Below are 115,343 nucleotides of genomic sequence, written 5' to 3'. Positions count from 1 at the left end.
TGGGACGCAAGACTGTCCGCCGAAATGCGTCCCCACCCCCCCATGGAGGAGCCGTCCGATGTCTCTGCGCCCGCGTCCCGCCCGGCATCGTTGTCACGCCGCACTGACGGGCCTGGTCGCCCTCGCCACCGCCGGCGTCGTCGCCCTGTCCGCCGCCCCGCAGGCGGCGGCGGCGGCCGACACCTGGACGGAGGTCGGTTCCGACCGTGCCGACCCCCTGACCGAGAGCCAGGGCCTGACCTCGGTGGAGGTCCCCGCCGGAAGCCCCAACCACTACACGGGCATCGGTGCGATCCCTATCGGCGTCTCCAGCCGCGGCTGGAACCATGTGGGTGACCCCGACGCCTCGTACGGCGGCTACTACGTCGAGCCCTACCAGCGGGACTCCGGCGGCGCGAAGATGTTCCGGGTGCAGGCGCCGGGCGGCGGCTGGTCGGAGTACGTCCACACCCTCGGCTCCGGTGAGGCGCTGAACAACTCGTGGGTCGCGATCTCGCCGGACGGCCAGTGGATGCTCTCCGGTGAGTACGGCACGATGACCCGCTTCCTGGTCTTCCCGACCCCGGGCGTCAACCCGGCCACCTCGCCGTCCGCGAACCTCCCGCAGGTCTCGACCGTCAACCTGGACCACCCGGTGCGGGACGTCCAGGGCTGCGACTTCTCCACCCCGACCCAGCTGCTGTGTTCCTCCGACGACCCGGCGGGCACCCTGTTCGGCGTCACCAAGCCGCTCCTCCAGGTCGACCTGTCCGGCCAGGCGAACGGCACGTCCGACGTCTCCGGGCACGTCACCGCCCTGCGTCAGCTGCCCCTGCGCAGCTCCTGCTCGGGCACGTTCGAGGCGGAGGGCATCGACTTCGACCGCCGCACCGGCACCCTGCGGGTGATCGTCGTCTCCCCGGGCTTCTGCGTCCTGACCGACAGCAAGACGTACCGCTTCACCCGCGGTTAGGGCCTGCCGTCCGGATCGGTCCGGGGCCGCGGTCCGGGGCCACGGTCCGGGGTCCGGGAAGGGCCGTCCGTCGCTCGGCGGTGCGGCCCGCTCCCGCCCCGGGCCGACGCCGGTGGTCCGTACCGACCGGTGGTGCTTTTCTTGGGGAGAGGGTCGCGGTGGCGCGGGGAACCCGTGGTACCGGCACCCCGCCAGGAGAGGAGCGATCACGATGGACAGGGAAGAACAGCACCCGCAGTCCGTCTCCGTCGAGATCAGCGACTGCACCAAGGAGGACGCCCGGATCGTGTTCGACACGCTGTGCGCGTGCTTCGAGTCCGACCGGTGCGCCGAGGACGTACCGCAGCACGTCCACGAGACGCGGCCCACGGTCTGGCTCGGCACGTTCGACGTGGCCGACAGGCACGGCTGCGACAGCCCGCCCCGGCTCGCCGGGTCCGTCACGGCCGACGTGCAGGGCGGCTACTGGGCGATCGACCGGATCCGGATGACCCTGGACGACCTGTTCGCCGTGCACGAGCTGAGCGGAGCCTCGGGCGACCAGGAACAGGAGCTGCACATCCGGCTGAGGAGCAGGTAGCCCACGCCCCGAACCGGGGGCGGGCGCAGGCCGCGAACCCGGCCCGCGCCTGCCCCCGACCCGCGCCTGACCCCCGGCCCGCGCCTACGCTGGCCCGCACCCGCCAAGGCTCGCGCCCGGCCCTGCGCGGCCCCCGTCACCCGTGTCGCGTGACTTCCGCGACATGTCCCCGTACGTGTTATGCAACTAGTTGCACAACCGGGGGCCGGTCCTCTACAACAGGAGGTGACCGCACCGCGCACGGAGGCCTCGATGAGCCGTTACCCCCACCTGCTGAGCCCGCTCGACCTGGGCTTCACCACGCTGCCCAACCGCGTCCTGATGGGCTCCATGCACGTCGGCCTGGAGGAGGCCGAGCGCGGCTTCGAGCGCATGGCGGAGTTCTACGCCGCCCGGGCGCGCGGGGGAGTGGGCCTGATCGTCACCGGCGGCATCGCGCCCAACGACGAGGGACGCCCCTACGAGGGCGGCGCCAAGCTCACCACCGACGCCGAGGCCGAGCAGCACCGCGAGATCACCGAGGCCGTGCACCGCGAGGGCGGCCGGATCGCGATGCAGATCCTGCACTTCGGGCGCTACGCCTACCACCGCGACCTGGTCGCGCCGAGCCCGCTCCAGGCGCCCATCAGCCCCTTCCCCCCGCGTGAGCTGACCGACGCCGACATCGAGCGGACCATCGGCGACTACGCCCGTGCCGCCCGGCTCGCCCGGCAGGCCGGCTACGACGGCGTCGAGATCATGGGCTCCGAGGGCTACCTCATCAACGAGTTCATCGCCCGCCAGACCAACCAGCGCACCGACCGCTGGGGCGGCGCCTACGAGAACCGGATGCGCTTCCCGGTGGAGATCGTGCGCCGGGTGCGTGAGGCGGTCGGCGAGGACTTCATCGTCATCTACCGGCTGTCCATGCTGGACCTCGTCCCCGGCGGCTCCTCCCTCGACGAGGTGATCACGCTCGCCAAGGCCGTCGAGGCCGCCGGTGCGACGATCATCAACACCGGCATCGGCTGGCACGAGGCCCGCATCCCGACCATCGCGACCTCCGTGCCGCGCGGCGCCTACACCTGGGTCACGAAGAAGCTCATGGGCGCGGTCTCGGTGCCGCTGGTGACGACGAACCGCATCAACACCCCCGAGCTCGCCGAGCAGTTGATAGCCGACGGCGGCGCCGACATGGTGTCGATGGCCCGCCCGATGCTGGCCGACCCCGACTTCGTCGCCAAGGCCGCGGCCGGCCGGCCCGAGGCCATCAACACCTGCATCGGCTGCAACCAGGCCTGCCTCGACCACACCTTCAGCGGACAGATCACCTCCTGCCTGGTCAACCCGCGCGCCTGCCACGAGACCGAACTGGTCCTCGCGCCGACCCGGCTGCGCAAGCGCGTCGCCGTCGTGGGCGCGGGTCCGGCCGGCCTCGCCTGCGCCGTGAGCGCCGCCGAACGCGGCCACGCCGTCACCCTGTTCGACGCGGCGAGCGAGATCGGGGGCCAGCTCAACGTGGCCCGGCAGGTGCCCGGCAAGCAGGAGTTCGACGAGACGCTGCGCTACTTCCGCCACCAGCTCGACGCGCACGGCGTGGACGTACGGCTCGACACCTGGGCCGGTGCCGCCGACCTCGCCGACTACGACGAGGTGGTCGTCGCCACCGGCGTCACCCCGCGCACCCCGGAGATCCCCGGCATCGACCACCCGAGCGTCGTGGGCTACCTGGACGTCCTGCGCGACAAGGCCCCCGTCGGCGACCGCGTCGCGATCCTCGGCGCGGGCGGCATCGGCTTCGACGTCGCCGAGTACCTCACCGACGGCGGCGACAAGGCGCACGAGGACCCGGCGACGTACTTCCGCCAGTGGGGCGTCGACCTGGACTACCGCGCGCCCGGCGGCCTGGCCGCCCCCGAGCGGCCCGCCCCGCCGCGCACCGTGCACCTGCTCCAGCGCAAGACCAGCAAGGTCGGTGCCGGCCTCGGCAAGACCACCGGCTGGATCCACCGCACCGAGCTGAAGCACCGCGGCGTCACCATGGTCCCGGGCGTGCGCTACGACCGGATCGACGACGCCGGACTGCACATCACCGTCGGTGACGAGAGCACGGTCCTCGCCGTCGACACGATCGTGCTGGCCACCGGGCAGGAGCCGCGCCGCGGGCTGTACGAGGAGCTGCTCGCCGCCGGCCGCAGCGCGCACCTCATCGGCGGCGCCGACGTGGCCGCCGAGCTCGACGCCAAGCGCGCCATCAAGCAGGGCACGGAGCTGGCGGCGGCGCTTTAGCCGCCGTAGGGCGTCCCTAGGATGACTCCATGTCACTCCCGCACGCGATCCTCACCGCCCTGCTCGAGAAGCCGTCGTCGGGCCTGGACCTGACCCGCCGGTTCGACAGGTCGATCGGCTACTTCTGGTCGGCGACGCATCAGCAGATCTATCGCGAGCTGGGACGACTGGAGACCGAGGGGTACATCCGCGCTCTGCCGGCCGAACAGCCGGTCCGCGGGCAGAAGAAGACCTACGAGGTCCTGCCCGCGGGCCGCGCGGAACTGGCCCGCTGGACGGCCGCCGCCCAGGACCCGAAGCCGCACCGCGACGCGCTGCTGCTGCGGCTGCGGGCCGCGGCCGTGGTCGGCACCGCGGGGCTCGAGGCCGACCTGCGCCGCCATCTCGACCTGCACCGGAGCCAGTTGGCCGAGTACCGGCAGATCGAGGAGCGGGACTTCCCGCCCGGTGCGGACGGCGACCAGGACCGGCTGCGGCATCTCGTGCTGCGTGCGGGCATCGACCTGGAGACCTTCTGGACGGGCTGGCTCACCCATGCGCTGGCGGAGTTCGCACAGCTGGAGCAACAGCTGGAACAACATCCGGAGCAACAGCCGGAGAGGCAGCCGCAGCAACAGCCGGAGCACGACGGTCGGGTGTGACCGCCGGTCCCGGTCGGGGGCCCGCGCAGGCTAGAAGCGGCGCGGCCGGGAGCGTCGGCGCAGGATGAAGTACGTGGCGACGACGCCGCCGCCCACCAGCGCTCCGCCCGCGGCCGTCGGCAGGTCGCCGTAGTCCTGTGTGCCGCCGCCGAGTCCGCCCAGGACGCCACGCGCCGGTGCGGCCGTGGGCGAGGGGGCGGGCACGGGCGCGGACGTCGCGGTGGTCGTCGTCCCGGCCTGCCCGGAGACGATCACGGACTGGGTTCCGGCGGTGGCACTGTTCGAGCAGGTGACGACGACCGTGTAGGTGCCCGGGGCGACGTTCGCCCAGGCCGCGGACTGGCCGGCGGCGGAGCCCGAGAGCGTCGCCTGCCGCCCCTCGGAGAAGGCCCCCTGGTTGGGGGTGAGCAGGGCGGCGGTGCCCCAACTGCCGTTCAGCTGGGCGCATGCGGTGGTGGTCACCGAGACCGTCGTTCCGGTCGTGCTCACCGAGATGCCCGGACCTCGGGCCAGGGCCGGGGCGGGGGCCAGGGCGAGCGGGAGTGCCGCGGCGGCCGCACAGGTCGGGCCGGCGCGCAGAAGGAGGTGGGCAGTGCGCATCGGTGTCCTCCGGCGGCACGGTCGGCGGAGCGTCCTGACGCCGCCGAGGATCGGGGAAGGCCGTGCCCCTCAGATGCAGCCAACGTGCCCGCGGACCGGCCCGCATTCCGGCCGCCCCCAGACAGGTGACCGGATCCGTTCCGCCGCGGATCACGCCGGGAGGTCAGGGAGCCGCCGTGCCGCCCGTCGCCGTCGTCACCGTCAACTCCGGTGAGAATCCGCCCCAGGTGCCGTCCGGCAGCCTGGCCCGCAGCCGTACCCGGTGGTGCGTCGCCGACTCCCGCCCCAGGTAGAAGCTGTACGTCGCCCGGCCGCGCGGCGGGGTCCCGCCCCAGGCCAGGGAAGTGGCCGTACGGCCGTCGAGCTGGATCTGATACTCGGTGACCACGCCGTCCGTGCGCGGCGGGAGCCAGGACAGGTCGAGGTAGCAGGCCCCGTCCGCGGTATGGGTCGTCGCGCGGAAGGCGGACGGCGCGGTGTCCCGGCCGTCGTCCGTGCCCGGCGCGGTGGTGAGTCCGACGGTGTCACTGGCGGGCGAGAGGTTGTCCGCGGCGTCCCGGGCCCGGACGGTGAAGGAGTAGCGGGTGTCCGGCCGCAGTCCGGTCACCACCGTCGCCGTCTGGCCCCCGCCGACGCTGTGGATCTTCGTACCGCCCTGGTAGATCTCGTACGAGACCACCTTCCGGTCGTCCGTAGAGGCGGACCAGGACAGCTGGACGGCCCGGCCGCCGGCCGTCCGCCCGGCCAGGCGGCCCGGAGCGGTCGGGGCCGAGCGGTCCGCGGCCACGGCCGCGGGAGTCGTGGCGCGCACCTCGAGACTGCGCGGCCCGAGCCGGCCTGCGGAGTCGCGGGCGCGCACGGTGAAGACGTACGCGGTGGACGGGTGAAGCCGGACGACGTCGACCATGTGGGTGGAGCCGGGCACCTCGGTGACTTTCGTGGGGCCGCGGTACACCTCGTACCCGTCGACCCCCTGGGCGGCCGGGGCCGCGTTCCACATGACGTGCACGCTGGTCGCGCTGCCCGCGACGGCGGTGACTCCCGTCGGCGCGCCGGGCATGCGGCCGGTCTCCTCCCCGGCCCCCGGCAAGCCGCAGGACGCGACCAGCAGGAGCCCGCACAGCGGCAGCGCACGGCGCACGACTCGCCTCCCGTCGGGGCAGGACACGGTGGCAATGGTCCGGACCAATATGACCCCGTTGTTGCTGTCCCTTCAAGAGGGCGGTGGAGCGGAGGCCCGTGCGGCGGTCCGTATGGCGGCTTGTGCGGCGGTCCGGGTGGCGTCATGGGTGACAGTGCGCGGAGGTTACGTATGCTGAACTTCCTCAGGGCCGAACTCTCCGGACGGAGCGGGGAGTTCACGCCTGTGGCGCGGACCGCTGTCGTCGCTGATCCCGCGCCGGTGCGGGTGTCCGGGCGGCCGCGACCTGGAAGGGTTCCGGCCCCCCGGCCCCGGTCGGGCCGCCGGGGCGGGCCGCACCGTACGGCCCACCGGCCCAGGACCGCCTACACGCCTGCGGACGGCCCGCAGACTTGCGGACGGCCGAGGGGCCCGTGCGCGGCCGACGGGCCGGCAGCCGGCCGTGATCGCGCGCGGCCGCCCGGCTGTCTCCCGCGGCCGTCCTCACACCTTCCGGTAGGCGTACGCCTCCGTCGCCGCCACCTCCACCGCGCCGAGGTCGGCTCCCGTCGACGCCGTGACGACCGCGGCGACCGCGCCCTCGACGAACGGCGCGTCGACCAGGCGGGTGTTGTCGGGCAGTTCGCCGCCCTCCGCCAGCAGCGCCTTCACGGTCAGCACGGCGCTGCCGAGGTCGGCGAGGACGGCGACCCCGGCGCCCCGGTCGACGGCCGCGGCCGCGGCGGCGATCAGCTCGGCGCTGGTGCCGAAGCCGCCGCCCGTGGTGCCGCCCGCCGTCGCGACGGACACCGTGCCCCCGTCGCCCGCCAGGCCCTGCGCCAGCTCGGCCACGGACTCGGCCACCCGCGCACTGTGCGACACCAGCACGATCCCGACCAGGTTCCTGTCACTCATCGTCAGCCTCCACGAGAGCGGCGATCAGCAGCGCCGACGAGGTGGCACCGGGGTCCTGGTGCCCGATGCTGCGCTCGCCCAGATAGCTGGCCCGGCCCTTGCGGGCCTGGAGCGGAACGGTCGCCTCGGCGCCCTGCTCGGCGGCGGTGCGGGCCGCGCCGAACCCCTCGTCGAGGGCGTCGATCGCCGGCACCAGGGCGTCGACCATGGTCTTGTCGCCGGGAGCGGCACCGCCGAGCGCCATGACGGCGTCCACGCCCGCCCGCAGGGCCACCGCGAACTGCTCCTCGTCCACCTCGGCGGCCTCGCCGAGTGCCTTGCCGGTGCGGCGCAGCAGGGTCCCGTAGAGCGGTCCGGACGCGCCGCCGACGGTGGAGATGAGCTGCCGTCCGGCGAGCGTCAGGACGGCGCCGGGCGTCTGGGGCGCCTCCTTCTCCAGCGTGGCGGTCACCGCGGCGAACCCCCGCCGGAGGTTGCTGCCGTGGTCGGCGTCCCCGATCGGCGAGTCGAGGGCGGTGAGCCGTTCCGCCTCGCGGTCGACGGCGGCGGCGGCGGCCGTCATCCAGCGGCGGAAGAAGTCGGCGTCGAGCACGGGATCTCCTTGCGTGGTAGGTACCTCGGCCGTCGGGTCCACCGGGTCAGACACCCCAGCGCAGGCCCGGTGTCCTGACGGGCGCGTCCCACAGCCGCAGCAGTTCCTCGTCGACCTGGCACAGCGTCACCGATGCGCCCGCCATGTCGAGCGAGGTCACGTAGTTGCCGACGAGCGTGCGGGCGACGGGCACCCCGCGTTCCCTGAGCACCCGCTGCACCTCGGCGTTGAAGCCGTACAGCTCCAGCAGCGGTGTCGCGCCCATGCCGTTGACCAGGAGGAGGACGGGATTGCGTACGGGCATGTCGTCGAGGATCGCGTGGACGGCGAAGTCGGCGATCTCGCCCGAGGTCATCATCGCCCGTCGCTCCCGGCCCGGCTCGCCGTGGATGCCGATGCCCAGCTCCAGTTCGCCCGGCGGCAGGTCGAAGGTGGGGGATCCCTTCGCGGGCGTGGTGACCGCGCCGAGCGCCACACCGAAACTGCGGGAGTTCGCGTTGACCTGCCGGGCGATCGACTCCACGTCCTCCAGCGGCCGTCCCTCGGCGGCGGCCGCCCCGGCCAGCTTCTCCACGAACAGCGTGGCACCGGTGCCACGGCGGCCGGCCGTGTACAGGCTGTCGGTGACCGCCACGTCGTCGTCGACCAGCACCTTGGCGATGCGGATGCCCTCGTCCTCGGCGAGTTCGGCCGCCATGTCGAAGTTGAGGACGTCCCCGGTGTAGTTCTTCACCACGAACAGCACCCCGGCACCGCTGTCCACGGCTGCCGCCGCCCGCACCATCTGATCCGGAACAGGCGACGTGAACACCTCGCCTGGGCACGCCGCGGAGAGCATCCCGGGACCCACGAAGCCGCCGTGCAGGGGCTCGTGCCCCGACCCTCCGCCGGAGACGAGGGCGACCTCGCCGGACACCGGGGCGTCCCGCCGTACGATCACGCGGTTCTCCACGTCGACGGTCAGCTCCGGATGGGCCGCCGCCATGCCCCGTAGAGCGTCCGCGACCACGGACTCCGGGACATTGATGAGCATCCTCATGGGTACCTCCCGGTCAGATGAACTGAGGGGTTCCTGATCTGCGCTTTTCTCCGGCCGGACCCGGTGCGGATCGGCGGGAGGGTCGTCGCCCCCAGTATCGGCCTTGCGGTAGCCAAGGTCACGTGTGCACGCTCGCACGCGCGGGACCGGTGTGTCCGGCAAGGAGGTCGGCCGGGTTCAGGACGCGAGTACGTCTTTCTCGTCCCGGGACCGCGCCACCGCTCGGGCGAGGCCGTCGAGCAGCTCCTGAAGTGCCGTCAGGGTGGGCTCGTCCGTGAGACGGCCGTCCGTCACCTTGCGGGTGGCCTGGGGGATGCGCAGCCCGTCCGGGAGGACGTCGGCGCCCATCACGGTGAGGGTCTCGGCCAGCCAGGCACGGGCCCGGTCGCCGCCGGTGACGGCGGGGGACGCGCTCACCAGGGCCACCGGCTTGCCGGCGATCTCGCCGCCGCCCACCAGCCACTCCAGCGCGTTCTTCAGGACGCCCGAGGTGCCGTGGGCGTACTCGGGGGTGGCTATCAGCAGGCCGTCCGAGGCGCCGAGCCGGGCGCGCAGCTCCGCCACGACCCCGGGGAGGTCGTTCTCCTCCACGTCCGCGTTGAAGAAGGGCAGCCGGCCGAGGTCCGGCTCGACGGTGATCTCCCACGGCTCCGCGAACAGGTCGGCAGCCGACCGCAGTACGGCCGCGTTGAGCGACCCCGCCCGCAGACTTCCGCACAGCGCAAGGATCTTCATACCGATCAGCCTACGTTCTCGATCGTCACCGGTGCGAAGGTCACCGGAAGGGAGGACAGGGCACGGGAGACGGTGGACGAGCGGTACGACGGCTCGCCGTCGAGCGCCAGGCCCGGGAGCGTGGCGAAGATCAGCGGGACCGCGATCCGCGCTTCCAGGCGTGCCAGCGGGGCGCCGAGGCAGTGGTGGATGCCGTGCCCGAACGCCAGGTGCGAACGCTCGCCGCGGGTGATGTCGAACTCCTCGCTCTCGGGGAAGCGCGCCGGGTCGCGGTCGGCGGCGGCCACGCTCAGGGCGACGGCCTCGCCCGCCGGGATGGTGACGTCCCCGACGGTGACCGGCTTGCGGGTGAAGCGCCAGATCGCGTTCTGGATCGGGCCGTCCCAGCGCAGCACCTCCTCGACGGCGTCCGGCCAGCGCTGCGGCTCCCGGTTCAGCAGCGCGAGCTGCCGGGGGTGGCGCAGCAGTGCCAGCACGCTGCTGCCCAGCAGGTTCACGGTCGTCTCGTGGCCCGCGGAGAGCAGCAGCGCGAGCATCGAGACCAGTTCGTCCTCGGTCAGCCGGTCGGACCGGTCGCGGGCCTCGATGAGCGCCGACGTCAGATCGTCGCCGCCCTCGGCACGCTTGCGCGCGACCAGCTCCTTCAGAGTGCCGTGCACCTCCTGGAACGCGGCCATCGCCGCGTCGCGGCTGTCCTCGTCGTTGCTCATGACGGCCTCGACCGCGTGCCGCAGCCGCTCGCCGTCCTCGGCGGGCACGTCCAGCAGCCGGCGGATGACCTCCATGGGCAGCAGGGCCGCGAACTCGGTGGTCAGGTCCGCCCGCCCGGCCCGTTCGCCGTCGCGCGCCAGCAGCTCGCCGAGCAGCCGGGTGGCGGTCCGCTCGATGCTCGGCGCGAGGGCTTCGATACGGCGGGGGGTGAACCCCTTCGCGACCAGCGAGCGCAGCCGGGTGTGCCGCGGCGGGTCCGAGACCAGCATGGAGTCGCCCATGCCGATCACCACGTCACCGGTGACCGGGACCCGCTGCTCCTGGAACGCGGTCCAGGTGCCCGCCATGTCCTTGGAGTACGAGTCGTTGTCGAGGAAGGCGCGGCGGCAGTCCTCGTAGCGGGTGAGCAGCCAGGCCTCGACCCCGCCGGGCAGGGTGACCCGGTGCGCGGGCGCGCTCCGGCGCAGGGCGGCGTACGCCGGGTACGGGTCGGCGACGAACTCGGGGGTGAACAGGGTGGAGGCGGAGGTGGAAGGAGGGGAGGCGTGTGGGCAAACGGTCATCGAGGGAGATCCATTCGGGGGAGTTCCGTGTGTGTGGTGAGGGGGAGTTCCGTGTGTGTGGTGGGGGGTGAGGGGAAGGCCGGGGGTGCCGGGGGTCACCAGGCGACGGGCAGCTCCCGCACGCCGTACAGCACCATGTCGTGGCGGAACGGCAGCTCCTCGATCGGCTTCAACGGGCGCAGCCCCGGAAGCCGTTCGAAGAGGCCGCCGAACACCTCGGTCAGCTCCACCCGGGCGAGGGTGGCGCCGACGCACTTGTGGAAGCCGTGGCCGAAGGCGACGTGGTTGCTGTTGTTCTCGCGGCGGATGTCGAAGCTGTCGGCGTTCTCGAAGACGCTCTCGTCGCGGTTCGCGGCGTTCAGCATCACCAGGACGCCGTCGCCGGCGCGGATCTGCCGCCCGCCCACGACCACGTCCTCGACGGCGGCCCGCGGCAGACCCGCGTGGTTGATCGACAGGTAGCGCAGCATCTCCTCGACCGCGCCGGGCAGCAGAGCGGTGTCCTGCTTCAGCTCCGCGAGCTGGCCCGGGTGTTCGAAGAGGGTGACGGTGCCGATGCCGATCATCTGGGCCATCGTGTCGTAGCCGGCGAGCAGCAACAGCGCTGCCATGCCCACGAGTTCCTCGTGGTTCAGGCCGCCGTCGGCGGAGCGGGTCACCATGCGTCCGAAGAGGTCCTCGGAGGCCTCGGCCTCCTTCGCCGTCACCAGGCGGTCGAAGTAGCCCATCAGCTCGACCGCAGCCTTCACCGCCTCCTCGGGAGGGGTGGTGCGGTCCAGGACCGTGTCGGTGAGGGACACGAACAGCACATGGTCCTCGAACGGGACGCCGAGGATCTCGCAGATGGTCATGGCGGCCATGGGCAGGGCGAACTGCCGGACCAGATCGGCGGATTCGGCGCCGTCGGCAGTCATCGCGTCGATGAGCCCGTCGAGGATGCGGCGCATCGTGGGCCGCAGCGCCTCCATCTGGTTGATCAGGAACTCCCGGGTCACCGAGCGGCGCAACCGGCCGTGATCCGGCGGGTCCGCCTGCATGAAGAAGCCGGCCGGCGGCGGCACGTCACCGGTGACATAGGTGGGGAAGCCTGGGGTGCGCGGGTCCGAGCTGAAGGCGCGGTGGGTGAGAACGGCCCGTACGTCCTCGTGGCGGGTGACGACCCAGGCAGTGTCGCCACGCGGCGTACGTACCTGGAACACCGGGTGCTCGGCGCCGAGCGCCCGGTACTGCGGCGGCGGGTCGAGCGGATGGGTGCGGGGCATCGGGAACTCGGGCAGTGTGGCGGTCATCGCGGTCACTCCGGGATCGGGGAAGTGGAAGTGCGGCGGTCGGCGGGATCGGCGAGGTGCGGCGGTCAGCCGGCGGCGATCAGCGGGACCAGGGCCTCGGCGAGCGGGTCGAGGGACGGGTGGTCCCACATCACCGTCGCCTCGACCTCTATGCCGTAGTGGTCCTCTATCTCGGCGCACAGGCCGAGCACGTACACCGAGTCGAGGCCGTACTCGCTGAGCGGCAGGTCGGGACGGATCGTGTCGGCCGGGCGCCCGGTGTGGGCGGCCACGCGGCCGCGCAGCCACTCGCGGACCTCGTGGACGGTGACCGCTGCGGGCTGGGTGGTGAGTTCGGACATGGGGTTCTCCGGGTGAGTGGTCAGGCCCCGGTGGGGCGGCAGTCGAGGTCGAAGGTCAGGCCTGCGTCGAGGCGCCGGACGAGTTCGGCGTAGAGGGGTTCGGTGAGGGTTGCGGGGAGCGGGTCGCGGTGCCGGTCCAGGTGGGCGCCGAGGCGGTGCAGGGCGGCGAGCAGCCCTGCCGGTCGCAAGGCGAACTCGGGGGCGGCGTCGTCCGGCCGTTGCCACCAGGTGTTCAGGCAGGCGGAGGCCGCCAGGACACCGGCCCAGCGGGTGGTGAGTCCGAAGGCGTACGGTGTCGCGGCAGGGCCTGCCCGGCCGGGCCCGAGGCGGGCCGCGGCGGCTGCCAGCGCTTCGAGTTCGGCGCACCAGGCGCGGGCCTGCACCGCGACCTCGCCGGTCTCCCGCGCGCCCGCCGCACCCGTCACCAGTGAGCGGGACAGCGGGTCGCGACCGCCGCCCGTCACGGCCAGGCTCGCGAAGCGCAGCCTTGGCACCGGCCCGCCCGGGCGGAACGTCTCCGAGGGCAGATCGGCGGCGTCCTCTTTCAACCAGCCTCGGCGGGCGGTCAGCTGGAGCTGCGGAAGCAGCGCGGACTGGCAGGAGACCCGGGAGGCATGCCCGAACGCCGACGGCTGCACATCGCGCAACAGCTTCTGGAACAGCGGCTGTCCGGCGCCCCGCAGATAGAACTGCGAGCCGAGCAGCTCGGACAGCCGGTAGACCGCCCGCATCAGCACCCGCGGCACGAACGACTTGACCGCGCTCGCGTAGACACCGGCCTGGGCGGGCGCCGTGTGCACGGCGCGGGCCGCCACCGTGGTGAAGGTGTCCACGAGCAGCAGATCCGCGAAGGTCTCGGCGAGGACAGACCGGGACAACGGAAGACCGGTGACGCTCCCGCCGTACAGGGAGCGACCGAGCGCCCCGCGCAGGGCGCTGCGCAGCGCGGTGTCGAGCAGCCCGATCGTCATCCCCGGCAACGCGATCCGGGTCAACTGGAAGGAACGCAGGGCCGTTTCGACCCCGAGGCCGGGGCTGCCCAGCACGCTGCCGTCCGGGACCGGGCAGTCGGCGAACTCGACACCGCCGAGCTGCACCCCGCGCATGCCCACGGTGTCGAACCGTTCCAGGTGCCGTACCGCTTCCGGCGGCAGGTCCTGCGTGTCGAGAAGGAGTTGGGAGTGACTGCGGCTTCCCCGGGCCGGGTCCGTGCGCGCGAACAGGACCATGGTCCCGGCCCGGCGCAGATTGGCCACGACCTCCTTGCGGCCGTTCAGCAGGAGACGGCCGTCGGGGCCGGGCAGCGCGGTGAGACCGGCGCGGGAGAAGTCGTTGCCGTGCGCGAGTTCGTGGTACGCGCAGGCCGCGCGCCCGCCGGCCAGCAGCCGCTCGGCGAGCCGGGCCTGCTGCGCCGGACCGCCCGCCGTCCACACGTTGACCCCGGCCATGAAGGAGCCCGCGCCGTATCCGAGGCCCAGACAGGGATCGCGCCGGTACACCGCGCGCATGACACCGATCAGCCCTTCGAGACCGGCGAACCGGCCGCCGAGCGACGCGGGCACGAAGTGCGCGTTCAGCCCGTAGCCGGTCAGCAGGCTCTCACCCGCCGCGAGCATCTCGCCGCGCTCGTCGGCAGCGACGACCGCGGCCGAGGACACCGGGTTCGCCGGGTCGCCCGCCTCGCCGAACAGGTCCTCCAGGGCGCCGATCTCCTTGTCGTACACCTCTCGTACGGCGGTTCGCGCGGGGGCGCCGCCCTCGCTCCGTGCGGTCTCCGTGGACCCGGCGGGGGCGGCGGGACCTGCTGGCGTCATGTGATCAGCTCCTTCGCGGTGTGTGCCTCGCAGGTGCCGCCCGCATCCGCCATCGTGGACAGCAGGTCCTCGTACGCTTCGTCCGGCGCTTCGTGACCGGGCCTGAGGAGTTCGAGCGCACGCTCCATGGCGGCCGTCAGCCGTGGCGCGCGTCCTGCGTCGCCCGGGGCCGCGAGGAGCAGATGGGCGGCGGACGCGCCCGCGAAGCACACCTCGTAGTGGCGGGCGACGGCGAAGGCCTCCGGGGGTGTGTCGCGGGTGGCCGGGCGCAGTGCCGTCATGGCGTCCGCGACCGCCGCGACCTCCTCGGTGAGCGCGGCGGCCAGCTCGTGCGCCCGCCGTGGGACGGCGTCGGCCGCGGCCAGTTCGCCGAGCCGGTCGGCCGCTGCGGACAGACCCTGCACGACGCTGCATCCGGTACGGCTCATCAGGCGCAGCGCGCCGGGACGCAGGGGCGGCGGCGTCGACACCTCGGCGGTGGCGGCGAGGCCGGGTGCGTCGTGCGCTCCGGTGCGGGCCAGCCGGGCGAGGGCGGGGAACTGGGCGATCAGCGACGAGCGGTTCACGGCTGTGCTGCCGTCGAAGATGGCGACGATACGGTGGTCGCGCTCCAGCTTCTGGAACATCCCGTCGGCATGATGGCCGGTCAGGAAGCCGCGTGCTCCCAGCAGTTCGGCGAGTTCGTCGATCGTCTGCTGGACCATCTCCGGCACCCCCGCCTTGACCACGGCCGAGACCACGCTCATCTCGCCGGTCAGGCCGTGCGCGGAGCGTGCCCCCATCAGCGAGGCGGCGTCGGCGAGCGTCAGCGAGGCCGCGGCCCGTCCCAAGGTCCGCCGGGCGAGCGGGAGCTGGAGCAGAGTGGTGCCGTACATGGCACGCTGCCGGGCGAACTCATGGGCCAGACGCAGCGCGTGTTCGCCCGCGCCGAGCGAGAGCGAGGTGCACACGGTCCGGGTCAGTTGCAGGGACTTCAGGACGATCTCCAGGCCGTCGCCGACCCGGCCGTTCAGCGCGGTGGCGGGGACCTCGGCCCCGTCGAAGCGGATGCCGCTGATGTCGGCGCCCCGGATGCCGTGCGTGGGCTCCTTCGGCAACGGCTGCCAACTGCTCGGCCTCAGGGCGTACTTGTCCACCAGGAAGACGCTGAATCCGCGTGCTCCGCCCTCGGGTGAGGTGCGGGCGAGTACGGCGACGAGACGGCCCCGGGTCGCGTTGTTGATCGGCCACTTCGTTCCGTCGAGCCGCCAGCCGCCCGTGTCCGTCGGCACCGCGGTGAGCTGTCCTGCCAGCAGGTCGCTGCCGCGGCCCGGCTCGGTCAGTCCCCAGGACACGACGGCGCCCTCGTCCAGGACCTGCCGGGCGAGTTCGCGCCGCTGTTCGTCGGATCCGGCGACCCAGGTCGACACGCAACCGAGAAAGGTCTTGCCGTGCGCGACCGCGGCGGTCACGTCGTGGCGCGCCACCGTCCGCAGGGAGGCCAGCAGTTCGGGCAGTCCGCCCGGGGTGCCGCCCAGCTCCGCCGGGACGTAGGCACGGGCGATCCCGCAGCCGTCCAGCAGCGCGCAGGCCTCGGCGGGGAACTCCTCCCGGGCGTCGAGCCGTGCGATGTGCGACGCGGTGAACGGCCCGTCCGTGACGGGGGCGTCCCGGATCGCGGCGTCCAGTGCGGCGGGCAGGCCGGACGGCCACCCCGGGAGGGCCGCGGTCATATGTCCGCCTCCGTGAACAGGGCCCGTACCGCGGGGTCGATCTCCTCGTGCACCGGGGTGAGCGCGCGCTCCAGGAACAGTCCGCGCATCTCGGAGCGCTGCACCTTTCCGCTGGTGGTCTTGCGGACGGCGCCCGGCCTGAGCAGGACCAGGCCGGCCGTGCGCACCCCGAACTCGCGGTAGACCGTCGCGCGCATCGCCACGGCCAGCTCCGCCAGCTCCTCGGCGCCGAACCGGCCGCGGATCTCGTGCAGCACGACGACCTCCTCCTGCGGCACCGGAACGGTGAACGCGGTACCCGCCAGCGTCGCCAACGGGGGGTGCTGGAGGCGCAGTTCGTGCTCGATGTCCTGCGGGTAGAGATTGCGGCCGTGCACGATCAGCAGGTCCTTGCTGCGGCCGGTCACATAGAGCTCGCCGTCGAGCAGCGCGCCGAGGTCGCCGGTGCGCAGGAACGGGCCGTCGCCGTCGGCGGTACGGGCCGCGAAGGCCGCCTCGGTCGCGTCGGGCCGGCCCCAGTAACCGGCGGCCACGCTGGGACCGCGCAGCCAGATCTCCCCGGTGGTGCCGTCGGGCAGCACCCGGTGGTCGGCCGGGTCGACGACGCGCACGTCGAAGTCGGGTACGTCGCCGCAGCCGACCAGCTCCCGTACCGGCCCGCCGGGCCTCGGGGCCTCCAGGACGTGCTTCTCCAGGGACTCCGGGTCCACGGGCTCGATGCGTGGCGGCCGGTTCGCCCGTCCCGACACGAACACGGTGGCCTCGGCCATTCCGTAGCAGGGCGCGAGGGATTCGGCGCGGAAACCGGCCGGGGCGAAGCGGTCCGCGAAGTCGCGCAGGGTGGACGCCTGGATCGGCTCGGACCCGTTGGCCGCGAACTGCCAGCCCGAGAGGTCGAGTCGGGAGAGCTGGGCGTCGGTGACCCGGCGCAGGCACAGCTCGTAGGCGAAGTTGGGAGCGGCCGAGTAGCCGATGCCGTACGTGCCGATCATGGCGAGCCACTGGTGCGGGCGCTTGAGGAACGCCATCGGGGACATCAGCGTGCAACTGCTGCCGAGGAACAGGCTGGGCAGCAACTGACCCATCAGTCCCATGTCGTGGTACAGCGGGATCCAGCCGCCGAAGCCGGTGTCCTCGGTCAGACCGAGGGCGCGGCGCAGGCTGTCCACGTTGTGCAGCAGGTTTCCGTGGTCGACCATGACGCCCTTGGGGTCGCCGGTCGAACCGGACGTGTACTGGAGCAGCGCCAGGTCGCCCGAGCCGGCCCGCGGGTCGCGCCACCGGCCGGCGTCACCGAAGTCCTCGGCGTCGCTCGCCGCGACGGTGAGGTCCAGGTCCTCCGCGGCGCTCCACCGACGGGCCTCGGCCAGCTGCCCGGTGTCGGTGAGGGCGACGCGTACCCCCGAGTCCACGGCGATCCTGGTGACCCGGCGCTGCTGGTACTGGAACTGTCCCGGCATCGGCGAGGGCACCGCGACGACGCCCGCGTACAGGCAGCCGAGGAAGGCCGTGACGAAGGGCAGGCCCGGCGGGTGCAGCAGCATGACCCGGTCGCCGGGCGCGGAGTGCTGCTGGAGCCAGGACGCGATGCGGCGGGCCTCGGCGTCGAGCTCGGCGTAGTGGAGCGTGCGGGCGCCGTCGGGGGCGTCGTGGTCGTGGACGAAGGTGACAGCGGCGCGCTCGGCCCGCTCCACGGCGTGACGGCGCAGCAGATGCACGGCGCTGGGCTCGCTCAGAAGGGAGGAGTCGGTCACGGGGCAGTCCTCTCGGCACGTGCGGGCAGGTAGGAGGTGGCTTCGAAGTAGTCGAGATAGCGGCCGATCAGCTCGCGCTCCGGCGGCAGGCAGTCGATGCCCGAACCGGCCAGCGCCGCCCGCAGGTTGGCGGTCTCGAAGACCGGCCTGCTGCCGCGGTAGCCGAGGTCCTCGGCGGGCAGCTCGGGGCCGAACAGCGGCAGGAACCGGGCGAGTTCGTTGTCCTCGCCGCGCTCCGTCGCGGCCGTCAGCTCGGCGTACCAGTCGGTGTACGAGAGCCGGCGCAGCGGATAGCCGCACTCGGCGAGCAGCGTGACGAGCCGGTCCCAGGCCAGTGGATGTCCGCCCGGCAGGTTGAAGGCGGTCCCGTGCCACTGCCCGCCGAGCGCCACATGGGCCACGGTCGCCGCGCAGAAGTCGACCGGGGTCATCTCCAGGAAGACGTCGAACTCCAGTGCCGCGCCGAGCTGGATACAGCCCTTCATCGTCGCGTTGAGGAAGGTGTCCGTGGCGCAGGAGCCGCTGGTCTGCGCGCCGGCGATCTGGCCGGGGCGGTACACACAGGTGGGCAGTCCCCGCGCGTGGGCCTGCGCCATCATGCGGTCGCCGACCCACTTGGTCTGCCGGTATCCGCCGACCACGCCCTCGGGCCCGGTCGCCGCGTCCTCCGCCCAGCGGTGCTCACCGGGGCGGCCCGGGTAGACGGCGAGCGAGGAGACGTAGTGCACGGGCTTGATGCGGTGCCTGGCCGCGAGCCGCAGCACCTCCTGGGTGCCGAGCACGTTGACCGGCTTGAGCCGCCGGTAGGGCAGCGCGTAGCTGGACCAGGCGCCGTTGTGGACGATCATCTCGATGTCGCGGGCCAGCGGCAGATACGTGTCCCGGTCCAGCCCGAAGTACGGCCGGGCCAGGTCGCCCGGCACTCCGGTGAACCGTTTCTCGTCGCCGTCCTGCCACACCCCGTACAACTCCATCGCGGCCCTGACCCGGGCCGCCGCCTGCGCGGGGCTGTCGGAGCGGACCAGCACGTGCAGATGGGCGGTGGAGCGGTCGAGCAGTTCGCGCATCAGGAAGGCGCCGGTGTAGCCGGTGCCGCCGGTCAACAGCACGCTGGTGTACGGGCCCCGGGAGGCCGGCAGGGCGTCCGCGGCCGGGACGATGTCGGCGGGCAGCACGGCCTCCGACGCCAGATCCGCACTGGCGATGGAGCGCGGGTGTCCCGCCGGGCCCGTGGCGGAGGCCGCGCCGTCCGCCGAGTCCAGGTGCCGCACCAGACGTTCCACGGTCGGGTGGTCGAACAGCTTGCGCAGACTGATCTGGACGCCGGTCGCCACCCGCAGCCGGGCCGCCATCTGCGCGGCCGCGAGGGAGTCGCCGCCGAGTTCGAAGAAGTTGTCCTTGAGGCCGACTCTGCCGACACCGAGGACGTCGGCCCAGATCCCGGTGATCCGGATCTCCTCGGGCGTCTGCGGCGCCACATAGGCGGCGGCGCCCGTCGTGCTGTCCTCCGCGACGGCGGGCAGCCTGCTCCGGTCGACCTTCCCGTTGGGGAGTTTGGGCAGCTCGGGCAGGACGACGAAACGGGACGGGACCATCGCGTCGGGCAGCTGCTCGTCGGCGAACTCCCGCACGTCGATGCGGAATGCGGCCCAGGCGGCCTGCGCCAGGGGGTCGTTGGCCGTCGGGGTGACGGGTGCGTTCACGGTGCTCACTGCTTCCTCGGCTGGGTCGACTGGAGAGAGGCCTGATCGGAGTCCGCCTGTCCGGCACCGGCCGGCTCGAAGACCGCGTGGAACTCGCCGGCCCGGCCCGACTCCGGCGGGACCAGCCGGACCGTGCGGCCGTGCCGTGCGGCCAGAGCCGCGATGTCCTCGGGATCGATCGCGTCCGTGTCACCGGCCTCCCACAGGGCCCGCTCCAGGTCCCACGCGGTCTCGCCGGAGTCGAGTCCGCCGCGCAGCAGGGCCAGCGCGGCGAGCGGGCGGACCAGCCGCCGGTCCGGCAGCCCCGTGACGGTCAGGGTGCGCTCGGGTGCCGTACCGGCGAGCAGCTCCGCCAGGGCGCCGGTCCCGGCCACCTCGTCCCAGCCGAGCCGCTTGCCGTCTGCCGCGGCCTGCGGCCCGCGGTCGCGTCCGTACAGCGTGACGTCCCAGCGGAACCTGGTCAGTTCGTTGACGCTGCGGCCGCGCTTGAGCTCGATGCGCAGGCCCGACCCCACGGAGGCGGCGAACTCCACGAAGAAGTCGGTGGTCAGGCAGAGCTCGCGCTCCTCGGCCAGCGCGCGGGCCGCCGCGTCCGACACCTCCCCGACGCCGCTCAGCGCGGGCGCCCGCCGCAGCTGGGTGTCCGCGTGGAAGGCCGGCAGCAGGGACAGATCCCTTACGTCACCGACGAAGACCGCGCCCGAGGGGCCGGCCACCCGGACCGCCTCGGTCAGCACCCGGCGCAGGTAGTCCGCGCCGGGGAAGTACTGGGCCACGGAGTTGAACAGCACCAGATCCGTGCTGTCGTCCGGCAGTTCGGCCAGCGCCATCGCATCGTCCTGCCGCAGCGTGATGTGTCCGGGCAGCCGGTCGTCCACGCGCACGGCTGCGGCGGCGGTGGCCAGCGCGGCGGGGGAGAGGTCGAGGCCCAGGTACGAGTCGGCTGTCGGGGCCAGCTCCCGCAGGTAGAGGCCGACACCGACGCCGACGTCCACCACCCGGCGGGCCCCGGCCGACCGGATCCGCCGCACGGTGTGCCCGAGCCACTCGCGCATCTCGTGCGCGGGGATCGGCCGCTTGGTGTAGCTGCTCAGCCAGCCCGCGAAGTCCCGTTCGTCATCGCGGAGTTCCGCGGGACCGGCGCCCGGCGCGTACGCGCCCTCCCACACATCGCGCCAGCGGTCGACGTGCGCGCTCTCGCCGCCGGCGTCCTCGTCGTGCGTGACCGGGGAGAGGTACGCGACGAGTTCGACCCCGCCGCCCTTGCGCTGCGCGGCGACGACGGCGACCGAGGCGACCTCGGGATGCCGGGAGAGCACGCTCTCCACCTCGTCGGGCTCGACACGATGGCCCAGGATCTTCACCTGGCGGTCGATGCGGCCCAGGAACTCCAGCGTCCCGTCGGACCGCCACCGCGCCCGGTCGCCGGTGCGGTAGTAACGGTGGCCGTCCGCCTCGACGAAGCGCTCGGCCGTCAGCTCGGGCCGGTCGAGATAGCCGGCTGCCACGCCCTCGCCACCGATCCACAGCTCACCGGCGACCCCCACGGGCGTCTCGCGGGCGTCGCCCGCCACGATCCGGACCCGCGTGTTGGCGATGGGACGGCCGATCGGCAGCGCCGCGGCGTGGACGTCGCGTTCGCGGTCGAGTTCGTGGACCGTCGACCAGATGGTGGTCTCGGTCGGTCCGTACATGTTGAACACCCGCACCGAAGGCAGCGCGCCGAGCAGCCGCCGCGCGAGCCCGGACGGGAAGGCCTCGCCGCCGACCAGCAGCGCCCGCAACGGCCGCAGCGCGTCCAGCGCCTCCGGCTGTGCCGCCACGGCCGCCAGGAACGAGGGGGTGGCCTGCACCAGGGTCGCGCCGTGCCGGGCGACCAGCTCGCAGAACGAGTCCTCGCCGTCGGCCGGGACGAGCCGCTCGATCATCCGCTCGCCGGCCACCGCGACCGCCGCGCCACGCGTGAGCGGCCACAGCAGTTCCAGTACGGAGATGTCGAAGGAGACGCTGGTGAGCGCGAGCACGACGTCCTCGGAGCCGATGCCGATCCGCTGGTCCATGGCGGTGAAGAAGTTCACGACGTTGCGGTGCAGCAGCACCGTGCCCTTGGGCCGCCCGGTGGAGCCGGAGGTGTAGATGACGTACACCGGATCGCCGGGAGCGGCCGCGAAGGTCCCGGGGGCGAGCGGGCCGCAGGGGCGTGCCGCGATCTCGGCGGCGTCCTCGTCCAGTCGTACGACGGCGCCTGCGGGCAGCCCCTCGGGACCGCCGGGGCCGACGGCCAGACAGTCGAGGGACGCGTCCTCGGCGATGTAGCGCAGCCGGTCCGCCGGGAAGTCCGGGTCCAGCGGCACATACGCGGCACCGCTGCGCGCGACGGCGAGAAGGGTGACGACCAGGTCGGCCGAGCGGCGCACGCTCACCCCGACCCGGCTGCCGCGCCCGGCGCCGCGTGCGACCAGCTGGTGCGCCAGCCGGTTGGCACGCTCGTCCAGCTCGGCGTAGCTGAGCCGCACGTGACCGTCGACGACGGCGGTGGCGGCGGGCGTCGCCGCGATCTGCCGGGAGATCGCCCCATGGACCGTGGCCGCGGTGTCGAAGGCCGCCGCGGTGTCGTTCCACTCCCGCAGCCGGTCGAGTTCGGCCGCGGCGCGCAGCTCGGCGGGCGGTGTGGAGCCGGGGCCGCAGGCGAGCGCCGTCAGGACACGCCCGTAGTAGCCGGCCAGCCGCTCGCAGAACTCGGGGTCCAGCCGTGAGGTGTCGCAGTCCAGCCACAGACCGAGGCGGCCGCCGGCCGGGTCGACGAGGAAGTTCACCGCGAGTGGGAAGTCGGTCTCGGCGATGCCGAAGCCGTCCTCGATCGCGCTGTCGGAGCCCCATTGCCGGTGGAAGTCCATGAAGTTGACGTACGAGTCCAGGGAGAGGTCTCCGTGGTCGCGCAGGATGCGGGCGTAGGGGTAACGGCGGTGCGCCACCGTGCGCTGCTCGTGCGCGTGGACCCGGCGGGCCAGCTCCAGCCAGGACCCGTCGGTGACGGTGAGCCGCAGCGGCAGCGTGTTGAGGAACACCCCGATCGCCTGGTCGCCGCCGTCCTCCTCCAGCCGGCCGTGCGTGACGATGCCGGTCACGACCTCGTCCCCGGGCGTCACGGAGTGCAGGACGACCGCGTGGGCGGCGGTCAGCAGGGACTTCGGCGGCAGTCCGGTGGCGCGGGCGGCCTCGGTGACACGCGCCCCGACCGTGCTGTCGAGCGGTACGTCGAAGCGCCGGTGGCAGGCGCCGGTGGCGCGGCCCGCGGTCAGCAGCGGCAGCGGTGCCGGCTCGGCACCGGCCAACTCGGCGGCCCAGAACGCGCGGTGCTCCTCGCTCTGTTCCGCCCTGCGCTCGGCGGCGATGAACTCGCGGTAGGTGGAGGTGATTTCCGGCAGCCACAGATCCTCGCCCGCGAGTGCGGCGCGGTAGCGCTCCACGATCTCGTCGAGCATCGCCGCGTCGCTCCACCCGTCGAGCACGACATGGTGCTCCACCACACTCAGCTGGAAGGAGTCCGCGGCCAGCGGGTGGGCGGTGAAGGCCAGCAGCGGGGCGGCCGTCAGGTCGAATCCGTGCTGCTTGGCGGCCTCGGCCCACTCGGCGAGGAAGCCGTCGCGCACGGAGCCGTCCGCGCCCAGGAGCCGTTCGTCCACGGTGAGCGGGACGCGCACCTCGCGGTGCACCAGCTGCAACGGTTCGCTGTACCCGGTCAGGTGGAAGGAGCTGCGCAGCGCCGGATGGCGACGGAACGTCCCGTCGAGCGCGTCGCGCAGTGTCCCCTCGTCGAAGGGGAGTTGGACACGGATGCTGGTGACCACCCGGTAGACGGAGGAGTCCTCCTCGTACTCGGCGTGGAAGACCATGCCCGACTGCATGCTGCTGAGGGGATGGGCGTCCTCCACCCCGTCCGGCAGCAGTTCCCGGTCGGACCCGGACAGCAGCGTGAACGGCTCGCTGCGCGGGCCGCCCGCGGTGTACGCGGTGGTGCGCGGCGCCAGGCCGCGTACGGTCGGCGCGGTGTACAGGTCGGGCAGCGCGAAGGTGAGCCCGCCGCGCTCCAGGGCGGCGCGCATCCGGATGCTGAGCATGGAGTCGCCGCCGAGCGTGAAGAACGAGGCGGTGACGTCGACACGTTCGACTCCGAGGACCGACGCGAAGGCGTCGTGCACCAGCCGCTCGATCTCGCCCTCCGGCTCGGTACCTCCCGCCTCGGCGACGGGTTCGGTGTCCGTGGGCGCGGGCAGGGACTTGCGGTCGACCTTGCCGTTGGGCAGCAGGGGCAGAGCGTCGAGCAGCACGATGCGGGAGGGCACCATGTAGTCGGGCAGCCGCTCGCCCAGGGCTGCCGAAAGGGCCTCGCCGGTCGTGCCGGGGGCCACGACATGGGCGTACAACCGGCGCTGTCCGTCGGCCTGCCGGGGAGCGGTGACGACCGCGCTCTCGACCCCGGCGAGGGCCAGCAGCGCGGACTCGATCTCACCGGGCTCGATGCGCAGGCCGCGCACCTTCACCTGGTGGTCCATGCGGCCGCGGTACTCGACGACGCCGTCCTCGCGCAGCACGGCGAGGTCACCGGTGCGGTACAGCATCCCGCCGTCCGGGCCGAACGGGTCGGTGACGAAGCGCTCCGCGGTCTGTCCGGGCCGGCCCAGGTAGCCGTTCGCGACCTGGACGCCACCGATGTGCAGTTCGCCGGGGACCCCGAAGGGCAGCGGCTCGCCCCCCTGGTCCAGCACGTACAGGCCGGTGTTGGCGACCGCGCGGCCGATCGGTACCGGGCCGGCGGTGTCCCGTTCGGTGCACCGCCAGTGGGTGACGTCGACGGAGGCCTCGGTGGGCCCGTAGAGGTTGAACAGCGTCGGCCCCTGGGGCCCGTACAGGTCCAGGAACCGCGCGACCGTCTCGGGACGCAGCGCCTCGCCGCTGCACACCACCCGGCGCAGGCTCGGCACCTCGGCGGCCGACGGCTCGGCGAGGAACAGGTCGAGCATGGGCGGCACGAAGTGCGCGGTGGTGACGCCGTGTTCACGGACCACGGCGGCCATCGCCCTGGGGTCGCGGTGCGCGCCGGGCTCGGCGAGGTGCAGCCGGGCCCCGGCCAGCAGCGGCCAGAAGAACTCCCACACCGACACGTCGAAGGTGAACGGGGTCTTCTGGAGCACGCACTCCTCGGGCGCGAGTCGGTACTCCTCCTGCATCCACAGCAGCCGGTTCACCACACCGCGATGCGGCACGGCGACACCCTTCGGCGTGCCGGTGGAGCCCGAGGTGTAGATGACGTACGCGGTGTCGGACGGGCTCCCTGCGGGCAACGGCGAGGGGGCCGGAGCCAGTTCGGGCAGCACTTCGTCCACGGCGACGATCCGCGCGTCCGTGCCGGTCAGCCGCCCCGCCAGGTGCGAGCTGCTCAGTACGGTGCCGACCGCCGCGTCCTCGATCTGGAAGGCGAGCCGGGCAGCCGGCAGTTCGGGGTCCAGCGGCAGATACGCCGCCCCGGACATCAGCACGGCGAGCAGGGACACGACCAGGTCGAGGGAACGCTCCTGGTGCACACCGACGACACCGCCGGGCGCCGCGCCGCGCTCGGTGAGGTGGGCGGCCAGCCGGCGGGCGTCGTCGACGAGCCGGCGGTACGTCAGGGAAGCGCCCGAGACCTGTACGGCGACTGCGTCCGGGGTGCGGGCGGCCTGCGCCTGGACCAGCTCGTGCAGCCGTGCGTCGAGGTCGTACGCGCGGGCGGTGGGGGCACTGACGGCGAGTACGGACACGCGCTCGTCCTCGTCCATCAACGCCAAACGCCCGACCGGCAGTTCGGGCTCGGTGAGCGCGTGGCGCAGCAGTGCGAGCAGGCGGCGGCTGTGCGCGGCCGGGGCGCCCGCCGTGTGGCGCTGCGGATTGGCGTCGGTGTTCAGCCGTACGCGGCTGCCGTGGGCGTCGGAGAAGAAGTCGAACCGGAGGTCGTCGACGGGCCCCGAGGAGAGGTGGTGCGCGGTGCTCGGCAGGTCCCCGAAGTTCACCTCGGCGTCGAAGGTCACCACGTTGACCGTGGTTCCCGCGAGCGGTTCGCGCCGTCCGTCGGGGAACAGCTCCCGGTGCAACTCCTCGCCGCGGAAGCGCTGGTGGCGCAGCACCCGGCCGATCTCCGCCGAGACCCCGGCCACCACTTCGGCGAAGGCGGCGGTGCGGGGGGCCGAGAGGCGCACGGGCAGTTCGTTGGCGGACATGGCCGGTGTCGCGAGGGCGGCGCCGGACGAGCGGGCGGGCAGCGGAAGCCTGAGCAGCGTCTCCTCGCTCCCGGTGATCCGGCACTGGTAGGCGGCCACGGCCGCGATCAGCAGTGCGGACGGCCGTGTCCCCAGGCGTGCGGCGGCGTCCTTGAGCATGGCGACGTCGGCGCTGGGCAGGTCGGTGGTACGGCGCAGCAGGCCGCGCGCGGATCCGGCGTCCTGGTCGCTCAGGCTCACCGGGTCGGGGCGGTCCGCGAACCGGTCGAGCCAGTAGGCGCGGTCGCGCTCAAAGGCGGGCGAGGCGGCGTAGGCGGCGTCCGCGGCGACCAGGTCGCGCAGGGGCAGTGCGCGGGAGGGGGGCGGTTCGGCGCCCGCGGCGAGCGCCGTGTAGATCTCGGCGATGCGCCGGACGTGGACGGTCTGGCCGAGGCCGTCCATCACGAGGTGGTGGTGGCGCAGATACAGCAGCCGGCTGTCGGGGGACTCCTCGATGAGCACGTGTCGGACCAGCCGGCCCGACACCAGGTCGACGGGCCGGGACAGATCGGCGCGCATCCACTCCTCGGCGGCGGCCCGCGGCCGTTCGGCGGCCGAGAGGTCGAGACACTCCAGTCGGCTCTCTGCCACCGGTGTCACCGACTGTCCCGGTCCGTGCGTGTCGTCGAGACGGACCCGCAGGGCCTCCGCCTCGGCCAGGGCCGTGTCCACCGCCCGGCGGAGCCGGACGACGTCGACGGATCCGTGGATCTCCAGGTAGCTGGCGCAGTTGTAGCGAGGGTTCCCGGGGTCCAGCTGCTGGGCCGCCCACACGCCCGACTGGGCAGCGGTCAACGGCAGACGAATGCCCGGATTGCTGTGTGGCATGTCGGTGTGACTCTTCCCCGTAGAGATCAACAAGGGCCTGTCGGTGCCGGAGGTGCACGACAAGGTGCGAGAGCCGCACCGGGAAGAACGCTAGAAGCGCGCGGCCGCCGGGCGCGTGCGCGACAAGTTCATTTCGCCGGGCACATTGCGTTGATCTTTCATGCACGCGGATAAGCGGCCCGATTACTTCGGAATGCCCCCGGCCGTGCCAGCCTTTTCCTCGACACTGATCCGTGTCGTACCAGGTGAGAGGGTGCGCGCAGCCTTGGACAAAGGATGCGCATCGGGGGCCGGGTGAATCTTTGTGGCCGCCACCGCGAACAGCGGTCAATAGCTCCCCAGGGGCAGCGCGGACGATTTTCAGGCAATTCCGGGAGGCTCCGGCGATGCAGGACGAGCAGACCGCCACCGTCACTGAACGGGACGGCGACGACACGGACCCCACCGCGGGGAAAAGGGATGTCACCGGACCGCCGGGCCCCGGCCCCGGCAGGGTGCGCGCCATGGTCCTGGTGGCCATGGCCGCCACCTTCATGGCGATGATGGATTCCTACATCGTCAATGTCGCCATCCCCTCCATCCGCGCGGACCTCCACGCCTCGGTGTCCGCGGTGGAGATGACGGTGGGCGGATACATCCTGGTCTACGGGCTCTTCCTGGTGACCGGCGGCCGGCTCGGCGACATCGTCGGCTACAAGCGGATGTTCCTGGTCGGCCTCGGACTGTTCACCGCCGCCTCGCTGGCCTGCGGCATCGCACCGGGGCCCGGACCGCTGATCCTGTTCCGCTGCATCCAGGGCTTCTCGGCGGCGCTGTTCTTCCCGCAGATCCTCTCCGTCATCCAGACCTCGTTCGAGGGCGAGCGGCGAGACCGCGCGCTGGCCCTGTTCGGCGTCACCATCGGACTGGCCGCGATCACCGGCCAGTTGATCGGCGGCGTCCTGGTCCGCCTCGACCTGTTCGGCTGGGGCTGGCGCCCGATCTTCCTGGTCAACCTGCCCCTGGGGCTCGCGACCATCGTGGGTGCCGCGCTGACCATGCCCGGCGTCAAGGGAGCCCGGCGGCCCCGTCTCGACCTGCCCGGGGTCGCACTGCTGACGGTCGCGCTGCTGCTGCTGTCCTTCCCGCTCGCCGAGGGGCGCACGGCCGGCTGGCCGGTGTGGTGCTTCGTGACGATGGTGCTGTCCGTGCCGTTCTTCGTCGCCTTCGGCCGCTGGGAGCAGCGACTGGCCGCCGGCGGCGGCCAGCCACTGGTCAGCCCCGCCCTGCTGCGGCTGCGCGGCTACCGCTCGGGCAACGCGGTGTTCCTCGCGTTCTTCGCCTGCAACGCGGGCCTGTTCTTCGTGCTCGCCGTCCAGTTGCAGAGCGGTCTGGGCTACTCGGCGCTCGGGTCCGGCCTCCTGTTCGCCCCGCTCGGCATCGCCTTCACCGCGGTGTCACTGGTCGTACCGAAGATCATGGCCAAGCTGGGTCTGCACGTCCTGACGGCCGGCTACGGGCTCAACGCCCTCGGCTACCTGATGCTGTTGGTGACTTCCCTGGTCATGGGCGACGATCTCGGCGGACCGATGCTCGTCCCCGCCCTCGTCGTCATCGGCGTGGGCCAGGGTCTGGGTGTCAGCCCGCTGCTCGGAGCCGCGCTGGCCGAGGTGCCGCCGCAGGAGGCGGGCAGCGCGGCGGGTGTGCTGGAGACCGTGGGGCAGCTGGGCATGTCGGTGGGCGTCGCCCTGGTGGGCCTCGTCTACTTCAGCACCCTGGGCGACTCCACCTCGCAGCACGGTTACGCGCACGCGTTCACCGTGACACTGGTGCTGAACCTCGTACTGTCCCTGCTGGCCACGGTGTTCGTGCCGCCGCTGCGCAGGGCGGCAGCGGCCCGGATGGCGGCGCCCGGCGCGTGAGCCGGGGACCGGGGTCCCGTGACGAACACCGGGACCCCGGTCCGTCGGCCCGAGGCGGTACGCCGGCCGCGCCGTGCGGCTCCTCCGCCCGGCCGCCCGCGGGCCGACGCCGGGGACGCCGGTGTTCCCGGGGGCGTCAGCCGGTCTTGTGACCCCAGCGCGGGCCGACCGCGTCCCATTCCCTGCCCCACTGGTCGATGCGCCGCCGGTCGAGCCGCCACCGGACGACCGACCCGGCCCCGACGACCAGACCGGCCAGCCCCAGCGCCGCACCCGTGCCGAGCAGGGCCGACTCGAAGGCGCCCTCCGTGACGCTCGGCGGTTCGGCGCTGAGCGTGCCCCGGGCGTTCAGCCACACCATGACCGAGGTACCGGCCTTCAGCCCGCCCGCCACCGGAGCCTGGCCCGTGTGGGTGGAGCCGTCGGCCGCCGTCCAGCGGATCTTCGCCGGGACCCGCCCGTCCACTCCGTCGGTCGCGGTGGTGGCCGGCGCGACATCGGTGAGGAGGACGGCCGCGACGGTGTACCGTTCGGCGCGCTGACGGGCGAACTCCTGGTCGGCCGCGTGCGTCGTCACCAGGCCGGCGAGCGTGCCGCCGACCACGACGGCCACCCAGACGGCGAGCATGACCCACGCCTCGACGATGTCGTCACGCCGACGCAGCGGACTGCTCCTCCACCGCCACAGGCGGCGCTTCCTGTTGCCGTTGCCGCTGCTCATAGGCTCGCACCTCCCTTTCACCGTACGCTCGTGTCGTCGGGGCCGCATGGGACCCGTGGACCTCACCGTCACGATCTGTGACCCCTCGGCCGTGGCACCGGCCCCCTCGGCCCCGGCCCGGCCTCCGGCCTCGGCCTCCGCCCCGGGCCCCCGACCCGCCTCCGACCTCGGCTTCCGGCCCCGCCCCCGGTCCGCTCCCTTGCCCTTCCGGACACCCGCACAGGCTCCGCACCGGCTCCGTACGGCCTCCGCACGGGTTCCCCCGGCTTCGGCCCGGCCTCCCCGGCACCGGCACCGGCCCCGGCCCCGCTCCTTCCGGACACCGCCGGACACCGGAACAGGCGGCCGACCGGCCGGGAAGTGGTGCGTCGCCCGGACGGTTGCCCGGATTCGGCCGGATGGGCCGGTCCTCCTGCCCGCTCCCCGCCGGACGGGGGAGGGTGGGAGACGAACGGACCGGCACCTCCGACGAACACCGATCCGGAAGGGAATCCAAGATGTCCGTCGACACGCGGCAGGAGTCCGCCCCGCTCACCGACGACGAGCTCAGGACGCTCGACGCCCACTGGCGCGCGGCGAACTATCTGGCCGTCGGCCAGATCTACCTCATGGCCAACCCGCTGCTGGCCGAGCCGCTGCGCGCCGAGCACATCAAGCCGCGGCTGCTCGGCCACTGGGGTACCTCGCCCGGACTGAACCTGGTCTACACCCACCTCAACCGTGTGATCCGGACCCGCGACCTGAACGCCCTGTGCATCTGGGGGCCCGGCCACGGCGGACCGGCGGTGGTCGCCAACTCCTGGCTGGAGGGCTCGTACAGCGAGACGTATCCGGACATCACCCGGGACGCGTCCGGCATGGCCCGGCTCTTCCGGCAGTTCTCGTTCCCCGGCGGTGTCCCCAGCCATGTGGCGCCCGAGACGCCGGGCTCCGTCCACGAGGGCGGCGAGCTCGGCTACGCGCTCTCGCACGCCTACGGAGCCGCGTTCGACAACCCCGACCTGCTCGTCACCTGCGTCATCGGCGACGGCGAGGCGGAGACCGGGCCGCTGGCGACGTCCTGGCACTCCAACAAGTTCCTCGACCCCCGCAACGACGGCGCGGTCCTGCCGATCCTCCACCTCAACGGCTACAAGATCGCAAACCCGACGGTGCTCGCCCGCATCCCCGAGTCCGAACTCGACGAACTGCTGCGGGGCTACGGCCACGACCCGATCCACGTCACCGGCGACGACCCCGACGTCGTCCACCGGGCGATGGCCCGCGCCCTGGACACCGCGGTGGACCGGATCGCGCGGATCCAGCGCGCCGCACGCGAGGAGCACGCCACCGAACGCCCCCGCTGGCCGGTCATCGTGCTGCGTACCCCGAAGGGCTGGACCGGTCCGGCGACCGTCGACGGCGTGCCTGTGGAAGGCACCTGGCGTGCGCACCAGGTGCCGCTGGCCGGCGTCCGGGAGAACCCGGAGCACCTGCGGCTGCTGGAAGCCTGGCTGCGTTCCTACCGCCCCGAGGAACTGTTCGACGAGCACGGCCGCCCCCGCCCCGACGTCCTGGCCTGCCTCCCCACGGGCACCCGTCGGCTTGGCGCCACCCCGCACGCCAACGGCGGGCTGCTGCTGCGCGAACTCCCCCTGCCCGCACTGGAGACGTACGCGGTCCCGGTCGAGAAGCCGGGCCTCACCCTGCACGAGCCCACCCGGGTCCTGGGCGAGGTGCTCCAGCACGTGATGGCGGCCACCGCCGAGCGGCGCGACTTCCGTCTCGTGGGCCCCGACGAGACCGCCTCCAACCGCCTCGACGCCGTCTACGCCGCCACCGGCAAGGCCTGGCAGGGACAGACCCTCGACGTCGACGAACACCTCGACCCGCACGGGCGGGTGGTGGAGATGCTGTCCGAACACACCTGCCAGGGCTGGCTGGAGGGCTATCTGCTCACCGGCCGGCACGGACTGTTCTCCTGCTACGAGGCGTTCACGCACATCGTCGACTCGATGGTGAACCAGCACATCAAGTGGCTGCGGGTGACCCGCCGCCTGCCCTGGCGCGCACCCATCGCGTCCCTCAACTATCTGCTCACCTCGCACGTGTGGCGCCAGGACCACAACGGCTTCTCCCACCAGGACCCCGGTTTCGTCGACCACGTCCTCAACAAGAGCCCGGAAGTAGTGCGGGTGTACTTCCCGCCGGACGCCAACACCCTGCTGTCGGTGGCCGATCACGCGCTGCGCAGCCGCGACTACGTCAACGTGATCGTGGCCGGCAAGCAGCCCTGCTTCGACTGGCTGTCGATGGACCAGGCCCGCGTCCACTGCGCGCGCGGCGCCGGAATCTGGGAATGGGCGGGCACCGAGGACGGCACCCGTGAACCGGACGCGGTGCTCGCCTGCGCCGGTGACGTCCCCACCCAGGAGGTGCTGGCCGCCGCGCAGTTGCTGCGTCGGCACCTGCCGGAGCTGGCGGTGCGCGTGGTGAACGTCGTCGACATCGCCCGCCTGCTGCCGAGCGAGGAACACCCGCACGGGATGAGCGACTTCGAGTTCGACGGCCTGTTCACCCCGGACCGGCCGGTCGTCTTCGCCTACCACGGCTACCCGTGGCTGATCCACCGCCTCGCCTACCGTCGCAGCGGCCACCGCAACATGCATGTCCGCGGCTACAAGGAGATCGGAACCACGACCACGCCGTTCGACATGGTGGTCGGCAACGACCTCGACCGCTACCGCCTGGTCATGGACGTCATCGACCGGGTCCCGGGGCTCGCGGTGCGGGCGGCGGCCGTACGGCAGCGGATGGAGGACGCCCGGCAACGTCACCACGAGTGGATCCGCGAGCACGGCGTCGACCTCCCGGAGGTCGCGGAGTGGACTTGGGAGGGCTAGGAGACGGCTGAGAGCTCCGGACAGGAGTGCGGCCCGGTCGCGAGCGGCCGGACGGAGACGGTGGGCCGGCAGGGCGCACGCACGGGTGCGGACGGCGCAGAGGCGGGAGCAGGGGCGGTGGCGCCATGCGCCCTGTCACGGCCGCTCGCCGGGCGCCTACAGTGTGGCGCCACGGCTCTGCGGGAGCGTGCCGCAGGGCCGGCTCCCAGCACGTGGTCCCCGGCCGTCCCGCCACGGCCGCCGACCGTACCGGGCGCGGCCGCGCACACCGGCTCGGCTCCATCGGAGCGCAGGGGTGCCGACGGCCACGCGTGCGACAGGCACCACCCCTGTGAATCCGCTCGGACCGCAACGTCGGCAGCCCCGCGGACCGAGCGCGCGTCGACCCCTGGAGGCCGCTGTGTCCCGACCGTGCATCGCCCTGATCGCCGACCCCACGTCCACCGAAGGCTGCCGGGAGTACCTGGCCCAGGCGGTGGAACTGCTCACCGGCGCCCCGCCGGTCCGGATCGACGCCCGGCACTTCGGAGCTCGCGGGCCGGGCCGTGGCGTCCTCGAAGGGGGCCGGTTACGGCTGTACGTCCCGCAGGAGGAGACGGACGTGCTCCCCGACGTGGTCGTGCTCTACGAGATCCAGCCCCAGCACCGTCATGAACTCGCCGCGTTCCAGCGCCTGCTGGAGGCACCGGAGGTGGTGTCCCTCGGCACCGGCCCGGCCGCCTGGCGAACGGCGACGCAGAAGAACCTGACCGTGGAGCGCTTCGCCCGCGACGGTGTCGCCCAGATGGAGACCGTCGTCCTGTCCCGGCCCGAACGGCGGGAGGCGGCCGCCGCGTTCGGCCGGCTCGGCGGTGACGTCTGGGCCCGGCCCGTGGTCGGCACGGGCGGCAACGACACCTTCCACATCACCACCGTGGCCCAACTCGACGACGCCACCGACTTCTACGCGCGATGCGGCTCCGACTGGCTGCTGTCCCGCGACGCGGGCAACGTCACCGCGGACGGCATGCGCCACCAGTTCCGGGTGTTCGTCCTGGACGGACGGGTCGTGCACGCCCGTGAGCACCTCCAGCCGGAACCGGACACGCCCTGCAACACCTGCCGGGGTGCCACTCCCGTCCACCTGACGCCGCAGGAGCTGCCCCCGCGGCTCGCCGAACTCGCCGTCGCCGCGACCGAGTCGGTCGGGCTGCCCTTCGCCGGGGTCGACCTGGCCGTCGAGAACGGGGGAGTCGTCTTCGAGGTCAACGTCCAGCCCGCGTTCGTGCCCGGTGAACTCCAGAGCGTGGCCGTCCCGTACATCCAGGCCCATCTCGACGCCCTCGCCCTGCTGCGCGGGGACCGCCAGGTCCTTGCGCACCCGGCCCGGCCGGCCCTCGACCGGGGCGGTCAGCTCTCCGCCTGAACGAGCCGGGCCGCGGCATGGGCACCCCGCCGCGGCCCGCGGCGGCCGTCACAGCTTCAGGGTGAACCAGGTCGTCTTGCCCTCGTCGGTCGGCCGGACGCCCCAGTTGTCGGCGAGGGTGCGTACGAGGATCAGGCCCCGGCCGGACTCCTCGTCCTCGCCGGCCAGCCGAGGCTGGGGTAGCTGCGGGCTGCGGTCGCTGACCTCGACGGTGAGGTCGGTGGCGGTGCGGTGCAGATGCAGCCCGAGCGGGCCCTGTGCGTGCTGGACGGCGTTGGTCAGGGTCTCCGAGAGCAGCAGGAGGGCGTCGTCGGCGCTGGCCGTGCAGTTCCACGAGGAGAGTGCCTTGTGGAGCAGGGCGCGGCCCTCGGGCACCGAGGCGGGCAGGGCCGGAAGGTCGGCGGCGACGGCCGCGAGCGGCGCGGCCGGCAACTGCGCCAGCAGCAGCGTGACATCGTCGTTGTGGCTCTCGGCGTCCGGCAGCAGGCTCGCCAGCACATGGTCGGCGGCGGCCTCCAGACACGGCGTCCCGGCGAAGAAGCTGTTCAGTACGACGGTCAGTTCGCCCAGCCTGACCTCGATGTCGCTGCCCGGCGTCTCGATCAGGCCGTCCGTGTAGAGCACCAGCGTGGCGCCCGGCGGTATGGCGCAGCTGGACTGCTCGTACAGGATGCCGCCGACGCCGAGCGGCGCGTTCACCGGTGCGGGCAGGTCGCGGATCATGTTTCCCGCCCCGGCGACGAGGACCGGCAGATGCCCGGCCGAGCAGACGGTCACCGTGCCCGCGTCGGGGGCGATGACGAGGTAGCAGCAGGTGACCAGTTGGTCCGGGACGTCCAGGTCGGTCACACAGGTGTCCAGGGCCTGCATGAGCTGCCGGGGCTGCATCCCGGTCTTGGCCAGCGCGTGTGCGGCCGAGCGCAACTGGCCCATGACGGCCGCGGCTTCGAGGCCGCGGCCCATGACATCGCCGATCAGCACCCCGACCCGGTCGGCGCCCAGCGGGATCAGGTCGAACCAGTCACCGCCCACGCCGGCGCCCTGGGTGGCGGGCCGGTAACGGCTCGCCGTGGCCAGGGCCGGCAGGGCGGGCGGGGTGCCCATGAGACTGCGCTGGAGGGTGAGCGCGATGTGCCGCTGCTGCTCGTACAGCGCGGTGAGTTCGGCCTCGGCGCGCTTGCGGTCGCTGATGTCGCGCACGATGGCGCAGGCCCCGACCACCGTGCCGTGGGCGTCCCGGGTGGGCCAGAGCGTGACGTCCACGTCCAGCAGCCCGCCGGTGCGGGTGACCCGCAGGGTCTCGAAGTGCTCGACCCGCTCGCCCTGGCGCAGCCGCTCCAGCAGCGCGCTGATCTCGTCCTCCAGCTCGGCGGGGGCCAGCAGCGAGACGTGCCGGCCGATCGCCTCCTCGGCCGTGTAGCCGTACAGCCGCTGGGCGGCCGCGTTCCAGTAGGTGATGTACCCGTCGAGGGTCTTGGCCAGGATCGCGTCCTGGGAGGACTCCACGAGCGCGGCCAGCTCGTTGATACGGGCCTCGGCGGCCTTGCGGTCGCTGACGTCGCGCACGGCGGCGGACACCAGCAGGCCCTCCGCGGTCTCCAGCGGGCTGAGACTGATCTCCACCGGGAACTCGGTGCCGTCCTTGCGGATTCCGTGCAGTTCGAGCCCGGCTCCCATCGGGCGCACCTGCCGGTTGGCCGTGTAGCCGCCGCGGTGCTGCGTGTGCTGGGAGCGGAAGCGTTCCGGGATCAGCAACTCGACCGGATGCCCGAGCAGTTCCTCGCGACGGTACCCGAACAGGGCCTCGGTCTGGGCGTTGACGAGCTTGATGACCCCGGTGTCGTCGACGATCACCATGGCGTCGGGGGCGGCCTCCAGCAGGCCCCGGAAGCGTTCCTCGGCTCCGCCGGGACCACTCTCCGGCGTTAGGGTTTCACAGCGGCACCGTTTCTGCATCTGCTGCTGCCCCACGCCGGCCGACCGCGCCGGTCCCGCGTCAACCAAGTCGGCCATGTCCCACCCCATCCTGCGATCGGTCGCAGGACATCTCAGCGCCTTCCGGCCGCCCTCATGGCCTGATGTCGCTTACTGTCCGTACACTGCCCGAACCTGTCCGTCATCGTCCTCTCCCGGGCGGCGGTACGGGGCGGCCGTGACCCACGGCTACGCGGGGGCGCCGTTCGTGTCCTGGTCGGCCGGGCCCGCGGTGCGGGTCGGCGCAGGCGGAGCTGCTGGTGGGGCGGCCGAGGCGGCCGAGTGGTGGGACGGCGGCTCTCGCGCTGCGGGCGGCCGTGGCCACCGGCACGCTGAGAGACGGCGCTGCCGCGGAGCGAGCGTCGGCCGCCGACGCGCCCCGGCCCCTGTTGCGCCGGCCGGGTCGGCTTGGACACGGAGGAGCTGAATCATGAAGGCAGCAGTCGTGCAGGCATTCGGCCGGCCGCTGGTGATCGAGGACCGCCCCGATCCCGTGCCCGGACCCGGACAGATCCGGGTCCGGGTCGAGGCCAGCGGCCTGTGCCACACCGACATCCACGCGGCGCACGGAGACTGGCCGGTCAGGCCGAGCCCGCCGTTCGTGCCCGGCCACGAGGGGGTCGGCCTGGTCGAGGAGCTCGGCGTCGGCGTCACCCACCTGAGCGTCGGACAGCGGGTCGCCACGCCGTGGCTCGGCTGGGCCTGCGGCCGGTGCGAGCACTGCCGGTCCGGCTGGGAGACACTGTGCGAGCAGCAGATCAACACCGGCTACGGCTGCGACGGCGGCTACGCCGAGCAGATGCTGGCCTGGGCCGACTTCGCCCAGCCGGTGCCCGACGGGGTCACCGCCCTCGACGCCGCCCCGCTGACCTGTGCCGGCGTCACCACGTACAAGGCGCTGAAGGTCGCCGGTGTGCGGCCCGCACAGCTCGTGGCGATCTCGGGGGTGGGCGGGCTCGGGCATCTCGCCGTGCAGTACGCGAAGATCGCCGGAGCCACCGTCGCCGCCGTCGACATCTCCGACGAGAAGCTGCGGCTGGCCGCGGAACTCGGCGCCGACCTGGTCATCGACGCCCGCAAGGAGGACGTGGGCGCGGTGCTCAAGGAGCACGGCGGCGCGCACGCCGCCCTCGCCCTCGCGGTGGACGAGGACTCGTTCGCGGCCGTCCACTCCGGACTGCGCCGGGGCGGCAAACTGGTCATGGTGGCCCTGCCGGCGCACGGCACGATCCGGGTCCCCGTCTTCGACACGGTCCTGAACGGCACCTCGGTGATCGGTTCGATCGTCGGCACCCGGCAGGACCTCACCGAGGTCTTCGAGCTGCACGCGGCGGGCCGTACCAGGGTGATCTACGAGACCCGGCCGCTGGACACCGTGAACGACTGCATCGACGAAGTCCTGCGGGGCGAGGTCAGGGCCCGGATCGTCTTCGACCTCGGCGCGGCGGGCTGAGGGTGGGCCGGGAGGAGACAGGGGCCCGGGGCCGCCGCAGCGGCCCCGGGCCCGTCACAACGGTGGGCGCGGGTTCAGTGGCCGCCCAGCCCGCCGCCGCCGAACGACCCGCTGGTGCCCCTGGCCCAGCGGGGCCGCGTCTTGGAGGCACTGCTGCGGGTGCCGAGATTTCCGTACCCGTGCAGGTCGTGCGGAAGCACCCGGCTGGGGCCCTTGGGGATCTCGTCCGGTTCACGGTTCTCCTGGACCTCGCGGACCGCCCCGCCCGGCGGCAGGTGCGGTTGTTCGTCCGGCCGTGGCGGTGGCGACTCACGGCGTCGCACGATGGCGCCCCAGTAGAAACCGCCCAGCAGGATGGCCACGACGACCAGGCCCGCCAGCAGTGGTCCGAGAGTCAGCCAGCCGCTTTGCGCGGCTATCTGCGCGTTTGCGGTAATCATGCCCTTCGGATACCCGCTGGGATCGGGGTGAACCGTATATTCCGCTTCAGTCGTCTTCCGCTTCGGTCTGCCGGGCCTCGCGTTTGGCTCCGGGCGACGCGGCTACCCGCAGGGTGTGACATTGACGACATCCCAGCAGGAGTTGTTCCGGTTCCTGGAGGACCGGTTCGCGTGCGCGCAGACGTGTGCCGACTGCGCCCGGGTGTGTGCCGTGCGCGCGAGCCTGGTCGATCCGGGTGGGAGTGGTGAGGAGCGGGAACTCGTACGACGCAAGGCGATCATGTGCGCGGAGGTGTGCGACGCCACCTGTCGTGTGCTGGCCGAGCAGGGTGACGACATGGACGAGGAGGGTGCCCGCATCCAGTTGGAGTGGTGTCGCACCGTCTGTCTGGAATGTGCGCAGATGTTCGACGGGCAGCCGGGGGCGGAGGCGGCCGCGGACACCTGCCGCGCGTGTGCGCGGGCCTGTGCGGACTTCATGGCCGCGCTGAGGTGAGCCGGCGCGGTCCGCCGCGCCCGCATCGGTCCGCGCGGACCCCGGCCCGGGCGGACCGCGGTCTGCGCGGACCTTGACCCGGGCGGGTCCGTGCGGACCGATGCCTGAGCGGGTCCGCGGGTTCGGCGCTCGGGCGGACCGTGCGGGTTCCCATGTCCCGGCGGATCCGTGCGGTCGCCCTTGCCGGTGCCGGTGCCAGGGCGGGTCCGTGCGGTCGCCGGTGCCGTGCCGCGGCCGGCCTCGGGTGCGACCGGTGGTGTGAGTGCCGTTCCCAATTTCTGGAACACGTTCTACGGTGTGCGCCGTCAGGACCGGCCGAGGGGAACCTGGAGGCGCCGTGCACCTCGATCACACGCCCGATCAGCAGCGGCTGCGCACCGAACTGCGCGCCTACTTCGCCGGGCTGATGCCGGCCGACGCCTCCGCCCGCCATGCCGAGCCCGCCGCCCAGAAGCGGTTCTACCGGGAGACGGTCCGGCGGCTCGGGGCGGACGGCTGGCTCGGGGTGGGCTGGCCGAAGGAGTACGGCGGACGCGGTCTGTCGGCGATGGAGCAGTTCATCTTCTTCGACGAGGCGGCCCAGGCGGGCGTGCCGCTGCCGCTGATGGCCCTCAACACCGTCGGCCCGACCCTGATGCGGTTCGGCACGCAGGAGCAGAAGGCGTACTTCCTGCCGCGCATCCTCTCCGGCGAGATCGACTTCGCCATCGGCTACAGCGAGCCCGGCGCAGGCACCGACCTCGCCGCGCTGCGCACCCGCGCGGTACGGGACGGCGACACCTACGTCGTCGACGGGCAGAAGATCTGGACCACCAACGGGGACACGGCCGACTGGGTGTGGCTCGCCACGCGCACCGACCCGGCCGCCCCGCCCCACCAGGGCATCACCATGCTGCTGGTGCCGACCACGGACCCCGGCTACTCCTGCACCCTCATCAACACCCTCGCCGGACACGACACCACGGCCAGCTACTACGAGAACGTCCGCGTCCCCGTCTCGCGCCGCGTCGGCGCCGAGAACCAGGGCTGGCGGCTGATCACCAACCAGCTCAACCACGAGCGGGTGACCCTCGCCGCGCACGGCACCATGGCCATCCGCGCCCTGTACGACGTGCAGCGCTGGGCGCGGGAGACCAAGCTCGCCGACGGCCGGCGGGTGGTCGACCTGCCCTGGGTGCGCCGCCGGCTCGCACAGGTCCACACCCGGCTCGACGCCCTCAAGCTCATGAACTGGCGGATGGTGAGCGCCGTCCAGGACGGCACCCTGACCCCGCAGGAGGCCTCCGCAGTCAAGGTGTACGGCTCCGAGGCCCGGCGCGACGCCTACGCCTGGCTGCTGGAGATCGTCGGAGCCCCGGGCGCGCTCCAGGAGGGGTCCGCGGGCGCGGTCCTGCGCGGCGAGCTGGAACGCGGCTACCGCTCGGCGGTGATCTTCACATTCGGCGGCGGCAACAACGAGATCCAGCGGGAGATCATCGCGTGGATCGGCCTGGGGATGCCACGGGTGCGCCGGTAGCCGCATTGTCTCGATATCGGTGCAGGTGGCAGACGCATTCAAGTGTCAACCAACAAGCCCGGTCACACGCGGCCCGCTGCAGACGGACCCCTGTCTCGACTGGTCGCGGTATGCCTCCCGGCGCATCTCCGAGACGGGTCTCGGCCTCATCGACAACGCCAGGCCACACGCTCCCGCAGGCCGTCAGCCGCGGGGACTTCCCGGGCGGCATGGTCCTGTGCCGTAGATCCGTACCTCAACCAGCCTTAGAATCAGTCGACTTCGCACCCGTTTGCGGCAGCTTTCGTGCCGCCGAGGCGAACGCAGCGCACAACAACTGCATACGCGCGCGACTGGGGGAAGCCGGTAGGAATCCGGCGCTGACCTGCAACCGTGTGCGGCCCTCGGGCCGCAAGTCGGACAACCCGGCGCGTGCGGAGAACCGCTTCCCACTGTCATGGTCTGCAGCGCGAAGCCGAGAGCCACGTCCGGTGTCCAAGGACGGGCAGGCCGTCCGTCGGCGAAGCGATGGACCGGCCGGCCGTCCGGGGCCCGGTCCGCTCGTTCGGCGACGGGCCGCAGGCCGTACGGACGAGAAAGGCTCACCCTTGCTCCGCAGACCAGCACGCCGCACCCTGATCACAGCGACGGCGCTCGGCCTCGCCCTCGCGACCGCCCCTGCCGCCGCCCACGCCCAGACCACCCCGGACACGAACGCCCGCGTCAAAGTCTCGCTGACGGTCCAGGGACCGGACGGACTTCTCTTCAAGGGCAAGATTAGAACGCACGGCCACGAGGTCACGACAGCGACCGGTGGCACTCACAAATGCGACGGCACGAACGGAGCCGCCAACCCTTCCGCGGTCCCCACGCCGACCGCGGCTCTCGATGACGCCGCCCGCAAGCGGCACTTCACCTGGGACGGGACCTGGTACGCCTCGTTCGACGACTTCTCCGTCGACACCATCAAGAACGTGAGCGGCGGTGCCGGCGCCTACTGGAACATCTCCGTCAACGGCACATCCACCCCGGTCGGCGGCTGCCAGTTCAAGCTGAAGGCCGGCGACAAGGTCGCGTTCACCTGGACGGCCTTCTAACAGACGGTCCGGGCGACCGTCACCCCGACAACCCGGGGAACGGCACCGCCTCCGCCGCCGTCACCGCCGCTCCGGTCCGCGCCCCGTGCAGAACGTGGGCCAGCACCTCCGCGCCCCGCACCACGCGGGGACCGGGGCGGTTGAAGTACGACGGGCCGTCCAGCACCCAGACCTGTCCGGTACGTACCGCCGGGAGGTCCGTCCAGCCCGGCAGATCCGTGAGCAAGTGGGCCTCGCTCAGGGTCCGTTCGGGCGGGAAGCCGCACGGCAGCACGAGTACCGCGTCCGGCCGTGCGGCGCGTACCGCCTCCCAGGTCATCGGCTTCGTGTGCTCGCCGGGAGAGGCGAGGAGCGGTGTGCCCCCGGCTGCCGTGATCTGCTCCGGCACCCAGTGTCCGGCGGGCCACAGCGGGTCCAGCCATTCGATGGCCACGACCCGCGGCCGGGGGCGCCCCGCGACGGCCGCGCGGACGCTGTCGAGTCGGTCGTGCAGTGCCGCCTGGCGCTGTTCGGCGCGCTCGCGGACACCGAGCAGGTCGCCGACGGTCACGAGGCAGTCCAGTACGTCGTCGAGCGTGCGGGGTTCGAGACTCAGGACGCGGGTGCCGGCGTCCAGGAGGCGTACGGCGCTGCTGACCTTCTCGTACGAGACGGCGCACACGTCGCACAGGTCCTGTGTCAGCACCACGTCGGGCCGGAGAGCTGCCAGGGTGTCGGTGTCGAGGGTGTAGAGCGACGAGCCGGAGTGGGCCGAGCCGCCCACGGCGTCGGAGATCTCCCGGCTGGTCAGCCGGTCCTGGTCGAGGTCCGCGCCGGTCACCACGGTCACCGACGCCACCTCGTGCGCCGGCCAGTCGCACTCGTGGGTCCGGCCGACGAGTGCGGCGGCCAGGCCGAGCTCGGCGACGATGTCGGTCGCGGCGGGCAGCAGGGAGACGATACGCATACGGCGACTGTAGGACTCGCGCGGGAAGCGCTCCAGGACCGCCCGTGCGGAACGCCGTCATGACCCCGGCGCACCCGCCGGGCACCGAGGACCCGCGCGGACGGCGCCGGGCCGCGTCCGAGGAGCGGACGGGACCCGGCGCAGTGCCTGTGTCAGGCGCCCCAGCGCACGGCGATCGTGTCGCCGACGCTCACGGACTGGCCGCGCGAGGCGGTGGCGAAGGAGCCGCCGTCGATGCTCACCTTCCAGGTGTTCGAGCCGCTGTTGGCCTTGCCGTTGAGCGAGGTGACCGTGCCCGTGCCCGAGGACGGCGTCACGGTGGTCACACAGCCCGACGGGGTGCCGGCGCCGACGGCCGCGTCGAGCACCGTGCCCAGCGTGGTCGTCGACCCGGTGGGGGTGAGGGCGACGGAGCACACCTTGAGGTTGCCCGCCCCGTCGTCCACGGTCAGCGCCAGCTTCGCCGCCGTGCCGGACGTGAACGAGCCCTCGCTCACCCACTGCGGTGCACCCGGCGTCGTCGGGACCGGCGGCGTCGCCGTGAACCCACCCCCGGCGACGGCGCGCAGCCCGTCGATCGACGCGTACGCCGACGGTGACGTGTCGCTCGGCAGGTACTTGAAGCCGCCGCCCGGGTTGAACTGCTGGGCGATCAGGAAGTCGACCGGCGTCTTGCCCATGGAGGTGAGGAAGTCGCCGGTCTGCGGGTTGATGCCACAGGCGTTCAGGCCCGACACGGCCCAGCCGTTGGAGTCGGTGTTGACGCCGAACATGGCGTTGAAGGCACCGCTGTTGGCCACCAGCTTGCTCTTGAGGAACGCCTTGGCCTGGGTGATGTCGGTGTCGGTGTTCGGCACGCCGGACACGCACAGGGCCGCCATCGCGGCACCCGTCATGTCGATGTCGCTCGTCGCCGCGAGCTGGGTCGCGTTGCCCTCGGCCTTGCTGTAGTTCCAGCCACCGTCGTTGTGCTGGTTGGCCCGGATGCGAGTGATCACCGCGTCGCGCAGGGCCTGCGGGATGCGGACCTGGCCGGACTGGGTCTTCGCGCCGTTCAGGGCCAGCGCCGCGAAGACGGTGCCGTTGAAGTTCGCGGACGGGCCGAAGTAGCCGGTCTCCGCGGTCTGCCAGTAGCCGTAGACGTCGGCGACGAGATTCCTGGACGCGGAGACACGGGCCGGGTCGATTCCGGCGGCGTACGCGTTGAGCGTGGCCCGCTCGTAGTCGGTCACGACGGGCGTGGCGGACGGCCAACCGCTCGTGGAGAGCAGGTTGCGGTAGACCGTTCTCGCGTTCTTGGAGGTGTCGCCGCCCGGGGTGACGTCCACGGTGGCGGTGCCGGCGGCGGCGAACGCGCTGAACGCCCATTCGTTCGACAGCCCCGACCCGGCGTAGGAACCGTCGGCCGCCTGGAGCGTCTTGAGGTAGGCGACACCGTTGGTCTTCGAGGTGGCGATCTGCGCCGGGGTGGAGGTGGCCGCCGCGGGCAGCGCGGTCAGGACGAGAGCGCCCAGCGCGGCGGAGGCCGTGAGCGCGGAGCGACGGAGGATCAGAGGAAAGGGCATGGCCTGCTCCTGGGATGAGGGACGCCGACCAGCCCGCGCGGATCCCCTTGGAAGCGGCGGCCCAGGTCGCCGTCCATACGCGTGGACCAGCTTCCAACAACTGCTCGCCGTATGGGCATTCGGGCTCGGGCCGGCCCCCTGCCGTCCCACACCGCTGCGCGTCAGCCCCGGATTCCCACCGGGTTCCCCCACTCGGCAGTGCGGGACGGTACCCGACCCGCAACGTGGCCGCCAGCACCCGCCCGGCCATCGTCGCCGACTGGCTGTGGATCGCCTTGACGCTTTCTGTGAGCACATGTTCCAATCCGGCTGATACGCAAGGAGTTCCAGGGGAAGCCGGTCGAATCCCGGCGCTGACCCGCAACCGTAGGCCCGGTTCCACCGGGCGAGCCGGAATGCCTGGAGCGTGTTCAGCAGCAACAGACGCCGTCGCGGACTACGGCGTGGTGCGACCGGTTCCCCCGCGCAGGAGTGTCCTCTCGGGGCGGCGGTCGTCCGCCACGCTTCCCGCCTGCGACGCGCAGGCATCGAGGGGGCCGTGGTGGAGACCGAGAAGCGAAAAGACGACCGGCCGGGAGGAAGTCCCGGCCCGCTGGCAGCACTTGCTGCGGCGCTCTTTTTTCTGATCGCGACCTGCGTGACGTTCCTCACGACCACCCCCGCCGCCGCGGACGGCATCGGTGACTGCACCGCCACCAAGGGTGCCGTCGTCGCCGTCGACTTCGGACCGTTCGGCGGGACGGTGGAGCGCGGCTGCGACACGACCCCGACCACGGGCTACGAGCTTCTGCGCGACGCAGGCTTCAGCACCACCGGCACCCAGCACGACGGCCCCGCCTTCATCTGCCGCATCGGCCTCGGCACCTTCAACTCCGGCACGCAATACCCGACTCCGGACAAGGACGCCTGCGTCCTCACGCCGCCCGCCACCGCCTACTGGTCCTACTGGACGGCGTCGCCGGGCCAGGACGACTGGACGTACAGCCAGTACGGCGCGATGGACCGCAAGCTCAATGACGGCGACGTCGACGCCTGGGTCTACGGCGGCACCGACATCGGGGGCACCACCGGACAGCCCACCTTCACCCCCGGCGACGTACGCGCCGGTGGAAGCGGTACACCCGACCCCGGCGGCACGCCCACCGGCGCGCCCGGCGACGTCGACGTGGCCGGCGCGGCCGCATGGCTCAGGAGCGGGCTGACCGACGGCGAGCGGATCGTCGACGACGGCGCCGACACCCCCAACTACCTGCTCACCGCGGAGGTCGCGTACGCGCTGGCCGCCGCCGACGGCAGGAGCGCGTCCCTGGACAAGATCACGGCGTTCCTGGCGGCTCACACCGACGACTACGCCTACGCGGCCGGCAAGGACGAGGCACCCGACGCCGTCGCCGCCGCCCGCCTGGCCCTGCTCGCCGAGATCACCGAGGGCGACCCCGGCGCCTTCGGCGGCCACGACCTCGTCGGAGACCTCGCGAAGAACGTCTGCGCGGCGGGCCCCGAGTCCGGCGAGCCCACCCCCGGCTGCACCGCCAAGGGCGACTACCGCAACGCGACCTGGACCGAGGGCCAGGCCCTGTCCGTCCTCGCCCTGCTGCGCGCCGGGCGGACGCCTTCCGCCGACACCGTCACCCGCCTCGTCCAGGTCCAGTGCAAGGACGGCGGCGTCACCAGCGTCCTGATCCGGCCCGGCGAGTACTGCGACGGCGACCCCGCCACCACCGGGCTCGTCGCCCTCGTCCTGCGCAAGGCCGGCGGACAGGACGACGCCGTGGCAAAGGCCCTTGCCTACCTGAAGAAGGCCCAGCGAGCCGACGGCGCCTTCCCCGGCTACACGGGAGCCACCACCGGCGGCATTGCTGCCACCGCCTACGCGGCCGAGGCGCTGCGAGCGCTCGGTGACACCGCACGCGCGGACGCCGCGACCGGCTGGCTGTCCCGGGAGCAACTGGACGGCGGCGGCTTCGGGTTCGAGGAGGGAGCCACCGACCCGGCCCTCTACCCGACACCCCCGGCGGTCCTCGCCGGAGCCCACACCGACCTCACCGTCCTGACCACGAAGAAGACCGAGCCGAGCGGACCGCCCACGACGGACCCCGGCACACCCGCCCCGGGCAAGGGCCCCGACCTGAAGAAGGGCACCGCCTACCTCACCGCCGCCGCCCAGCTCCAGAAGGGCCAGTACTACACGGCGGGCCCCGGCTCGGACCGCGCCGACTTCGGCCTCACCATCGACGGCGCCTACGCACTCGCCGCCACCGGCCTGGACAACGCCAAGCTGCGCGGCATCGTCGACTTCCTCGACCGCGGCGGGAAGGACGGCGAAGGACGCACGGTCAACGACTGGACCGGCGTCGGCACCCCGTACGCCGGTGGCGGCTCCCTCGGCAAGACCGCCCTCCTCGCCGAGGCCGTCGGCCGGGACCCGCGCGACTTCGCCGGCCACGACCTCATCGCCGCACTCGACAAGTCCGTCTGCGCCGAGGCCAGTTCCGCGCCCGACCGGTCCTGCGCCGCCCAGGGCGCCTACACCTACGCGCCGTCCGTGTTCTCCCAGGCCCTGGGCGTCATGGCGCAGTTGCGCGCGGGCAGCAAAGCGGCGGCCGAGCAGCCGATCGGCTACCTGGAAAGCCTCCAGCACGGCAGCGGCGCCTGGCCGAGCCTGATTCCCTCCACGAACGACTCGGACGTCGACTCGACGGCGATCGCCGCGATGGCCCTCGACCTGGCAGGCGGCGACAAGGCGGACAAGGCGGTGGACAAGGCCCTCACCTGGCTGGCCTCCCGCCAGCTCGCCGACGGCGGATTCCCCGGCGCGGCCGGCGACTCCGTCAACTCGGCCGCGCTCGCCGTCCAGGGACTGTCCCTGGACGCGGGGAAGTACGGCGACGAGATCGACAAGGCCTTGGAGTTCCTCGCCTCCCAGCAGAACTCCGACGGCGGCTTCAACGTGGCCAAGGAGGGCCAGCGCGGCTCCGACCTGCGCGCCTCCACCCAGGCGGTGGGCGGTGCCACCGGCATCTCCTTCGGCGAACTGGACCGCAGCCTGACCGGCACGAGCCCGCAGCCGACCCCCAGCCCCAGCGGCAGCGCCCCGGTGATCCTCACCCCGGGGGAGTCCGGCGGCGCTGACGGCGGCTACACCGCTGACGGCGGCAGCGGCGGCGTGCTCGCCTCCACCGGCGCACAGGTCGGCGCACTCGCCGCGGTCGCCGCTCTCCTCGTACTGGGCGGCTGGCGCACCGTAGTCATGGCCCGCCGCAGGGCCGGAACGGAGAGCCGACGATGATCCGGGCACGCGTTCTGTCCACCGTGCTCCGGGCCGTGGCGGCGCTCGGACTGACCGGCGCCGCCCTGACGGCGACCGCCGCCCCGGCCGCGGCCGCCCCGCAGGCGATGGGCCGCTGCACCACGTCCTCCGGTGTGGTCCTCGCGGTGGACTTCAGCCACTGGGGCGGTCCGATCTACCGCGCCTGCGGAACGACCCCCACCACCGGCTACGAACTGCTCAACCAGGGCGGCTGGCGCACCACGGGCACCGGACACGACGGCCCCGCGTTCATCTGCCGCATCGGCTACAGCGGCTACCAGGGCGGCAGGCAGTACCCCACCGCCGCGCAGGACGACTGCGTCCTCACCCCGCCCGCCTCCGCCTACTGGTCCTACTGGCACGCCGACCCGGGTGCCGCCACCTGGACGTACAGTCAGCTCGGCGCGATGCTCTACAAGCCGAAGCCGGGCAGCGTCGACCTGTGGATCTTCGGCGGCACCAACATCGAGGGCACCGAGGGACGACCGCAGGTCACCCCGGACCAACTGCGTGCGCACAACACCCGCCCGCAGGGCGACGTGGGCAAGCCCGCCTCCACCGCCAAGGCGCCCGCGCTGCCCCCCGGCGTCGACACCGGCCCGGCGCCCGAGCACCCGGTCGCCGAACCCACCAAGAAGGACACGCCGAAGCCCAAGACGTCGAAGAAACCCGAGCCGGAACCGAGCCGGAGCCCCACTCCGTCACCGACGCCCACCCCGAGCGCCGGCCCCTCGACCGCCGGCTCCGCAACCGCGGCGCCCAGCGCGCGGACCCGGGTCGTCGACGCCGCTCCTGCGGCCGACATCCGCAGCGATCCCGGCTCGGTCCTGCCGGTGGTCGCCGGGGTCTCGCTCGTCGCGCTGATAGGCGGCGCCGCCGTGTTCATGGCGCGCCGGCGCCGCCGTACCGAGTGACGGCCATGGCACGAACGACCGCGGAGGCGACCGCCGCCGCGTCCGGCCCGGAGCCGGACCACGGCGGACGCCGCCTGCCGCGCACCCTGCACCCGGTGGCCTGGTGGGTGTGGGCACTGGCTCTCGCCACCGCGGTGAGCCGTACCAACAACCCGCTCCTGCTGTTCCTCGTCCTCGCCGTCCTCGGCTACGTCGTCACGGCCCGGCGTACCGAGGCGCCGTGGGCCCGCGGCTTCAAGTACTACCTGTACCTGGCCCTCACCGTGGTGGCGATCCGCGTGGTCTTCCGCGCCGTGTTCGCCACCGGCATCACCCCGCACGACCACTTCCTCTTCTCCCTGCCGCACATCCCCACGCCCGACTGGTACGCGGGCATCCAGCTCGGCGGACCGGTGTCGCTGGAGGCGCTGCTCTCGGCGGCCACCGACGGGCTGCGCCTGGCCTGCATGCTGTGCTGCATCGGTGCCGCCAACACGCTCGCCAACCCCAAGCGCGCCCTGCGGGTGCTGCCCGGCGCCCTGTACGAACTGGGAGTCGCCGTCACCGTCGCCATCAGTGTGGCGCCGCAACTGGTCCAGAGCGTGCAACGCGTGTCCCGCGCACGGAAGTTGCGGGCCGGACGGACCCAGGGCATGCAGGCGCTGCGAGGCATCGTCGTACCCGTCCTGGAGGACGCCCTCGAGCGTTCGCTGCGGCTGGCGGCCGCCATGGACTCGCGCGGATACGGCCGCGCCGGCAGGGCCACCCGACGCTCCCGCCGGGTCACCGGCGCGCTCATCCTGCTGGGCATGTGCGGTCTGTGCGCGGGCGCCTACGGACTTCTGGACGCCACCGCTCCCGTCTTCCTCGGACTGCCGGCCATGGCCTGCGGGGCGGTGCTGTGCCTGGCGGGCCTCAGACTGGGCGGCCGCCGCGTCACCCGCACCACCTATCGCCCCGACCCCTGGCGACTCGCGGAGTGGGCCGTCGCCGGCTGCGGAGTGCTCTCGGCCGTCCTGCTCTTCAGCAACCTCGGCTACGACCCCGCCCAGCTCAACCCCACCTTCTACCCGCTGACCTGGCCCGGCCTGCCGCTGGTGCCGACCGCCGCGATCCTGCTCGCCGGAGCGGCCGGCCTCCTGTCACCACCACCCAGTCCGCACCACAGCGCCCGGAGAGCCGACGCCACGTGATCACCTTCGACCAGGTCACCGTCCAGTACGACGACATGCCCGAACCCGCCCTGCGCGACGTCGACCTGACCGTACAGGAGGGCGAACTCTGCCTCGTCGTCGGCCACACCGGCGTCGGCAAGTCGACCCTGCTCGGTGCCGTGAACGGGCTGGTGCCGCACTTCACCGGCGGCACCCTCTACGGCCGCGTCACCGTCGACGGACGTGACACGGCACACCACCCGCCGCGCGAACTCGCCGACGTGGTCGGTGTGGTGGGCCAGGATCCCATCGACGGATTCGTCACCGACACCGTCGAGGAGGAACTGGCCTACGCGATGGAGCAGTTGGCCATCCCCGCCGCGACCATGCGCAAGCGCGTCGAGGAGACCCTCGATCTGCTGGGCCTCGCCGACCTGCGACACCGCGCCCTGCACGAACTCTCCGGCGGCCAGCAACAACGCGTCGCCATCGGCTCCGTCCTCACCGCCCACCCCCGCGTGCTCGTCCTCGACGAACCCACCTCCGCGCTGGACCCCACGGCCGCCGAAGAAGTCCTCGCCGCCGTCACCCGGCTCGTCCACGACCTCGGCGTCACCGTCCTCATGGCGGAGCACCGGCTGGAACGCGTCGTCCAGTACGCCGACCGCGTCATCCACCTCCCCGGCGACGGCCACGCCCGCATCGGCACACCCGCCGAGATCCTCCGTACGGCCACCATCGCGCCGCCCATCGTCGAGCTGGGCCGCGTCGCGGGCTGGTCGCCGCTGCCCCTGTCCGTCCGCGACGCCCGCCGGGCCGCCGCACCCCTGCGCACCCGGCTGGCCGGACACGTCCCGGCCCCCGTCCGGCCCCTCCCGGACGACGACCGGCCGCGGCTGCTGACCTCGCGCGGGGTCACCGTCAGCTACCGGGGTGTCCCCGCCGTACGCGAGGTGGACCTCGACCTGTCCGTGGGGGAGGTGACCGCGCTGATGGGGCGCAACGGCTCCGGAAAGTCCTCCCTGCTGTGGGCGCTGCAGGGCTCCGGCCCCCGCAGGGCCGGGACGGTGAAGGTCACCGACGGCCATGGAGCCTCCCCGGTCGACCCGCACGACGTGCCGGCCGCCGCCGCCCGCCGACTCGTCGGGCTGGTTCCGCAGACCCCCGCCGACCTGCTCTACCTGGAGAGCGTCAAGCAGGAACTCGACCAGGCGGACACCGAGTCGGGCGCCGAGCACAAGGCCCGCGCGATCCTTGACCGGCTCGCCCCTGGGATCGACGACGCCACCCATCCCCGCGACCTGTCGGAGGGCCAGAAGCTCGCCCTGGTCCTGGCGATCCAGCTCTCCGCGGCACCCCGGGTCGTGCTCCTGGACGAACCGACCCGGGGCCTCGACTACCGGGCGAAGACCCAGCTGATCGGAGTCGTGGACGCCCTGGCGGCGGAGGGCAGAGCCGTCGTCATCTCCACCCATGACGTGGAGTTCGCGGCCCGGGCCGCCGACCGCGTGGTCGTCATGGCCGAGGGGGACATCGTCGCGGACGGTCCGACGACGGAAGTCATCGTCTCCTCACCCGTGTTCGCACCGCAGACGGCGAAGATCCTCTCGCCGCATCTGTTCTTGACGGTCCAGCAGGTCGCAGATGCGTTGGCCGTCCCGGAGGAGAAGGGGGGCCCGTCATGACCACGCGCACCGCTGCCATCCGAATGACCCCCCGCGTCGGGATCGTGGTCGCACTGGCCGCGTTCCTCGGGCTCGTCGCGTTCTTCTGGCCCTTCGTCGTCGCACCCGGCAAGTTCGGCTCCAACTACGCCCCGCCGCTGATCTTCGGCGTGCTGCTGATCCTCGTGCTGTGCGTGGTGCTGTCGGAGATGGCCGAGGGCGGGATCGACTCCAAGGCGCTCGCCATGCTGGGCGTGCTGTCCGCCGTCAACGCCGCTCTGCGCCCGCTGGGCGCCGGCACCGCGGGCATCGAGACCGTCTTCTTCGTACTCGTCCTCGCCGGGCGGGTCTACGGCCCCGGTTTCGGCTTCACACTCGGGTGCACCTCGCTGTTCGCCTCCGCGCTCATCACCGGCGGAGTCGGCCCGTGGATGCCGTACCAGATGTTCGGCTGCGCGTTCGTCGGCATGCTCGCCGGTTTCCTGCCGCGCGCCACCGGCCGCCGCGAGACACTGCTGCTCGCCGTCTACGGCTCGCTGTCCGGCTACCTGTTCGGCTTCCTGCTCAACCTCTCGTTCTGGCCGTTCTACCTCGACCCGAACAGCTCCATCGCCTACCTGCCCGGTCTGCCGTTCACCGAGCAGTGGCACCGCTACGTCGCCTTCGACCTGGCGACCTCGCTGGGCTGGGACACCGGCCGGGCCGTCACCAACTTCGTGTGCGTCATGCTGGCCGGACCGGCCGTACTGACCACCTTCCGGCGTGCCGCCCGCCGCGCCCGGTTCCGGGCGCCCGTGCGGTTCGCGGCACCGCGAACGGCCGAATCAGACCCCCGATAGGGGTGCGCGTGGGCCCGACCGGCGCGGGGGCTGGATTTACTAGGACGTCCAACTATAGAGTCGTGAACAAGGCCCGCGGTGCAGGGAAGCCGGTGTGATTCCGGCACGGTCCCGCCACTGTGACCGGGGAGTACGTCGTCGAGCAGGACGCCACTGACGAGCGAGAAGTCGGGAAGGCGGACGGCGCGCGCTGATCCGGGAGTCAGGATACCGGCCACGGGATGTTCTGTGTTGTCCACGCGGATGGAGCTGACACGCATGGCACCGGTGTGCACCCACGCCCCCGGCGGACCCGCCCCTGCGGCGCCGACCCGCCGGCGACCCTCTCACACCCGATCGGCGCGGCCCGACAAGGTCTGAGGATCCCTTCGCCACAAGCGATCTCGCGTGACCCTCCACGTGTACGCCACCGCGTCCGCGTGCGCCGTCGCGCGCCATCCGGATCACCTGACGAGAGCAGGCAAACATGGTCCGCGCACAAGACCACGCCACCGTGCGTGAGTTGACCCACTTCATCGGCGGCAAGCGCACCCCGGGCACCTCGGGGTCCTTCGGCGACGTGTACGACCCCAACACCGGCGAGGTCCAGGCCCGCGTCCCCCTCGCGAGCAGGGCCGAGACGGAGGCCGCCATCGCCGACGCCGTGCAGGCGCAGCGCGAGTGGGGCGAGTGGAACCCGCAGCGCCGCGCCCGCGTCCTGCTGAAATTCCTTCAACTGGTCGACCAGGAGAAGGACTCCCTGGCCCGGCTGCTGTCGTCCGAGCACGGCAAGACGGTGGCCGACGCGCACGGCGACATCCAGCGCGGGCTGGAGGTCGTGGAGTTCGCAGCGGGGATCCCGCACCTGCTCAAGGGCGAGTTCACCGACAACGCCGGAACCGGCATCGACGTCCACTCACTGCGCGCACCTCTGGGCGTGGTCGCCGGGATCACCCCGTTCAACTTCCCCGCGATGATCCCCCTCTGGAAAGCCGCACCCGCGCTGGCCTGCGGCAACGCGTTCATCCTCAAGCCCTCCGAGCGCGACCCGTCCGTCCCGCTGCGGATCGCCGAGCTCTTCCTCGAGGCCGGCCTGCCGCCCGGCGTCCTCAACGTCGTCAACGGCGACCGTCAGGCCGTCGACACCCTCCTCGAAGACCCCCGCGTCGCCGCCCTCGGCTTCGTGGGCTCCACCCCCGTTGCCGCGCACGTCTACGCCACCGCCGCCGCCCACGGCAAGCGCGCCCAGTGTTTCGGTGGCGCCAAGAACCACATGATCGTGATGCCGGACGCCGACCTCGACCAGGCCGTCGACGCCCTGATCGGCGCCGGATACGGCTCGGCCGGCGAGCGCTGCATGGCGATCTCGGTTGCCGTACCGGTCGGCGAGGCCACCGCCGAGGCGCTCGTGACCCGGCTGAAGGAACGCATCGCCACGCTCCGGATCGGCCGCAGCGACGACCCCGAGGCCGAGTTCGGGCCCATGGTCGGCCGGGACGCCGTCGACCGGGTGCGGTCCTACGTCGACCTCGGCGTCGAGGAGGGCGCGGAACTCGTCGTGGACGGTAGGGACTTCGTCCTGCCCGGCCACGAGAACGGCTTCTTCACCGGCGCCTCGCTCTTCGACCGTGTCACCCCGGCGATGCGCATCCACCAGGAGGAGATCTTCGGTCCGGTCCTGTGCGTCGTCCGCGCCGCCGACTACGAGGAGGCGCTCCGCCTGCCCAGCGAGCACATGTACGGAAACGGCGTGGCCGTCTTCACCCGCGACGGAGACATCGCCCGCGACTTCACCCGCCGGGTGAACACCGGCATGGTCGGCGTCAACGTGCCCATCCCGGTGCCCGTCGCGTACCACACCTTCGGCGGCTGGAAGCGCTCCGGCTTCGGAGACCTGAACCAGCACGGCCCCGACGCCATCCGCTTCTACACCCGAACCAAGACCGTCACCTCGCGCTGGCCGGCCGCCGGACTGCGCGAGGGTGCCGGCTTCACCATCCCCACGATGGGCTGACCCGCCATGACCACCACCCTGCTCACCGAGGACCAGCAGGCCCTCGTCGAGACCACCCTGGACTTCGCCCAGGACCATCTCGCCCCGCACGCCCTCGACTGGGACCGCGACAAGCACTTCCCCATCGACGTCCTGCGCAAGGCGGCCGGCCTCGGACTCGGCGGCGTCTACGTCCGCGAGGAGTCCGGCGGCTCCGGCCTCACCCGCACCGACGGCGTCCTCGTCTTCGAGTCCCTCGCCTCCGGCTGCCCCTCCATCGCCGGCTACCTCTCCATCCACAACATGGTCGCCTGGATGATCGACCGCTACGGCGACGAGGCCCAGCGCGAACGCTGGCTGCCCCGGCTCTGCACCATGGACGACCTCGCCAGCTACTGCCTGACCGAGCCCGGCGCCGGTTCGGACGCGGCGGCCCTCACCACCCGGGCCGTCCCGGACGGCGACGACTGGACGCTCACCGGCGTCAAGCAGTTCATCTCCGGCGCGGGCGCCTCCCAGCTGTACGTGGTGATGGCCCGGACCGGCGGCGAAGGCGCGGACGGCATCTCGGCGTTCGTCGTCGACAAGGACGATCCCGGCGTGTCGTTCGGCCCGAACGAGCGGAAGATGGGCTGGAACGCCCAGGCCACCCGACAGGTCGTCCTGGACACGGTACGGCTGCCCGCGGACCGACTCCTCGGACGCCCCGGAGACGGCTTCCGCATCGCCATGAACGGCCTGAACGGCGGCCGGCTCGGCATCGCAGCCTGTTCCCTCGGCGGCGCCCGCAGCGCCCTCGACCGCAGCCTCACCCACCTCGCCGACCGCGAGGCGTTCGGCGCCCGGCTGCTCGACGCCCAGGCCCTGCGCTTCCGCCTCGCCGACATGGCGACCGAACTCGCCGCCGCCCGGGCCCTGGTACAGCAGGCGGCCCACGCCCTCGACCGAGGCGATCCGCAGGCCCCCTACCTGTGCGCCATGGCCAAGCGATTCGCCACGGACACCGGCTATTCCGTCGCCGACCGTGCACTCCAGTTGCACGGAGGCTACGGCTACCTCAGCGAGTACGGCATCGAGAAGATCGTCCGAGACCTTCGCGTCCACCAGATCCTGGAAGGAACCAACGAGATCATGCGTGTCATCGTGGCCCGCGGTCTGACGGAGGCGTTCGGATGACCGCCGTCGAGGAATCCGTCCTGCTGCACACCAAGGGACGAGCCGCACACATCACTCTGAGCCGGCCGAAGGCACTCAACGCCCTGAATCACGCCATGGTGCGGCGCATCGACCAGGCACTGGCCACATGGGAATCCGACCCGAGCGTCGAGACCGTGGTGATCACCGGCGCGGGTGAACGCGGCCTGTGCGCGGGCGGCGACATCCGTACCATCCACGACGACGCACGCGACGGGGACGGCACGGCGTCGGCCGCGTTCTGGCGCGACGAGTACCACCTCAACGCCCGTATCGCCCGCTACCCCAAGCCCTACGTGGCGATCATGGACGGCATCGTCATGGGCGGCGGCGTCGGCGTCTCCGCCCACGGCAACGTCCGGATCGTCACCGAACGCTCACGGATCGCCATGCCCGAGACCGGCATCGGCTTCGTCCCCGACGTCGGAGGCACCTACCTGCTGGCCCTCGCACCCGGTGAGGTGGGCACCCATCTCGCACTGACCGGCGCGCCGGTCACCGCCGGTGACGCTCTGCTGTGCGGCCTCGCCGACCACTTCGTCCCGTCCGCCTCACTCCCCGCGTTCGTCGCCGACCTCGCCGACCTGCCCGTACGGGAGTGCCTGGTCCGCCATGTCCAGCCGCCCCCGCACGCGGAACTGACGGAGCGCCGGGAGTGGATCGACTCCTGCTACTCCGCCGACACCGTGGAGGAGATCGTGCACCGACTGCTCGCCACCGGTGTTCCGGCGGCGAAGGAGGCCGCCGAAACGCTGCTCGCCAACTCGCCCACCAGCCTGAAGGTCGCCCTCGCCTCCGTGCGCCGGGCCCGGCGGCTCGGACCGCTGGAGGCCGTCCTCGACCAGGAGTACCGCGTCTCCTGCGCCCTCCTGTCCGCCCCCGACCTGGTGGAGGGGATCCGGGCCCAGATCATCGACAAGGACCGCGATCCGCACTGGTCCCCGGCCACACTGGTCGAGGTCACCGACGTCAACGTCGAGCGCTTCTTCGCGCCGCTCGGGGACCGGGAACTCGGGCTCGCCGCACCCGGCACCGCACCGGAGGTGGCCTGGTGACCAGGACCGTCGCGTTCGTCGGACTCGGACACATGGGCGGCCCCATGGCCGCCAACCTCGTGAAAGCCGGATACCGCGTCCTCGGCCACGACCTCGTGGCCTCCGCCGTCGAGGCCGCCGCGGCGGCCGGGGTGGAGACCGTCCCGTCCGCCGCCTCGGCCGTCGCGGACGCCGAGGTGGTCATCACCATGCTGCCCGCCGGCCGTCATGTCCTCGGCCTCTACGAGGACATCCTCGGCGCCGCCCGGCCGGACACCCTCTTCGTCGACTGCTCGACCATCGCCGTCGCCGACGCGTGCACCGCGCACGAACGCGCCGTCGCGGCCGGGATGCGCACCCTGGACGCCCCGGTCTCCGGAGGCGTGGTCGGAGCGGAGGCCGGCACCCTCACCTTTATGGCCGGCGGGGGCGAGGCGGAGTTCGCGGAAGCCCTGCCGCTGTTGGGGGCGATGGGCAGGAAGGCCGTGCGTTGCGGAGGCGCCGGGGCGGGTCAGGCCGCCAAGATCTGCAACAACATGATCCTCGGGATCTCGATGATCGCCGTCAGCGAGGCGTTCGTCCTCGGCGAGAGCCTCGGCCTGTCCCACCAAGCGCTGTACGACGTCGCGTCGACCGCGTCCGGACAGTGCTGGGCGCTCAGCGTGAACTGCCCGGTGCCCGGCCCCGTGCCGGCCAGCCCGGCCAACCGGGACTACCGCCCCGGCTTCGCCGCCGCCCTGATGGCCAAGGACCTGGGCCTCGCGGCCGGCGCCGCCGGTGCCAGCGGAGTACACGCCGAATTCGGACTACGGGCAGCCGAGTTGTATGCCGAGTACGCCGAACGCGTCGGATCGGAAGAGGACTTCTCCGGGATCGTCCGGATCATCCGAGACCGCGGCGTCGCGAACACCCGGAGCGGAGAGAGCACATGATCAAGAAATCTGCCGACGAGCACGAGACGATCCTCGTCGAACGCAAGGGCCGCACGGCCCTGATCACCCTCAACCGGCCGAAGGCGCTCAACGCCCTCAACCTCCAGGTCATGAATGAGATGGTGGCCGCCACCGAGGCCCTCGACCGAGATCCGGACTGCGGCTGCATCGTCGTCACCGGCTCGGCGAAGGCCTTCGCCGCAGGCGCCGACATCAAGGAAATGCGTCCCCGGAGCTACATGGACATGTACCTCGCGGACTGGTTCACCGCCTGGGACCGGCTCGGCCAGTTGCGCACCCCGACCGTCGCAGCCGTCGCCGGCTTCGCGCTCGGCGGCGGCTGCGAGCTGGCCATGCTCTGCGACATCCTCATCGCGGCCGACACCGCCGTCTTCGGCCAGCCGGAGATCAAACTCGGCGTGATCCCGGGCATCGGCGGCTCCCAGCGGCTGACCCGGACGGTCGGCAAGGCCAAGGCCATGGACCTGTGCCTGACCGGCCGCACCATGGACGCCACGGAAGCCGAACGGGCCGGACTCGTCTCACGAGTGGTGCCCGCGGACGAACTGCTCGGCGAGGCGCTCGCCGTGGCGGACACCGTCGCAGGCATGTCACTGCCGGTGACGATGATGGCGAAGGAGGCCGTCGGCCGGGCCTTCGAGACGACGCTCGCCGAAGGGGTCCGCTTCGAGCGGCGCCTCTTCCACGCGGTGTTCGCCACCGAGGACCAGAAGGAGGGCATGAGCGCCTTCGTCGACAAGCGGCCCGCAGCGTTCCGGCACCGCTGACCCGACGCCCCCATGGACCCCGCCACCTGACGCGAGAGGAAGATCACGCCAGGTGGCGCGGTCTTGGCCAGGTACGCGCCACGCGGTACCGTCGGTCCGATATCGATGACGTCGGGACGGAAGCCGGTGGGAATCCGGCGCGGTCGCGCCACTGTGAACGAGACGCTCCAGCACGCTGGAGGCCTCGCAAGTCAGACCCGCAGACGTCATCCAGTGCACCACCGAGATGGGACGCGAACTCCCGAGGAGGTCCTGCCATGGCGCAGACCGTTGCTCCGCCGACAGCCACCACCCCCGTCGTTCCCGCCACGCTGCCGCTGAAGGCGATAGCACCCTGGGCGGTCTTCTTCGGCATCCTGATGCTGGTCCTGCTGTACTTCGTCGGCGCCGAACAGGGCGCCACCTCCGTCGTCTCCGGCGAGGACGTTCACGAGTGGGTGCACGACGCCCGCCACCTGCTCGGCTTCCCCTGCCACTGACGCGAGAGACAGCACACAACCATGAACTCCGCAACGGTAAGAAACCTCCTCGTACGCGGCATGCTCGCCGGACTCGCTGCCGGTGTACTCGCCCTGGTCGTCGCCTACTTCCTCGGTGAGCCGAACGTCGACAGCGCCATCGGCTTCGAGGAGGCCCACTCCCACGCACACGGGCACGAGGTCGAACTCGTCTCCCGCAGCCTCCAGTCCACCGCCGGCCTCGCCACCGGCGTACTCGTCTACGGCATCGCCTTCGGCGGCATCGCGGCGCTCGCCTACTGCTTCGCACTCGGCCGCGTCGGCCGGTTCGGGGCACGGGCGACCGCCCTCCTGCTCTCGGGCTGCGCGCTGCTCGCCGTGTACGTCGTGCCGTTCCTGAAGTACCCGGCCAACCCGCCGTCGGTCGGCGACCCCGACACCATCGGCAAGCGGACGACCCTGTACTTCCTGATGATGGTCCTCAGCGTGCTTCTGGCCGTCGGTGCCACCATTCTCGGCAAGCGACTCGCCCCGAGTCTGGGCAACTGGAACGCGGCGGTCGTCGCGGTCGTAGCCTTCGCCGTCGTCATCGGCCTGGCCTACGCGTTCCTGCCCGTCATCAACGAGGTCCCCAAGGACTTCCCGGCCACCCTGCTCTGGCGCTTCCGCCTCTCCGCGCTCGCCATGCAGGCCGTCCTGTGGGGCGGATTCGGTCTCGTCTTCGGCGAGTTGGCCGAACGTCTGCTGGAGCCCAAGCCCGTGGCAGTCGCGTCCACCCGGACGGTTCCGGCCGCGAACTGATCACTTCAGGACACAAGCAGGACACAGGAGGGCCTCTCGGAACCATCCGGGGGCCCTCCCGCGTTTTCTGGGTACCGACACCATCGGACGACGGAGGCGCATCGGCGCATCTTCGTCCCCATTCCAGCCGACGTGACCACCGAGGCGAGGAGCGGAAGACCCCAGTGGCCAGACAACCCCAGCCCCGCCACATCACCCTCGGCGGCCGCGAGGCCGTCGCCCTGACCGTCAAGGAGTTCGAGCAACTGATGGCCAGCCGACGGCAGATCGGCGGCCAGAGCGCCCGCGTGCGGGTGCTCGCGGATCAGGCGAAGCGGACCGAGCAGTTGCTGCATGACCTGGAGTCGCTCGTCGAGGCGGCGCAGGACGTGTGCCCCGAGCGGGCGGACACGGTGGCCCGGGCGTGTGGTGAGCCCCGCCCCGGCACCGAGGCCTCCGAGTACGAGGGCGCGGAGACCCGCTGCCTGCGCTGTGCGGTCGCGGCTCTGGTGCGTCGGCACCGCGACTCTGCTTGCTGAGACGCCCGCACCGACCGGCGGCCGGGCTCGCACCGGATGACAGGATCGCCCGGGACTGGCACCGCGCCGTAGGCAGACCCGCCGAAACCACGGTCACGGGGGTGCGGGACTCCACCGCGCAGCGCACATTCGTGCGCCGCCGGCGGCGACGGCCAGCCAGCCGCCCGCCGGTTGTCAGCGGTGCCGTGCGTCGCCCGCGCGACGGCGCCTGGTCGTGGCGACGGCAGCACCTCCGGCTGCCATGAGCGCTGCGGTCAGGATCGCCCCCGTGCGCATATCGCCTCCCGTCGAAGCCAGTTGGCCGTCGACGGTGGTGTCGTTCGCGCCCGGGCCGAGAGGCACGGACGAGGCAGACGTCTCCGTCGCGTCGGATCCGTCCGGAACGGTGCTGATGCTCGGCACGGCCGTCGAGTCGGGCGACGACGTCGCCGTCGGCGAAGGTGACGGTGAGACGAAGGAGGACGACGACGGAGTGGGTGAAGGACTCGACCCGGACGACGGGGTGGTCGACGGGTCCGTCACGGTACCGAGCGCCAGTGTTCCGAAGGAGATACCGGTGGCGCCGCCGAGCGCCTGAGTAGAGGCACGAACATCGGAGCCTTGCTGGGCATCGGCGGCGACGTTGAACCCGCCGTCCTTGTTCTGCTGGCTCGCGAGGAAGGCGAGTGCCTTGGTGATGTGCGTCTTGTACGTTTCCGCGTCGAGGCTGAGCCCCTGGACGGCGAGCGCCGCCGAGTTGGTGGAGTCACCGGCCGCGCCGGGGAACCCGCCGTCCGTCTTCTGCTGCTTCGCTATCCAGGCGATGCCCTTGGCGACGGCGGCCGAGTCGGCTCCGTCGGGAGCGAGCGACAGGGCCATCAGCGCCATCGCCGTGGAGTCCACGTCCGAGTCGTGCGTCGAGGGGATGAGGCTCGGCCAGGAGCCGTTGTCGTTCTGGAGACCCTTCAAGTAAGCGATGGGTGCGACCGCGTTGGCCGTGTCGCCGGCCCGTAGCTGCGCCATGATCCCCAGTGCCTGGGAGAACACGGACGGCGCGTAGGTGTACGACCCGGGAGCCGCGCACGAGGTGTCCGCGCCGGTAGTGGCCTCAGTGCAGATCGCCTTGTCCAGGGCGGCGATCAGATCGTGACCGCCGAACGCACGGGGATCCTTGCCAGCCACCTCGGCGAGCAGCGCCTCCTTGCCGATCGAACCGCCACTCGCATAAGGCGTTCCGATTCCGGTCCAGTCGTTGATCGAGCGGCCGGTCTCGTCCGTCTTCTGCTGGTCGAGGAAGTTCACGATCTTCGTCAGTGCCGCGTCGTTCGTCCGCATCGCGGCCAGCGCGTAGGCGCCGTCGATGGTGAGACCGAAGTCGGCGAACCCACCGCCGAAGGGCGCATAGTAGTGTCCGTCGATCAGTTGGGCCGGAGCGACAAGGTAGGCCGTTCCCTTCTTCAAGTCGGGCACGGCAGGACGTGCCGTGGCCGTGTGGAGCTTCGTGTCCGCCGTGGCGGAGACCGAGGGAGAAGTGGTCGCGCCGGCCGTCTCGGCATGGGCGGGCAGAACTGCCGCCCAGAGTGAGACGCCGAGAGTGGAGAGCAGGAGGAACGCGGTGGCGGAGGCCGCTGCCCTTCTGCTTTCGGGCTGGTACCCGCTGGGAACAGAGTTCACGATGACCCCTTCGGTCGATCGCGAGCGACGCGTGCGCGGAGGCGAAGGCGCGGCAGGTGATCCGGCGGCCCGCTCCACACCGCAGACCTCGACGGTGTTGGATCGTGTAACGGTTTCAACGCAGGTGATCCGGCTCGCCCGTCTGTCGACGGGCCCACGGTTGCGGGTCAGCGCCGGAGTTCGACCGGCTTCCCCTGATCGCTGAAACGAAAAGCAGGATATGACACCACGCCCATCGGCCCACGTCAACGCACCACCGTGAGTGACCGTCAGCGAGGTGAGGCTTCGGGAACGCTGCTGGGCAGCACGGCGCGTCGTCAGCCAACGCGCAGGTGGCCGAGGGTGGCACGCCCGGGACTTGGCCCGGGTCCGCCACCCTCGGCGTTCTGTCACTGAGCGCGGACGGAGGCCGGGGTGAACTTGGGCTTCCCGGTGGTCCCGTCGATGCTGGTCGAGCCGTAGACCCAGGCCTCGACCTCCCCGGCCTTCGGCTTGTCTCCCATGGCGCCGAGCGGGCTGTAGGTCCAGGTGGTCTGTCCGGCGGGGGCGATCCAGTACGACCAGTAGGCGGAGGCCGGAGGCGTGCGCACACAGGCGTCCTGTGTCGGAGTCGGGTACTGAGTGCCGCTGTTGAAACCGGAGTTGCCGATGCGGCAGATGAAAGCGGGCCCGTCGTGCTGCGTTCCCGCGGTCGTGAAGCCGCCGTTGTGCAGCAGGTTGTACCCCGTCGTGGGGCTGGCGTCGCACCCACGCACCACGGAGCCACCCCAGGGAGCGAAGTCGACCGCGACGATCGCGCCCTTGGTCGGTGTGCAACTGGCCAGCGGGTCGGCGGACGCGGGCGAGGCGGCGGTCACGGTGACGCCCGTGGCGGCCATGGCCAGCGCGGCGGCGACCAGCGTGCGGGAAGCCGTACGTCCGGTGGTGGGACGCTTGGTGGAGTTCATCAGCGGAGCCTTCCGTGTCGGCCGTCGGCGACAAAGGAGCGGGAAGGCAGCACGCAGCAGGCAGCACGGCAACCGGTCCGCACCGCAGTCCACGACGGCGCTTGAATGGGACTTCAGTCCAGGTGTTCCGGCTCGCCCGCCATGAGGGGGCCTACGGTTGCGGGTCAGCGCCGGAGTTCGACCGGCTTCCCCTGGGGTGCTGAAGTGAAAGCGCGTCATGCGACCACATATGACCGGGCCGCGTCAATCGGCGAGCGTCAAAGGCCGTGGCTCCTGTTCGGGCAGGCATCCCTCAACCACGTCTTCTCGGAAGGCGCTCCGCTGCCGGGCGCCGGCCGGAGCAGCAGGGGCACATGGACATGTATCTCACCGACCGGGACCGGCTCGGTAAGCGGCGGACGCCGACCGTCGCGGCCGTTGCCGGTTACTTGCTTGGCGGCGGCTGCGAGTTGGCCGTGCTCTGTGACATCCTGCTCGCCGCCGCCGACGTCTCCGGCCAGTCTGGGACAAAGCTCGGTGTGATACCCGGTGTCGGGCGGCTCCCGGCGTCCGACCGTTGGGGGCCCGGCATGGAGCTGTGGCTGATCGGGATGGACGCCGCCGGGCGGAGCGGACAGGGCTGGCATCACGGGTCGCGCCTTGGAGACCACGCCTACCGAGAGCGTCCGATTTTCGAAACGCCGTCCAGTTCACCAGCGCCGACCAGAATGAGGGCATGCCCGCCTTCGCCGACAGACGGTCACCCAGCTTCCGTTGTCGCTGAGGCACAGGCGTTCCACCGGCACGGCGACGGAGACGGGGTACCAGAACCCCCGCATGATGCCGGCTCCGTCAGACCGGAGCGCTCTCCACCGGGTACGGCACGTAAGTGCGCCGGTCCGGATCGACGGCCAACCGTCCGCCGGCCGGTGGGCGGGCCCGCTGCGCGCAATCACGGCGTTCGCAGATCCGGCAGCCGAGGCCGATCGGGGTCGCCGCGCGCGGGTCGTCGAGGGCAACGCCTTCGGCGTAGACGAGCCGGTGCGCGTGGCGCAGTTCGCAGCCGAGCGCGACGGCGAACTCGGCGCGCGGGGCGTGATGGCCGAAGCCCCCTCGCGTGATGGTGCGGGCGACCCAGAAGTACCGCTTGCCGTCCGGCATCTCGGCGACCTGGGTCAGTATCCGGCCGGGGGCGGAGAACGCCTCGTACACGGTCCACAGAGGACAGGTGCCGCCGAGCCGGGAGAAGTGGAAGTCGGTGGCGGACTGCCGCTTGGAGATGTTCCCGGCCCGGTCGACGCGCAGGAAGGAGAAGGGCACCCCCCGGCGGCCGGTGCGCTGGAGGGTGCTCAGGCGATGGCAGACCGTCTCGAAGCCGACGCCGAAGCGGGCAGAGAGCAGCTCGATGTCGTAGCGCACCTCCTCGGCCAACGTGTGGAAGGCGGTGTACGGCATGAGGAGCGCACCCGCGAAATAGTTGGCCAGCCCGATACGCGCCAGCGCGGGCGACTCCGGCGCGGTCAGTTGTGTGGCGCTGCCCGCCAGCTGGTCGAGGAGTGGGCCGTGCTCCAGCAGGGCGAGCTGGGTGGCCAGCTGGAAGGCGCGTTGGCCGTCGCTGAGCCAGGGTGACAGGAACAGAAGTCCGGTTTCGGGAGCGAAGCGACGCGCCTCCCCGGGCCGCCCCGGTGCGGCCTGGACGACGCGGACATCGTGGCGCTCGGCGAGCAGCGCCGTCAGCGGATCGGCCGCTTTGCCCGGACGCAGGTCGATTGTCTCGGCGGTCCGTTCGGCTTCGGTGTCGAGCGGCTCGAAGTGGTTGTGGTGGGCGTAGAAGAAGTCCCGTACCTCGTCGTGCGGCTCGGCGGGAGCCAGCAGACCGCCGGTCGGTCCCGGCGATCCGAGGGCGGCGGCCTGCTCGACCGTGTCGCGGTAGCGGCGGTGCAGGGCGACCAGGGCGCGCGCCACGTCGGGGTGGTCGCGGGCGGCCTCGGCGACCTCCTCGGGGGCGAGTGGCGCCACTGCGCACGCCTCGTCGGCGATCGCCGCCCGCAGGTCGGCGGCGAGCCGGTCCTCGTCGGCATCGGAGAAGAACTCGGCGTCGACTCCGAAGACCTCCGCGATCCGCAGCAGCACGGATGCGGTCAGCGGGCGCTGGCTCTGTTCGATCTGGTTGGCGTAGCTGGTGGAGATGCCGAGGGCGCGGGCCATCTCGACCTGGTTCATGCCGTGCTCGCGGCGCAGTCGTCGCAGCTTGGCGTGGGCGTAGACCTTGCGGTCGGCTGCTCCTCGGGGCATGGCGCACATCCTTGTTGCAAGCCGGGAACTGGAGACATTCCGGTAGGGGCTGCTTGCGAACATAGCATCCGCGTTCTTCGCAGCTTTCGCAGATTCGCAGCTTCGAGATGGAGGGATTCCGCAGATTGGAGGGGTGGCCGGGCGGCCTCCCAGCGGGCACTGTCGATCACGTCAGCACTGACAAGGATCGTCCGTACCCGCGAGGAGCCCCGTGATCGAGCACCACGTCCGTGTCCACCCCAGCGCCGACCGGCTGCCCCGCGAGGACCAGCTCGCCTGGAAGCTCGCCGCCATGGCCACCGGCACCGAGGAACTGGACACCGACAGCGCCGCCATGGCCGTCAACAGGGTGATCGACAACGCCTCGGTCGCCGTCGCCTCCCTGCTGCGCCGTCCGGTCGCCGTCGCCCGTGTCCAGGCCACCGCCCATCGCGGTGCCACTCCCGGCGCCTCCGTCTTCGGAACCGGGGCCCGGGTCTCCCCGGAGTGGGCGGCCTGGGCGAACGGCACCGCGGTCCGCGAACTGGACTTCCACGACACCTACCTGGCGGCCGACTATTCTCACCCCGGCGACAACATCCCGCCCCTGCTGGCCGTCGCCCAGCACACCGGCCGCACCGGCGCCGATCTCCTGCGCGGGGTCATAGCCGCCTACGAGATCCATGTCGCCCTGGTCAAGGGCATCTGCCTGCACGAGCACCGCGTCGACCACGTGGCCCACCTCAGCGCCGCCACCGCCGGCGGCCTGGGAGCGATGCTGCGGCTACCGACCGAGACGGTGTACCAGGCGGTCCAGCAGGCCGTGCACACCACGACCGCGACCCGGCAGTCCCGCAAGGGCGAGATCTCCAGCTGGAAGGCGTACGCGCCCGCCTTCTCCGGCAAGGCCGCCATCGAGGCCGTCGACCGAGCGATGCGCGGCGAGACCTCCCCGTCCCCGATCTACGAGGGCGAGGACGGCTTCCTGGCCTGGATGCTCAACGGCCCAGAGTCCGACTACACGGTCCTGCTCCCGGAGGCGGGCGAACCGCGGCGGGCGATCCTCGACACCTACACCAAGCAGCACTCCGCCGAGTACCAGGCCCAGGCGATCATCGACCTCGCCCGGCGCCTGCGGGAGAAGATCGGCTCCCTTGATCACGTCCGCTCGATCGTCCTCCACACCAGCCACCACACCCACCACGTGATCGGCTCCGGTGCGAAAGATCCGCAGAAGTACGACCCGACGGCCAGCCGCGAAACGCTCGACCATTCCGTGCCGTACATCTTCGCCGTCGCGCTGGAGGACGGGGCCTGGCACCACGAGCGTTCCTACACCCCCGAGCGCGCCCAGCGCCGGGAGACCGTCGACCTGTGGCGGAAGATCACGACGGTGGAGGACCCGGAGTGGACCCGCCGCTACCACGACCCCGACCCGGACCGCCGGGCCTTCGGCGGACGCGCGGTGATCACTCTCGACGACGGTTCGGTGATCGAGGACGAGCTGGCCGTCGCCGACGCCCACCCGGCCGGTGCCCGCCCCTTCGACCGCCCCGCCTATGCCCGGAAGTTCCGCACCCTCGCCGAGGGCATCGTCACCGAGTCCGCACAGGACGCGTTCCTCGACACCGCCGCGCGTCTTGCCGAGCTCACCGCTGGCGGCCTGGACGGCCTGTTCCCGGCCGCCGACACCGAGGCCGTCACCGCGTACGACGCGAGCCTTCCGAAGGGACTGTTCTGATGGCGCTGCACACGCGGACCACCCCCGCCGGGCGCCGCCGGACCTTCCGCGAGCAGCTGACCTCGGGCCGGCTGCTGCGTATCCCCGGCGCGATCAACCCGCTGTCCGCCCGCCTCATCCAGGACACCGGCTTCGACGCGGTCTACCTGTCGGGCGCGGTACTCGCCGCCGATCTGGGCCTTCCCGACATCGGCCTGACCACCTCCACCGAGATCGCCGTCCGCGCCCAGCAGACGACCCGCGTCACCGACCTGCCCGTCCTGATCGACGCGGACACCGGCTTCGGAGAGCCGATGAATGTGGCACGCACCGTCCAGCTCATGGAGGACGCCGGCCTGGCGGGACTGCACCTGGAGGACCAGGTCAACCCCAAACGCTGCGGTCACCTCGACGGAAAGAGCGTCACGCCCAGGGAGGAGATGGTCCGCCGTGTCCGCGCGGCGGTCGACGCCCGCCGGGACCCCGACTTCCTGCTGATGGCCCGCACCGACGCCCGCTCGGTCGAGGGGCTGGACGCCGCGATCGACCGGGCGAAGGCATACGTCGACGCCGGCGCCGACGCGATCTTCCCCGAAGCGCTGACCGACGTCTCCGAGTACGAGGCGTTCCGCAAGGCCGTCGACGTGCCGCTGCTCGCCAATCTGACCGAGTTCGGCAAGACCCCGTCGCTCGACGTGGTCACCCTGGAGAACCTCGGCTACAACATCGCCCTCTACCCGGTCACGCTGCTACGCATCGCCATGGGCGCGATCGAGGACGGGCTGCGCACGATCGCCGCTGAGGGCACCCAGAAGTCCCTGTTGCCGCGCATGCAGAGCCGCTCCCGGTTGTACGAACTCCTCGGCTACGAGGAGTACTCGGCCTTCGACTCGGCCGTCTTCGATTTCACCCTCCCGCCCGGAAACTGATCCGGCTCCTGACCCACGAAGGCAGGCACCCCATGACCACCACCGTGCCCGAGATCCACCGCGGCCTTGCTGGTGTCGTCGTCGACACCACCGAGATCTCCACCGTCATCCAGGAGACCAACTCCCTCACCTACCGCGGCTATCCCGTCCAGGACCTGGCCGCTCGCCGCTCCTTCGAAGAGGTGGCCTACCTGCTCTGGTACGGCGAACTCCCCGACACCGCACAGCTGCGCGACTTCCAGGCCCGTGAACGCGCCCTGCGTCCCCTGGACCGCACCACGCTCGAACTGCTGATCCGGCTGCCCGGGACCTGCCACCCCATGGACGTCCTACGCACCGCCGTCAGCTTCTTCGGCGCCGAGGACCCCACGGAGGACGACGGCAGCCTCGCCGCCAACCGCGCCAAGTCCCTCACCCTGCTGGCGAAGCTGCCCACCGTCGTCGCCGCCGACCAGCGCCGCCGCCGGGGTCTGGCACCGATCCCGCCCGACCCCTCCCTCGGGTACGCCGAGAACTTCTTCCACATGTGCTTCGGCAGCGTGCCGGACCCGGACGTGGTCCGCTGCTTCGAGATCTCCCTCGTGCTGTACGCCGAACACAGCTTCAACGCCTCGACGTTCACCGCACGCGTCGTCACCTCCACTCTCTCCGACCTCTACAGCGCGGTCACCGCCGCGATCGGGGCGCTCAAGGGTCCGCTGCACGGAGGCGCCAACGAGGCCGTGATGCACATGCTGCTCGAGATCGGCGACCCGCAGGGGGCCGAGGCATGGCTGGACGAGGCGATGGCTTCGAAGCGGAAGATCATGGGCTTCGGCCACCGCGTGTACAAGCACGGCGACTCCCGTGTCCCGATCATGCAGGACGCCCTCGATCGCTTGGTGGCGCGTGCCGCCGACGCCGAGGTGACCCAGCTCGCCACCCTGCACGCGGCCCTGCGGCACGCCATGATCACCCGTAAGGGCATCCATCCCAACCTGGACTATCCGGCCGGCCTCGCCTACCACCTCATGGGTTTCGACATTCCCGCCTTCACCCCGATCTTCGTGATGAGCCGTATCACCGGCTGGACCGCCCACATCACCGAACAGCTCGCCCACAACTCCCTGATCCGCCCACTGGCTTCTTACGCCGGGCAGGAACAGCGGGCGGTACCGGTGGCCTCGTAGGAGCGGCTCCCAGGAATGCACGGCCCCACTGCTCCGACGCCGATTTGGGACGCGCTTGATTGACGGTCCGGAGAAACGGGTCCTACGGTCCTTTTGTAGTGAAGGCATAAGGAAGCTGGTGGGATTCCAGCACGGTCGCGCCACTGTGAGCCGGCCGCCGCGAGGCGGCAGGCGAGTCAGACACTGAGCCCTCACTCCCCCCGAACAGGCAACGGGACGCACGATCCCCGAAGGAGGGCACACCTTGAGCAGCATTTCCACGCCCCGCCCGGCGTCCACTCCGGTCGTCCTGCCGGTCTCGAAGTCGGTCCTGTGGCTGGTCGGAACCGCGCTGATCGCGCTGGCCGTCTACTACTTCATCGGTGTCGACCAGGGCGCCGTGTCGGTGTTCGGCAACGACATGCACGTGCACGAGTTCGTCCACGACGCCCGCCACTTCCTCGGCTTCCCCTGCCACTGACCTCGCCGGCACCCGGACGTACGGACGACTCGACATGGAAAAGAAGCTCATACTGCGCGGCGTCCTCGCCGGCGCGGTCGCGGGCCTGCTCGCCTTCGTCTTCGCGCGGATTTTCGCCGAGCCGCAGATCGCCAAGGCCATCGACTACGAGAGCGGCCGTGACGCCGCGCAGAACGCCCTGGACAAGGCAGCGGGCTTGCACGTCGAAGCCGCGGGCCCGGACCTGTTCAGCCGCACCGTCCAGGCCAACGTCGGCATCGGTATCGGCATCGTCTTCTTCGGGATGGCGATGGGCGCCCTGTTCGCGGTCGCCTACACCATCTGCCTGGGTCGTACCGGCGGGCTGCGTGCACGCAGCCTGGCGCTGCTCGTCGCCGGCGGCGGGTTCCTCGGCATGTATATGGTGCCGTTCCTGAAGTACCCGGCCAACCCGCCCGCGATCGGCCACGAAGAGACCATCCAGCAGCGCAGCGGCCTGTACCTGATCATGGTCGTCTGCTCGGTCGCCTTCCTCGCGGGAGCCGTCTACCTGGGCAAGAGGCTCCAGGCTCGGTTCGGCAACTGGAACGCCAGCCTCCTCGCGGGTGCGGCGTTCGTCGTCGCCATCGGGATCGTCATGCTGCTCCTGCCGCCGCTCGGCCACCTCTCGTACAACAAGGCCAACTACGGCAACCATGCCACCGAGACCCCGCAGCCGCTGACCGACTCCAGGGGCAACATGGTCTTCCCGGGCTTTCCGGCCGACGTACTGTTCGCCTTCCGCTTCTACTCGGTCGGCGCACAGCTCATCCTCTGGACGGCCATCGGTCTGATCTTCGGGCCCCTGGCGGAACGCCTGCTCAACCCCGTAAGTCCGGATGCCCCCACCGCCTCACAGGAGCCGGACCCCGTCCCGGCATGACCAGCCCGACCGGAGCGCGGTGTTCGACGAGATCACCGCGCTCGGTCGCTCAGAAGTCCCAGTCGTCGTCGGCGGTGTCCTCCGCCTTGCCCATGACGTACGAGGAGCCGGAACCGGAGAAGAAGTCGTGGTTCTCGTCCGCGCCTGGGGACAGCGCCGCGAGGATCTCCGGGTTCACCTCGGTCTCCTCCGCGCCGAAGCGGGCCGGGTAGCCGAGGTTCATCAGCGCCTTGTTGGCGTTGTAGCGGACGAAGACGGCGACGTCGTCCATGAGCCCGAGGGGCTCGTACAGCTCGCCGGAGTAGTGGAGTTCCAGCGGGTACAGCTCCTCCAGAAGGCCGTATGTGAACGCCCGCATCTCCTCCTGCCCGGCGGCGTCGAGCTTCTCCAGACCGCGCTGGTACTTGTAGCCGGAGTAGTAGCCGTGCACGGCCTTTGTCGCGCAGGATCAGGCGGATCATATCGGCCGTGTTGGTGAGCAGGGCGTGGGTGGCGAAGTGCAGTGGGAGGTAGAAGCCCGCGTACAGCAGCAGCGACGACAACAGGGACGCGACCTGGCCGTCGCTTCCCAGGCCCGGTACGTCGGGTCCAGTGCGTAGGACGGCGGTCGTTCCCGCTCACCGCTGCGGGGCAGTCCCGCTCTTGCACCGGGTTCCCTCTTGCGAGGCCGACCACAGGAGTGCTCGGCGAACCACCAGCAACGCCAACACTGCATCTAGAAGTTCGCGAGTGCCCGCATCCCAGATGTTGTGTCGCGCGCGAGACTTAGGTAAGCCTAAGTCCTGGTATGGTCGGACGGGTTCCAGTGCCTGGGAGTGCGTCCTGCCCCGTTGATGGCGCGTGCCTGTTGTGCGCGTCGGCGTATCTCCGTGACGAGAGCCGCCCGGGGATGTGCGGGGCCGGAAGGGGGCGGTGTGATCTCCGGTGGCTCGGGTGATGCGTCGAGCGCCTCGGCCACGGAGTCCAGGAACTCGCCCAGATCGGCCAGCGTGTCCCGCAGCATCCGCATCCTGGCGGTCTGGCTGCCGAGCTGTCTGCGCATGGCCAGCAGGCTTTCGAACTGCTTCTCCGACATGGCGACCATGGGCCTGCCGTCCACGACGACCTGTCGCGGTTTACCGCGCACCAACAGCCTCCTCTCTGCCTTGGTTCTGACGGTGCGGTGCGGTGCGGTGGGACGGGGCCGGGACGCCGCGAGCGTCCCGGCCCCCCACGATGCGGATCAGGACGCGGGCAGTTCGCCCCGGACGGTGCGGGCCGCCGCGACCAGGTTCTCCAGGGAGGCGCGGGTCTCCGGCCAGCCGCGGGTCTTCAGGCCGCAGTCGGGGTTGACCCACAGGCGCTCGGCGGGGATGGCCTTCAGGCCGGTGCGCAGCAGGTCGGCGGCCTCCTCGGCGCTGGGGACGCGCGGGGAGTGGATGTCGTAGACACCCGGTCCGGCTTCGCGCGGGTAGCCGTGGGCGGCGAGTTCCCGGGCGACCTGCATGTGGGAGCGGGCGGCCTCCAGACTGATGACGTCGGCGTCGAGGTCGTCGATGGCCTGGACGATGTCCCCGAACTCGGCGTAGCACATGTGGGTGTGGATCTGGGTGTCCGGCCGCACCCCGCTCGTGCTGAGCCTGAACGCCTCGGTCGCCCAGGTCAGGTACGCGGCGTGGTCGATGGTCCGCAGCGGCAGCGTCTCGCGCAGCGCCGGTTCGTCGACCTGGATGACCGAGGTGCCGGCGGCCTCCAGATCGTTCACCTCGTCGCGCAGGGCGAGGGCGACCTGTCGTGCGGTGTCGCCGAGGGGCTGGTCGTCGCGGACGAAGGACCAGGCAAGCATGGTGACCGGTCCGGTGAGCATGCCCTTGACGGGACGGTCGCTCAGCGACTGGGCGTACGTCGTCCAGCGCACCGTCATCGGCTCGGGGCGGGAGATGTCGCCGGCCAGGATCGGCGGGCGGACGTAGCGGGTGCCGTAGGACTGGACCCAGCCGTGCTGGGTGGCGAGGTAGCCGGTGAGCTGTTCGGCGAAGTACTGGACCATGTCGTTGCGTTCGGCCTCGCCGTGCACCAGGACGTCGATGCCGGTCTTCTCCTGGAAGGAGATGACCTCCCGGATCTCGGCCTTGATGCGCTCCTCGTATCCGGCCGTGTCGATCCGATTGGCGCGCAGGTCCGCGCGGGCGGTCCGCAACTCGGTCGTCTGTGGGAACGAGCCGATGGTGGTGGTCGGCAGCAGCGGCAGGCCGAGGTGGGCGCGCTGGGCGGCGGCCCGCTCGGGGTACGGCTGGGAGCGACGGGCGTCTTCGGCCGTCACGGCCTCGGCACGGGATCGGACGGCGGGGTCGCGGGTGATGGGTGACGTGGCGCGGGAGGCGAGGTCGGCGCGGTTGGCGGCGAGTTCACCGGTGATGGCGTCGGTGCCCTGGGCGAGGCCCTTGGCGAGGGTGACGATCTCGGCGGTCTTCTGCCGGGCGAAGGCCAGCCAGCGCTGGATCTGCGGGTCGATGTCCCGCTCCGCGGACGCGTCTAGCGGGACGTGCAGCAGGGAGCAGGAGGCGGCGACGTCGACACGGTCGGCGAGCCCGAGCAGGGTGCCGAGGGTGGACAGGGACTTCTGGAGGTCGTTGATCCAGATGTTGCGGCCGTTGACGACACCGGCGACCAGGCGCTTGCCGGGAAGTCCGCCGACGGAGGCGAGGGCGTCCAGATTGCCGGCCGCGGCCTCGGTGAAGTCGAGGGCGAGTCCCTCGACCGGTGCCTTGGCCAGCACCGGCAGGGCGTCGCCGAGGCGGTCGAAGTAGGAGGCGAGCAGCAGCTTGGGCCGGTCGGTGAGGGCGCCCAGCTCGCGGTAGGCACGCTCGGCGGCGTTCAGCTCGGCCGGGGTGCGGTCCTGAACGAGGGCGGGCTCGTCGAGCTGGGTCCACTCCGCGCCGGCCGCGCGCAGGTCGGCGAGCACTTCGGCGTACACGGGCAGGAGACGGTCCAGCAGGGTCAGCGGCTCGAAGTCCGCGGCCACGCCCGGGGCGGGCTTGGCGAGCAGGAGGTAGGTGAGGGGGCCGACGAGCACGGGTCGGGGCGTGAGGCCCTGGGCGAGGGCTTCCTTCAGCTCGGTGACCTGCTTGGTGGAGTCGGCCGCGAAGACGGTGTCGGGACCCAGTTCGGGGACCAGGTAGTGGTAGTTGGTGTCGAACCACTTGGTCATCTCCAGCGGCGCGACCTCCTGGGTGCCGCGGGCCATCGCGAAATAGCCGTCCGTCGCGTCGGCCTCGACGGCGGCACGGTGCCGATCGGGGACGGCGCCCACCATGACGGTCGTGTCGAGCACGTGGTCGTAGTACGAGAAGTCGCCGGTGGGCACCTCGTGGATGCCGGCGTCGGCGAGTGAGCGCAGGTTGCTCCGGCGGAGCTCGGCGGCGGTGGCGTGGAGGGCGTCGGCGGTGACGCGGCCCTTCCAGTAGCCCTCGATCGCCTTCTTCAGCTCTCGGTTCTGACCCTGGCGGGGGTAGCCGTACACGGTGGCCCGTGCTGCCGCGGCTGCGGACTTGCTGGTCACGGAGATCTCCTTCGCGAGATGAATCCCTGAGATCCCGGAGACGGGGTGAGAGCGCGAAGGGAATGACGAACCGGACGGCCACGACCCCGCGCGGCAAAGCCACGGTCGTTCCGTCTGGTGTGTACGCCGACCCGCCCTCGAGGTCACCGGGGTGTCCGCGCGCGGAGTGGTCCGCGCACGGGCAGTTGGCAGGTCTTCGGACTCGCGGGCACACCCTCCTTGACGGAGGACACCTAGTGGCCGTCGCTTCCCAGGCCCGGTACCTCGGACCCAGTGCGTATGACGGCGGTCGTTCCCGCTCACCGCTGCGGGGCAGTCCCGGATTCCCACCGGGTTCCCTCTTGCGACACCCCGCCTGGCTGACGGGGCGAACCAGCTGCTCGGGCCAGCCTACGGGGTGGCGTCGGGAAAGGAAGAGCGCAGTCCAGATTCTGGAAGGTGTGGAGGAGCGTGTCGAAGCAGGCCGGCGAAGGGCGGGGAACGCCGCACTCGCGCTTCCCTCAGGCGATCCGGACGGTGGGCGGGTCGGTGATGTTGCCGATAAGCAGGGTGAGTTCGCCGAGGTGGTGGAAATTCGTCCATGGGCTGTCGCGTCAGCGAACGCCTCGGCCGCTCCCACCGGGCCGCACCACCGCTCGGCCGTCCGCAGCTCATCGACCAGGACAGCGGCACCCAGGTGCCCCGTCTGGTGGAGAACGACCAGGTCGCCGTACGGCCGCGGCAGTCGCGCTCTTCGGCGATGCCTCCGAGCCGAACTGCGGTGCGTTCCAAAGAGGTGTTCCGAGACGTCTCTTCAGGCCCCATCGCCCTGGCGTGGGAAACGGCTGCCCTGACGTGTCAGCCCGCCCACCGAACCGTTCGAGCACCCTGCTCCGTGACCGTCCTCAACGCGGCTTCGACACGCACCGCGTCAGCGGTGGCTCCGACCTCGTGCACCCGGACGGCCCAGGCACCCTGAGAGGCCGCGAGCGCGGAGACAGCTGCGGTGGCCGCGTCCCGAGCACGCGGTGGACGAGGTTCCCCGGTGGCCGGGTCCGCCAGCAGCGTGCCCAGGAACCGCTTGCGTGAGGCCGCGACCAGAACAGGGCGCCCCAGACGGTGCCAGGCGTCGAGGCCGGCCAGCAGGGTCCAGTCGTCCACACGCGTCTTGGCGAAGCCCAGGCCCGGATCGACGATCACCTGCGCCGGATCGAGGCCACCCGCCGCCATGGTTTCCATCTGCCGCTCCACCTCATTCACGACCTCGACCACCACGTCGTCGTAGGTGGCCAGGCCGTCCATCCCGGCAGACTGCCCGCGCCAGTGCATGACGACGAACGGAACGCCCGTCCTCGCAGCGACCTTCACCATGCCGGGATCCGCACGACCGCCACTGACGTCGTTGATGATCCGCGCGCCCGCATCGACCGCGGCCTCGGCCACGTCGGCCCGCATCGTGTCCACGCTGACGAGTACGCCCTCCTCCGCCAGGCCCCGGACCACGGGAAGGACCCGTCTCAACTCCTCCTCCCGGGTGATCCGGACCGCCCCCGGACGGGTCGACTCACCGCCGACGTCGACGATGTCCGCTCCCTGGCCGACCAGCTCAAGGCCGTGCGTGACGGCTCGGTCGGCGTCGAGCCAGAGCCCCCCGTCGGAGAAGGAATCCGGAGTGACGTTGACGATGCCCATCACGCCACAACGACCCCAATCGGGTACGCCTGGGAGTCGGTGTCGGTACGCGTTCATGGACACATTCTGGCCTCTCCACCGCCCCCGACCCGAAGCTGGCGGACCTGAACACGACCTGTTCCAGCCGAGTATCAGCACGTGGACAGCACATCGAGGGCTGTAGGCCTGACGCTAACGTGCGCCCATGGCCCTCGGCATCCCCTCCACCCGACCGGACCGCGCGGCGACCATCCGCGAACTCCTCGCCTCAGGACACCGCTCCTACTCCTTCGAATTCATGCCCCCACGCAGCGCCGAAGCCGAGGCCGGGCTGTGGACGGCGATCCGGAGGCTGGAGGCGCTGTCACCGACCTTCGTCTCCGTGACCTACGGCGCCGGAGGCTCGACGCGTGGCCGTACCGTCAACGTCACCGGCCGCATCGCCCAGGAGACCACCCTCACGCCCGTCGCCCACCTCACGGCGGTCGATCACAGCGTCTCCGATTTGCGCAACATCCTCGGCCACTACGCCGACCAGGGCGTCCGCAACATCCTCGCTCTGCGCGGCGACCCGCCCGGCGACCCGCTCGGTCCCTGGGCCAAGCACCCCGAGGGCATCGAGTACGCGGCCGACCTCGTTCGTCTGGTCAAGGAGTCCGGTGACTTCTGTGTCGGTGTCGCGGCCTTTCCCGAGCTGCATCCGCGCTCAGCCGACTGGGACAGCGAGATCGGGCACTTCGTGGACAAGTGCAGGGCCGGGGCGGACTACGCGATCACCCAGATGTTCTTCGACGTCGAGACCTACCTGCGCTTCCGCGACCGGGTGGCCGCCGCAGGGTGCGCGACACCGATCATCCCGGAGATCATGCCGGTAACCACGATCCGCTCCTTGCTCCGCATCCCCAGCCTCAGCACCGCCGCGTTCCCGCCGCGGCTCGCCGAGCGGATGCTCGCCGTGGAGGACGACCCGAAAGCGGTCAGGGCACTCGGCATCGAGCACGCGACCGAGATGTGCCGGCGCCTGATCGACGAGGAGGCCCCCGGTCTCCACTTCATGACCATGAATTTCTCCAAGGTCACGACAGAGATCTACCGGACTCTCGGCCTGCAGTCGGCCTGAGTTCCCGGTGAGGGGCTTGTCGCGAGATTCTCGCTTTGATGTTCGCCGCGTGGGTGGTGACTCTGGGCGTCCGTCTCAGAATCCGCCATGCGTGCGGCGAGCCGCCGGATCCCGCTGGGACTGAGCCCGGGCTCTGGGATCAGAGGCCGCGCGGGGCGAGCGGTCGGTCGAAGGCGGCGCTACCCATGCCTCAGGAGCGGGGCGAGTGGACTTATCCAGCCTTGGCGTCGGTGGAAGGTGAGACCGCGACCGGGCCGGACGGAGGCCAGCAGCCACCAGCGGCCCACGGGATCGCCTTCGGTGACCATTTTTGAGGGAGTCGGGCCGCGATGTCCCTTTAGTGGGTGGTCGGGCGGACGGCGAAGTCATGCGCCGGCGCCAGTTGTGCCGCCGGTGTTCTTTCGCGTGCGAGTGCCGGACCGGCATGGCGGTCCCGTGAGCGGGAGTTCTGGTTGACAGATGAAAAGGGCAGGCCCAAGCCGGGAGTCTCCGACCTGGGCCTGCCCTCAATCACGCTCCGGTCGGGTTCCGACCGGACGGTGTCACGCAGTGGTGCGGGCCTTGCGAGCCAGTCCGGCTGCTATGTCGAGGACGAGGAATGCGAGGAGGGTGATGCCGAGGACGGGCAGGGCCCAGCCGAGGGCGGCGACGGCGGGGATGCCGAGGATCAGGACGGGCAGGGGCAGGGTGCGCCAGGTGCCACGTGCAGGGGCCTTCCCGAGGCGGGCTGTGCGGTCCTCGCGGGTGGGGCGGCGCTGCCACCACATCCGGTAGCCCCACAGGATGATGAAGACCAGGCCCAGGGCGATGACGGCGAGGAGTATCTGGTTGGCGATGCCGAAGAGCCGCCCCATGTGCCCCTGGACGCCGAGCTTGGTGAACTTGGCCAGAACCGGGTAGTCGTTCCAGCGGGTCTCGGCGGTGACCTCGCCCGTTGCGGCGTCGACGGCGACCTGGTCGTAGTGAACGGGCCAGCTGGGGTCGTCCTGGGCGGCGGTCCACGCGCTCGCGGGGTCGGCGGGCGGGGTCAGAACGACCTTGCCGCTCAGGCCGTTGTCGCGGGCCACGGCGAGAACGGTGTCGAAGGCGGCGGGGTCGGCCGATGCCGCGTCCTGGCCAGCGTGGTGTCCGGCGTGTCCGGCGTGGTCGTCGCCGTCGGCGGCCTTGGCTCCGGGCAGTGCGGTGTCGAGTTCGGGGGCGTGTCCCTTGACCGTGTCCAGGAGTTTTCCGAACCGTTCGCCGGCGTAGTGGGACCAGGTCAGACCGGTCGCGCTGAGGAACAGCAGGCCGAGGGCGATCCACACTCCGGTGGCGGCGTGCCAGCCGCGGGTGCGGCGGACACCCCGGGCGGACCGGTCGGGCAGCAGAACACCGCGCGCGGACTTGGCACGCTGCCCCCGGGCACGCCCCAGCCACAGGACGAGTCCGCCGGCGACGAGCACCCACAGCCAGCTGGCGGCGACCTCCGAGTACAGGCGTCCGGTCTCACCGAGGTGAAGGTTGCGGTGCAGGTCGTCCAGCCACGTCGTCAGCGGGGTCGAGCCCCACCAGGTGGTCAGTTCGCCTTTGACCTCGGCGGTGTAGGGGTCGACGAACACGGTGCGCTGTTTGTCGCCCAGTTCCGGCACGGACAGCACCACACGAGTGGTGTCCCCCGGACCGGGCGGGGTGGTCACGGAGGCCAGGGTGCCTTCCGGGTGGGCTGCGCGGGCCGCGGATATCTGCTCGGCCAGCGGGCGCGGCTGTCGGCCGGACTGCTCCACGTGCAGCACGTCGCCGTAGACCAGGTCGTCCAGTTGCGGGGTGAACGTGTAGGCCAGCCCGGTCAGCGCGGCCACGAGCAGGAAGGGGGCGACGAACACCCCGGCGTAGAAGTGGAGCCGCACCAGCAGCGCCCGCACGCCTCGCCATGAGCGGACCGGCAGCGCGCCGGTGGCCGCGGTGCCGGGAGCCTCGTCGAGGACCGCGTCGGCGGCCTCGGACTCGTCCTGTGGTTTTTGTTCCTGGGTGGAAGACATGGATGCATCCCCAATGGGCACCCGGCGTCGGCGACGCAGGGCGCGAGTGAAGTCGGCAGGTCGATCCGCCGAGAAGCGGCGGCAGGGCATGCGCGGCGGACCGCCTTCCGGGAACGGCTCGACGAGAAACGGCCGTTCCGGGAAGCGCGGTCGAAGAGGGCACGCCGGACTGCGTCCGTCACCACCTGTGGGCAGGACGAACGGTCAGCAGCAGACTGCGGGCATCGGGGGACCTCGGCGCGCGATGTTGTGCCGCAGGAGCGCACCACGCACCGGCTGCACCGGCACGAAGAACCACACGGGCCGTGCCGGGGGCGGCACCTGGCAGACCGAACGGATCCGCTCGGCCAGTCGCAGCGGAGCGAAGACGAACATCGCCAGAGCACGGCCGGCACGGAAGACGGCGGCCTCGCCACGCCACAGCCACAGTCCGCACAGCACTGCGGCCAGGGCGTGCGCCGCGACCATGCCCAGCGACCAGTGGCTCGTCATCGGGCCGTCCATGGGCATTGCACCCATCGCCGGCGACGCCTCATGAGCCATGCCGGCCTCGGAACCGGGCATGGTGGGAGAACCGGCGGAGGTCTGGGCGAAGTCGAACCACCCGTGCAGAGCGAACTGCACCGCCACGGTGGAACCGGTGACCGCCAGCACACCGCGCTCGCGGCGCCCGGCGAGCCACCACGCCCCTGCAGTCGTGGCCGCGAACCCGTATCCCACCGCCCAGGTTGGAACCCCGTGGGACATCAGGGCATGGCCGAGACTCGTCACCGTCACGCACACGGCGGCGAACACCGCGGCGCGTGCAAGGCGGAAAGCGAGTCCGGAAGGCATGGGCAGTCATCATGCCAGCTGACCTTCAGTGTCACCGCAGCGCATCGAAGCGCATCCGGCGCGCGAGGGGCTGGATGGCCGGAAATGCCTGACAGGCATGGCTGTGCGCAATCCGGGCAACTCGTAGCAATTGTCTTGTATCGCGGTGTCGTTCACGTCACATTCACCGAAGTCGAGGACCTGCGGCGCGCGTCCATCAGCTCGCCGTCGGCGCAAGGAAGGCGTCCCAGGCCGCGGAGCCTCAAAAATGGGGGTCGGCCGGGGGACCGACTGCCGGCGGCCAGGAGGGGATCTGGACCGGTCGGCCGTCCGGCGCGGACAGCCCTGCCTGGAACACCGCCGAATACGTAAGCGTCGACAGTTCCTTGGGCAGGGCGGTCTTCGGCACCGCTCTGCACCACGCCGTCGGCGAGACCGAGGCACTCAGCGTCGCCTTCGTCACCGACGTCACCGGGCGGCGCCCCTGGCGGGCCGCCACTCTTGCCCACGGCTGGCGCACCCGCATGGCCGACCTCGCGGCTGAAGCGGATCCATAGATGGCCGCCATCGCCTGGGCGGACCGGGACATGGCCCGTCCCGTCGACCTCGCCGTCGGTCCGGTCTCCGGTCACACCTGCTCAGGACCGGGTGGGAGCCGTTCCTGTGGTACCACCGGGTCCACCACCTCGCACTCGACGGCTTCGGCCTCTCCCTCGTCGCCCGCCGCGCGGCTCAGGTCTCCATGGCCGTCATGGTCGGCGTCTCTCTCCCCGACGGCGGCTTCCGCACCTTCGAGTCCGTCCCGGCCGAAGAAGGCGCCCGGCCGGGGCGAGGGAGGAGATCCGCCGACCGCATGGCAGCATCGGGTGCATGAGTGCGTCCCCGGCGGTGCGGAGCCTGCGCGCGGCGGTGTTCGCCGCTCTTTGCGTGTTGCTCGCCGCCGGGGGGCACGCGCTGGCGGCCGGCATGGCGCCGCCTGGGTGGCTGCAGGCCGCCGGATTCGTGCCGGTCTTCGGGGCCGGGTACCTGCTGGGCGGCCGGGAGCGGTCGCTGGCGGCCATCGGCGCCGGCACTCTCACCGCCCAGGGCGCACTGCACCTCGCCTTCGGCGCCTCACGGCCGCACGCCACGATGACCATGCGCGGCATGGGTATGTCCCACGCCCATGCCCTGACCCCGCACGCCACCACCGCTCATGTCGCGGCAGCCCTCGTGCTGACCTGGTGGCTCAGGCGCGGGGAGAGCGCGCTGTGGTCCCTGCTGCGCCAGGCCGTCGCGCTGGTGCCGGGCCTGGTGGCCTGGTGGCGGGTGCGCGGCGGGGCACGGTTGGTGCCGGACGCGCGGGACGTCCCACGACCGTGTCGGTGGGCCGACGGTCCCCGCCCCCTCGGCCGCTTCCTGCTACGGCACACAGTGCAGCGGCGCGGGCCGCCGCCGGAGGCTCCGTACCCGATCTGATCCCAACACACCTTTCCATTACGGAGATCGCCCCACCCATGTCCCGAGTACGCATCACACTGCGCCGCGCCGGCGTCGTCACCGCTCTTGCCGCGGCCGGAGTCCTCGCCGCGGCCGGCATCGCCTCCGCGCACGTCACCGTCCACCCCGGCAGCTATGCCAAGGGCGCCACGGACGGACTGCTGACCTTCCGGGTCCCCAACGAGGAGGACTCCGCGTCCACCACCAAGGTGCAGGTGTTCCTGCCCACCGACCACCCCGTCCTCGGCGTCCTCGTCTCCCCGCGGGACGGCTGGACCGCCAAGGTCACGAACACGAAGCTCAAGACGCCGATCAAGACCGACGACGGCACCATCACCGACGCCGTCTCCGAGATCACCTGGACCGGCGGCAAGATCGACCCCGGGCACTACGAGGACTTCGACGTCGCCTTCGGCCAGTTGCCCGAGGACACCGACGAGTTGGCCTTGAAGACACTCCAGACCTATTCCGACGGCAAGACGGTCCGCTGGATCGAGGAGGCGGCGCAGGGCGACGAGGAGCCGGAGAACCCAGCGCCTGTCCTCAAGCTCACCGCGAAGAGCGCGTCGGACGGGGCCAGCGTGCCGACCGCCTCCGCGTCCCCCTCGAAGAGCTCCGCGTCCGCCGCCTCCGACAGCAGTGACTCCACCGCCCGCGGTCTCGGTGTCGCCGGGCTGGTCGTGGGGGTAATGGGTCTGGCTGCGGCGGCCTTCGCCATGGTGCGTAGCCGCTCCGGTGACTCACGGCCCGAGTGAGGCGGTGTGCCCTGCCGACGGGTGAGCAGTCGGCAGGGCACTGCTCCGTCGAGCGGGCGCCCTCCATGGCGGGCGCGGTGGTGCGGTCCTTTCGACCTCGGGACCGAGTGACGGAGACCCGATTGTCTGTCCAGCGGATCCCGGGTATCTCCTGCCCGTGTCCCGCCCGTGACCACGGACGTTCGCCCGCGGCTCCGTCGCCCCGCAGGATCGGCCAACGGCGCTGCACGGGTGAAGGGCACCAGTGAAAGACGCCGAAGCCGAGGAGGACGAAAGCGATAGCGCGCGGGCTCCGGGGCCGCGAGCTGCTCACAGGCCTCCGCGCCGGCCCTCGATGTCGTTTGGCTCAGGCGGATGCACCCTTTGGCGCACGTGTGATGCAAGTCACGATTAGGTGCCGGAACTCGACGCTCTGTCGACTCGACTACTGGAGCGGTACGGCTACAACCGCCGTCTCTCGCGAGACGGTTCGATGCGACCAGGGAGGTCGGGCATGGCCGATATTCCGATGTCACCCCGCTCCGCCGGTGAGGCCGCACGCAGACTGCTGCCGCCGCCCGCGCTCTGCGGGTTCCTGCTTCTGCTGGTGCTGCTGTTCTCGGTGTCGTACGCCGCCGGGTCGGCGGCGGGGCCCGTGGCGCCCGGTATGCACGGCACCGGGACATCCGAGAGCAGTGGTGGGAGCGGCGGCAGTGACGGCAACGGCGGCGGTATGGACGACATGCCCGGGATGGGCCATGGGGGCGGTGAGTGATGGCGGCCGAACCCACGGCGAGCCTCGTCGTCACGGACGTCACCGTGGGCGGGATGACCTGCGCGGCCTGTGTCCGGCGGGTGGAGAAGAAGCTCGCCAAGCTGGAGGGCGTCACGGCCACGGTCAACCTGGCCACGGGTCTCGCACGGGTCAGCCATCCGGCCGCTGTCGCGCCCGAGGATCTCGTCACCGCGGTCGAGCAGGCCGGATACCAGGCCGCCCTGCCCGTGCGCGAGGACGACGAGGCGACCGAGGAAGCGGACGAGGCCGGGACCGACGAGGCCCGGCGCGAGCGGGAACGGATCGTGGTCACCGTTCTGCTGGCGGTGCCGGTCCTGGTGCTGTCGATGGCGCCGGTCCTGCAGTTCCGCAACTGGCAGTGGCTGTGCTTCGTGCTGGCCGCCCCGGTGGCGGTGTGGAGTGCCTGGCCCTTCCACGTCAGGGCACTGCGGGGGCTGCGGCATTCCACGGCCACCATGGACACCCTGGTCTCTCTGGGGGTCGTGGCGTCGTTCTCCTGGTCGGTGTACGCGCTGTTCCTGGGGGGAGCGGGCGAGCCCGGGATGCGGATGTCGTTCAGTCTGGTGCCGTCCGCGTCGGAGGGCATGGCGCACCTGTATCTCGAAGCCGCCGTGAGCGTGCCGCTGTTCGTGCTGACCGGGCGGTTCCTGGAGGCGCGGGCGCGGCGGGGCACCGGGGCGGCGCTGCGGTCGCTGGCCGAACTGGCGGCCAAGAAGGTGTCCGTCCGCGACGAGCACGGTGAGCGGTCGGTCCCCATCGAGCAGCTGCGGGTGGGGCAGGTCTTCGTCGTGCGTCCCGGTGAGCGGGTCGCCACCGACGGGCGGGTGACGGACGGCAGTTCGGCTGTGGACCTGTCCCTGGTCACCGGTGAGAGCGAACCCGTGGAAGTGTCTCCCGGCTCGACCCTGGTCGGCGGAGCCGTCAACGCCGGCGGGCTGCTGCTCGTCGAGGCCACGGCGGTCGGGGCGGACACCCAGCTGGCCCGGATCACCCGCCTCGTGACGGAGGCGCAGGCGGGCAAGGCACGGGCGCAGCGGCTGGCGGACGCGGTCGCCGGGGTGTTCGTACCGGTCGTCCTGGCCATCGCGGTGACTGTCCTCGGGTTCTGGCTGGGCGCCGGAGCCGATCCTCAGGCGGCTCTCACCGCCTGTGTGGCCGTGCTCGTGGTGGCCTGCCCCTGCGCGCTGGGCCTGGCGACGCCGACCGCCCTGATGGCCGCCACCGGGCGCGGTGCCCAGCTGGGCGTGCTGGTGAGCGGGCCGCAGACGCTGGAGGCCCTGCAGCACGTGGACACGGTCGTCCTGGACAAGACCGGCACGCTGACCGCCGGCCACATGACGGTCGCCAAGGTCACCGCGTTGCCGGGCGTACTCGGGCAGGACGCGGTGGTTCGGCTGGCCGGGGCGGTGGAGCGGGGCTCCGAGCATCCGATCGGGCGGGCGATCACCGTGTACGCGGACCGCATGGCGGCGGCCGGACCGGTGCCGGACGTGACGGACTTCGCCGCGGTCCCGGGACACGGGGTCAGAGGCCGGGTGGACGGCCGTACGGTCGAGGTGGGTGCGCCCGACGACAAGCTGCCGCGCGCACTGGCCAAAGCGCTGGCCGCCGCGGAGGACGCGGCCCACACGCCGGTTCTGGTGCGGGTCGACGGCCGGGCCCAGGCGCTCATCGCCGTCGGTGACCTGGTCCGCCCCGGCAGCTACCGGGCCGTGGACCGGCTGCGCCGGCTCGGTATCCGCCCGGTGCTCGCCACCGGCGACCGCAAGGCGCCCGCCGACGCCGTCGCCGCCGCACTCGGCATCGACGAGGTGTACGCCCGCTGCACCCCCGAGGACAAGGCCGCCCTCGTACGGGACCTGGCGAAGGACGGCGCCCGGGTCGCGGTGGTCGGCGACGGCGTGAACGACGCCGCCGCGCTCGCCGCCGCCGACCTCGGCATCGCCATGGGCAGCGGCACCGACGTGGCCATCGGCGCCGCGGACCTCACCCTGGCGCGAGGCGACATCGAGGCGCTCGTCGACGCCGTCCTGCTCGCCCGGCGCACCCTGGGCACGATCCGGACCAATCTGGTCTGGGCGTTCGGCTACAACGTCGTCACCGTGCCGCTGGCCATGGTCGGCCTGCTCGATCCCATGGTCGCCGCTGCGGCGATGTCGGTGAGTTCCGTGCTGGTGGTCGCCAACAGCCTGCGGCTGCGCACCTGGCAGCCCTCTCCCGCCCGCGGCCGGAGCCACTCCGGGACGCGGGGCGCGAAGGGCGGTGCCCGATGAAGAGGATCACAGGCCCGCTGTCCTCACCGAAGCGCCTCGACCGGCGGCGGCTGCGGGACGCGGCGCTCGCCGCTCTCGTGCCCGTCGCGGCGTGCAGCCTGGCCCTGGCGGGCCTGACCGCCTGGGCCGGCACGGGCCGGGCCGGCCGCCCGGCGGTCATCCGGGTCACGGAGGGGAAGGTGCTGCTGCCGTCCGCCGGTGTCCCGGAGACCGCGGCGTTCTTCCGCATCACCAATGAGGGCGGCTCGGCCGACCGTCTGGTCGGTGTCACGTCGCCCGGCGTCCCGGGTGGGGTCACGCTCTCGCGGCACAGGATGAAAGGGAGGAACGCCGCCTTTCGGGAATCGATCGACTCCATCGCGGTACCTGGGGGTGACAGCCTGGCCATGTCGCCGCGCGGAGTGGACCTTACGGTCTCCGCGCCCACCGTACGCTGGCGTCCGGGCGACCTGGTCTCCTTCACGCTGGATTTCCGGCGCAGCGGCAAGGTCAAGGTGTACGCCGTCGTGGTGCGCCCGGGAACGTAGTCGCCCCGAAGGCACACCGAGTTCCCCTGGTCCTCAGGTGACATGAGTCACTGTCAATTCTGCGAGATGGGCTCCGAAGCGCCCCGTACCCCTGACGGCGATCGGAACCCTGGTGCGAAGATGGGCGCGTCATGACTGTCGGAGGGTGGTGCCGCGTTCTGCGGGCCGGCGTGTTCGCCGCCGCCTGTGTGCTGCTCGCCGCCCTCGGTCACGTAACCATGTCGGGGACTCCCGTTCCCTGGTGGGCGATGGCCGTCGGTGCCACCGCGACCGGCGTGGGCGGCTGGCTGCTGGCCGGCCGGGAACGTGGCAGCACGTCGATCGTCGCGGTGGTGACCGCCGCGCAGGCGGTGCTCCACGAGACTTTCACCCAGGCGCAGAAGTTCGCGTCGACGCCGGAGACGGCCGTGATGCCCGGCGCCGGTGGCTCGACGGGCATGGGCACCATGGACATGGGCTCGATGGGGTCGATGGACATGGGGTCCACCGCGCACGCGGTGCACGGCATGGCCGGCGTCGGACACGTGCACGGCATGAGCGGTACGGTTTCGGTCGGTATGTTGGCCGCGCACCTGCTGGCCGCAGTGCTGTGCGGGCTGTGGCTGGCCCATGGCGAGCAGGCTGTGTTCCGCGTCCTCAGGGCCGCGGCGGCCTGGCTGGCGGCACCGCTGCGGCTGCTGCTGGCGTTCCTGCCCGCACCACTGGCCCGACCGTCCGTTCGCAGGCGCCGTGACTTCGCCTGTCCGGCTCCAGTGCGGCTGCTGCTGTGCTGTTCTCTCACCTTCCGCGGGCCGCCCGCGGGTGCCGCTGTCATCTGAGACAGCCGGATCCACCCGGGGCCCACCACTGCGCCTCCCGTCGTCCTGCGGCCCAGTCGCGCGCAGGGCTGCCGACGGTCTCCCCGCCGCGACCCGCTCACGCACCGCTGCGGGCAGGCAGTCCCTCACAGGCCCCGGGCATCGCCGTACCTCTCGAGTACGGACGCACCCCATGTGCCGGTGAGCCGTGCCCTCGTGAGGGCCCGGACCCGGAAGACCTGAGAAGGACATCACGTGATGATCTATGTCCTGCCCGCTCCCCGCGCGGATCGTGCCTCCGCGGACGCGTCGGCGACCGCCTGGGCACTGGCCGCCCGCGGTGGTGACCACGACGCGGCCGACCGGTTCGTCCGTGCCCTGCACGGTGACGTACTGCGCTACGTGGCTCACCTCAGCGGCGATCCCCAGACCGCCCACGACCTGACCCAGGACACCTTCGCTCGGGCGTTCGGCAGCCTGCACCGCTACGAAGGCCGCGCCTCGGCCCGCACCTGGCTGCTGGCCATCGCCCGGCGCACAGTCGCCGACAGCCTGCGCCGTGCCGCGGTCCGCCCCCGGATCGCGGACGCCGTCGACTGGCGGACGGCGGTGGAACACTCCCAGCCGTGCGGCTTCCCGGGCTTCGACGAGGGTGTGGCCCTGCTCGACCTTCTGGAGAGCCTGCCCGACGAACGCCGGGAAGCGTTCGTGCTGACCCAGGTGGTCGGGCTGTCGTACGAGGAGACGGCCGGGTTCGTCGGCTGCCCCGTCGGCACGGTCCGCTCCCGGGTCAACCGTGCCCGCGCCGCCCTGGAGCGGCTGCTGCGGAAAGCCGAGGCACCGAGCGCCCTTGCGGCCTGACCCCGGGTCGCTTCTCTGGCGGCGCGGTCCCGAGAAGCGGGCCGTGTCGCCGGGAACTCGACGCCTTGGGCGGGCGACTACTGGGACGTGACAGACAACAGCGAGCGATTCCGTTGTCCGGTAACGCGGTTGTGGCCGCTCGCGGCCGATCCGCTCGCACTGGACGCAGGACTGAGAGCCGCGACCTGCGCACGCGCTCAGGAGCTGTCCCTGGACGTCGCGGCCGGCGAACGTGTCGCCCTGAGCGGCCGGGACGAGGCGACGGGGACAGCGCTGCGGCGTGCGGTGGCCGGGCTGAACCCGGTGGCCGGCGGAGAGATGACGGTGACCGACCGGGGCAGCCGCACTCCCGCTGAGCGGGCGTGGCGCGCCAGGGCTTGCGCCTGGCTTCCCCCGGCGCCCCGACCCGGCCCGCTCGCAGGCGCAGGCAGCCGACGTACCGGCCCGCAGCGCACACCTGGCAGCGGCGGCGTTCGCCGCGGACCTGCCGGGCGTCGCCAGGCTGACGGACCGCCCCCTGGGCAGCCTCACGCCGGGCGAGACCCAGCGCCTCCACTGGGCCCGGGTGATCGGCTGGTGACGGCAGGAGCCGGGGTGCTGTCGGCCGACGATCCCGCAGAAGGGCTGGAACCGGACGGCCGTGACGCTCTGGTGCACCTGCTCGCCGGACTGCCGGTGACCCTCCTGGCGGCGACCGCGGACGCGGTGCACACCGCCCTGTGCGACCGACGGGTGGGTACGACGCCCGACCGTCCCGGCGCACGGCGTTCACCCCTCCCACGACCAGCAGCGGGCCCAAGTCTCCTGCCGCTCCCAAGAATTGACGGAACATCGCGGGAACTCGCCGGCTTGTTCCACCGACTACTACTGCGACACCGGCTCGTCGGCCGACCACGGCGGTAGTGGCCAGGAGAGGCCTGTATGACACCCGAGATAGACGACGCCTTCGCGGCGATCAGAAGGACGCATGGCGCGGACTCCATCGAACGTGTGGAGCGGATGCTGGAGCCCGGTGGAGGGGCACGGCGCCACCCGCTCCAGAAGGGGGCCAAGTGGATCCTCCCGGGGCTGTCCCCGTCGCCCTGGCACGATCCCCACGGCCATCCCGAACTGATGCCGGCCGTCGAGGCGTTCGAAGCCGCCCATACGGCTGTCAAGGACGAACTGGGCGCCGCCTGGGCGGGGCACCGGGAGGCGTTCTCGGACTACGAGCACTACCTGACCCGCCAGGAGGACTGGCAGGCCCTCTACCTGTACCGGAAAGGGGGGCTGGTCGAGGAATCCGCAGGAATCGCACCCACGGCATACAAAATCCTCAAAGAGTTTGCCGTCGAGACCGGCGCGATATGTCCACTACTGGAATGCCATTTCTCCACCCTGCTGCCCGGGGCGGCCATCGCCCCGCATTGCGACCTGTGGAACTTCAGCATCAATCTGCATCTCGCCGTCGACATTCCGGACGGATGCAGCATCACGGTGGCCGGTGAAACACGCTCCTGGCAGGAGGGGAAGTGCCTGCTCTTCGACTACTCCTTCGAGCACGAGGCGCGTAACGACGGCGACCGCCCGCGAACCTGCCTGCTCGTGGACCTGTGGCATCCGGAGACCACCGCTCCGGAACGGCAGGCGCTGACCGCGCTCATCACCGAGGTCAGGCGGCTCATGGCAGACGACTGATCGGCCGCATTATGCATCGATAAACCATCCGGCAGTGGCACTGTCGGCTTTCCGTGCTGCTCGAAATGCATTCCGTGTTCCCGATGGGCGCCTTTCCGGATGCCATTTCCGAGCCCGCCCGCTGGTGTTATGGTGACTCGAAATGATCGGCCGATTGGATTTCAGGGCCTGGATCTCTCGTTGTTTTTCACTTTTTGCTGATGAGTGAGGAGGACGCCGACCGTGCGAGCACGACTTTCCCTTCTCGTTCTGGCGCTGGCCCAACTGGTCATCGCGCTCGACTACAACATCGTCTACGTCGCCCTTCCAGAGATAGGCGCCGGCCTCGGCTTCTCCTCGCACGACCTGCAGTGGGTGGTGAGCGCCTACGTCGTCACGACGGGCGGTTTCCTCCTGCTCGGTGGCCGCACGGCCGATCTGCTGGGCCGGCGTCGGACCTTCGTCGCCGCGGCGCTCGTCTACGCGGGGTCCTCGCTGGTGGGCGGCCTGTCCCAGTCGGCGGGAGTCCTGATCGCCGTCCGCGCGGCGCAGGGCATCGGCGGCTCGCTGCTCTTCCCGGCCACGCTCGCCCTGATCAACACGATCTACGAGGAAGGGCCCGCCCGGAACCGGGCTCTCGCGGTGTGGGGCGCCGCGGGGGCCGGTGGCCTGTGCTTCGGGTCGCTGCTGGGCGGAGTGCTCGTGGAGGCGTTCGGCTGGCCGTCGGTGTTCTTCGCCAACGTTCCCATCGCTCTGACGCTGGCGTGGGCGGGCCGGCGGCTCTTCCCGGCGGACGGCCCGCGCACCGGCACCCGCCGGTACGACGTCACCGGCGCGCTGGCCGCCACCGGCGGGATCACGCTCCTGGTGTTCCTCCTGGTACGCGCCCCCGAGGCGGGCTGGGGCAGCCCGTCCGCCCTGCTCGGCGCCGCACTCACGGTCGGCCTGCTGACCGTCTTCACGGTCGTCGAGACCCGTGCGCGTGACCCGTTGGTGCCCGCGCGGCTGTTCGCCCACCGCGGGCTGCTCACCGCGATGGCGGTCACCGCCCTGTACAGCGCCACCTTCAGCTCGCTGCCCTATTTCATGACCCTCTACTTCCAGAACGTGCGTGGTTACGGCGCGTTCGCGACCGGCCTCGCGTTCCTCGTCCCGGCGTTGGTGACCGCCCTGGGCACTCAGGTCGGCGAACGGGCCGTCGCCCGGATCGGGGTTCGGCGCATGCTGGCGGGCGGCATGGGACTGGGCGCGGGAGGGGCCGCCGCGCTCGGTCTCGCGCTCACGGGGGACGGCTCGTATCCCCTGCTGCTGCCCGGGATCGTGCTGCTGGGGCTCGGTCAGGGTGCCGCCTGGACCGGGATGTGGATCGTCGCCGCCTCCGGAGTGGCCGCCGAGGACCAGGGGGTGGCCTCCGGCATGGCCTCCACCACGCTTCAGGTGGGCGGTGCGGTCGGTCTCGCCCTGCTGGTCGCCCTCTCGTCGGGCGTCGGCCACGGGCCGCCGGACGATGCCCTGCTGACCGGCATCCGAGCCGCCGTGTTCGCCATCGCGGTCGGTCTCGGCTGCGGTGTGCTGCTCACCCTGATCCTGCGCAGAGCCACGCCGACCACTGCGTAGACCCTCGCCCCGCTCCCCTTCTCACCCCACGAGGAGAACAGCTGTGCCCAGCGACATCCCCAGCCCGCCCGGTCCGGCGGCCGTCCTGTGCGGACTGGCCGGATGGGTACCGCCCCGCGTGGTAACCAACGACGAACTCGCCGCACGGCTGGACACCGACGACACGTGGATCCGTACCCGCACCGGGATCCGCCGACGGCACGTCGCCGAGCCCGGTCAGGCCACCTCCGACCTCGCCGTCGAGGCCGGGCGGCGCGCACTGCGCTCGTCCGGGGCCGAGTCCGCCGACACGGTGATCGTCACCACGACCACCCCGGACCGCCCCTGCCCCGCCACCGCGCCGGTGGTGGCCACCCGCCTCGGCCTGACGGGGGCGACGGCCTTCGACGTCGGCGCGGTGTGCACCGGGTTCGTGTACGGCCTCGCGACCGCCGCCGGGCTGATCGTCGCCGGTGTCGCCCGCCGGGTGGTGCTGATCGGCGCGGACACCTACTCCACCATCGTCGACCCGTTGGACCGCACCAACGCGATCATCTTCGGGGACGGTGCCGGCGCGGTCGTCCTGCGTGCCGGAGCGGCGGACGAGCCCGGCGCGGTCGGCCACTTCGACCTGGGCAGCGACGGCGCCCACGAGGACCTGATCACGGTCGCCGCCGGCGGCTCCCGCCGGCGTTCCGCGGGCGGCGAACCCAGCCGTGCCGAACGCCACTTCGCGATGCGCGGCAAGGAGGTCTACCGGCACGCGGTGACCCGTATGGCCGCCTCGGCGCGGACCACCCTGGACCGGGCCCGCTTGAAGACCGACGACGTCGACCACTTCGTGCCCCACCAGGCCAACCTGCGCATCCTGCACTCCGTCGCCGACGACCTGGGCCTGCCCAGGGAGCGCTGCGTGGCCAACGTCGACGCCGTCGGCAACACCGGAGCCGCCTCCATCCCGCTCGCCCTCGCCGACGCCGCCACCCGGCAACGGATCCGCCCCGGCGACCGCCTCCTGCTCACCGCCTTCGGCGGCGGACTCACCTGGGGCTCCTGCCTGATGACCTGGCCCGAACTCGCCCCGCACCCGTAACCGGAACGGACCACACCATGACCACCTACGAGCAGATAGTCGACGTCGTCGTCCACCTGCACGACGTCCCCGCCGACCTGATCCGTCCCGAGGCCACCCTGGGCGCACTGGACGTGGACTCCCTGACCACCGTCGAGATCAGTATCCGCATCGAGCGCGACCTCGGCGTCACCGTCGGAGACGACGAACTCCAGCCCGACCTCACTCTCGGCCAGCTCGCCGACCTGGTCGACTCCCGCCGCCCCACCACCGTCTGAGCCCAACGAGAGGACCGGCAGCGATGCAGATCAAGGACCAGCCCGGCGCCGCGCTCGGCGTCACCGTCGAGGACTTCGACCACACCACGGCCTCCGAAGCGGACATCAGCACCCTCAAAGAGGCCGTCTACACCAAGAAGATCGCCGTCCTGAAGGGCCAGGACCTCACGCCCGAGCAGTTCCTCGCCCTCGGCCGGCGCCTCGGCCGCCCCGAGACCTACTACGAACCGATGTACAAGCACCCGGACGTCCCGGAGATATTCGTCTCCTCCAACGTCCCGGAGAACGGCAAGCAGATAGGCGTGCCGAAGACCGGCAAGTTCTGGCACGCCGACTACCAGTTCATGCCCGATCCCTTCGGCATCACCCTCATCCACCCGCAGGTCGTACCCGAGAAGAACCGCGGCACCTACTTCATCGACATGGGCCGGGCCTACGAGCGGCTGCCCGGGAAGCTGAAGAAGGAGATCGCCGGGACGCGTTGCCGGCACTCCGTGCGCAAGTACTTCAAGATCCGTCCGCACGACGTCTACCGCCCGATCTCCGAGATCATCGAGGAGGTCGAGACGAAGACCCCGCCCGTCGTCCAGCCCACCACCTTCACCCACCCGATGACGGGGGAGACGGTCCTCTACCTCAGTGAGGGCTTCACCGTCGGCATCGAGAACGAGGCCGGGGAACCGCTCGACGAGGAGCTCCTCAAGCGTCTTTTCGAGGCGACCGGCCAGCTCGACGACTCCTTCGCGCACGAGGGCATCCACCTGCAGAGCTTCGAGAAGGGCGACCTGCTGGTCTGGGACAACCGCAGTCTCGTCCACCGCGCCCGGCACACCGCCACCCCGGAGCCGACCGTCTCCCACCGCGTCACCGTCCACGACGAGCGCAGGTTGTACGACGGGATGCGTGCCGCGTGACCGCGCCCGCCACCGACCGCGCCGACGCTCCGCCAGGACGTTCGTACCCCATCGACGAGGAACTGCTGGCCCGGGTCCTGGTGCCCTACAAGGAGCAGTGCAAGTACCTGAAGTCCGCCGAGGTCACGGCCGCCGCCGGACTCGCCTCCGCGCGCTGCGCGTTCGCGATCCCGGAGTCCTGCTACATCGACGACACCGGCCATCTGAACTCGGTCGAGGTCAACATCGCCTACAACCAGATGATGTACTACCTGGTCGCCAAGTCCGTGAAGGAAGGGCTGCTGACCGGCTTCGAAGCCTGGACCCTCGACGACTTCTGGCGTCACCAGCTCCCGGACGTCCTGATCGCCCGCTTCACGTCCAACTTCCGGCGGCCCGTCGACCCCCGTTCCTTCACGGGGGAGATGGAGTTCCGCTCCGTGACCCGGCGCACCCCCGGCGGTGGCAGCCCGTTCCTCCACGCCCAGACCGTCTTCCGCTACCAGGACGCCCACGGCGGCCGGTGCGACGGCGAGGCGACCCTCGCGTTCGTCAACGTCCCCTGACCCACCGGAGGCAGAGCTTTCATGGAGACATCCACGGCGTCGCAGCCCCAGGGCGCGAGGCTCCACCACCCCGGACTGAGCACCCTCATCCACACCACCCGCTTCCACGCCACCCGGCAGCCCGAAGCGACGGCGGTCATCTGCGGGGACCGCACCCTCACCTACGAGGACCTGCACCACGCCAGCAACCGCATGGCCCACGCCCTGCGGGCCGCGGGACTCGGCGAGGGCGACCGGGTGGCCTACCTGGGCAAGGAGTCCGAGCACTACTACGAGGCCCTCTTCGCCTGTGCCAAGACCGGCACCGTGCTGGTCCCGGTCAACTGGCGGCTCACCGCTCCCGAGGTGAGCCACATCCTCCAGGACTCCGGCACCCGACTGCTGTTCCTGGAGGACGAGTTCGCACCGATCGTCGAGGGCATGCCCACCGAGCCGCCGGAGACCGTCGTACCGGTCGGTTCGATCACTGCCTGGCGGGCCGGGCACCCGGACGGCGAGACGGAGTTCGAGGCCGGCCCGGACACCCCGGTCGCCCAGCTCTACACCAGTGGAACCACCGGCCTGCCCAAGGGCGTCGTCCTCGCCCACCGCAGCTTCTTCGCGATCCGCGACGGTCTCGCGAGCGAGGGGCTGGACTGGATCGACTGGCGGGTGGGCGACATCGCGCTGATCGGTATCCCCGGCTTTCACGTCGGCGGGCTGTGGTGGGCGACCCAGAACTTCAACGCCGGTACGACGGTGGTGGCGATGCGTGCCTTCGCCGCCCGGCAGGCCGTGGACCTCATCCGCGACCTCGGCGTCACGACCGCCTGCGTGGTTCCGGCCATGCTGCGCATGATGCTCACCGAACCCGGGGTGAGCGCGAAGGACTTCACCACCCTGCGCAAGACGGTCTACGGCGGCTCCCCGATCTCGGAGGCGCTGCTGGAGGAGAGCCTCGCCGTCCTGGACTGCGAGTTCGCCCAGATCTACGGGCTCACCGAGACCGGCAACACCGCTGTCTGTCTGCCCCCGGCCGCGCATGTCCCGGGCGGGACGCTCATGCAGGCCGCCGGGCACCCCTACCCGGGAGTACGCGCCAAGGTGATCGACGACCAGGGCCGTGAACTGCCCCCGGGCGCGGTCGGCGAGGTCTGCCTGCACACGCCCGCACGGATGGTCGAGTACTGGGGACTGCCCGACAAGACGACGGAGACGCTCGTCGACGGCTGGATCCACACCGGCGACGCCGGCTACCTCGACGAGGACGGCTACGTCTTCATCCGCGACCGCATCAAGGACGCCATCCTCGTCGCCGGCGAGAACGTCTACCCCGCCGAGATCGAGAACGTCCTCGAACACCACCCCGGGGTGGGGGAGGCGGTCGTGGTCGGCATCCCCGACGAGCGGTGGGGCGAGAAGGTGCACGCGTTCGTCGTACCCGCGGCGGGCGAGCGGCCCAGCCCCCGGGACCTGCACACCTTCCTCGTCCCGCGCCTCGCCGCGTTCAAACTGCCCGCGAGCTACGAGTTCACCGATCACGTCCCGCGCAACCCCAGCGGCAAGATCCTGCGCCGCGAACTGCGTGACCGTTTCTGGAACGACTCCGCGCGCAAGGTCAACTGACCGGTCCGCCCGCGCCGTTCCCGCCCCGGCGCGGGCACGTCCGCGAGTCACCGGCACACCCACCGGACGAGCCACCGAGAGAGAGACCCCATGCCTGAACCCCTCACCCTGGACAGCTTCCGCGCGGATATCGCGGAGTGCCTGTTCCTGGAGCCCGGTGAAGTCGACCTGGAGGACAGCCCGCTGGACGCGGGGCTGGACTCGCTGCGCATCGTCACCCTGCTGGAGCGCTGGCAGGCGGCGGGCACCGACGTCACCTTCGTCGAACTCGCCGAGCGGACGTCCTTCGCCCAGTGGTGGCAGCTGCTCACCGAACGCGCGCGAGGGGCGGACCATGCCGACGCCTGACCGCCGGACCACGCCCCTGTTCGAGCACCGTCCGCTGCTGGCCGCCCAGGAGGGCATCTGGGCCGGCCAGCAGCTCGACGCGGACAGCCCGGCCTACAACACCGCCGAGTACCTGCGCATCGCCGGTCCGATCGACCCGGCCGTCTTCGACCGGGCCCTGCACCACGTCGTCGCCGAGACCGAGGCCCTGAACGTCACCTTCGACACCGACGACACCGGCCGCCCCCGGCAGACCGCCACCCCGGCCGGCGACTGGCGCACCCATATCGCCGACCTCACCGCCGAACCCGATCCGCACGCCGCCGCCCTGGCCTGGATGGACCAGGACATGGCCCGCCCCGTGAACCTCACCCGCGGCCCGGTCTTCGGCCACGCCCTGCTGCGCACCGCACCGCAGGAGTTCCTCTGGTACCACCGCGTCCACCACATCGCCCTGGACGGCTTCGGCCTCTCTCTGGTGGCCCGGCGGGTGGCCGAGGTGTACAGCGCCCTCATGGCGGGCGAACCCGTGCCGGAGAGCGGCTTCGGCACCCTGGAGTCCGTCCGCGCCGAGGAAGCCGCGTACCGCGAATCCGCCCGTCAGGCCAAGGACCGGACCTACTGGACCGACCGCTACGCCGACCACCCGCCCGTGGCCACCCCGGCCGGCCGCTCCGCCCTGCCCGCCCGCACCTTCCACCGGCACGTCACCGACCTCGACCCGTCCGCGGCGAACCGACTGCGCACTGTTGCCCGTGATCTGTCGGTCACCTGGTCCGAGGTGCTGCTCGCGGTGACCGTGGCCCACCTGCACCGGCTCACCGGGGCATCAGAGATCGTTCTGAGCCTGCCGGCGATGGGCCGCCTGGGTTCGGTGTCCCTGCGGGTGCCCGCGATGGTGCGCAACATCCTGCCCCTGCGCGTACCGGTCGCTCCCGACGACAGCCTGCGCGTCCTCGCCCCCCGCCTCTCGCGCGAGCTGCGCTCCGGACTGCCCCACCAGCGTTACCGCTACGAGCAGTTGCGCCGTGACCTGAAGCTGGTGGGCGGCCAGCGCAGGCTGTCCGGTCCGGGCGTGAACATCATGCCGTTCGAGTACGACCTGAAGTTCGCCGGGCATCCGAGCACCGTCCACAACGTGTCCGCAGGTCCCGTCGACGACCTGGCGGTCAACGTCTACGACCGTGGCGACGGCACCGGTCTGCGTGTCGCCGTCGACGCCAACCCGGACCTGTACACGGAGGCCGAGACGGCCGGTTTCCAGGAGGGCCTGCTCGCCCTGCTGGCGGAGGCACTCTCCGGCCCGGAGCGGCCGCTCGGCGGGCCTCGGGCTCATCGGGCCGTTCCCGTTCTGGACGGCGGCCCGCTGCCCGCGCCCGCCCGCCCGGTACTGAGCCTGATCGCCGATCACGCGGCCCGCAGGGGCGGGGCCGTCGCCGTCGAGCACGCGGGAGAGTGTCTCACGTACGCCGAACTCTTCGGCGCGGCAAGGGACACCGCCCGCCGACTGACCGCCCGGGGCGTCGGCCGGGGCGATGTGGTGGCGGTGGCCCTGCCTCAGGGCGTCGACGCCGTCACCGCCGTCCTCGGGGTGCTGATGTCCGGCGCCGTCTACTGTCCTGTCGACCCCAAGGCGCCCGCCGACCGCACGGCCCGCCTGCTGGCCGACGCCGCTCCCGCGCTCGTCCTGACGACCGGCGACGGCGTGGCCGGTTTCGCGGACCACACCGTACTCCCGCTGCACGAGCAGGCCCCCGTGCCTGCCGCCACCCCGACACCGCCCGGAGCCACGGATCTCGCGTACGTCCTGCACACCTCGGGCTCCACCGGCCGGCCCAAGGGCGTGGCGATCGGCCATGCCGCGCTGGCCCACTTCGTCGCAGCGGCCACGCCCCGCTACGGGCTGCGCCGCGAGGACCGTGTCCTGCAGTTCGCGCCGCTGCACTTCGACGCCAGCGTGGAGGAGATCTTCCTGACGCTGTGTGCGGGCGCCACCCTGGTGATCCGGACCGGCGACATGACGGAGTCGGTGCCGCGTTTCCTCGACGACTGCGCCCGGCTTCGGGTGAGCGTCCTCGACCTGCCCACCGCGTACTGGCACGAGGTCGCCTACGCGGTCTCGACCGGTGCCGCCACCCTGCCCGAGGCGGTGCGGACCGTTGTCATCGGCGGCGAGGCGGCCCTGCCCGAACGGGTCGAGCGCTGGCGAGGGGCCATCGGTACCTCGGTCGCGCTGCTGAACACCTACGGCCCGACCGAGGCGACCGTGGTCGCCACCGTCGCCGACCTGCACGCCCCCGGCCTCACCGCCGGCGACGTCCCCATAGGCCTGCCCCTGCCCGGCACCAGGGCGGCGGTGGTCGACGGCGAGCTGTACCTGCTGGGCCCCACCCTCGCCGACGGCTACCGGCCCGAGGTGCCGGACAGTGCGCGCTTCGCGCCGCTCACCGCCCTGCCGGACGCCCCCCGCGCCTACCGCACCGGCGACCTGGTCCGCATCGGCGAGGACGGACAACTGCGCCATCTGGGCCGGGCCGACACCGAATTCAAGATCAGCGGACACCGGGTGCAGCCCGCCGAGGTGGAGAGCGCCCTGCTCAGCCATCCCCGGATCCGGGAAGCGGCCGTCGCCGGACAGGTCCTCCCGGACGGCACTCGGCGTCTGGTCGCCCACCTGGTGGCCGAGGGCCCGGCACCGTCCGCCGCCGAGGTCAGGGAGCACCTGCGGGCGAGGCTGCCGGCGGCGATGATCCCGTCCGCCGTCGAGTTCGTGGATCGGCTGCCCCGTACCAGCTCGGGGAAGATCGACCGGGCCGCGCTCGCCGAGCCGTCCGCTCACCGGGTGCCCACCGCCGGCAGTCCCCTGGAGCAGACCATCACCGGAATCTGGCGGCAGATCCTGGGCACGGACGCCGTCGCCGTGGACGACGACGTGTTCGATCTGGGCGCCCAGTCCCTCCAGGCGATCCAGGTCGCCAACCGGCTCGGCGTGGAACTCGGCCGGGACGTGAAGGTCGCCTGGCTCTTCCAGCACCCCACAGCAGCCGCACTGGCCCGCTTCCTGGCCGATGCCGACGCCGGTGTCGCTGACGGGCAGCCGAGCCCCGCCCCCGGCGCACTCCCGACGGCCCTCCTGGCCGACACCGCCCTCGACCCGGGCATCCGGCCCGGCATCAGCCGTGCTCCCCGGGACGCACCTCGGCGCGTCCTGCTCACCGGCGCCACCGGGTTCGTGGGCGCGCATCTGCTGGCGAGGCTGCTGGCGGACACGGAGGCCGAGATCGTCTGCACGGTACGGTCACGGAGCGCGCCCGAAGCCGGCGCCCGCGTCCACGCGGCTCTGACACACCACGGCATCATGCTCGACGAGCGGACGTCCGCCCGTCTGACCGCGCTCCCCGCGGACCTGGGCCGGCCCGGCCTCGGCCTGCCCCGGGAAGTCCTGTCCGACCTCGCCGCGACCTGCGACGCGATCTTCCACAACGCCGCGACCGTCAGCATCATGCGCGACTACGCCACCCTGCGCGCCACCAACACCGAGTCCACCCGGCAGCTGCTGCGCCTTGCGGCCGTGAACACGACACCGCTGCACTACGTCTCCACCCTGTCCGTGGCGCCGCCTACGAGCCACGGCCCCGAGGTGCCGGAGGCGTTCCTGCCGCCCCACGAGGGCCTGCGCTACGGCTACCAGCAGTCCAAGTGGGCCTCGGAGCGGCTCGTGGAACAGGCGGCCGAGCGCGGTCTGCCCGTCACGGTCCACCGACTGGGCCGGGTGGTCGGGCCCGCCGGCACGGGATACGTCAACGAACGGGACTTCCTGTGGAGCGTGCTGCGCGCGGGCATACCCGAGGGCATCGTCCCGGAGCTGTTCGAGGACGAGGTCTGGACTCCGGTGGACTTCGTCGCACGTTCCCTCGTCCACCTGTCCCTCAACCCGGACACGACGGCCACCGGCCCGGTCTTCAACCACGCCACCCTGCCCCGCGTACGGCTCTCGGACGTCTACGACTGGGTGCGTGACTACGGCTATCCCGTACGGCTGCTGCCGCTGGCGCGCTGGCGGCAGCAGCTGCCCCGCGCGGCCGACGCGGCGGCCACCACGCTCGCCTTCTTCGACTCCGCGGACGGCGAGTCGGCCGGACAGGGCACGAAGGCCGATCTGCGCCTCGGCCGCGTCCAGGCAGAGAACGTCCGCGCCGGCCTGAAGGGCACCGGCATCACCTGCCCGCCCGTCGACCGCGACCTGTTCTTCCGCTACCTGGACCACTGCGTGACGGCGGGTGTGCTGCCCGCCCCCTCCCGGCGGCGCGAGTCCCGACCCCGGGTGCCCGCGAAATAGTCGGCAACTGCCGGGAACTCACGGGCACTTCGTCCCGACTACTGCAACAGGGCACATCAGCCCACGAGTACAACCCTCACGCAAGGAGCCCGCATGCCGATCAACCGGCCGGTCGCCACCGCTCTGGCCGCAGCCCTGTGTCTGCTCACGGCGGCATGTGGCGGCTCGTCGTCCGACAGCAAGGCGAGCGACACGACGACAGGGGCCGCGGCCTCGAGGACCGGCTACCCGGTCACCCTCGACAACTGCGGTGAGAAGGAGACCTTCGAGAAGGCCCCCAGCCGGGTCGTCGTCATGAACGGCGCCTCGGTCGCCGAGGTCTCCACGCTCATCGCCCTCGGCGTCGGTGACAAGATCGTCGCCAATCAGCAGACCTACGGCATGTCGGAGGTGGAGGGCCGTGCCGCGGCCATCAAGAAGCTGCCCACCGGTGGCGTCAAGCTCAACGACGCCTACGACATCCCCCGCGAGGCGATGATCGGGCTGCGCCCGGACCTGGTGCTGTCCACGACGTCGTACGGCTTCGACGAGAAGAACGGCTTCGCCACCCGCGACCAGCTCAAGGACGTGGGGTCCCAGACCTATGTCTCCCCGCAGGGCTGCGACCAGGACACCTCGAAGATGACCATCGCCGACAGCTACCAGCTGCTGCGCGACATGGGCAAGGTCTTCAACGCCGGTGACAAGGCCGAGAAGCTGATCGCCGCCTCGGAGAAGAGCATCGCGGCCGTCTCGGACAAGGTGAAGGACGCGAAGACACCCAAGGTCATGGTGCTGTTCTCCAACATGGCCATGGGCGGCAACGACTTCAGCTCGGTCGTCGCCAAGGGCATCTACAACGACATCCTCGCCAAGGCGGGCGGCTCCAACGTCTTCGAGAACGCCTCCAAGACGTCCTTCGCCGATCTGAGCAAGGAGAAGGTCGCCGCGACCGACGTCGACGCGCTCGTCGTCATCGGCTACAACGACCCCGACCCGGCGGCCTACGCCAAGAAACTGCTGAAGGAGTTCCCCCAGTGGCCGGCCGCCAGGACCAACACGTACGTGACGCTGTCCGACTCGATGTACCTCGGTCCCAGCAACGACCTGGCCGTTCAGAAGATCGCGAAGATGCTGCACCCGGACGCCGTCTGACCCGGCTGAAGGTCCCGCTCGCGTTCACACTGCTGCCCTTCGCGCTGGCCGCCACCATGATCGTGGCGATCAGCATCGGAGCCGTCAACGTCCCGGTCGCCGACGTGTGGGGGATCGTCCTGCACCATGTCACCGGCGCGGGGCCGGCCCCCTCGGATCCCGCGCTGGACCAGATCGTGTGGAACTTCCGTACCCCGCGGGTGGTCCTGGCGGCCCTGGTCGGCGCGGGCCTGGCCGTGACCGGCGCGGTCCTGCAGACCGTGGTGTCCAACCCGCTGGCCGACCCCGTCGTGCTGGGCTTCTCCTACGGCGCCACGCTCGGCGCGGTCCTCGTCATCACCCTGGGCGGTGGCGTGGCGCTGGCCGGGCTGGGGGTGTCGGCCGCGGCCTTCCTCGGTGCGGTGGCCGCCGGAGCTCTGGTCTTCGCGCTCGGCCGGCGCCAGGGGCGGTTGGCCCCGACCCGGCTGGTCCTGGCGGGTGTCGCCATCGGCTACGTCTTCCTCTCCGCGACCAGCTACGTCCAGCTCCAGGCGACCCCCACCGAGCTGCGGACCGTCATGTTCTGGATGCTGGGCAGCGTCGCGGGCGCCCAGTGGGGCCAACTGCCCACGGTCGCCGTCGTGGTGCTGGTGACGACCGTGCTGCTGTCGCTCTTCGGCCGTCGGCTCAACGTGCTGCTCGCCGGCGACGAGTCGGCCACCGCCCTCGGCGTCGACGTCAGTCGGCTGCGGGCCGTCCTGCTGGTCCTCAGCGCGCTGCTGACCGGCACGGTCATCGCGGTCGCGGGCGGCATCGGTTTCGTCGGCCTGATGATCCCGCACCTGGTGCGCCTGACCATCGGCGCCGACCACCGTCGGCTGCTGCCTCTGACGGCCCTGCTGGGCGCCGTCTATCTGGTCCTTGTCGACCTGCTCTCCCGCACCCTCAACCGCCCCAACGAACTGCCGCTGGGCATCCTCACCGCCCTGCTCGGCGCCCCCTTCTTCCTGTGGCTGTTGCGCCGCAACAAGGGCCTGGACTAACCATGAAACTCATCGTCGACCGGCTCCACGTCACCCTTGACCGAACTCCGATCCTGCGCGACGTGAGCTTTGAGGCCCGCGCGGGCGAGATCGTCGGCCTCGTCGGCCCCAACGGCAGCGGCAAGTCCACCCTGCTGCGCGCCGTCTACCGCTCGCTGCGCCCGGCCGAGGGGGTGGTCAGGGTGGGCGAGGACGACGTGTGGGAGCTCTCCCCCCGGGCCGCGGCCCGCCGTACGGCGGCTGTCCTCCAGGACGGGGGCGGCAGCACCACCGGCCTGACCGTGGGCGAGATCGTCGCCCTGGGCCGTTCCCCTCATCACGGTCTGCTCGGCCGTGACGGTCCCCAGGACCGCGAGGCGGTGTCCGACGCCATCGACCGCTGCGGGGTACGGCCCTTCACGGACCGCGACTACACCTCCCTCTCCGGAGGCGAACGCCAACGCGTCCTGCTGGCCCGGGCGTTGGCCCAGAACCCCAGGCTCCTCGTGCTGGACGAACTGACCAACCATCTCGACATCCGGGCCCGGTTCGAGCTCCTGGACCTGATTCGCGCCACCGGCGTCACCACGCTCGCCGTGCTGCACGACCTCGATCTCGCCGCCCGCCTCTGCGACCACCTGGTCGTCCTGCACTGTGGCGCCGTCACGGCGGCGGGGCCGGTCCTGGACGTCCTCACGCCCGATCTGCTCGCCGACGTCTTCGGCGTCCGCGCGAGCACCGAACGGCACGCCGACGGCGTCGTCCGGATCACCTACGCGGCCCGGCCCCTCGCGCATGGTGAGACGCCCGAGGACGACGCTGCCGCCCGCCTGGCCGAGACGGCCGACCGCTGAACCGGCGGTGAGCGGGTGTCAGGCCCGGAGCCCGGGACGAGTTCCGGGGCCTCGTACTGGAGCCCTGCCCGCGTGAACTCCGCCGCCTCGGCCCCGTCGTAGCGCGCCACGAGATGCAGAGCGGCCCCGGCCGACACCCCCGGCGCTCGTGACGACGGTGCCGGCGTCGACGAACCGCTCCCCGCGCCGAACGTCGATCGAGGGGTCGAACTTCGAGAGCTTGCCGAGATGGTCACGATGGGTGGTGGCCGGCCGGTCGGCCGGCAGTCCGGCCAGGGCCAGCGCGAGTGAACCGGTGCACACGCTCGCCGGCACGGTGCCCCGGTCGTGCAGGCCGCGCAGCCACTCCAGGTGCGCCGTGTCCTTGACCAGGCCACGGGTGCCGTTGCCACCGGGATGAACGACGCCCTTCGAACCGTGGACGACTATGGCCTGCTGGCCCAGGCGCGCGGGTTCGACGGACGGCATGGGCTTCCCTACGCCGTCCGGCGGACGAGCAACAGCCTCCTCTCAGGTAGTCGTTGGCAGGAACCGACTGGTTCCCCAGGGACGCCGGGTACGTGAAGCACCGGGTGTGCAGCGGCGCACGGGCGCGCTCGCCCGTGCCCCGGCCGCTGTGCGTGCCGGCGCGTGGCGCCGTGCGCCTGGGGGTATGTCTCGGCCACCACCGGACGCCAGGCGACGGCAAGGACCTGGTTGCCCGGCCTCCCCGTCGAAAGGCAGCGCACGATGAACGAGACCAACGGTCTGGAGCCCCTGGCGACCTTCTGCGGAGAGTGCGACTGCGGATGTCCTCAGCTGTTCGTCGACCCGAGTGCCCCCGCGGACCGACGCGTTCTGCTCACCGACGACTTCGGGCAGCGCGTCCAGATGAGCGCCGACCAGTTCTCCTCCCTGGTGGCCGAGGCGAAAGCCGGAAAGCTGGACGGCATAGTCACCGCCTGACGGCCGCCCCGTCACCCAGTTCACGATGAACCGCCGCGCGGCTGAACGAAAGACCACTCCCGTCCGTAAGAGTCGATGAGCCTATCGGTACGAGGAGTTGACTGGTGTCCCGGAGCCGTCCCGGCGCGACGCGCCGGGCGAGCCGCGCGACGTCGGCCGCAGAACGCGTCGGCAGCCCACGCGCGCTGTCGGCGGCGGTCTTCGCGGCCGTCTGCGTGGTGACGAGCGCACTGGGACATGCCCTCATGTCCGGCGACTTGCTGCCCTGGTGGGTGCTGGGCGTGGCGTTCACGTGGACGGCCTCGGCCGGCTGGTGGCTCGCCTGCAGGGAACGCGGACCTGTCACCGTGGTCGGTGTCACGACCGTCGCACAGGGGATCCTGCACCTGTTGTTCGATCTGGCTCACGAGATGGTCCCTGGCCCGGCCCGCGCTTCGGAAGCCGGATCCGCTTCCGGCATGGACCACGCGATGATGCTCTCCCCCTCCGGAATGGTCATGCACATGGACCACTCCGGGGCGGGCATGACCATGGCTCACAGCGCAACGACCGGCACCTCCCACGTCTTGCTGATGCTCTCCGCCGTGGCCCACCAAGGTGCCGCAGCGATGTTCCTGGCCCACCTTCTGGCCGCCGTCGTGGGTGGGGTGTGGCTGTGGCGCGGCGAGACGGCGGTGTACCGGCTGGGCCGGGCCCTCGCGGTCGTCCTGTTCGCGCCGCTCAGCCGCGTCCGCCGACTGCTCGGACGCCCCGTACCCGATCTCCGGACTCGCGCGGGCCGGCCGTCGCTGGGAGCCGTCCCGGTCTCGCCGACGGCCTTCGCCGTGCTCAGGCACGCCGTCGTCCGCCGAGGGCCCCCGCGCGACCGGTCGGCAGTCCTGCGCGCGTCCTGTGGTCCGCTGTTCGCCATGTGCCCCTGAATCTCTCCGGTCCGCCGGGGCCGACAGGGCGGTCCGCACGCGCTGCTGCCATGCGCTCCGTGTGCTCGTCCACTTCGGCCCGGCACGCACCCGTCCGCCTGCGGGCGGCGGCGTGCGGTGCCCTGCAACGATCAGGATTCCCATGCACGACGTCACACCCGTCCCTCCGTCCGCGACTGACCGCCCGCCGACACCTCGACCCACGCGCCGAACAGGCCGGTTGGTCCTCGGCACCTTCCTCGCGACCACCCTGACGGTCCTCCTCACCGGCTGCGGAGGCGACTCGGCCGAGCACGCCTCCGCGCACAGCGGAGCGTCCGCCTCGTCCTCCGCGCACGACATGGACGGCATGTCCGACAAGATGATGGGCGACCCGTCGGCCACTCCCGCCTACAAATTGTCCGGGGTGACCGTGGTGAAGGGCACCTTCACGATGCTCGACACTCGGCCCCCGGGCATGAACGACGTCAAGGGCACCGCATGGCTGGCCCAGGGACCCAAGGGCACCACGGCCACCGTCTCTCTCACCGGACTGAAGCCCGGTCACGTCTACATGGCCCATCTGCACGCCCAGCACTGTTCGGACGACAACGGCGGATCACACTTCCAGTTCGACAAGGGCGGCGCGACCACGCCCCCGAACGAGATCCACCTGATGTTCACTGCCGACAAGTCCGGTATGGGCATGGCCACGGTGACCAACTCCCGTAAGACCGGCAAGGACGCGGTCGCGATCGTGGTCCACCCCAACGAGGCACAGGACAACCGGATCGCATGCGCCGACTTCGCCTTCTGACGGCGACGGCCGGGCCCGCCGTCTGCGCGGGTGCGCTGCTGCTCATGGGCGGCGCACCCGCGTACGCCCACACCGCGCTCAAGAACGCCGCTCCGGCCCCCGGTGCCACGGTCGGCACTGGAACCGACGTGGTCAGGCTGACGTTCGACAACCTGACCTCCGGTATTGCGCCGGAGATCAGGATGATCGGGCCGGACGGCAAGGAGATCCCGGTCGGACAGCCTGTCGTCGCCGACACGACCACGGCCTGCGCCGCCGTGTCCCCTTTGCCGAAGGGCGTCATCACCCTCACCTACTCGATCACCGCGGGAGACGGAGACGTCCAGACCAGCGCCTACCAGTTCGAGGCCGCCGACGGCACCAAGCCTGCCGACACCCCGGCGGCCTGTGCGGCCCTGAGCCTAACCGCCCCGGAAACTGGAGGCTCGGACTCCGTCCTGGGTCTCGGCTCCACCACGGCGGCCGCGACCCTCGCCGGGGTCGTCGCCGTGGCAGCGGGCGGCGGATTCTTCGCCGTCCGCACACTGCGGCGCCGCAGGACCCCGGAAGGGGGCGCCGACGAGTGACCTGATTCCCGGACTCCCTTACCCGGGGCGGGAGTCCGGCCCGGTGGGCCCGCGAGATGACGACCCACGAGTGCCCGAAGCCGAGCGTGCCACCGGCCCGCGACGCGGGCCCGGAGCGTGCGCCGTGCTGTCGCCGACAGCCTTCTGAACCCGCATGCCGCCGCCCCACCGAGGCGGCGAGGGCAGGGCGACACGGCGGTCGGCAGGCACAGAGACCGGGCCACGCTCTGGGAGGCGAATTCCATCCCTGGCCCGGGTCCCGTCATCGTGGCACGGCGCCACCGGGCACGGGAGCGCCGACACCGCAGCGTCCCACGTGAGGATCCTCCCCACGTCCATGGGGAACCACAGCGGTCCTCGCGACGACTATGTCGGAATGCCCGGTGCTCGTCGTCCGGTTTGACACCATCCGGGGGCTGTCTTTTCCGCCCCTGGATGGCCTCGGCGAATTCGAGCGTTTTCCCGGGAACTCGGAGCCCCTTCCATCCGGCTAGTTCAAGACAGCGGCTGAACGCAGGCCCCTGGAGCGGTGTTGCGGCGATCCACCGACAGGGCGCCGAGCGTCCCTGCACGGATTCCGGTGCCCGGTGCACAGCGGACCCAGCATGAGGTGAAGATGACGACCGTCGACTCCGGGGAACCCGTTCTGCCCGAACCAGCCGGTGACGGCACCGAAGCCACTTCCACCACGGCGGCTGTGAAACCGGCGATGCCCGCGCTGGCCCGGAAGGCGGAGCGTCTCGGCCCACTGTTGGCACCGCAACCTCAACCTCGGGACCAGCGGCCGCTACTACTCAGATACGGCGGCCAGTTGGCTATGGGTGCTCGTCCTCGGCGGCCTCGTCCTGTGGTGGCGTCGTCGGCACGGCAAGCGGACCGCGCGCCGTCTGCTGCTGCCGGACCGGGCCGCGAGGAAGGGCGTACGGCGCACCCGCAGCTGGCACGGCGCGACCGGAGTCTGGCTCGCCGCCGGACTACTGGGACTCTCGGCCACCGGCCTGACGTGGTCGCGCTACGTCGGCGCCAACTTCGGCGAGGTGCTGGATGCGCCGCACTCCCACACGCCCTCGGTGGTCACCTCCCTGACGACCGGCACGAGTGGGCCGAAACTTCCAAGAGCGTTGACCCGGCCGCGATGGACGGCGTCCTGAAGGAGGCCCGTGCCGACGGCGTGGATGGTCCCATGGAGATCACCGTGCCCCAGGATGGGGCCTCTGCCTGGACAGTGACGCAGACCCGCAACCTCTGGCCGGTCGGACGCGACAGCGTCGACGCCGCCACCGACAGCGTGACCGACAAGTTCGCCTTCGCCGACTGGCCGGTGATGGCCAAGTTCGCGCGGCCGGATCTGCCACTGCGGGCTGACCCGGGTACGGGGCCGGGGGGAAGCATCGCGCCCCGGCTCCGGGTTGTGGTGCCCCGGAAGAGTGACGCGCGCCACGGTCGGGAACTCGCCCCCTCGGCGTCACGACTGAGTGGTGGACGGCACCGGATGAACACGAGAACCGGTGCATCCGTATGAAGAGGTGTGCGAGCACCTCGCCGAAACTCAGGAGTTGCGCCATGGCACAGAAGCACTACTTCGTCACCGGCATGAGCTGCGAGCACTGCGCCGCGAGCATTACCGAGGAGGTTTCCCAAGTCCCCGGTGTCACCGACGTGGACGTCGACTTCACGGCGGGGTCGGTCTCCGTCGGCGGCACGGAGCTGGACGACGCGCGGCTGCGCGCAGCGATCGTGGAGGCGGGGTACGAGGTCACGGAACCGGCCGCGGCCTGATGGACCCGTTCTGCTCCCGGCCGCCGGGTGGTCTGCCGCCCTGGTGGCCGTGAGCGGAGGGACTTCTTTCGCCTGTAGGCGTTAGGAGGAGCCGGACTGCGGCAGACGGGACGGTGTCAACGCGGCTCCGACACAGCCCGGTTGACCGCCAGGTGCAGCGTCCCGCTCGTCACCAGCCCCGCGGCGGCCCCGACCAGGGCCCCAGGCGCACCGCCGATGATGAATCCCAGCCAGGCGTAGCCACCGGCGAGCACCGCCGTGGCCAGTACGGACAGGGACCACACCGTGCTCAGGTATTCGCACACCGCTGTCCACCCGCGTACACGGGCGACCGGCCGCTCCCAGGGCCATGCCCCATCCACGCCGGTCACCTGATTGCCGAGTGCTCCGGCCACGGCGCCTCACCCCCTGTGTTCCCGCCGCCGTCCCGCCCGCCGTGTGCCGGACACGGACGGCTCGACCCTTAACTCCCCACGAGGGGCCGCGGAAAACAACGGACCGGCAGGATTCTCCGGTGAGCCGGCCACGTCAGGCGAGCACGGCGAACATGACGGCCATCCCCAGCGCCATCGCCGCATGACACGCAGGGGCCAGGACACCGACCACATCCGTCGCCCCCACCCCGTCGCCCTCCGGACCGTGACCGTCCACGCGCCTGCCCCGCGCCCGGTCGAGGGCACGCGTCAGCCACACAAGTCCCAGCACACCCAGGGCGATCGCGAGCCCCACCGCCGTCGCGACGGACCCCGCGCCCGTCAGGCTCATGGAGGCGAGACCCGAGCCACCCGACATGTCCATTCTGGCCATGTCATGCATCCCGGCCGAGCCCCCGCCATCGGACGGCGTTCCCGATGAGCCCATCGCCGACACCATCCATGCCATGGCCCCCGTCATCACGACGTGCGGAAGAGCGGCGACCACCGCCCGGCCCCGGGACCCGCCACGCGCGCGGAACGGAGCGGCGGCCACGAACCACAGAGCGCCCACGCTGAAGAGCACCACCTGGGGAACGACCGGCAGGTCCGTTCCCCACGGCCAGGCCATCGCGGTCATCAGCACCCCCATGGCCGCGTGCAGCGCGTCATCCACGCGTTCCCCGGCGCTGGTTCCGGGCAGCAGCAGCCTCCACACGCCGTACGCGACAGGCAGGGCGAACAACAGACTCAGAACCCAGCGCAGCCCGCTCGCGGCAATCACCGCACCACCCCCACTCCAAGGACGCCACACGGCGCCGACGACCAGTTCCATGGCCGGACGCACGCGCAAGGACGCGCGAACGAACGGGAGGTGGTAGACGTGCCCTCCACAAGCCACCCCGGTGGCACGGGTTTTCGGGCGTCTGATCCTCTCCCGGTCGGAACGCGGACCTGGCGAACGGCCACAACAGGAGTCGGCGAGTGGCCTGAAAGAGTTCCAGGCATTCGGAACGAGCGCCGTCACAGAAGTGATGAGACAGAGACCCTCAAGCACAGGACGTGCCCGCACCCGCCGCATCGGAAAGGGCGCGCTCGCCATCGAGCGAGGCGGAACGGGTGATCACGACCGAAGGACCCTGACCTGGCGGGCTGGTACGAACCGGGGCCCACACCCGGATCCGCGGACCGGCACGACTACCCCAAGAACGTCGTCGTGTTCGCCACGATGACGGCGGTCGCGTAGAAGCCGTCGTGTCACCTGGCGCCGATCCGGCCCGCCACCCAAGGGACACTGCGGCCGGTCGCCGCCGCCAGTTCCCGCAGCGTGGCGCCCTCGGCAGCCCGCTCGCGCAGCCACCTCCTGATGTCGGGGGTGCCGACGTGCTCGGCGGCGGCCCGGTCGTTGAGCTGTACGCGTGAGTGTCGCCCGGCGGCGGAGTTCTGTCCGCTCGGACGGACCGGGATGCCGTACTCGACCAGAAGCCGCCGCAGTCGGTTCCTGCCGATGGCGAGGGCGCCCGCCGTGTGCTCTACGCTGTGCCGCCGGTCGACGTACAAGTCCCGCAGCGCCTCTTCGAGGTCCGCGTATCCCCCGGACCGGAGCGCGGTCGCCGTGCGTTCGTCGGCTGTACGAGCCTGAGTGCGGCGGCCTGCCGTCAGGGTTTCCTGCCGCGCACGCCGTAGCTCTTCCGAGTCCGTGCTGCGTGGAGCGCCGGTCCAGCGTCTGCGGGCCAACTCGCCCGAGCGGGCCATCGCCCGGCCCGCGGCGAAGCGCGCCTGGGCCTCCTTCGATGCCCGGTATCCGACGACGCGGGTGCGGGACTGCTGCTGGGAGAGGGACCGTGCGCTGAGCGCACGGGTGCGCAGCAGGCCGAACTCCCGCCGGTACTCCGCCGCGGTCATCTTGTGCACGCGTAGATGCGCACCCAGGGCACGGAAGGCCCGTCCGCATACATGACAGAGCACGGTGTCGTCGGCCTCGTCCCGTATCAGCCGGCCGAAGTCGGGGTGCCGGGTCTCGTCGCCGCTCGATCCCGTGCGGAGGTGCGGGGCGCTCACGATTGTCTCCCACCGGGGCGGCGTGTCCGGGAAGCGGTGCGGATCACAGCGGCTGGGGGGCGAGGGAGCGCGCCGGGTGGCGGGGGCCGAGGAAGACGGCGATGCCCTTGCCGCCGGGGGAAGGGTGGGTGGCCTGGGTCCAACCCTGCCCGTTGTAGAAGGACATGGCGCGCGCCGACCTGACGGAAGTGAGCAGCCAGGAGCGGCCGTCCGGGGCGTCCGCCGTGACCGCCTGAAGCAGGTCGGCTGCGAGGCCGGTGCCCTGGGCGGCCGGACGGACCGCGAGCTCGTCGATCTCGCGGGCACCGACCAGCCAGCCCCGGGTGCGCTCGGGACCGAGGCCGGCGGCGGCCTGGGGGTAGCAGCGGTCGGTGGGGAAGGGGGCGAGGGTCGTCCAGGCCGTGGCGAAACCTGCGATGTCGATGTCCGCCCCGGTGAAGGCGAGCGCGGCGGTGAACCCGGGACGGCGGACGTCGTCCATCAGCCGAGCCAGGAATGCGGCCGCGTTCTCCTCTTCCTCGTTCCAGGGCGGTGTGCAGAACGCCTCGACGTAGACGGCGCGCAGGGCCTTGGCGTGCGTGCGCAGTTCGGGGCCCTCGAAGATACGGATGGCGCTCATCAGGCCGCCGCCGTTCGTGCCGAGACGGGGTGAAGGGAGGCGTACTCCAGGGGTGCCGACGGGTCGATCGACACGTCCAGCGGCGCGGGCTCGGTTCCGGAACGCACGAGGAGGTCGCCCACGGCCGCGATCATCGCGCCGTTGTCCGTGCACAGTCCCAACGGCGGCACGCGCAGCTCGATGCCCGCCGCCCGGCAGCGTTCCTCGGCCAGGAACCGTACCCGGGAGTTGGCGGCGACGCCCCCCACCACGATCAGAGTGCCCACGCCGTACTCGCGGCAGGCCGTCACCGCCTTGCGCGTCAGCACGTCGGCGACCGCCTCCTGGAGCGAGGCGGCGCCGTCGGCGACCGGAAGCTTCCGGCCGCCCGTGTGCCCTTCGGCCCAGCGGGCGGCGGCGGTCTTCAGCCCCGAGAAGGAGAAGTCGTACGAGCCCGGCAGCGGACGCGGAAAGGGAACGGCGCGTGGATCGCCCTCGCGCGCTGCCCGGTCGATGGCCGGACCGCCGGGATACGGCAGCCCGAAGACCCGTGCCACCTTGTCGAAGCATTCCCCGGCCGCGTCGTCGAGAGTGTCCCCGAGGTGGACGATCGGATCGCGGGCCAGGTCGCGGACGAGGAGGAGCGAGGTGTGCCCGCCGGAGACGATCAGCACCATGCACGGATCCGGCAGCGGGCCGTGCTCGAGCGTGTCGGCGGCGACATGGCCGGCCAGGTGGTGGACGCCGTGCAGGGGGACCCCCAGCGCGTAGGCGATCCCCTTCGCCCCCGCCAGGCCCACCTGGAGCGCGCCGGACAGGCCCGGCCCGGTGGTCACCGCTACTGCTCCGACGTCCGACAGCCGCAGCCCGGCCTCGTCCAGCGCCCGCTGGACCACCGGTCTCAGGGCGTGCACGTGCGCGCGGGCGGCGATCTCCGGTACGACTCCGCCGTACCGGGCGTGCTCGTCCATGCTCGACGCCAACGCATGCCCCAGAAGCCGGCCGTCCCGGACCAGTCCCGCACCGGTCTCGTCGCAGGACGACTCGATGCCGAGAACGATCGGAGCGCCCATCGCCCACCCTTTCTGCACAGTGAAAGTTATTGCAAGTAGTGTGCAATAAGTCGAGCGGGATGTGAACCTGGCCAGGGATGCGGGGGTCACCGCTCCGTGGAGTGCGTCTCAGTCGCCGTCCTGAACACCGAGGTACCGAGCAGTGGCCGCCGCGGATTCCACCCCTGCGACCGTCGCAGGAATCGGAGCCGACGGCCGGCAATGCCTCCCGCGCCGCCCTGCACGACGGCCGCCGCGCTCTCGTGCTCAGTGCGGATGCCACCGGTCCCGGCGTGACCGCCGCCCTGCTGCGCGACCCTGGCTTCGGGCCGAGCCGGATGAGTCTGCTCGCCTTCGCTCGGCCGACGGGTCTTCCTCGCCACCGGCCGCACGGGCCTCGCGGCCCTGAGCGGCCTGTGGTTCCTCGTACGGTCCGCGGATGCGCCGGAGGCCCCGGCTCCGGCTCGTATGGAGGTCCTTGCACGACTGGGGCCCCTTCGCCTTCCAGGGGGAAGGGAGCTGCTGGTGTGTCACCGCATCGAGGTCGTGGTGACGATGGGTAGCGGAGGGTCGGCCACCGCACCGAAACTGACAGCGCCCGTGAGTCAGGGCTGCCCGTGGTGGCGGTGCGCGGACGGCCGCCGCCTGCCGGGGGCCCGGTCCTGGCCGATCCTGAGGCGGCCGCCGGCTGGATTGCGGAGCGGCTCGGCCTGGGCGCTTTCCGCGAAGCAGGCTGAACCCTGACCCGAGCTTTACTGCACTTAACTATTACTTGCAAACATGTTGCAGCAAGCTGGAGGGTGTGGCTGAAAACAATCATTCGAGATGGCACCGCATACACACGTCGATGACCCGCAAGGAGTGGGCCAGTGTCGGCGGGATGGCCGCCTTCATCGTGGCGTTGCATGTCATCGGCTGGTTCACGCTGGTCGCGATCGTCGCCCCGGAGCACTACAGCCTGGGCACCAAGACCTTCGGCATCGGTATCGGGATCACTGCGTACACCCTGGGCATGCGGCACGCGTTCGACGCCGACCACATCGCCGCCATCGACAACACCACGCGAAAGCTGATGAACGAGGGGCAGCGGCCGCTGTCCGTGGGGTTCTGGTTCTCCCTCGGTCACTCCAGCATCGTCTTCGCGCTCGCCTTCCTGCTCTCCCTCGGCGTCAAGGCGCTCGCGGGACCGGTGGAGAACGACAACTCCGAGCTGCACAGCATCACCGGATGGATCGGCACGACCGTCTCCGGCGTCTTCCTCTACGTCATTGCCACCATCAACTTGCTGATCATGGTGGGGATCTGGAAGGTCTTCCGTGAGATGCGCTCCGGACGCTTCGACGAGGCCGCGCTCGAGGAGCAGCTCAACAGCCGCGGTTTCATGAACCGTCTCCTCGGCCGGCTGATGAAGTCGATCGCCAAGCCCTGGCAGATGTACCCGCTGGGCCTGCTCTTCGGTCTCGGCTTCGACACGGCCACCGAGATCGCCCTGCTGGTCCTCGCGGGGTCGGGCGCTGCCTCCGGGCTGCCCTGGTACGCGATCCTCTGTCTGCCCGTCCTGTTTGCGGCCGGGATGTCCCTCCTGGACACGATCGACGGCTCGTTCATGAACTTCGCCTATGGCTGGGCCTTCTCCAAGCCGGTCCGCAAGGTCTACTACAACCTCACCATCACGGGTCTGTCCGTCGCCGTCGCCCTCATCATCGGCACCGTCGAACTCCTTGGCCTGGTCGCCGAGAAGGCCGATCTGCACGGCGTGTTCTGGGACTGGGTCTCCGGCCTCGACCTCAACATCATCGGCTACGTCATCGTCGGCCTCTTCTTCGCCACCTGGGCCGTCGCCCTGCTGGTCTGGAAGTTCGGGCGCATCGAGGAGAAGTGGACGGCGGGGCTGACGCAGCCCGCCGAACAGCGCGTCGAGTAGCAGTCCGCCCGACGCGGCGCCGCCCCGCTCGCCGGGGAGGCGCCGCGTTCTCATGCCGTCACGCCTCCGGGTAGCGCCGTGGAGTCCAGACGATCTCCTCGCCGTCCCCACGCTGAACAGTCTGCGTCTGCGCTGCGCGCTCATCCGACCGCTGGCCTCGTACGACGGTCCGGGCCAGCGGCCGGTGCCGGTCGGCCGAGGGCGCAGTCGCCCCTGTGACTCCGGTCATCAGCTCTGCGAGCCCAAGGGGTAGTGCGAGTGGCTTGCTCTTGCCAGTAATGTGCAACAAGCTTGTCGGGCCCTTACTTCCGTCGAGGACGTGGAGCCTTGCCATGCCCCGCCTGATACCGGACGCGAGGCCGCAACGCGTCCTCGCGGCCTCGAACTTCGTCTACACCGTCGGCAGCGGCCTCTATCTCACCGCAGGGGTCCTCTATTTCACCGATGCGGTTCATCTTCCGGCAGGTCAAGTGGGGCTCGGGCTCGGCATCGCCGGTCTGGCCGCGCTGGCACTGGGGGTCGCGGTCGGTCATCTGGCGGACCGGTACGGAGCGCGCGGCATCTACGCGGCCACCCTGGTCGTTCAGGCGCTGGCCACGGCCGGCTTCGTCCTGGCGGACAGCTTCTGGCCGTTCGTCCTCGTGGTCGGCGCGGCCGCTGCGGCGAAGGCGGCCGGAACAGCCGCCCGCTCCCCGCTCATCAGACACTACGGCGGGGACCGGCCACAGGAGTTCAGGGCCTACCTCCGTGCGGTGACCAACGTCGGCATCTCCCTCGGTGCCGTGTTCGCAGGCTGGGTCGTTCAGGTGGGCACGCTCACCGCCTATCAGCTCATGGTCATCGGCAACGCGATCGCCTTCGTGGTCTCCGCGGTGATTCTGGTCCTCCTGCCCCCGGTCGCGTCGGTTCCCATCATCGGCGGTCCCCGCTGGATCGCCCTCCAGGACCGCCCCTACCTGCTATTGACGGCCCTCGACGGTGTCATGGCGATCCAGTTCAAGGTGCTCACCGTGGCCATCCCGCTCTGGATCGTCGGTGCCACCACTGCCCCGCACTGGCTCATCTCGGCCACCATGCTCACCGGCACTGTCATGGTCGTCGTCTTCCAGGTACGAGCCAGCCGTAACGTCGATTCGCCCGCAACCGGTGCGAACGCCTACCGCAGGGCAGGCGTTGCTTTCCTCGTCGCCTGCTCACTGATCTCGCTGTCCGCGGGAACACCGGCGTGGGCGGCCACAGTCCTGCTCATCATCGCGGTGGTGATCCACACGGTCGGTGAACTGTGGCACTCCGCTGCGGGCTTCGAGGTCTCCTTCGCTCTCGCACCGCAGCACGCCACCGGCCAATATCTCGGTGTGTTCGGCCTCGGCGCCGGTCTTGCCGAGGCCCTCGGGCCTGGACTGCTCATCACGCTCTGTATCACCTGGGGCCGCCCCGGATGGTACGTCGCGGGAGTCATGTTCGCCCTCACCGGCCTGGCGGCGCCATCGGCCGTCCGCTGGGCACAACGCCACCAACACGCTCGGCAGGCGCAACCCGAGTCTAAGGAAAGGGTGTCAAGTGCCTGATCGGCCTGAAGGAACGTTTCCAATTCCGTCCCGGTGCGGGCGGATCGGATCGCCTTGAGCTCATCGGCGGACCGGCCCGCGCTGCTGTACGTCCGAGGGCCCTGGACCAGTGCCTGATCGGCCCCTCGCGGCGGACGGTGTGGGTGACCTCGCGGACGCGATCGCCGAATCGTCCGGTTCTTTCGCGGGATTCAAGGCGCAGCTGGCCAAGGCGTGGACGCTGTGAAGCCGTAACCGCGTCCACGCTCGCACAGGCGTCCTGCTCGTGATCGTCTTCTCAACCTTCACCGGCAGGCGGCGCAACGGAGGGCTCCCACAAGGACATGGCTTGCGGGAGCCCCTCTGCCGAAGAGGCCTCAGGGCATCCGGCAGTGAGCGGCCGGTGTAGGCAGCCGTTCGTGGAGGCTGCTCTTCGTAGCTGCCCGAGGGAAGACCTATGTCGTCGGATGAGATGATGACCAGCGACATAAGGCGACGGCGGTACGAGGAAGTCGGTGTGAATCCGGCGCGGTCCCGCCACTGTGACCGGTGAGCGAGTTCCGGCAGGCCACCGCCCCGACCGGGGTGGGAAGGCGGAACGAGCGGCGAACCGGGAGCCAGGAGACTCACGCGGTCGCCTCCTCGAGCGATACCGGGGCGGATCTCCCCGGGAGGGGAGTGGCACGCCGTGCCCAAGACACCGTCGGAAGAGACACCGGGCGAGTCCGTGGAAGTAGCCGGATCCGTGCCCTGCCGGGTCGTCGTGTGCCGGGACTGCTGCTGCGGCAGTCCCAAGGTGACCGGAGTGGACCACGCCGCGCAGACCGCGCGACTGCGGGCGGAGGTGCCGGTGCGCATCTCCGAGTGCCTCGACGTGTGCGACCAGGCCAACGTCATCGTCGTACAGCCGTCCGCGGCGGGGCGGGCCGCCGGTGCGCGACCGGTGTGGCTCGGACTCGTCAACGACCCGGACGCCACCGAGGACATCGTGACCTGGGTGCGCGACGGCGGTCCGGGAGTGGCTCCGCTGCCCGACATCCTCGACCTGTACACCTTCACCCCACCGCGACGCACGGTGGATTCCTGAGCCCGCCCCCTCAGGCCATCGCGGCGGGCCGGGACGCCCCAAGCGTCCCGGCCCGCCAGGATGTGGATCAGGACGAGGGCAGCTCACCCCGGACGGTGCGGGCCGCCGCGACCAGGTTCTCCAGCGAGGCGCGGGTCTCGGGCCAGCCACGGGTCTTCAGACCGCAGTCGGGGTTGACCCACAGTCGCTCGGCGGGGATCGCCTTCAGGCCGGTTCGCAGCAGTTCGGCGGCCTCCTGGGCGCTCGGGACGCGTGGGGAGTGGATGTCGTAGACACCGGGTCCGGCCTCGCGCGGGTAGCCGTGGGCGGCGAGTTCGCGGGCGACCTGCATGTGGGAGCGGGCGGCCTCCAGGCTGATGACGTCGGCGTCGAGGTCGTCGATGGCCTGGACGACGTCGCCGAACTCGGCGTAGCACATGTGCGTATGGATCTGCGTGTCCGGCCGCACCCCGCTCGTGCTGAGCCGGAACGCCTCGGTTGCCCACGTCAGGTACGCGCTGTGGTCGGCGGCCCGCAGCGGCAGGGTCTCACGCAGGGCGGGTTCGTCGACCTGGATGACCGAGGTGCCGGCGGCCTCCAGATCGTTCACCTCGTCGCGCAGGGCGAGGGCGACCTGTCGTGCGGTGTTGCCGAGAGGCTGGTCGTCGCGGACGAAGGACCAGGCGAGCATGGTGACCGGTCCGGTGAGCATGCCCTTGACGGGGCGCGAGGTCAGGGACTGGGCATAGGTCGTCCAACGTACTGTCATCGGTTCGGGGCGTGAGATGTCGCCGGCCAGGATCGGCGGGCGGACATAGCGGGTGCCGTAGGACTGGACCCAGCCGTGCTGGGTGGCGAGGTAGCCGGTGAGCTGCTCGGCGAAGTACTGCACCATGTCGTTGCGCTCGGGCTCGCCGTGCACGAGGACGTCGATGCCGGTCTTCTCCTGGAAGGAGATGACCTCTCGGATCTCTGTCTTGATGCGTTCCTCGTAACCGTGGGTGTCGATCCGTCCGGTGCGCAGGTCGGCGCGTGCGGTGCGCAGTTCGCCGGTCTGCGGGAAGGAGCCGATGGTCGTCGTGGGCAGCAGCGGCAGGCCGAGGTGGGCGCGCTGGGCGGCGGCCCGTTCGGCGTACGGCTGGGAGCGGCGGGCGTCTTCGTCCGTCACGGCCGCGGTGCGGGCCCGCACGGCGGGGTCGCGGGTGATGGGTGAGGTGGCGCGGGAGGCGAGGTGGGCGCGGTTGGCGGCGAGTTCGCCGGTGATGGTGTCGGTGCCCTGGGCGAGGCCCTTGGCGAGGGCGACGATCTCGGCGGTCTTCTGCTGGGCGA

General features: G+C 71.6%; 93 protein-coding genes, 6 pseudogenes and 9 riboswitches (1 of these 108 cut by a window edge). Of the genes and pseudogenes, 64 read left to right on the top strand and 35 right to left on the bottom strand.

Annotated elements, in window-relative coordinates:
* Positions 1-58: 58 nt before the first annotated feature.
* The 4 genes from ACZ7OY_RS20475 (at position 59) to ACZ7OY_RS20460 (ending at position 4,441) form a co-directional block, all read left to right on the top strand.
* Complete coding sequence (locus ACZ7OY_RS20475) at positions 59-952, top strand: hypothetical protein (RefSeq protein ID WP_471912660.1); 894 nt, start codon at positions 59-61, stop codon at positions 950-952.
* Positions 953-1,163: 211 nt separating this feature from the next.
* Positions 1,164-1,532, top strand: coding sequence for a hypothetical protein (locus tag ACZ7OY_RS20470; protein ID WP_471912659.1), 369 nt, complete (start codon positions 1,164-1,166; stop codon positions 1,530-1,532).
* Between the two features lie 252 nt (positions 1,533-1,784).
* Complete coding sequence (locus tag ACZ7OY_RS20465) at positions 1,785-3,800, top strand: NADPH-dependent 2,4-dienoyl-CoA reductase (RefSeq protein WP_471912658.1); 2,016 nt, start codon at positions 1,785-1,787, stop codon at positions 3,798-3,800.
* A 29-nt stretch (positions 3,801-3,829) separates the two neighbouring features.
* Positions 3,830-4,441, top strand: a complete 612-nt coding sequence (locus ACZ7OY_RS20460; RefSeq protein ID WP_471912657.1) for a PadR family transcriptional regulator — start codon at positions 3,830-3,832, stop codon at positions 4,439-4,441.
* 30 nt (positions 4,442-4,471) lie between these two features.
* Here ACZ7OY_RS20460 and ACZ7OY_RS20455 read toward each other — a convergent pair whose 3' ends face one another.
* The 14 genes from ACZ7OY_RS20455 to ACZ7OY_RS20390 all read right to left on the bottom strand — a co-directional run bounded on the left by ACZ7OY_RS20455 (position 4,472) and on the right by ACZ7OY_RS20390 (position 26,420).
* Entirely contained in the window at positions 4,472-5,041 is a 570-nt protein-coding gene (locus ACZ7OY_RS20455) for a hypothetical protein (protein ID WP_471912656.1), read from the bottom strand.
* 163 nt (positions 5,042-5,204) lie between these two features.
* Positions 5,205-6,182 (bottom strand): fibronectin type III domain-containing protein, encoded by a 978-nt coding sequence (locus ACZ7OY_RS20450; RefSeq protein WP_471912655.1) that lies wholly within the window; start codon positions 6,180-6,182, stop codon positions 5,205-5,207.
* A gap of 483 nt (positions 6,183-6,665) precedes the next feature.
* Positions 6,666-7,076, bottom strand: a complete 411-nt coding sequence (locus tag ACZ7OY_RS20445) for a PTS-dependent dihydroxyacetone kinase phosphotransferase subunit DhaM (protein ID WP_471912654.1) — start codon at positions 7,074-7,076, stop codon at positions 6,666-6,668.
* Positions 7,069-7,668 (bottom strand): dihydroxyacetone kinase subunit DhaL, encoded by a 600-nt coding sequence (gene dhaL / locus ACZ7OY_RS20440; protein ID WP_471912653.1) that lies wholly within the window; start codon positions 7,666-7,668, stop codon positions 7,069-7,071. The genes ACZ7OY_RS20445 and dhaL overlap by 8 nt, the downstream gene beginning before the upstream one ends.
* A 46-nt stretch (positions 7,669-7,714) precedes the next feature.
* Complete coding sequence (dhaK, locus tag ACZ7OY_RS20435; RefSeq protein ID WP_471912652.1) at positions 7,715-8,707, bottom strand: dihydroxyacetone kinase subunit DhaK; 993 nt, start codon at positions 8,705-8,707, stop codon at positions 7,715-7,717.
* Between the two features lie 177 nt (positions 8,708-8,884).
* Positions 8,885-9,442 (bottom strand): NADPH-dependent FMN reductase, encoded by a 558-nt coding sequence (locus tag ACZ7OY_RS20430; protein ID WP_471912651.1) that lies wholly within the window; start codon positions 9,440-9,442, stop codon positions 8,885-8,887.
* A 5-nt stretch (positions 9,443-9,447) separates the two neighbouring features.
* On the bottom strand, positions 9,448-10,716 hold the full coding sequence (locus tag ACZ7OY_RS20425) for a cytochrome P450 family protein (RefSeq protein WP_471912650.1): 1,269 nt from the start codon (positions 10,714-10,716) through the stop codon (positions 9,448-9,450).
* Positions 10,717-10,811: 95 nt separating this feature from the next.
* Positions 10,812-12,005 (bottom strand): cytochrome P450, encoded by a 1,194-nt coding sequence (locus ACZ7OY_RS20420; protein WP_471912649.1) that lies wholly within the window; start codon positions 12,003-12,005, stop codon positions 10,812-10,814.
* Between the two features lie 65 nt (positions 12,006-12,070).
* A complete protein-coding gene (locus tag ACZ7OY_RS20415; protein ID WP_471912648.1) occupies positions 12,071-12,346 on the bottom strand; it encodes an acyl carrier protein in 276 nt (91 codons plus the stop codon).
* Positions 12,347-12,366: 20 nt separating this feature from the next.
* The gene (locus ACZ7OY_RS20410) at positions 12,367-14,160 is read right to left on the bottom strand and encodes an acyl-CoA dehydrogenase (RefSeq protein WP_471912647.1); all 1,794 of its coding nucleotides are present in this window, start codon (positions 14,158-14,160) and stop codon (positions 12,367-12,369) included.
* The gene (locus ACZ7OY_RS20405) at positions 14,157-15,872 is read right to left on the bottom strand and encodes an acyl-CoA dehydrogenase family protein (protein WP_471912646.1); all 1,716 of its coding nucleotides are present in this window, start codon (positions 15,870-15,872) and stop codon (positions 14,157-14,159) included. The genes ACZ7OY_RS20410 and ACZ7OY_RS20405 overlap by 4 nt, the downstream gene beginning before the upstream one ends.
* On the bottom strand, positions 15,869-17,626 hold the full coding sequence (locus tag ACZ7OY_RS20400; RefSeq protein ID WP_471912645.1) for a fatty acyl-AMP ligase: 1,758 nt from the start codon (positions 17,624-17,626) through the stop codon (positions 15,869-15,871). Before ACZ7OY_RS20400 ends, ACZ7OY_RS20405 begins: the two co-directional genes overlap by 4 nt.
* Complete coding sequence (locus tag ACZ7OY_RS20395; RefSeq protein ID WP_471912644.1) at positions 17,623-19,329, bottom strand: thioester reductase domain-containing protein; 1,707 nt, start codon at positions 19,327-19,329, stop codon at positions 17,623-17,625. Before ACZ7OY_RS20395 ends, ACZ7OY_RS20400 begins: the two co-directional genes overlap by 4 nt.
* 5 nt (positions 19,330-19,334) lie before the next feature.
* A complete protein-coding gene (locus ACZ7OY_RS20390) occupies positions 19,335-26,420 on the bottom strand; it encodes an amino acid adenylation domain-containing protein (protein WP_471912643.1) in 7,086 nt (2,361 codons plus the stop codon).
* A gap of 419 nt (positions 26,421-26,839) precedes the next feature.
* On the opposite strand from ACZ7OY_RS20390, the gene ACZ7OY_RS20385 reads away from it, so the two are divergent.
* Positions 26,840-28,354: an MFS transporter gene (locus ACZ7OY_RS20385; protein ID WP_471912642.1), complete on the top strand. Its 1,515-nt coding sequence runs from the start codon at positions 26,840-26,842 to the stop codon at positions 28,352-28,354.
* Positions 28,355-28,490: 136 nt separating this feature from the next.
* Here the strand turns inward: ACZ7OY_RS20385 and ACZ7OY_RS20380 are convergent, their stop codons facing one another.
* Positions 28,491-29,075 (bottom strand): Rv1733c family protein, encoded by a 585-nt coding sequence (locus ACZ7OY_RS20380; protein WP_471912641.1) that lies wholly within the window; start codon positions 29,073-29,075, stop codon positions 28,491-28,493.
* Between the two features lie 497 nt (positions 29,076-29,572).
* Here ACZ7OY_RS20380 and ACZ7OY_RS20375 point away from each other — a divergent pair, with 497 nt between their 5' ends.
* Positions 29,573-31,957, top strand: a complete 2,385-nt coding sequence (locus tag ACZ7OY_RS20375; RefSeq protein ID WP_471912640.1) for a phosphoketolase family protein — start codon at positions 29,573-29,575, stop codon at positions 31,955-31,957.
* Between the two features lie 400 nt (positions 31,958-32,357).
* Entirely contained in the window at positions 32,358-33,362 is a 1,005-nt protein-coding gene (locus ACZ7OY_RS20370; RefSeq protein WP_471912639.1) for an ATP-grasp domain-containing protein, read from the top strand.
* 48 nt (positions 33,363-33,410) lie between these two features.
* Here the strand turns inward: ACZ7OY_RS20370 and ACZ7OY_RS20365 are convergent, their stop codons facing one another.
* On the bottom strand, positions 33,411-35,375 hold the full coding sequence (locus tag ACZ7OY_RS20365) for a PAS domain S-box protein (protein WP_471912638.1): 1,965 nt from the start codon (positions 35,373-35,375) through the stop codon (positions 33,411-33,413).
* A gap of 391 nt (positions 35,376-35,766) precedes the next feature.
* On the opposite strand from ACZ7OY_RS20365, the gene ACZ7OY_RS20360 reads away from it, so the two are divergent.
* A complete protein-coding gene (locus ACZ7OY_RS20360) occupies positions 35,767-36,789 on the top strand; it encodes a zinc-dependent alcohol dehydrogenase (RefSeq protein ID WP_471912637.1) in 1,023 nt (340 codons plus the stop codon).
* A 74-nt stretch (positions 36,790-36,863) separates the two neighbouring features.
* Here the strand turns inward: ACZ7OY_RS20360 and ACZ7OY_RS20355 are convergent, their stop codons facing one another.
* The gene (locus ACZ7OY_RS20355) at positions 36,864-37,229 is read right to left on the bottom strand and encodes a DUF6479 family protein (RefSeq protein WP_471912636.1); all 366 of its coding nucleotides are present in this window, start codon (positions 37,227-37,229) and stop codon (positions 36,864-36,866) included.
* Between the two features lie 115 nt (positions 37,230-37,344).
* On the opposite strand from ACZ7OY_RS20355, the gene ACZ7OY_RS20350 reads away from it, so the two are divergent.
* The 3 genes from ACZ7OY_RS20350 (at position 37,345) to ACZ7OY_RS20340 (ending at position 40,317) form a co-directional block, all read left to right on the top strand.
* On the top strand, positions 37,345-37,725 hold the full coding sequence (locus ACZ7OY_RS20350) for a four-helix bundle copper-binding protein (protein WP_471912635.1): 381 nt from the start codon (positions 37,345-37,347) through the stop codon (positions 37,723-37,725).
* Between the two features lie 337 nt (positions 37,726-38,062).
* Positions 38,063-39,241 carry an acyl-CoA dehydrogenase family protein gene (locus ACZ7OY_RS20345; RefSeq protein ID WP_471912634.1) on the top strand — a complete coding sequence of 393 codons (1,179 nt, stop codon included), beginning with the start codon at positions 38,063-38,065 and terminating at the stop codon, positions 39,239-39,241.
* 308 nt (positions 39,242-39,549) lie between these two features.
* Positions 39,550-39,667: riboswitch (cobalamin riboswitch) on the top strand.
* A 161-nt stretch (positions 39,668-39,828) separates the two neighbouring features.
* Positions 39,829-40,317, top strand: a complete 489-nt coding sequence (locus ACZ7OY_RS20340; protein ID WP_471912633.1) for a DUF4430 domain-containing protein — start codon at positions 39,829-39,831, stop codon at positions 40,315-40,317.
* Positions 40,318-40,336: 19 nt separating this feature from the next.
* Here the strand turns inward: ACZ7OY_RS20340 and ACZ7OY_RS20335 are convergent, their stop codons facing one another.
* Complete coding sequence (locus ACZ7OY_RS20335) at positions 40,337-41,263, bottom strand: cobalamin-binding protein (RefSeq protein WP_471912632.1); 927 nt, start codon at positions 41,261-41,263, stop codon at positions 40,337-40,339.
* Positions 41,264-41,415: 152 nt separating this feature from the next.
* Positions 41,416-42,828 (bottom strand): prenyltransferase/squalene oxidase repeat-containing protein, encoded by a 1,413-nt coding sequence (locus ACZ7OY_RS20330; RefSeq protein WP_471912631.1) that lies wholly within the window; start codon positions 42,826-42,828, stop codon positions 41,416-41,418.
* Between the two features lie 637 nt (positions 42,829-43,465).
* Between ACZ7OY_RS20330 and ACZ7OY_RS20325 the strand changes: the two genes are divergently transcribed.
* The 13 genes from ACZ7OY_RS20325 to ACZ7OY_RS20265 all read left to right on the top strand — a co-directional run bounded on the left by ACZ7OY_RS20325 (position 43,466) and on the right by ACZ7OY_RS20265 (position 58,385).
* Positions 43,466-46,117, top strand: a complete 2,652-nt coding sequence (locus ACZ7OY_RS20325; RefSeq protein WP_471912630.1) for a prenyltransferase/squalene oxidase repeat-containing protein — start codon at positions 43,466-43,468, stop codon at positions 46,115-46,117.
* Positions 46,114-47,052, top strand: a complete 939-nt coding sequence (locus ACZ7OY_RS20320; RefSeq protein WP_471912629.1) for a hypothetical protein — start codon at positions 46,114-46,116, stop codon at positions 47,050-47,052. The genes ACZ7OY_RS20325 and ACZ7OY_RS20320 overlap by 4 nt, the downstream gene beginning before the upstream one ends.
* A gap of 5 nt (positions 47,053-47,057) precedes the next feature.
* The gene (locus ACZ7OY_RS20315; protein ID WP_471912628.1) at positions 47,058-48,224 is read left to right on the top strand and encodes an energy-coupling factor transporter transmembrane component T; all 1,167 of its coding nucleotides are present in this window, start codon (positions 47,058-47,060) and stop codon (positions 48,222-48,224) included.
* Positions 48,221-49,870, top strand: a complete 1,650-nt coding sequence (locus ACZ7OY_RS20310; protein WP_471912627.1) for an ABC transporter ATP-binding protein — start codon at positions 48,221-48,223, stop codon at positions 49,868-49,870. The genes ACZ7OY_RS20315 and ACZ7OY_RS20310 overlap by 4 nt, the downstream gene beginning before the upstream one ends.
* Positions 49,867-50,688 (top strand): ECF transporter S component, encoded by an 822-nt coding sequence (locus ACZ7OY_RS20305; RefSeq protein ID WP_471912626.1) that lies wholly within the window; start codon positions 49,867-49,869, stop codon positions 50,686-50,688. The genes ACZ7OY_RS20310 and ACZ7OY_RS20305 overlap by 4 nt, the downstream gene beginning before the upstream one ends.
* Before the next feature lie 59 nt (positions 50,689-50,747).
* Positions 50,748-50,921, top strand: a riboswitch (cobalamin riboswitch).
* A 233-nt stretch (positions 50,922-51,154) separates the two neighbouring features.
* Positions 51,155-52,681 (top strand): CoA-acylating methylmalonate-semialdehyde dehydrogenase, encoded by a 1,527-nt coding sequence (locus ACZ7OY_RS20300; protein ID WP_471912625.1) that lies wholly within the window; start codon positions 51,155-51,157, stop codon positions 52,679-52,681.
* Between the two features lie 6 nt (positions 52,682-52,687).
* Positions 52,688-53,836 (top strand): acyl-CoA dehydrogenase family protein, encoded by a 1,149-nt coding sequence (locus ACZ7OY_RS20295; protein WP_471912624.1) that lies wholly within the window; start codon positions 52,688-52,690, stop codon positions 53,834-53,836.
* A complete protein-coding gene (locus ACZ7OY_RS20290) occupies positions 53,833-54,909 on the top strand; it encodes an enoyl-CoA hydratase/isomerase family protein (protein ID WP_471912623.1) in 1,077 nt (358 codons plus the stop codon). The genes ACZ7OY_RS20295 and ACZ7OY_RS20290 overlap by 4 nt, the downstream gene beginning before the upstream one ends.
* Positions 54,906-55,820, top strand: coding sequence for a 3-hydroxyisobutyrate dehydrogenase (mmsB, locus tag ACZ7OY_RS20285; RefSeq protein WP_471912622.1), 915 nt, complete (start codon positions 54,906-54,908; stop codon positions 55,818-55,820). Before ACZ7OY_RS20290 ends, mmsB begins: the two co-directional genes overlap by 4 nt.
* Positions 55,817-56,608: an enoyl-CoA hydratase gene (locus tag ACZ7OY_RS20280; RefSeq protein WP_471912621.1), complete on the top strand. Its 792-nt coding sequence runs from the start codon at positions 55,817-55,819 to the stop codon at positions 56,606-56,608. Before mmsB ends, ACZ7OY_RS20280 begins: the two co-directional genes overlap by 4 nt.
* Positions 56,609-56,683: 75 nt before the next feature.
* Positions 56,684-56,827, top strand: a riboswitch (cobalamin riboswitch).
* Positions 56,828-56,865: 38 nt separating this feature from the next.
* Positions 56,866-57,087, top strand: coding sequence for a CbtB domain-containing protein (locus ACZ7OY_RS20275; RefSeq protein ID WP_471912620.1), 222 nt, complete (start codon positions 56,866-56,868; stop codon positions 57,085-57,087).
* A gap of 21 nt (positions 57,088-57,108) precedes the next feature.
* Positions 57,109-57,867: a CbtA family protein gene (locus ACZ7OY_RS20270; protein ID WP_471912619.1), complete on the top strand. Its 759-nt coding sequence runs from the start codon at positions 57,109-57,111 to the stop codon at positions 57,865-57,867.
* A gap of 164 nt (positions 57,868-58,031) precedes the next feature.
* Complete coding sequence (locus tag ACZ7OY_RS20265) at positions 58,032-58,385, top strand: hypothetical protein (protein WP_471912618.1); 354 nt, start codon at positions 58,032-58,034, stop codon at positions 58,383-58,385.
* A 174-nt stretch (positions 58,386-58,559) separates the two neighbouring features.
* On the opposite strand, the gene ACZ7OY_RS20260 is transcribed toward ACZ7OY_RS20265, so the two are convergent.
* Both ACZ7OY_RS20260 and ACZ7OY_RS20255 read right to left on the bottom strand, forming a co-directional pair.
* Complete coding sequence (locus ACZ7OY_RS20260; RefSeq protein WP_471912617.1) at positions 58,560-60,038, bottom strand: prenyltransferase/squalene oxidase repeat-containing protein; 1,479 nt, start codon at positions 60,036-60,038, stop codon at positions 58,560-58,562.
* A 102-nt stretch (positions 60,039-60,140) separates the two neighbouring features.
* Positions 60,141-60,265, bottom strand: a riboswitch (cobalamin riboswitch).
* A gap of 168 nt (positions 60,266-60,433) precedes the next feature.
* Positions 60,434-60,985, bottom strand: a pseudogene (locus ACZ7OY_RS20255) (prenyltransferase/squalene oxidase repeat-containing protein); the annotation flags it as partial.
* A 121-nt stretch (positions 60,986-61,106) separates the two neighbouring features.
* A riboswitch (cobalamin riboswitch) is annotated at positions 61,107-61,176 on the bottom strand.
* A 162-nt stretch (positions 61,177-61,338) separates the two neighbouring features.
* Here ACZ7OY_RS20255 and ACZ7OY_RS20250 point away from each other — a divergent pair.
* Positions 61,339-61,467 (top strand): annotated as a pseudogene (locus ACZ7OY_RS20250) (enoyl-CoA hydratase-related protein); the annotation flags it as partial.
* A 349-nt stretch (positions 61,468-61,816) separates the two neighbouring features.
* Here ACZ7OY_RS20250 and ACZ7OY_RS20245 read toward each other — a convergent pair.
* Positions 61,817-63,259 carry a short-chain fatty acyl-CoA regulator family protein gene (locus tag ACZ7OY_RS20245; protein ID WP_471912616.1) on the bottom strand — a complete coding sequence of 481 codons (1,443 nt, stop codon included), beginning with the start codon at positions 63,257-63,259 and terminating at the stop codon, positions 61,817-61,819.
* A gap of 211 nt (positions 63,260-63,470) precedes the next feature.
* Between ACZ7OY_RS20245 and ACZ7OY_RS20240 the strand changes: the two genes are divergently transcribed.
* The 5 genes from ACZ7OY_RS20240 to ACZ7OY_RS20220 all read left to right on the top strand — a co-directional run bounded on the left by ACZ7OY_RS20240 (position 63,471) and on the right by ACZ7OY_RS20220 (position 68,417).
* Positions 63,471-64,979, top strand: coding sequence for an MmgE/PrpD family protein (locus tag ACZ7OY_RS20240; RefSeq protein WP_471912615.1), 1,509 nt, complete (start codon positions 63,471-63,473; stop codon positions 64,977-64,979).
* Positions 64,979-65,887: a methylisocitrate lyase gene (gene prpB, locus ACZ7OY_RS20235; protein ID WP_471912614.1), complete on the top strand. Its 909-nt coding sequence runs from the start codon at positions 64,979-64,981 to the stop codon at positions 65,885-65,887. The genes ACZ7OY_RS20240 and prpB overlap by 1 nt, the downstream gene beginning before the upstream one ends.
* 32 nt (positions 65,888-65,919) lie before the next feature.
* A complete protein-coding gene (locus ACZ7OY_RS20230; RefSeq protein ID WP_471912613.1) occupies positions 65,920-67,056 on the top strand; it encodes a bifunctional 2-methylcitrate synthase/citrate synthase in 1,137 nt (378 codons plus the stop codon).
* Between the two features lie 68 nt (positions 67,057-67,124).
* Positions 67,125-67,263, top strand: a riboswitch (cobalamin riboswitch).
* Between the two features lie 37 nt (positions 67,264-67,300).
* Positions 67,301-67,516, top strand: coding sequence for a CbtB domain-containing protein (locus tag ACZ7OY_RS20225; protein WP_471912612.1), 216 nt, complete (start codon positions 67,301-67,303; stop codon positions 67,514-67,516).
* Positions 67,517-67,550: 34 nt separating this feature from the next.
* Positions 67,551-68,417 (top strand): CbtA family protein, encoded by an 867-nt coding sequence (locus tag ACZ7OY_RS20220; protein ID WP_471912611.1) that lies wholly within the window; start codon positions 67,551-67,553, stop codon positions 68,415-68,417.
* Between the two features lie 49 nt (positions 68,418-68,466).
* On the opposite strand, the gene ACZ7OY_RS20215 is transcribed toward ACZ7OY_RS20220, so the two are convergent.
* From ACZ7OY_RS20215 to metE (ACZ7OY_RS20205), 3 genes are all read right to left on the bottom strand, one after another.
* Entirely contained in the window at positions 68,467-68,847 is a 381-nt protein-coding gene (locus ACZ7OY_RS20215; RefSeq protein ID WP_471912610.1) for a ribonucleotide-diphosphate reductase subunit beta, read from the bottom strand.
* 78 nt (positions 68,848-68,925) lie between these two features.
* Positions 68,926-69,108: riboswitch (cobalamin riboswitch) on the bottom strand.
* An 84-nt stretch (positions 69,109-69,192) separates the two neighbouring features.
* A complete protein-coding gene (locus tag ACZ7OY_RS20210; RefSeq protein ID WP_471912609.1) occupies positions 69,193-69,543 on the bottom strand; it encodes a hypothetical protein in 351 nt (116 codons plus the stop codon).
* Between the two features lie 96 nt (positions 69,544-69,639).
* The gene (metE, locus tag ACZ7OY_RS20205) at positions 69,640-71,958 is read right to left on the bottom strand and encodes a 5-methyltetrahydropteroyltriglutamate--homocysteine S-methyltransferase (protein ID WP_471912608.1); all 2,319 of its coding nucleotides are present in this window, start codon (positions 71,956-71,958) and stop codon (positions 69,640-69,642) included.
* A 170-nt stretch (positions 71,959-72,128) separates the two neighbouring features.
* Positions 72,129-72,350, bottom strand: a riboswitch (cobalamin riboswitch).
* A gap of 188 nt (positions 72,351-72,538) precedes the next feature.
* Between metE (ACZ7OY_RS20205) and ACZ7OY_RS20200 the strand changes: the two are divergent.
* A pseudogene (locus ACZ7OY_RS20200) lies at positions 72,539-72,658 on the top strand (short-chain fatty acyl-CoA regulator family protein); the annotation flags it as partial.
* Positions 72,659-72,795: 137 nt separating this feature from the next.
* Here the strand turns inward: ACZ7OY_RS20200 and folP are convergent.
* A complete protein-coding gene (gene folP, locus ACZ7OY_RS20195; protein WP_471912805.1) occupies positions 72,796-73,686 on the bottom strand; it encodes a dihydropteroate synthase in 891 nt (296 codons plus the stop codon).
* A gap of 127 nt (positions 73,687-73,813) precedes the next feature.
* On the opposite strand from folP, the gene metF reads away from it, so the two are divergent.
* On the top strand, positions 73,814-74,728 hold the full coding sequence (metF, locus tag ACZ7OY_RS20190; RefSeq protein ID WP_471912607.1) for a methylenetetrahydrofolate reductase [NAD(P)H]: 915 nt from the start codon (positions 73,814-73,816) through the stop codon (positions 74,726-74,728).
* Positions 74,729-75,270: 542 nt separating this feature from the next.
* On the opposite strand, the gene ACZ7OY_RS20185 is transcribed toward metF, so the two are convergent.
* The gene (locus ACZ7OY_RS20185; RefSeq protein ID WP_471912606.1) at positions 75,271-76,746 is read right to left on the bottom strand and encodes a PepSY-associated TM helix domain-containing protein; all 1,476 of its coding nucleotides are present in this window, start codon (positions 76,744-76,746) and stop codon (positions 75,271-75,273) included.
* Between the two features lie 204 nt (positions 76,747-76,950).
* Positions 76,951-77,580 (bottom strand): hypothetical protein, encoded by a 630-nt coding sequence (locus ACZ7OY_RS20180; RefSeq protein ID WP_471912605.1) that lies wholly within the window; start codon positions 77,578-77,580, stop codon positions 76,951-76,953.
* Positions 77,581-77,945: 365 nt separating this feature from the next.
* Between ACZ7OY_RS20180 and ACZ7OY_RS20175 the strand changes: the two genes are divergently transcribed.
* From ACZ7OY_RS20175 to ACZ7OY_RS20080, 20 genes are all read left to right on the top strand, one after another.
* Entirely contained in the window at positions 77,946-78,116 is a 171-nt protein-coding gene (locus tag ACZ7OY_RS20175; RefSeq protein WP_471912604.1) for a hypothetical protein, read from the top strand.
* 313 nt (positions 78,117-78,429) lie between these two features.
* Positions 78,430-79,017 (top strand): hypothetical protein, encoded by a 588-nt coding sequence (locus tag ACZ7OY_RS20170; RefSeq protein WP_471912603.1) that lies wholly within the window; start codon positions 78,430-78,432, stop codon positions 79,015-79,017.
* 38 nt (positions 79,018-79,055) lie between these two features.
* Positions 79,056-79,793 carry a YcnI family copper-binding membrane protein gene (locus ACZ7OY_RS20165; protein ID WP_471912602.1) on the top strand — a complete coding sequence of 246 codons (738 nt, stop codon included), beginning with the start codon at positions 79,056-79,058 and terminating at the stop codon, positions 79,791-79,793.
* A gap of 493 nt (positions 79,794-80,286) precedes the next feature.
* Positions 80,287-80,547: a hypothetical protein gene (locus tag ACZ7OY_RS20160; RefSeq protein WP_471912601.1), complete on the top strand. Its 261-nt coding sequence runs from the start codon at positions 80,287-80,289 to the stop codon at positions 80,545-80,547.
* On the top strand, positions 80,547-82,841 hold the full coding sequence (locus ACZ7OY_RS20155) for a heavy metal translocating P-type ATPase (protein ID WP_471912600.1): 2,295 nt from the start codon (positions 80,547-80,549) through the stop codon (positions 82,839-82,841). Before ACZ7OY_RS20160 ends, ACZ7OY_RS20155 begins: the two co-directional genes overlap by 1 nt.
* Positions 82,838-83,368, top strand: a complete 531-nt coding sequence (locus ACZ7OY_RS20150) for a copper chaperone PCu(A)C (RefSeq protein ID WP_471912599.1) — start codon at positions 82,838-82,840, stop codon at positions 83,366-83,368. Before ACZ7OY_RS20155 ends, ACZ7OY_RS20150 begins: the two co-directional genes overlap by 4 nt.
* 131 nt (positions 83,369-83,499) lie before the next feature.
* Complete coding sequence (locus ACZ7OY_RS20145; protein WP_471912598.1) at positions 83,500-84,186, top strand: hypothetical protein; 687 nt, start codon at positions 83,500-83,502, stop codon at positions 84,184-84,186.
* Between the two features lie 237 nt (positions 84,187-84,423).
* Positions 84,424-85,026 (top strand): sigma-70 family RNA polymerase sigma factor, encoded by a 603-nt coding sequence (locus ACZ7OY_RS20140; RefSeq protein ID WP_471912804.1) that lies wholly within the window; start codon positions 84,424-84,426, stop codon positions 85,024-85,026.
* 921 nt (positions 85,027-85,947) lie between these two features.
* Complete coding sequence (locus ACZ7OY_RS20135) at positions 85,948-86,703, top strand: aspartyl/asparaginyl beta-hydroxylase domain-containing protein (RefSeq protein WP_471912597.1); 756 nt, start codon at positions 85,948-85,950, stop codon at positions 86,701-86,703.
* A 222-nt stretch (positions 86,704-86,925) separates the two neighbouring features.
* Positions 86,926-88,299 carry an MFS transporter gene (locus ACZ7OY_RS20130; protein ID WP_471912596.1) on the top strand — a complete coding sequence of 458 codons (1,374 nt, stop codon included), beginning with the start codon at positions 86,926-86,928 and terminating at the stop codon, positions 88,297-88,299.
* A gap of 43 nt (positions 88,300-88,342) precedes the next feature.
* Positions 88,343-89,371: a beta-ketoacyl-ACP synthase III gene (locus ACZ7OY_RS20125; protein ID WP_471912595.1), complete on the top strand. Its 1,029-nt coding sequence runs from the start codon at positions 88,343-88,345 to the stop codon at positions 89,369-89,371.
* 17 nt (positions 89,372-89,388) lie between these two features.
* Entirely contained in the window at positions 89,389-89,628 is a 240-nt protein-coding gene (locus tag ACZ7OY_RS20120) for an acyl carrier protein (protein ID WP_471912594.1), read from the top strand.
* A 23-nt stretch (positions 89,629-89,651) separates the two neighbouring features.
* Positions 89,652-90,542, top strand: coding sequence for a (3R)-3-[(carboxymethyl)amino]fatty acid oxygenase/decarboxylase (gene scoE / locus ACZ7OY_RS20115; RefSeq protein ID WP_471912593.1), 891 nt, complete (start codon positions 89,652-89,654; stop codon positions 90,540-90,542).
* Positions 90,539-91,087 carry a (2E)-enoyl-ACP glycyltransferase gene (gene scoD, locus ACZ7OY_RS20110; RefSeq protein WP_471912592.1) on the top strand — a complete coding sequence of 183 codons (549 nt, stop codon included), beginning with the start codon at positions 90,539-90,541 and terminating at the stop codon, positions 91,085-91,087. Before scoE ends, scoD begins: the two co-directional genes overlap by 4 nt.
* Before the next feature lie 21 nt (positions 91,088-91,108).
* Positions 91,109-92,692: a long-chain-fatty-acid--CoA ligase gene (locus ACZ7OY_RS20105; protein ID WP_471912591.1), complete on the top strand. Its 1,584-nt coding sequence runs from the start codon at positions 91,109-91,111 to the stop codon at positions 92,690-92,692.
* A 90-nt stretch (positions 92,693-92,782) separates the two neighbouring features.
* On the top strand, positions 92,783-93,040 hold the full coding sequence (locus tag ACZ7OY_RS20100) for a phosphopantetheine-binding protein (protein WP_471912590.1): 258 nt from the start codon (positions 92,783-92,785) through the stop codon (positions 93,038-93,040).
* Positions 93,027-97,358: an amino acid adenylation domain-containing protein gene (locus ACZ7OY_RS20095; protein WP_471912589.1), complete on the top strand. Its 4,332-nt coding sequence runs from the start codon at positions 93,027-93,029 to the stop codon at positions 97,356-97,358. The genes ACZ7OY_RS20100 and ACZ7OY_RS20095 overlap by 14 nt, the downstream gene beginning before the upstream one ends.
* Before the next feature lie 93 nt (positions 97,359-97,451).
* Positions 97,452-98,492: an ABC transporter substrate-binding protein gene (locus ACZ7OY_RS20090; RefSeq protein WP_471912588.1), complete on the top strand. Its 1,041-nt coding sequence runs from the start codon at positions 97,452-97,454 to the stop codon at positions 98,490-98,492.
* Between the two features lie 56 nt (positions 98,493-98,548).
* Entirely contained in the window at positions 98,549-99,514 is a 966-nt protein-coding gene (locus tag ACZ7OY_RS20085) for a FecCD family ABC transporter permease (RefSeq protein WP_471912587.1), read from the top strand.
* Between the two features lie 2 nt (positions 99,515-99,516).
* Positions 99,517-100,347, top strand: a complete 831-nt coding sequence (locus tag ACZ7OY_RS20080) for an ABC transporter ATP-binding protein (protein WP_471912586.1) — start codon at positions 99,517-99,519, stop codon at positions 100,345-100,347.
* An 18-nt stretch (positions 100,348-100,365) separates the two neighbouring features.
* Here the strand turns inward: ACZ7OY_RS20080 and ACZ7OY_RS20075 are convergent, their stop codons facing one another.
* Complete coding sequence (locus ACZ7OY_RS20075; RefSeq protein WP_471912585.1) at positions 100,366-100,815, bottom strand: DJ-1/PfpI family protein; 450 nt, start codon at positions 100,813-100,815, stop codon at positions 100,366-100,368.
* A 261-nt stretch (positions 100,816-101,076) separates the two neighbouring features.
* Here ACZ7OY_RS20075 and ACZ7OY_RS20070 point away from each other — a divergent pair, with 261 nt between their 5' ends.
* From ACZ7OY_RS20070 to ACZ7OY_RS20040, 7 genes and pseudogenes are all read left to right on the top strand, one after another.
* Positions 101,077-101,292, top strand: a complete 216-nt coding sequence (locus tag ACZ7OY_RS20070; protein ID WP_171141378.1) for a hypothetical protein — start codon at positions 101,077-101,079, stop codon at positions 101,290-101,292.
* Positions 101,293-101,396: 104 nt separating this feature from the next.
* Positions 101,397-102,212 (top strand): hypothetical protein, encoded by an 816-nt coding sequence (locus ACZ7OY_RS20065; protein WP_471912584.1) that lies wholly within the window; start codon positions 101,397-101,399, stop codon positions 102,210-102,212.
* 220 nt (positions 102,213-102,432) lie between these two features.
* Positions 102,433-103,008, top strand: coding sequence for a superoxide dismutase family protein (locus tag ACZ7OY_RS20060; protein WP_471912583.1), 576 nt, complete (start codon positions 102,433-102,435; stop codon positions 103,006-103,008).
* A complete protein-coding gene (locus ACZ7OY_RS20055) occupies positions 102,987-103,574 on the top strand; it encodes a copper resistance CopC family protein (RefSeq protein WP_471912582.1) in 588 nt (195 codons plus the stop codon). Before ACZ7OY_RS20060 ends, ACZ7OY_RS20055 begins: the two co-directional genes overlap by 22 nt.
* Positions 103,575-104,389: 815 nt before the next feature.
* Positions 104,390-104,725: pseudogene (locus ACZ7OY_RS20050) on the top strand (PepSY-associated TM helix domain-containing protein); the annotation flags it as partial.
* Positions 104,710-105,096, top strand: a complete 387-nt coding sequence (locus tag ACZ7OY_RS20045) for a hypothetical protein (protein ID WP_471912581.1) — start codon at positions 104,710-104,712, stop codon at positions 105,094-105,096. The pseudogene ACZ7OY_RS20050 and the gene ACZ7OY_RS20045, both read left to right, overlap by 16 nt.
* Positions 105,097-105,137: 41 nt before the next feature.
* On the top strand, positions 105,138-105,353 hold the full coding sequence (locus tag ACZ7OY_RS20040) for a heavy-metal-associated domain-containing protein (RefSeq protein ID WP_471912580.1): 216 nt from the start codon (positions 105,138-105,140) through the stop codon (positions 105,351-105,353).
* A gap of 116 nt (positions 105,354-105,469) precedes the next feature.
* Here the strand turns inward: ACZ7OY_RS20040 and ACZ7OY_RS20035 are convergent, their stop codons facing one another.
* The 5 genes from ACZ7OY_RS20035 to tsaD form a co-directional block, all read right to left on the bottom strand.
* Positions 105,470-105,658 carry a hypothetical protein gene (locus ACZ7OY_RS20035; protein ID WP_471912579.1) on the bottom strand — a complete coding sequence of 63 codons (189 nt, stop codon included), beginning with the start codon at positions 105,656-105,658 and terminating at the stop codon, positions 105,470-105,472.
* 223 nt (positions 105,659-105,881) lie between these two features.
* Entirely contained in the window at positions 105,882-106,601 is a 720-nt protein-coding gene (locus ACZ7OY_RS20030; protein ID WP_471912578.1) for a DUF5134 domain-containing protein, read from the bottom strand.
* Between the two features lie 422 nt (positions 106,602-107,023).
* Positions 107,024-107,827 carry a MucR family transcriptional regulator gene (locus ACZ7OY_RS20025; protein ID WP_471912577.1) on the bottom strand — a complete coding sequence of 268 codons (804 nt, stop codon included), beginning with the start codon at positions 107,825-107,827 and terminating at the stop codon, positions 107,024-107,026.
* A 43-nt stretch (positions 107,828-107,870) separates the two neighbouring features.
* Positions 107,871-108,446: a GNAT family N-acetyltransferase gene (locus ACZ7OY_RS20020; protein WP_471912576.1), complete on the bottom strand. Its 576-nt coding sequence runs from the start codon at positions 108,444-108,446 to the stop codon at positions 107,871-107,873.
* On the bottom strand, positions 108,446-109,498 hold the full coding sequence (gene tsaD / locus ACZ7OY_RS20015) for a tRNA (adenosine(37)-N6)-threonylcarbamoyltransferase complex transferase subunit TsaD (protein WP_471912575.1): 1,053 nt from the start codon (positions 109,496-109,498) through the stop codon (positions 108,446-108,448). The genes ACZ7OY_RS20020 and tsaD overlap by 1 nt, the downstream gene beginning before the upstream one ends.
* A 330-nt stretch (positions 109,499-109,828) precedes the next feature.
* Between tsaD and ACZ7OY_RS20010 the strand changes: the two are divergent.
* From ACZ7OY_RS20010 to ACZ7OY_RS19990, 5 genes and pseudogenes are all read left to right on the top strand, one after another.
* A pseudogene (locus ACZ7OY_RS20010) lies at positions 109,829-110,214 on the top strand (precorrin-6A/cobalt-precorrin-6A reductase); the annotation flags it as partial.
* Positions 110,215-110,324: 110 nt separating this feature from the next.
* Positions 110,325-111,401, top strand: a complete 1,077-nt coding sequence (nicT, locus tag ACZ7OY_RS20005) for a Nickel transporter NicT (protein ID WP_471912574.1) — start codon at positions 110,325-110,327, stop codon at positions 111,399-111,401.
* Positions 111,402-111,733: 332 nt separating this feature from the next.
* Complete coding sequence (locus ACZ7OY_RS20000) at positions 111,734-112,969, top strand: MFS transporter (protein WP_471912573.1); 1,236 nt, start codon at positions 111,734-111,736, stop codon at positions 112,967-112,969.
* A 118-nt stretch (positions 112,970-113,087) separates the two neighbouring features.
* Positions 113,088-113,183, top strand: a pseudogene (locus ACZ7OY_RS19995) (superoxide dismutase); the annotation flags it as partial.
* 221 nt (positions 113,184-113,404) lie between these two features.
* Positions 113,405-113,601, top strand: a riboswitch (cobalamin riboswitch).
* Between the two features lie 35 nt (positions 113,602-113,636).
* On the top strand, positions 113,637-114,035 hold the full coding sequence (locus ACZ7OY_RS19990) for a (2Fe-2S) ferredoxin domain-containing protein (RefSeq protein ID WP_471912572.1): 399 nt from the start codon (positions 113,637-113,639) through the stop codon (positions 114,033-114,035).
* 67 nt (positions 114,036-114,102) lie between these two features.
* Here the strand turns inward: ACZ7OY_RS19990 and metE (ACZ7OY_RS19985) are convergent, their stop codons facing one another.
* On the bottom strand, positions 114,103-115,343 hold the 3' portion of the coding sequence (gene metE, locus ACZ7OY_RS19985) for a 5-methyltetrahydropteroyltriglutamate--homocysteine S-methyltransferase (RefSeq protein ID WP_471912571.1). Its footprint extends 1,078 nt past the window's final position; the window shows 1,241 of its 2,319 coding nt (coding positions 1,079-2,319); its start codon lies off the right edge, out of view; the stop codon is at positions 114,103-114,105.

This window comes from Streptomyces sp. NPDC107559 (genome assembly GCF_055657365.1).
This window is presented reverse-complemented; position numbering and strand designations above follow the sequence as displayed.

Bases quoted from the DNA above. Each gene is read 5' to 3' on its own strand.
- ACZ7OY_RS20145 (WP_471912598.1), top strand. From the start codon at position 83,500: ATGACTGTCGGAGGGTGGTGCCGCGTTCTGCGGGCCGGCGTGTTCGCC.
- scoE (WP_471912593.1), top strand. From the start codon at position 89,652: ATGCAGATCAAGGACCAGCCCGGCGCCGCGCTCGGCGTCACCGTCGAG.
- ACZ7OY_RS20120 (WP_471912594.1), top strand. From the start codon at position 89,389: ATGACCACCTACGAGCAGATAGTCGACGTCGTCGTCCACCTGCACGAC.
- ACZ7OY_RS20080 (WP_471912586.1), top strand. From the start codon at position 99,517: ATGAAACTCATCGTCGACCGGCTCCACGTCACCCTTGACCGAACTCCG.
- ACZ7OY_RS20180 (WP_471912605.1), bottom strand. From the start codon at position 77,580: ATGCCTTCCGGACTCGCTTTCCGCCTTGCACGCGCCGCGGTGTTCGCC.
- ACZ7OY_RS20280 (WP_471912621.1), top strand. From the start codon at position 55,817: ATGATCAAGAAATCTGCCGACGAGCACGAGACGATCCTCGTCGAACGC.
- ACZ7OY_RS20105 (WP_471912591.1), top strand. From the start codon at position 91,109: ATGGAGACATCCACGGCGTCGCAGCCCCAGGGCGCGAGGCTCCACCAC.
- ACZ7OY_RS20160 (WP_471912601.1), top strand. From the start codon at position 80,287: ATGGCCGATATTCCGATGTCACCCCGCTCCGCCGGTGAGGCCGCACGC.
- ACZ7OY_RS20070 (WP_171141378.1), top strand. From the start codon at position 101,077: ATGAACGAGACCAACGGTCTGGAGCCCCTGGCGACCTTCTGCGGAGAG.
- ACZ7OY_RS20430 (WP_471912651.1), bottom strand. From the start codon at position 9,442: ATGAAGATCCTTGCGCTGTGCGGAAGTCTGCGGGCGGGGTCGCTCAAC.
- ACZ7OY_RS20230 (WP_471912613.1), top strand. From the start codon at position 65,920: ATGACCACCACCGTGCCCGAGATCCACCGCGGCCTTGCTGGTGTCGTC.
- ACZ7OY_RS20380 (WP_471912641.1), bottom strand. From the start codon at position 29,075: ATGAGCAGCGGCAACGGCAACAGGAAGCGCCGCCTGTGGCGGTGGAGG.
- ACZ7OY_RS20020 (WP_471912576.1), bottom strand. From the start codon at position 108,446: ATGAGCGCCATCCGTATCTTCGAGGGCCCCGAACTGCGCACGCACGCC.
- ACZ7OY_RS20150 (WP_471912599.1), top strand. From the start codon at position 82,838: ATGAAGAGGATCACAGGCCCGCTGTCCTCACCGAAGCGCCTCGACCGG.
- ACZ7OY_RS20365 (WP_471912638.1), bottom strand. From the start codon at position 35,375: ATGGCCGACTTGGTTGACGCGGGACCGGCGCGGTCGGCCGGCGTGGGG.
- ACZ7OY_RS20140 (WP_471912804.1), top strand. From the start codon at position 84,424: ATGATCTATGTCCTGCCCGCTCCCCGCGCGGATCGTGCCTCCGCGGAC.
- ACZ7OY_RS20275 (WP_471912620.1), top strand. From the start codon at position 56,866: ATGGCGCAGACCGTTGCTCCGCCGACAGCCACCACCCCCGTCGTTCCC.
- ACZ7OY_RS20185 (WP_471912606.1), bottom strand. From the start codon at position 76,746: ATGTCTTCCACCCAGGAACAAAAACCACAGGACGAGTCCGAGGCCGCC.
- ACZ7OY_RS20030 (WP_471912578.1), bottom strand. From the start codon at position 106,601: ATGGAACTGGTCGTCGGCGCCGTGTGGCGTCCTTGGAGTGGGGGTGGT.
- ACZ7OY_RS20470 (WP_471912659.1), top strand. From the start codon at position 1,164: ATGGACAGGGAAGAACAGCACCCGCAGTCCGTCTCCGTCGAGATCAGC.
- ACZ7OY_RS20305 (WP_471912626.1), top strand. From the start codon at position 49,867: ATGACCACGCGCACCGCTGCCATCCGAATGACCCCCCGCGTCGGGATC.
- ACZ7OY_RS20335 (WP_471912632.1), bottom strand. From the start codon at position 41,263: ATGCGTATCGTCTCCCTGCTGCCCGCCGCGACCGACATCGTCGCCGAG.
- ACZ7OY_RS20220 (WP_471912611.1), top strand. From the start codon at position 67,551: ATGGAAAAGAAGCTCATACTGCGCGGCGTCCTCGCCGGCGCGGTCGCG.
- ACZ7OY_RS20465 (WP_471912658.1), top strand. From the start codon at position 1,785: ATGAGCCGTTACCCCCACCTGCTGAGCCCGCTCGACCTGGGCTTCACC.
- ACZ7OY_RS20045 (WP_471912581.1), top strand. From the start codon at position 104,710: ATGGACGGCGTCCTGAAGGAGGCCCGTGCCGACGGCGTGGATGGTCCC.
- prpB (WP_471912614.1), top strand. From the start codon at position 64,979: ATGGCGCTGCACACGCGGACCACCCCCGCCGGGCGCCGCCGGACCTTC.
- ACZ7OY_RS20385 (WP_471912642.1), top strand. From the start codon at position 26,840: ATGCAGGACGAGCAGACCGCCACCGTCACTGAACGGGACGGCGACGAC.
- ACZ7OY_RS20410 (WP_471912647.1), bottom strand. From the start codon at position 14,160: ATGACGCCAGCAGGTCCCGCCGCCCCCGCCGGGTCCACGGAGACCGCA.
- ACZ7OY_RS20245 (WP_471912616.1), bottom strand. From the start codon at position 63,259: ATGCCCCGAGGAGCAGCCGACCGCAAGGTCTACGCCCACGCCAAGCTG.
- nicT (WP_471912574.1), top strand. From the start codon at position 110,325: ATGACCCGCAAGGAGTGGGCCAGTGTCGGCGGGATGGCCGCCTTCATC.
- ACZ7OY_RS20095 (WP_471912589.1), top strand. From the start codon at position 93,027: ATGCCGACGCCTGACCGCCGGACCACGCCCCTGTTCGAGCACCGTCCG.
- ACZ7OY_RS20330 (WP_471912631.1), bottom strand. From the start codon at position 42,828: ATGCCCTTTCCTCTGATCCTCCGTCGCTCCGCGCTCACGGCCTCCGCC.
- ACZ7OY_RS20100 (WP_471912590.1), top strand. From the start codon at position 92,783: ATGCCTGAACCCCTCACCCTGGACAGCTTCCGCGCGGATATCGCGGAG.
- tsaD (WP_471912575.1), bottom strand. From the start codon at position 109,498: ATGGGCGCTCCGATCGTTCTCGGCATCGAGTCGTCCTGCGACGAGACC.
- ACZ7OY_RS20460 (WP_471912657.1), top strand. From the start codon at position 3,830: ATGTCACTCCCGCACGCGATCCTCACCGCCCTGCTCGAGAAGCCGTCG.
- ACZ7OY_RS20290 (WP_471912623.1), top strand. From the start codon at position 53,833: ATGACCGCCGTCGAGGAATCCGTCCTGCTGCACACCAAGGGACGAGCC.
- ACZ7OY_RS20415 (WP_471912648.1), bottom strand. From the start codon at position 12,346: ATGTCCGAACTCACCACCCAGCCCGCAGCGGTCACCGTCCACGAGGTC.
- ACZ7OY_RS20085 (WP_471912587.1), top strand. From the start codon at position 98,549: ATGATCGTGGCGATCAGCATCGGAGCCGTCAACGTCCCGGTCGCCGAC.
- ACZ7OY_RS20425 (WP_471912650.1), bottom strand. From the start codon at position 10,716: ATGACCGTTTGCCCACACGCCTCCCCTCCTTCCACCTCCGCCTCCACC.
- ACZ7OY_RS20455 (WP_471912656.1), bottom strand. From the start codon at position 5,041: ATGCGCACTGCCCACCTCCTTCTGCGCGCCGGCCCGACCTGTGCGGCC.
- ACZ7OY_RS20165 (WP_471912602.1), top strand. From the start codon at position 79,056: ATGTCCCGAGTACGCATCACACTGCGCCGCGCCGGCGTCGTCACCGCT.
- ACZ7OY_RS20300 (WP_471912625.1), top strand. From the start codon at position 51,155: ATGGTCCGCGCACAAGACCACGCCACCGTGCGTGAGTTGACCCACTTC.
- ACZ7OY_RS20445 (WP_471912654.1), bottom strand. From the start codon at position 7,076: ATGAGTGACAGGAACCTGGTCGGGATCGTGCTGGTGTCGCACAGTGCG.
- ACZ7OY_RS20000 (WP_471912573.1), top strand. From the start codon at position 111,734: ATGCCCCGCCTGATACCGGACGCGAGGCCGCAACGCGTCCTCGCGGCC.
- ACZ7OY_RS20170 (WP_471912603.1), top strand. From the start codon at position 78,430: ATGAGTGCGTCCCCGGCGGTGCGGAGCCTGCGCGCGGCGGTGTTCGCC.
- ACZ7OY_RS20320 (WP_471912629.1), top strand. From the start codon at position 46,114: ATGATCCGGGCACGCGTTCTGTCCACCGTGCTCCGGGCCGTGGCGGCG.
- metF (WP_471912607.1), top strand. From the start codon at position 73,814: ATGGCCCTCGGCATCCCCTCCACCCGACCGGACCGCGCGGCGACCATC.
- ACZ7OY_RS20040 (WP_471912580.1), top strand. From the start codon at position 105,138: ATGGCACAGAAGCACTACTTCGTCACCGGCATGAGCTGCGAGCACTGC.
- ACZ7OY_RS20090 (WP_471912588.1), top strand. From the start codon at position 97,452: ATGCCGATCAACCGGCCGGTCGCCACCGCTCTGGCCGCAGCCCTGTGT.
- ACZ7OY_RS20420 (WP_471912649.1), bottom strand. From the start codon at position 12,005: ATGACCGCCACACTGCCCGAGTTCCCGATGCCCCGCACCCATCCGCTC.
- ACZ7OY_RS20155 (WP_471912600.1), top strand. From the start codon at position 80,547: ATGGCGGCCGAACCCACGGCGAGCCTCGTCGTCACGGACGTCACCGTG.
- folP (WP_471912805.1), bottom strand. From the start codon at position 73,686: ATGAACGCGTACCGACACCGACTCCCAGGCGTACCCGATTGGGGTCGT.
- ACZ7OY_RS20375 (WP_471912640.1), top strand. From the start codon at position 29,573: ATGTCCGTCGACACGCGGCAGGAGTCCGCCCCGCTCACCGACGACGAG.
- dhaK (WP_471912652.1), bottom strand. From the start codon at position 8,707: ATGAGGATGCTCATCAATGTCCCGGAGTCCGTGGTCGCGGACGCTCTA.
- ACZ7OY_RS20075 (WP_471912585.1), bottom strand. From the start codon at position 100,815: ATGCCGTCCGTCGAACCCGCGCGCCTGGGCCAGCAGGCCATAGTCGTC.
- ACZ7OY_RS20055 (WP_471912582.1), top strand. From the start codon at position 102,987: ATGCGCCGACTTCGCCTTCTGACGGCGACGGCCGGGCCCGCCGTCTGC.
- ACZ7OY_RS20405 (WP_471912646.1), bottom strand. From the start codon at position 15,872: ATGACCGCGGCCCTCCCGGGGTGGCCGTCCGGCCTGCCCGCCGCACTG.
- ACZ7OY_RS20360 (WP_471912637.1), top strand. From the start codon at position 35,767: ATGAAGGCAGCAGTCGTGCAGGCATTCGGCCGGCCGCTGGTGATCGAG.
- ACZ7OY_RS20475 (WP_471912660.1), top strand. From the start codon at position 59: ATGTCTCTGCGCCCGCGTCCCGCCCGGCATCGTTGTCACGCCGCACTG.
- ACZ7OY_RS20315 (WP_471912628.1), top strand. From the start codon at position 47,058: ATGGCACGAACGACCGCGGAGGCGACCGCCGCCGCGTCCGGCCCGGAG.
- ACZ7OY_RS20135 (WP_471912597.1), top strand. From the start codon at position 85,948: ATGACACCCGAGATAGACGACGCCTTCGCGGCGATCAGAAGGACGCAT.
- ACZ7OY_RS20270 (WP_471912619.1), top strand. From the start codon at position 57,109: ATGAACTCCGCAACGGTAAGAAACCTCCTCGTACGCGGCATGCTCGCC.
- ACZ7OY_RS20295 (WP_471912624.1), top strand. From the start codon at position 52,688: ATGACCACCACCCTGCTCACCGAGGACCAGCAGGCCCTCGTCGAGACC.
- ACZ7OY_RS20355 (WP_471912636.1), bottom strand. From the start codon at position 37,229: ATGATTACCGCAAACGCGCAGATAGCCGCGCAAAGCGGCTGGCTGACT.